This window comes from Geobacillus sp. LEMMY01 (assembly GCF_002042905.1).
Taxonomy (GTDB): domain Bacteria; phylum Bacillota; class Bacilli; order Bacillales; family Anoxybacillaceae; genus Geobacillus; species Geobacillus proteiniphilus.
The window spans coordinates 1-115,343 of record NZ_MVKA01000008.1; the positions used below are offsets into that span (position 1 = coordinate 1).

Genomic DNA, 115,343 nt, shown 5'->3' on the forward strand with positions numbered 1-115,343 from the left:
AATGACGATCGCCACGTCTTTGGCCATTACGTTCATTTCCTCCATTGGTTCTACGTTCGGGAAAATCGCCACCGGCCAAGTCGATTACCTTCCGGCTCTCATCATGGTCGTCGCGAGCTTGCTTGCCTCTCCGCTAGGGGCGAAAGCGGGGCAAAAAATGAACACGAAAGTGCTGCAAGTCATCCTTGCCGTGTTGATTTTGGCGACGGCGGTGAAAATTTGGGTGGATATTTTATGATCGAAGCGCTTGAAAGGCGACGGGTCACGGGAAAAGGCATGTGAATGCTGGAACTGATCATGTTTCGCTGTCCGTTTTCTGCGTGATGGTGCGCGATCCATTTGGGCATGCTAAACAGCGGGAAAACATAACGAAGGGAAGAATGAGCGATGTTCCATTACACGGTTGACGTGTCAACGGGCATGAATGAAACGATCGAGCGTTTGGAAGAAAGCTTGAAACAAGAAGGATTCGGTGTGCTCTGGCGGTTCAGCGTGACCGAAAAGCTGCAAGAGAAAGGGCTCGATTTTTCCACGCCGATGGTCATTTTAGAAGTATGCAACCCGCAAGAAGCGGCGCGGGTGTTAAACGAAAATCTCTTAGTCGGTTATTTTTTGCCGTGTAAAATCGTTGTCTACGAAGAAAACGGGATCACGAAAATCGGCATGCCGAAACCGACGATGCTCGTTGGCATGATAAACGAGCCGGCGTTGAAGGAAATCGCGGCCGACATCGAGAAGCGGCTGGCCGCTTGCCTCGACCGCTGCCGCTGATGGGCAAAGAAAAAAGGTGTCCCAAATGATGGGGCACCTTTTGGTTGTGCGTGCATACACGGAAACGCAGGTTTGCAGAAAGAAAAGCGCTCTTTTCACTTCTCCGCCGCTTCTTGATCGATGATCCAAAAGGAGAACCACATAGGTGGCGGATTGTTGCAAAACCAATCCTTTCTACAAATTCCCTTGCCCCGCCGCTTTTTTTGTTTTTGCCCGTTTTTTGGCTGAGCGCGGCTGTTTCTCTGTTTCCAGCTCGCGATGCACAATCCGGTCGGGATCCAACCCATTGCCAAGCGTGCCGTAAACATGGCCTTGCTTCGGCTCGATGAGCTCATGTTGCTCGTAGTAGACGCGCGGCGTTTTCCAAAGGGCAGCCAACGCTTTTCCCATCGGCATTTCGTGGTAGCGGTCGGGCCACATTCGTTTGATGTATGTTTTCACGAGCGGATAGTACTTCGAACTCATCGCTGGAAAGAGATGATGTTCGGTATGGTACGAAAAGTTGAAGTGAAGGATATCCACCCACTTTGGCACCGTGACGGACAAGCTGTTGGCCAACGGATCGTTGACCGGCACTAACGGATTGAGACGGTGGTTTGTTGAGATATAGCTCATGACGATCGTGTTGGCGACGAGCAGCGGAAGCAAAAAGGCGAAAAACCATTTTTCCCAGCCGACAAGCCATAACAGCCCGAGCCATGTCGCCCAAGGCAAGAAAAATTGAAACAGGACAACCGCGCGGTTCTTCCGGCGAAAGTCTTTGAAAAAGTAAAACAGCATCCGGATCGAGTGAAGGGTAAACATCACGGACAAGGAGCTAAAAGCGAAAGAAGCGCGAATCGGAAACGGGATGCGGTATACCCAAGAGAGCAGGCGGCTTTTCGCTAATTTCTCCATGCTTGGCCACGCGTCCGGGTCTTTTTCTTCATGCTGGGTATGCACATGGTGGCTGGCGTTATGCCATTTTCTCCACAACTTCGGACCGGTGCAAAGCGGCCAAAAGGCGATCGCTCCGAGAAGATCGCGCAGCCATGGCGTTTTGACGACTGTGCCGTGCAAAATTTCATGTCCTAAAAATCCTAACGCGGCAAAACTGAAACCAAGCACAACAGAGATGAGGAGGTTCCATACCGGGTGAAGATGAAAAAGTGATACAGCGAGGATGCCGGTGATGACGAGCCCTACATAAGCCAGACCTCCAAACAAGCGGGACTTCACAGGTTGAAACGCTTTTTTCGGCAAATGCGGGGCAATTTTCGCCGCGTACCAACCGAACGGGTGAAAATCATTCATTAAGTGATCTCCTTTCAAACTACTCTCCGTTTGACAAGCAGCGGCGAAGCCATTCACACACTCTTGGTCGCAACGAAGACCTTATTTCATGAGGTGATCCCAAAAGCTGTTCTCTATGCCTAAATGAGTGAAGGGGCGAGAAAAGCTCTTGGTCATTATAATATATATCATAACATCTTTTGACTCGTCCTGTCTATAGGTTTGATGGAAAACTGCCAAATTTGGGCATGATGGCAGTTTTTCCAGAAGAACAGGCTAGGCGCTTGAGGAGGCGGCCAGCTAAAACATCATGATCAATGTCCCGATGGTAATGAGCAACACCCCGATCACCACTTTCGCGGACAGCGGTTCGCCGAGAAACATGGCGGCAAACAAAATCGTCAGCACCAAGCTTGATTTGTCAATGGCGGTGACGCGCGAGACATCGCCGATTTGGATTGCTTTGTAGAAACAAAGCCATGACAATCCGGTCGCCGCTCCTGAGAGGCAGAGAAACACCCAGCTTTTCGTTGAGATTGCTTTGACGCCTTGATGAGCCCCTGTCATCCAGACGATCATCCATGCGAGCACGAGCACGACGGCGGTGCGAATGGCGGTCGCTAGATTGGAGTTCACGTTCTCAATGCCGATTTTCGCCAGCACCGATGTCAGCGCCGCAAACACCGCCGCCAGCAAAGCATAAACGATCCACATGCACATCCCTTCGCTTTCATTGAGAATTTTTCTCATCTATTATACTACGAGAAGGGAGAACATTTCACCATTTTTCCATTCGTTTGTTATAATGGAGGACAAGCAAACAGGAGAGGAAGTGGAGAATGATCTATCAGTTGAAAGTGCAGTTGAAACATACGAGGCCGCCGGTTTGGCGCCGGTTGCTTGTGCCGGGGGAGATGACGTTCGCCGAGCTGCATCGCGTGTTGCAAGCCGCGTTCGGTTGGATGGACCAACATTTGCATACGTTTTACATGACAAAGGTCGGCGGAACGGCGCGGCTGCGCATTGAAATCGGCAACGAAGCAGCCGGGTGGGACGGCGCCGATTATGATGAGCGGGAGGAAACGATCGGGCAATGGTTTGTCGAAGAAGGTGACCGCGCCCAATACGTGTATGATTTTGGTGATATGTGGGAGCATGACATCGTTTTGGAAAAAATCGTCGATCCGATTCCCGATGCGTTGTATCCATGCTGCATCAAAGCCGTGCGGGCCGGATTGGAAGAGGATAGTTGGGGAGAAGTGCGGGGCGTGGACGAAGAGATCAGCCCCGCAAAGCTGACAGCGAGAGTGAATGCGGCGCTCGCCCCATTTCAACGAAAGGCGGTTGGGGAGAAAGGAGAAGCGAAGGAAACCAAACGAGTCGCAAGCAAAGGCAGAACAGAAGAAGTGGAAAGAGACGTATGGAAAACGCTGTTCGATCGAGCGCTCGCCTACAGGGACTTGGCGCCGTGGACGTGGATGGACGATGATCACATTTTTGCCGTGATGGCTCCTGATGGTGAATCGTTGTATTGTACGGTGATCGGAGCGCTTGGACAGGAGTACGGGCTTGTGATTTACATCGGTGAGGAAGGATACATGTGCTTGCAAGACATTTTATCTGGAACGTTGCATCCAAAAGACGCCGTATTTCAAGAACGCGCATTGCTTGTGTCGTTGGCGCCTCGAAACCACCTAGAAAGAGACGATAAAGCGCTGTTGCGGAAGCATCACATTCCGGTGAGCGGAAAACAGCTGTTGCCGATGTTCCGCAGTTTTGTTCCTGGATATTATCCATGGTTTCTTTCGGAAGAGGAAGCGGCATGGGCGGCCATGGCGCTCGAACAAGCGGTCGTTGTTGCCGAGCGGCTGCGCGGTGGCGAGCTGGCGCTAGCTGCGTTTTCCCGCGGCAATCGGTTGTTTGCCCGGATCGCCGAACGGAGAGAGGATGGGCTTCATTGGCGCGACGGCTGGGTGCCGCGCCCGAAGGCAAAGAAAAAGGAAACATCCGCGCTTGACATCGGCACGGACGAGTTGGCAAAGGCCAAGACGCTCGAGCGAGCCCCACTGTTCGTGGAGTTTTCGGTCGCTTATGTGAACAGGCCGATCCAGGAACGGCGCTCGGAGCGCCCGTATTTTCCGTTGCTGGCGTTGGCCGCCGATGCAGCGAGCGGCGTCATTTTGCATCATCAGGTGTTTCGCGGCCAGACGGATGCGAAGACGCTGCAACAAAGTTTTCTCGCATTTGCCCGCGCGCTCGGGTGTGTGCCGAGCCATGTGCGCGTCACGAAGGAACACGGACCGTTGCTGGCGCCGCTTTTGCGCGAGTTGGGCGTCAATATGAGCACAGGTCCAACCCCTCGTTCTGATGAAGTACGGCAATTGTTCGAACAGTTTGCGATCTAAGAAGCCGACAGCTATTCAGAATAAAAGGAAGAGTTGCAGAACAAGAGCAGATGGAGGCAGGCGCTGGAGTGCGGAGTGAAAAGTGCGGGAATTTCCAGCTTTCCACTAGCCCCCTGCTTCTGTCAGAACGCCGTTTTTCTAGAAGCTCTTTGCATGACGAAGGAAAGAGGGATGAGTTATGTTGATTGCACTCGATATGGATGGCACTCTGTTAAACGGGGAAGGAAAAATCAGCGAGCGCAACAGGGCGGCCATTACGGCTGCAAAAGCGCAAGGCCATATCGTCGCCGTCGTGACAGGGCGGGCGCGCAAAGACGCGCTCGCCCCGCTTCGTGAGGCAGACCTCGTCTGCCCGATCGCCAGCTTAAACGGAGCGATTGTGACGCTTGAGGACGGCACGGTCATCAGCGAGGCGCCGCTCGAGCGGGCGGCGGTCCGCCCGACGCTCGAGTGGGTGCGCGAACAGTCGGATTTGTATTGCGAGACGTACACGGGCGATGCGGTCTATGTCGGCTTGCACAACCGCTCCCAATGGGAAGCGCTCGCTTCCGAGATGGCTGATGTGGCCCCGGATGTGAAATGGCTTGTCAATAAGCAGTTCCAGCAAGCGCGGGTGACGTATGTCGACGACATCCGCACGGTGTGGGACGATTCGCAGCTGACCTTATACAAACTGCTTATTTTTGCGCTTGACCGCGGGCGGCTTCTTGATGCGGCCTCCCGTTTCGCGGCGCTCCCTGGCGTCACGGTCACTTCGTCGCATCCGCACAACATTGAGATGAACAACGAACGGGCGACGAAAGGCGAAGCGCTCAAGCAACTCGCCGCCCATTACGGCATCGACTTGCGCGACACGGTCGCCTTTGGCGACAGCCATAACGATTTGTCGATGTTTGAGGTCGCGGGCTGCCGCGTCGCCATGGCCAACGCCGCGCCGGAGTTGAAAGCAACATGCGACTTTGTCACCTTCTCCCACGAAGAAGACGGCGTGGCGGCGGGGCTTGAGCGGGTGCTTCGGCAACGGTGAGCGGAAGCGCCCTTTTCCCCATTTTGTACACCCCAAAATGGCTGCAAAAACGGGAGAGGTGTGCATGAGGATTTTTTCTTCGATTATCGAAAGAAATAAATAATTGATCTATCAAGCTTTTGGACGATTGATGATTTCAGTCAACTGTACAAGTTGACATAACCACATTTATTTTCGAGGGGTGCAAGGGGGCAAAACAGCCTTTTGTTGCCTTAGAAAATCAATGGTAAAATAAAGGTGCTCTTGATCAAGTTGGGTCTCGTTGAGAGGACGTAAGTGACAATGAATAAGTGAGAAGGGAATCGTTATGTCGAAAACCCAGAGGACTGGTTTTTGCCGTCTTTCCGGGTTTTTTCATGTTTTAAGGGCATTGCGGAATGGCTGCGTCCAAAAGAGGAAAAGTCCGTCTTGAGGGAGAAGCTGGCATATGATTTAGAAAGAAAAAACGTTTGGACATTGGTGGTAGTAATATGTTCGCTCTTTATTATTTTCCGACAGACGACTCCCGCTTCCATTTTGTACGGGGGGTAGCCCAAAATAAGCGAGAGATGAATGTCATTCAGTCTAACCTAAATCGTTGAATATTTCCAACAAATGTACTTTTGTACGTTGTTCTTCGGATCAAGGGTGAAAAAAGGCGTCTGTCGCGTAAAATCTTCAACGTTTGATTTTCCCATGCTCACCGAGGTGCGAAAACCAAGCGAATGCAGAAAATGTGGATGGTTCAGCGTACAAGATTGCTGAACAATGATTTTTTTGCTAATCTTTCTACTAAAGAGCTAGAAGGCCGGTGAAAAACGATTGAAAAACGATGGTCTTGACCAAATCGATGGAGTTCATCAGGAAAGAAGAGATGATTTTACAGAGCTGCTCAACTTGAGAAGAGCTGGTTTTGAGCTGTTTTTTCATTAAGTCACCAGTCTTCTAGGCGTTCAACGTGGCCGGTCGTTTTTTCTTGCGAAGAGCGGAAAAGGAAACGATTGAAGCACGGCGGGAAGAGAGGGGGGCAATCGGATTATAATAAAAAGCAATTTGCTTTCCGTTTGTATAAGCGTAGCAGAGCCATCGCGAGATCCAGATGGGCCATGCTGTTCTGCCCACTTGGTAGGTTTTTTTGCGGCTAGCCGCCGCTTTCTGTTCGACAAACATGATTGGGGGAACCATCGATGAATATTTCACTGAAGGCCATCAAGGTCAGAAATACATGGATCGGCGGCAATGAGCCGTGCATTTGCGCTCCTGTTGTCGGTGCTGACGCCGAGCAAGTGTTGCGCGAGGCGGCGGAAGTGTGCAGGAAGCAGCCGGATTTGCTTGAATGGCGTGCCGATTTTTTCCGAGCGATTGATGACCAGGAGCGCGTATTGGCGACGGCCAACGGGTTGCGGAACATAGCGGGAGAGATTCCAATTTTGTTTACGATCCGTTCCGAGCGAGAAGGGGGGCAGCCGATTCCGCTCAATGAAGCGGAAGTGCGGCGGTTGATCGAAGCAATCTGTCGAAGCGGGGCAATCGATTTAGTAGATTATGAGCTAGCTTATGGGGAACGCATCGCCGACGTGCGCCGCATGACGGAAGAATGCGGCGTCTGGCTCGTCGTGTCGCGCCATTACTTTGACGGCACTCCGCGGAAGGAAACGCTCTTGGCTGACATGCGCCAAGCCGAGCGGTACGGTGCCGACATCGCCAAGGTAGCGGTTATGCCTAAATCGCCGGAAGATGTGCTTGTTTTGTTGCAAGCGACGGAAGAAGCGCGGCGCGAGCTTGCCATTCCGCTCATTACGATGGCGATGGGCGGGTTGGGCGCCATTACTCGGCTGGCTGGATGGCTGTTTGGTTCGGCGGTGACGTTTGCTGTCGGAAACCAAAGCTCCGCTCCGGGGCAAATTCCGATCGATGACGTGCGGACGGTGCTTTCTATTTTGCAAACGTACAGCCGTTGACCGGTTTTTGTTGAAAAGCAACTGCGATTGGAAAACGATTATTTGACCATGACTTTTCCTCCTGCTATACACGGAAATATAGCGGGTTCGGCACGAAAGGGGGATGCATCATGAGCAGGCAAACCGCCATCCCGCTCCGCGAGCGGAACATCATTTTGATCGGCTTTATGGGAGCGGGGAAAACAACGATCGGGCAGCTGGTCGCGAAAAAGCTGTATCGCGACTTTATCGATGTCGACGCGGAAATCGAGCGGCGGCACGGGATGTCGATTCCGGAGATGTTCGCGCAAAAAGGGGAAGCGTACTTTCGACAGGTCGAGCGGGAACTGATCGTCGATTTATGCACAAATACAAGGTTGAAAATCCTTTCGCTTGGCGGCGGCGCCTATTTGCAGGAAGACGTGCGGCGCGTCTGTTTGGCGCACGGCATCGTCTTTTTCCTTGACTTGTCGTGGGATTATTGGAAAGAAGAGCGGCTGCCGCTCATTGTCGACAGCCGCCCGGTGTTGAAAAACAAAACGCTCGAAGAGGTCGAACAGCTCTTTTTCCAACGGCAATCCGCTTACGCTCTCCATCATTCCCGCGTCATCGTCAACGAGCTCGAGGCTGAACAGGCGGCGGACCAAATTGTCGAGTCCATTAAATGGACGTGGGATGTGTACGAGCCGAACCGTTGAGGCGGCTTATTGGCGGGCAAACAAGCTCCCGGGCAAGGGGGCTTTTTCTTTTTATTTCCGCCCCAATGCCCGTCAGCCCATACGGCCGCTGCCACAGGCGAAGCTGTGTTTGACGAAAAGAAAAATTTGACAGATGCCCTTGCCTGTTCTTGCCGGACAATATTTCCGTTTGTTATAAGGAAGATATCGGATGCGAGGGAGAGTGGGAGATGGAAAAGCAAGCGTTTAGTTGGCTTTATGTGTATATGGTGTTGGCCGTAGCTGTGCCTTCCGCACCGTATTAGCTTTGGTGGCTGAAGCTGGTTTGCTTCGTTTTGATCCGGGACCAGGCGCAGCTGCGATCATCAAGGTTGATGGACGCAAAGATGATTGGACGTTCAACGGGATCAACCCCGTATGGACGGACGGGGGGGGGGCGTTATGTCACAAGTGATGAGGGTTGCTTATATGTGCGCCTAGACAGCGGGCATATCAAGGATCAAACAACGACGTACATCGCGTTTGATACGATCCCGAACCAAGGGCAGTCGCGCCTTCCGGAGCTTCCCGGCGTGCGCACGGCGGGAGTCGATTTCGCTTTGGTGATTCGCGGGAAAGAAAGCGCACGGTTGTTGATCGACAGCTACTATGACACGTTTTATTATCATTATGGCCATCAGCTCCAGATGATGCCGGCTACGCCGTACGCCAACCGGAAAGATAACGGCGTCTACCACCCGATTCGTCTGACATTAAATAAAAAATTGGAAGAGACTCGCGGCAAGGCGGTGCCCTTTGATTCGTATGAAACCGGAGTATTGCGGTTTGGCACGGCCAACCCGGCTGATGCGGTGTATGATTCACTTGCCGATATCAGCGTGAGCCGCAGCGGGAACGGGTATGAAATCCGCCTGCCGTGGGCGCTCCTCAATGTCACGGACCCGAGCCGGCGCGAGGTGATGGGCGACATCTGGTCGAAAGACGGCTTGAAGAGTCGGCGGATCGTCTCGGGCATTCGCCTCGGTTTATACATCACGGACGGAGCGGATTCGTTTGCGTTTCCAGCGATGAACAGGAACATGCGCTGCCATCAGGGCGGTTTTACCAGTACACGTGGCCGGCGTGGGAGACGCCGCGCTATCATGAGCGGCTGAAATCGTCTTATGAGGCGATGAAAGAGGCGTTTTCGCGCGCGAACATCGTTCAGCCGTAACGGGCTGGAACAGGCGGGAAGTGCAGGGGACGGGGGCAGATGGATTCTCATATTCTTTGTGGTGAATAGTGCAAAAAGAAAATCGGCCGTCGCAGTCTTGATTGCTCGACGGCCGATTCGTTTTGTTGGGAATTTAGTTTTTATCAGCCCAAATGCGGAGTTTTTGTTCATGCTGGAGCGTTTTGCGGGCGAGGAAGTCCACCGTTTCTTGCGTTTCTGACCATTCGAGGCGCAAATAGCCGATTTTCGTTTCCATGCGTTCAAACTGCTTGTCCGACCGTTCTTCGAGGCCAATACATCTCTTGACGAAGCCGCTTCTCTGATTGTTGAATCTCTTCGCGCAACCGCTCTTCCGTTTCCTTCATTTCGGCGCGCAAACGAGTCTCCATGTCTTGCATTTCTGCGCGCAAGCGGTCTTCCGTCTCTTGTATTTTTGTAGACAGCCGCTCTTCCATTTGTTGCATTTGCCAGCGGATATGGTCGAAATGCAGATCGAGCGCTTTTAAAATCTGCTTCACGATTGTTTCTTCTTCCACGTGATTCACCTCCTTTTGTTCTCATCATAGCACATGCCTAACTGGGTGGAACAGAAAAATTTAGTCAAACGGGTGATGCTTTTTCATTCAACTTTCACCAAATGGATGTATGGTGATGATTCAGAAGGTGAAGTGGAAGGAGAGGAAGCCATTGAAGAAACAAAGGAATGCGTGGGATGGATGGCTTACCGCCATCTTGGCATGGTCGGCTTTTTTGCATCTCTATCAAATTGGAAACAGCGGTTCTAATGTGTATTATACAGCGGCGGCGAAAAGCATGGCGGCGAGTTGGAAGGCGTTTTTCTTTGCCGCGTTAGATCCAGCCGGATTTATTACAGTCGACAAGCCGCCGGTGGCGCTTTGGCTGCAGGCGTTGAGCGGCTGACGGGAGAAGCTGGACCGGGAGGGGGCAAGATGGCGGCAGGTTTCAACCAAAGGGAGCGGCCGCCGGTAAACAGCGGCACGGCCAATGAGGCGCCGTGGTCAAGCGGTGAGCATGCTCGCCCCGGCTATTGCGGTGTTGGTTGGGGCTGGGGGAAAGATGTTGGCATCGTTCGGAACCCATGAACGTCGAACGTCATGGCTGTTTCCTGCCGCTCTCCTTGCCACCTATGCGTTTGAAATATGGATCGCTTGGCAATACAAAGAGTCGCTGCCGCCGATATTTCCCGCAATTTTGGCCATCAAATCGCCATCACCGCCGGGATGGACTATGCCTCCGGCCAAGCGGTCATCGTGATTGACGCTGACTTGCAGGATCCGCCGGAGTTGATTTTGGACATGATCGCGCGTTGGAAAGAAGGGGATGATGTCGTCTATGCCCGAAGAGTGAAACGGAAAGGGGAGACCGCGTTCAAAAAATGGATGGCGTATGTGTTTTACCGCTTGCTGCGGGCGGCGACCGAAATCGACATCCCGGTCGATACGGGCGATTTCCGCCTCATTGACCGGAAGGTGTGCGATCAGTTACGCTATATGAGGGAGCGAAGCCGTTTTGTCCGGGGTCTTGTGAGCTGGGTCGGCTTCCGGCAGACGGCGGTCGAATACGAGCGGGAGCCGCGTTTCGCCGGCAAGACGAAATACTCGCTCAAAAAAATGATTCGGTTTTCGCTCGATGGCATTACATCATTTTCGCATAAGCCGCTCAAACTGGCGAGCTTGCTTGGATTTTTGTTGTCGGCGGCCAGCGTCGTCGGTATGATGGTTGTTTTGCACTTGAAATGGTTCACCCATTCGACGGCTGCCGGACGGGCGTCGCTCTTTATGGTGATGCTTCTTGGCAACGGAGTGATGATGACGATGCTTGGAATCATCGGGGAATACATTGGCTGCATTTACCATGAGGTGAAAGAGCGTCCGCTCTATGTCATCAATGAAACGTGGGGAGTCAGGACGAAACATGAACGAAAGCCTTCATACCTTTCGTAAAGAAAAACAAACGATATGGCGATTTGCCGTCGTCGGGGTGAGCAATACGGCGGTTGACTTTGTTATCTTTTTCTTGCTTGCCGCGATGGGCGTCCCGGCGGCGGCCGCCCAAGTTGTTTCATACGGTGTTGGAATGGCGAACAGCTACATCTGGAATCGGCTATGGACGTTTCAAGTGAAACGAAAAGCGAACATCGGGGAATTTTTGCGTTTTCTTGCCGTCAACGGGTTGTCGCTTGGCGCGTCGCTTGGCGTTTTGCTTGCAGCCGAACGGATCATGCCGCTCTGGCTGGCCAAAAGTGCGGCAACGATAGCCGGTATGGCGGTGAATTTTATCGGCAGCCGGTTTTGGGTGTTTGTGGAAATGGAAGGGGAAAGATAAGAAAACGATCCGAGCCATGCTTGAGCCCGGATCGTTTTGTGTTTTAGGACAACATCAGGCGAATCCGCTCGATGGCGGTTTGCACCGAATCGGCGGTGATTTCCCGGTGGGTGACAAAGCGGATGACGCCGTCATCAAACGGGCTGGCCAAGATTTCGGCTTCTTTTAGACGCCGGCCAACGCGGATGCCGCGCCGGCTTCGTACAAGAAAATGTGAGATTCAGCTTCTACAATCACCTCGTCCCCCGGGCGGCAATGCGTCAAAATGGCGACTTGGTTTCCTTGCGTGCCGCTTGTGACAAATAAGGCGTCTTCCTCTTGCCAAGCAACCGGGCGGCCAACGCTTCTAACCGGTTGACGGTCGGGTCTTCGCCGTACACGTCATCGCCGACTTCAGCCTCAAACATCGCTTGGCGCATCTCGGGCGTTGGTTTGGTCACTGTATCGCTGCGAAAATCCATAAAAGGCATCGTTCGTCTCTCCTTGCGTGCTTTTGTGTTGAAAAAGGCTACTCGCTTTGCTGAACGCGATTGTTTCATTCTCGAATTTGCCCCGTCCCATACACGAGCGATTTTGTCGTCGTGATGGCGACAAGCCCCATCGGACCGCGGGCGTGCAGCTTTTGTGTGCTGATGCCGATTTCCGCCCCGTAGCCGAACTGTTCGCCGTCCGTGAAGCGGGTTGAGGCGTTATGGTACAAGACAGCCGCGTCGACCGCTTGGAAAAAGCGGCGGACGTTCGCCTCGTTTTCCGTGATGATCGCTTCCGAGTGCTTCGTCCCGTAGCGGCGGATGTGGCCAATCGCCTCGTCGACATCGGCGACCAGTTTGACCGCTAAAATCGGCGCTAAATATTCCGTATACCAGTCATCTTCTGTTGCCTCGCTGACAAACGGATAGGCGGAGGCAAGACGTTGGTCGCCGCGCAATTCGACGCTGCGGGCGTGAAGCGTCTCAAGCAAGTCGCCGGCATATGGCCAACGCTCATGGATGAGCACCGTTTCGACGGCATTGCAGACCGACGGGCGCTGCAGTTTGGCGTTGAGGACGATATCGATCGCCATTTGCCGCTGTGCTGATTCGTCGATGAAAATATGACAGTTGCCGACGCCGGTTTCAAGCACCGGCACGGTGGCGTTTTCGACGACCGAGCGGATGAGCCCGGCTCCTCCACGCGGGATGAGAACGTCCAAATACTCGTTCAGGCGAAACATGCGCTGGGCCGTTTCCCGGCTTGTGTCTTCGAGCAGTTCAATCGCCGTTTCCGGAACGGCCGTCGTGCGGAGCGCCTCTTTCATGACGCGAACGAGCGCTTTGTTCGAATGAAGCGCTGATGTGCTGCCGCGAAGCAAAACTGCGTTGCCCGTTTTCAAGCAAAGGCTCGCCGCATCAACCGTCACGTTCGGGCGCGCTTCGTACACCATGCCAATGACCCCAAGCGGCACGCGCACCGTTTGGATGCGAAGCCCGTTCGGCCGCGTCCACTCTTCGATGATTTCTCCGACCGGGTCAGGCAGCGAGGCGACTTGGCGGACGCCGCCGATGATTTGGTCAAGACGTTCATTCGTCAGTTGGAGCCGGTCGAGCAACGCGGGCGACAGCCCTTGTTCGCGGCCTTGGACCATATCTTTCTCGTTTTCTTGCAAAATGAAGGTGCGTTCGCGGTCAAGGGTTTGGGCGATCTGTTCCAACGCCGCGTTTTTTTCCTCCGTTGACAGCATGGCGAGCGTTTGTGAGGCGGTTTTCAATCGTTCGGCTTTTTCGAGCAGTTCGCTCATTTCGATACACTCTCCTTTCGCAACGTGACCCAATTGTCGCGGTGGATGACTTCCGGGCGGTGAAGGTAGGAATATTGCCGGGCCTCTTCGCTCGGAAGTCCTTTCACTTTCTCTAAATCGGCGGCGGCATAATACACCTGGCCGCGGCCAATCGTAATCCCTTTTTCATTGACGACATCAACGACATCCATGGCGTGAAAATCGCCGGAAACAGCCGTTACGCCGGCGGGGAGCAAACTTTTCCCACGCATAAGCAACGCTTCCTCAGCCCCGCTGTCGATCGTGATCGTGCCGGCGACAGGAGCATGATAGGCAATCCATTGTTTGCGCATTTGCATTTGTTTCGGAAACGGAGCGCCGATGTACGTGCCGTCTCCTTTTCCAGCTAAAATATCAGCCAGTTTTTCTTTGCCGCTACCTGTGCCGATGAACACGCTGACGCCAAACGAGAGTGCTTTTCGGGCCGCGAGAAGCTTCGAGCGCATCCCACCGGTGCCGACGGCTGAACCGATGCCGCCGGCGGCTTCGATCATCTCATCGGTGATTTCCAGCAAAAAGGCGTATTTTTTCGCCTGCGGATTCGTTTTCGGATTGGCGTCATACAACCCGTTAATGTCGGTAAGCAAAATGAGCGCATCAGCGTGCAAAAAGCCGGCCACGAGCGCCGAAAGCATGTCATTGTCGCCAAATGTCAATTCCTCGATGGAAACGGAGTCGTTTTCATTAATGATCGGCACGGCGCCGTTCTCAAGCAGTGTGGTGATCGTGGCAAACAAGTTGCGGAACCGCTCGCGGCTGTAAAAGTCGCTGCGCGTCAACAACAGCTGAGCGGCCGTAAAGCCGAATTGGGCGAACGCCGAGCTGTATGCCTGCATGAGTAAGCTTTGCCCGACGGCAGCGGCCGCCTGTTTCCCGGCGATCGTCGTCGGGCGCGCTGGGTAGCCTAAGGGTCCGAACCCAGCGGCGACAGCGCCGGACGTGATGAGAATGACGTCATGGCCGAGCTGTTTGAGATAAGCGATCGCCTCAACGTGATCGAACAGTTTGTCATGGCAAAGGCCGCCTTTCGGATCGGTGAGAGAGCTGCTGCCGATTTTGACCACCACGCGCTGCCGTTTCATCGCGTTCCTCCCTCCTTTGCGTGTTGAATGGCATGAGTTGGATCGCCTAGCCGTCCTGCGAAGCGGCCGGCCAATAAAAAACGCTTTTCCTCCTTTTTTGCAAAAGGACGGAAAAGCGTTCCGCGGTACCACCTTTTTTGGCGCACAAAGCGCCCTCCTCTAGCCTGTAACGCAGGCGTGCGGCTTATGTTTGCATAAGCGGCCGTCTAGGGCAGGTTCAACCGGCTTCCCGCGAGGAACCTTCCAGCCTGTGGGTTCCACTCTCTGGCGCGTTCCCTCGGTTTACTAGTCCCGTGCCGTTATCGTTGTTTCATTGTCAAGGATAGCCTTGTGATTTATAGTTTGTAAGAAATTATGACGCCAAATGCTCCGGTTGTCAAGAGGGCCGGCTGATTTTTCTGACTCGTTTTCGCGGAGTAGATAATGAAAGCGCATTCAGAATAAAGATAATTGTCTTTTTATTAGAAAAAGTGGTACAATACTAGCAACCTAGCAATCTGCACGATGGAGGGACCAGGACATGAAAAAGCGGCGCAGCGACATGATCAAAAAAGGATTCGACCGGGCTCCGCACCGGAGTTTGCTGAGGGCGGCCGGCGTGAAAGAGGAGGATTTTGACAAACCGTTCATCGCGGTTGTCAACTCGTACATCGACATTATTCCAGGGCACGTTCACTTGCAAGAGTTTGGGAGAATCGTGAAAGAAGCGATTCGCGAGGCAGGCGGCGTGCCGTTTGAAATGAACACGATCGGTGTTGATGACGGCATCGCCATGGGGCATATCGGGATGCGCTATTCGCTTCCGAGCCGGGAAATCATCGCTGATTCGATCGAAACGGTCATTTCTGCGCACTGGTTTGACGGCATGGTATGCATTCCGAACTGCGACAAAATTACGCCGGGGATGATGATGGCGGCGATGCGGCTCAACATCCCGACGATTTTCGTCAGCGGCGGGCCGATGAAAGCCGGTGTGACGAAAGACGGGCGGAAAATTTCGCTCTCGTCCGTGTTTGAAGGGGTCGGGGCGTATTTAGGTGGAACGCTCGATGAGAAAGGGCTCGAAGAACTCGAACGCTACGGCTGTCCGACGTGCGGATCGTGTTCGGGCATGTTTACGGCAAACTCCATGAACTGTCTCGCTGAAGCGCTCGGGCTCGCTTTGCCAGGCAACGGCACGATTTTGGCGGTCGACCCGGCGCGCAAAGAGCTTGTCCGCCAATCGGCGAAGCAGCTCATGTATTTGATCGAGCATGACATTAAGCCGCGCGACATCGTAACGGAAAAAGCGATCGACAATGCGTTCGCGCTCGATATGGCGCTCGGCGGCTCAACGAATACCGTGTTGCATACGCTTGCGATCGCGAACGAGGCCGGCATCGACTACTCGCTTGAGCGCATCAACGAAATCGCCGCGCGCGTGCCGCATTTGGCCAAACTCGCGCCGGCGTCGGATGTGCATTACATTGAAGACTTGCACGAAGCCGGCGGCGTCTCGGCGGTGTTGAACGAGCTGGCGAAAAAAGAAGGCACGCTTCATTTAGATACGCTGACCGTCACCGGCAAAACACTCGGTGAAAACATCGCCGGCTGCGAAGTGAAAAACTACGATGTCATCCGCCCGATTGACAACCCGTATTCGGAAACGGGCGGGCTCGCCATTTTGTTCGGCAACTTAGCGCCGGACGGCGCCGTCATCAAAACCGGCGCGGTCCAAGGCGGCATCACGCGCCATGAAGGTCCGGCGATCGTGTTTGATTCGCAGGAAGAGGCGCTTGAAGGCATTGCCAGCGGCAAAATCAAGCCGGGACATGTCGTCGTCATCCGCTACGAAGGACCAAAAGGCGGCCCGGGGATGCCGGAAATGCTTGCGCCAACGTCGCAAATCGTCGGCATGGGGCTCGGTACGAAGGTAGCGCTTGTCACCGACGGCCGCTTCTCCGGCGCCTCGCGCGGCTTGTCCGTCGGCCACGTTTCTCCGGAAGCGGCGGAAGGCGGACCGATCGCTTTCATCCAAGACGGCGATATCATCGAGATCGATACGGTGAAACGGACGATCAACGTCAAGCTGTCCGATGAAGAGCTCGAACGCCGGAAAGCGAACTGGAAAGGCTTTGAACCGAAAGTGAAAACCGGGTATCTCGCCCGCTACTCGAAACACGTCACATCGGCGAGCACGGGGGGGATTATGAAGATTTAGCCGATTTCTGTAAGAACGTTGTCCCCTTCCAAGCGTGCGAGGGACGCCACTAGACGATCAGGATCAAAAGAGGCGGTTTTTCCGCCTCTTTAATTTATTTTGGAAAGGGGCGTCCATCGCCTCTTTTTTTTACAGCTTTGTCCGCCTGAAAATCCGTTGACATTTTCAAATATTTAGCCTATTTTAAAATTAGATATCATGATAAAACTATATAACGTTTGTATAACGTTATATAGTTTTGTATTTTCCATTTTTATGAAAGCGCTTTAAAAGAGGGGGCGGAAACGATGATTTTGCATGACATCGAGACGGCCGCACGCAGCGAACTGGAGGCGCTCCAGCTCAAGCGGCTGCGGGCGACGGCGGAGCGTGTGTATGAGCGGGTGCCGTTTTACCGGCAACGGTTTGATGAAAAGGGAGTGAAGCCGGAGGATATTCGCACGCTTGAGGATGTGCGCAAACTCCCGTTTACGACAAAGCGGGATTTGCGGGACCATTATCCGTTTGGTTTGCTCGCGGTCGATCTTTCCCAATGCGTCCGTGTGCACGCATCAAGCGGCACAAGCGGCAAACCGACGGTGGTCGCTTATACAAAGCAGGACATTGACCATTGGGCCGATATTGTGGCGCGAGCGATTGTCATCGCTGGTGGGAAACCGGGGGATGTGATTCACAATGCCTATGGATACGGGCTGTTTACCGGCGGCCTTGGGCTGCATTATGGCAGCGAGCGGCTTGGGGCGGTGACGGTGCCGGTATCTGGGGGCAACACCGACCGGCAAGTGATGATCATTGAAGATTTTCAGCCGACCGTCATTTGCGCCACGCCGTCCTATGTATTGAACATTGCTGAGCGGATGAAAGAGCTGGGCAAAGATCCGCGGCAAACATCGCTGAAATACGGCATCTTCGGTGCGGAACCGTGGTCCGAGGAAATGCGGCGCACGCTTGAAGAGACGTTTGATATGAAGGCATGTGACATTTACGGACTGAGTGAAGTGATCGGCCCAGGGGTGGCGATGGAGTGCCATGAAGCGCAAAACGGCCTCCATATCGCCGAGGACCATTTCCTTGTTGAAGTGATCGACCCGAAAACGCTCGAGCCGGTGGCGGAAGGGGAAGAAGGAGAGCTTGTTTTTACGAGTTTGAAGAAAGAGGCGTTCCCGGTCATCCGCTACCGGACAGGCGATATCGCTTCCGTGACGAGAGAGCGGTGTGCTTGCGGGCGGACGACGGCGCGTATGTCGCGGGTCAAGGGGCGGGTTGATGATATGATCATCATCCGCGGCGTCAATGTGTTCCCGTCGGAAATTGAACACCATCTGCTTCGCGTCTCGGAACTGGCTCCGCACTATCAGCTGCATCGTCTCCGCCACGGACATTTGGAAGCGCTCGAGCTGCATGCGGAAGTGACCGATCGTTTTTACAGCGAGGTCGGCGGAGATTTGCAAAGCGAGCAGGCCGCTGCCCTTGTCCGGCGCATTCAGTCATTGTTGAAAACGCACTGTCTCATTTCGATTGACGTCCGTCTCCATTCGCCGAAAACGCTCCCGCGCTCGGAAGGAAAAGCGGTTCGCATCGTTGACCGCCGCCATCTTGAAGCACCGCAATCCATCTGATAGAGAAAGAGAAAAAAACGATTGCAAAATATATAACATTAAAATATAATAACGTTAAACAAACGTTATATATTTTAAATGAGAGGTGGATGGGGGATGGCGGCTATGATGACGTTCACCCGCCTGTCAGATGAGGAGAAATACGAACGGTTTATGCAGCGCATCGAGGCGGGGGAAAAGATCGAAGCCGATGACTGGATGCCGGATGAGTATCGGGTGACGCTTATCAAGCTCATTGCGATGCATGCGGTGAGCGAAATTATGGGAGCGCTTCCGGAAAAAGAATGGGTGCCGAAAGCGCCGTCGCTGCGCCGGAAGCTTGGCATCATGGCGAAAGTGCAAGATGAGATGGGGCACGGCCAGCTGCTGCTTCGGGTGGCGGAAGATTTGATGGCCCCGCTCGGCAAAACGCGGGAAGATATTATCGAAGATTTATTGAACGAACGGTTGAAGTTTCATAACGTGTTTCATATGCCAGCGCCGACATGGGCGGACGCCGGGTTGATCGGCTGGCTCGTCGACGGAGCGGCGATTATGACGCAGACGAACATGCTGGATGCCTCATACGGACCGTACGCACGGGCGCTGAAGCGCATTTGCGCCGAGGAAGTGTTTCACGCCCAGCACGGCGAGTCGATCATTTTGGCGCTCGCCGAAGGGACGAAGGAGCAGAAAGAGATGCTGCAAGAGGCGCTCAACCGTTGGTGGGAGGCGTTGCTCATGTTTTTCGGCCCGCCGACGGCCGACACGACGGGAACTTCGAAGCAAGACATCACGATCAAATACCGCATCCGCACGAAAACGAATGAACAGCTGCGCCAAGACTTCTTTACGAAATATGTGCCGCGCATTTGGGCGCTCGGACTGAAGATTCCTGATGAGACAATGCATTTTGACAAAGAGAAGGGCCAATGGATTTACCGGCAGCCGGATTGGGAGCGGTTTAAAGAGATCATCCGCAACAACGGGCCGAAGTCGCAAGAGCGGCTTGAGCTTCGGCGGACGGCGTATAAGCAGAACGCGTGGGTGCGCGAGGCGCTCAGCGCCGTACGGACGGCTGGATGAGAGGGGGATGTCCATGGCGGAGAAAGAACAAGGATTTTATCAAGTGTTTGAAGTGTTCAGCCGCAAAGCGCCGGATGCGCCGATGCAGCATCAATTCAGTCTGCTTGCCCCCAATGAGGAGATCGCGCTCGTGATGGCGCAGGAAAACTTTATGCGCCGCGAGCCGGTCGCTGACCTTTGGGTCGTGAAGCGGGACTATATTCGGCGGATGAGTGAAGAGGAAAAAGCAGCGCTCAAGCGGCTTGATAACAAAGATTACCGGTTGACGCGAGGATATGGAGACTTGAAAAAACGGTGGCGGAAATATGAGCAAGAAGCATTCGATGAGAAGGAAATTTTGTCATGGAAAGGCGAGATTCGGCGATGAGCGAAAAACCGATTCACTTCCATCCAGACGGTCAAGAAGCGCTTGTCGAGCTATTGTTTCAGCTCGCGGATGATGATTTTTTGCTTGCCTACCGCGGCTCGGAATGGCTTGGGTTGGCGCCGCATATCGAGGAGGACATTGCCTTTTCTTCCATCAGCCAAGATACGATGGGGCATGCGACCATGTATTATCAGTTGCTTGAAGACCTTGGCTGTGGATCAGCCGACGAACTGGCGCACGCCCGGCCGGCTTCGGCCCGGCGCAATGCGGTTTTGCTCGAACGGGCGAACGGCCCGGGGCATTATTTGCGTGAGCCTCGCTATGACTGGGCGTTTACCGTTGTTCGCCAATATTTTTATACGCAGGCGAAGCGCGTCCGTCTCGAGTCGCTGACCAAAAGCAGCTATGCCCCGCTCGCGGAAGTGGCGGCGAAAATTCAAGTGGAGCTGCACTACCATTTGCTTCATTGGCATACGTGGTTTGTCCAGCTGACGAATGCCCCTTTGGAAGCGCGGACGCGAATGACAAAAGCCATTCAGGACGTGGCCGCTGATTTTGCCGGCGTGTTGACGCTCGGGGCGAAAGGAACGGAAATGGTGCGGTGGGGGCTGATTGATGAGGAAAAGGTGCTGACGGAAAACACGATTGCCGCGCTGGCGCCGGCGTTTGCCGAAGTGGGGCTTGATTGGCCGATGCCGTTTGGCATGAAACATGGCAACGGCCGCAACGGCGAACATACGCCGGATTTGGACGAAGCGCTGGCGACGTTGTCAGAAGTATACCGCGCCGTCCCGCATGCGATATGGTAATGTCCGCGCCGCTGTTGGCTAAAGTGCGGCGTTGGGCATGACGCCTCTTTGTGACGACGAAGTGTTTGTTGAAGGAGCAAAACGGCGCAGCATTGGCGGCACTACGCAGCCAAAGCGGGAAAACGGCAGCGGGTTGGAAAATGTGAGGGAGAACCATGACAAATGAAGAGGTTTGGAAAGCGTTAGAAACGGTGAAAGACCCAGAAATTCATTCGATTAGCATTGTCGATCTTGGGATGGTGGAACAGGTTGACGTTCGGGATGAAGCGGTCTCGGTCTGTCTGTTGCCGACGTTTCTCGGGTGTCCGGCGCTTGATATCATCCGCACCCGGGTTGAGGAAGCGGTGAAGCAAGCAGGAGCCTCGGCGGTGACGGTTGAGTTTCTCCGCCATCCGCCATGGACGTCCGACCGGATCAGCGAAGCCGGACGGGAGCGGCTGAAGCAGTTTGGCATCGCTCCGCCGCCGCGGCAAATGCCGTCAGGGGCATGGCAAGTGGCGTGTCCATATTGCGGGGCGGAGCGGACCGTCATGGAAAATTTGTTCGGCCCGACCGCCTGCCGCAGCATTTTCTACTGCAAACAATGCAAAAATCCGTTTGAGGCGATGAAGCCCGTATTAATTTCAGGATAAGAAAAGGGAAAGGGGACGTTCGTGATGTTTAAAATGATCGCCTTGTACAAACAGCCGAAAGATAAGGAGCAGTTTGACGCCCATTATTATGGGACGCATGTGCCGTTGACGGAAAAAATTCCTGGCCTCCGAAAAATCAAGGTGACGAAAATTACGGGGACGCCGATGGGGACGGAGAGCGAGTATTATTTGTTGTGTGAAATGTATTACGATAGTCAAGAGGCGTTTCAAGAGGCGATGAAAACGAAAGAAGCGAAGGCATCGGCAAAAGATGTCATGTCATTTGCCGGCGACCTCGTCACCTTTATGGTCGGTGAGGAAGTGGAACATGAGTGAGTTTGTTTCCATTGCGGCGCGTCAAGAGGGAGCGGTCGGCATCATCGAGCTCGCCCGTCCTGATGTATTGAATGCGCTGAGCCGTCAAATGGTGGCGGAAATCGTTGCGGCAGTGGAAGCGTTTGATCGGAATGAGAAGGTGCGTGTCATTGTGTTGACCGGGCGTGGACGGGCGTTTGCGGCTGGGGCGGATATTCAAGAGATGGCAAAAGATGACTCCATTCGTCTTGAGTGGCTGAACCAGTTTGCCGATTGGGATCGCCTGTCCATCGTGAAAACGCCGATGATCGCCGCTGTGAACGGGTTGGCGCTAGGGGGAGGTTTTGAGCTGGCGCTTTCGTGCGACTTGATTGTCGCGTCGTCGGCGGCCGAATTTGGCTTTCCAGAAGTGAACCTTGGCGTCATGCCAGGTGCGGGAGGCACGCAGCGGCTGACAAAGCTCATCGGTCCGAAGCGGGCGCTCGAGTGGCTTTGGACTGGGGCGCGTATGTCGGCGAAAGAAGCCGAGCAGCTGGGGATTGTCAACCGCGTCGTCAGCCCGGAGCTTTTAATGGAAGAAACGATGCGGCTGGCCGGGCGTCTCGTTGAACAGCCGCCTTTGGCTCTCCGGCTGATCAAAGAGGCGGTGCAGAAAGCGGTCGACTATCCGCTGTATGAAGGCATGCAATTTGAGCGGAAAAACTTTTACCTATTGTTCGCCTCGGAAGACCAAAAAGAAGGAATGGCGGCATTCCTCGAAAAACGAAAGCCGCGCTTCCAAGGAAAATAAGGGGGGCGTTCGATGTACGAAACGATCCGTTATGAAGTGAAGGGACAAGTCGCCTGGCTGACGCTCAACCGCCCTGATCAGCTCAATGCGTTTACGGAACAAATGAACGCTGAAGTGACAAAGGCGCTAAAACAAGCAGGGGCGGATCAAAACGTCCGCTGCGTGGTGATCACAGGCGCCGGCCGGGCGTTTTGTGCGGGGGAAGATTTGAGCGGCGTGACGGAAGAAATGGACCATGGCGAAGTGTTGCGCTCCCGATACGCGCCGATGATGAAAGCGCTTCATCATCTTGAAAAACCGGTTGTCGCAGCGGTGAACGGGGCGGCGGCCGGCGCGGGCATGAGCTTGGCGCTGGCGTGTGATTTCCGGCTTCTCTCGGAAAAGGCGAGTTTCGCTCCCGCGTTTATTCACGTCGGTCTTGTGCCGGACGCGGGCCATCTCTACTATTTGCCGCGTCTCATCGGGCGGGCGAAGGCGCTTGAGCTTGCGGTGCTCGGGGAAAAAGTGACCGCCGAGGAAGCAGCCGCGCTCGGACTGGCGACAAAAGTGATTCCTCTATCCGCTTGGGAAGAGGAAGTGAAGCGGTTTGCCGAGCGGCTCTCTGCTATGCCGACGAAAGCGATTGGACTCATCAAACGGCTGCTTCGCGAAAGCGAGGAAACGACGTTTGACCGCTACCTCGAACGGGAAGCGGAATGCCAGCGCATTGCGGGATTGACATCCGACCACCGCGAAGGCGTCAAGGCGTTTTTCGAAAAACGGAAACCGATCTTCCAAGGAAACTAAGCAAGGGGGAAAAACGATGGCGACTGTCAAACAAAAGAAAATGGAACCGATGCCGACGAAACGTGATTTCTATCATTTGATTGTGAACGGGGAGCGGGTCGAAAGCGCCTCGGGCGAAACGTTTGTGGTCACCAATCCGGCCACTGGCGAACCGGTCGCCCGCGTCGCCAAAGGGACGCGCGAGGATGCCGAACGGGCGGTGCAGGCGGCAAGGCAAGCGTTTGACCGTGGGAAATGGCGTCATTTTCCGGTGCAAAAACGGGCGCGCATCTTGTACCAAATTGCGGCCATCATGCGCGAACGTTTTAATGAATTGGTGGAATTGGAAATTTTGAATACCGGCAAAGCGTTGTCGGCTGCTCAAGGGCAAGTGATGCAGGCGATTGAAGACTTTGAATTTTTCGCCGGGGCGATCATTGGGCACCGCGGGGCGGTCAACCCGATGCCGGGGGCGTTTCACAACTATACGGAAAAAGAGCCTGTCGGTGTGTGCGCCCAAATCATTCCTTGGAACTATCCGCTCATGATGGCGGCTTGGAAAATCGCGCCTGCCATTGCCGCTGGATGCTCGGTCGTCGTTAAACCGGCGTCGCTGACGCCGCTCACCTGCCTTGTGCTGGCGGAAATTTGCCATGAGGCCGGCGTGCCGGAAGGGGTCGTCAATGTGGTGACGGGCGCCGGAGCGGAAGTTGGGGACTATTTGGTCGAACATCCGCTCGTCGACAAAGTGGCGTTTACCGGATCGACGCCGGTGGGGAAGGAAATTATGGAGAAGGCGTCGAAAACATTAAAACGGGTGACGCTCGAGCTGGGTGGCAAATCGCCAAGCCTTGTGTTTGCGGACGCTGATTTAGAAGCCGCTGTCTCCGGCTCATTGTTCGGCATTTTCTACAACAGCGGCCAATCGTGCGAGGCGCGCTCCCGCTTGTATGTGCATGAAAGCATCTATGACGCGTTTATGGAAGCGTTCGTGGCCAAAACGAAGCAGCTGAAACTTGGCAATCCGTTTGATGCCGGCACGCATGTCGGGGCGATCATCAGCCGCGGGCAGCTGGAAGTGATTGACGAATACGTGCAATCGGCTGTCGCCGACGGAGCGACGGTCGCCGCCGGGGGAAAAGAGGCGGTTGTCGCTGGGTTTGAAAACGGTTACTGGTATGAGCCGACGATTTTGACGAACGTGAACCATCAAATGAAAGCGGTTCGTGAAGAAATTTTTGGACCGGTTGTCGTCGTGATGAAATTCCGCGATGAAGCCGAAGCCATTGAATTGGCGAACGACAGCGACTATGGACTGGCCGCCGCGATTTGGACGAAAGATCATGGCCGTGCCGTTCGCGTAGCGAAACAGCTGCGTTCCGGCATTGTCATGGTCAACAGCCCATTCTCCGCTTTCCCAGGCACGCCGTTTGGCGGCTACAAACAGTCCGGATTTGGGCGCGAGCTGTCTGTCGAGGCGCTTGATTTGTACACAGAAACGAAAAGCGTGCTGTCGTATTACGGTCCGCGTCCGCTTAATCCGTTTGGCGTCTAAGGCTTTCACCGTTTTGCGTTTGCCAATATACGAGAGCGTGTCGCGTCCTTGGAAGCAAAGTTCAGTTTGTCGCCCTTGAAGGCAAGAGTCGGTTAGGGCGAGCGATTGAGAGACACGCCCGCTCGTTTGCCGAGCACCCCGTCGCTCGTGATGGGGTGCCCATTCATTTGACGGCGTCCGCCGCTTGGCGAAAGGCACCGCCGGCTTGATGCATCAGCCGTCATATGCGAAAGCAGGAGAGGGGGAAGACGATGATCGAACGCCTTGTTGTCGTCGGCAGCGGCGTGATGGGGAGAGGCATTGCTTATGTCGGCGCTGTCGGCGGGTTCCAGACGACCTTAGTGGACATTAAGCAAGAACAATTGGAGAGCGCCCAGAAGGAGATTGCTTCGATTTTTGAACAAGCGGTCGCTCGAGGGAAATTGACCGCTGGCGAGCGGCAAGAAGCCGAGGCGCGCCTGTCGTATTCACTTGATTTGGCGGCCGCTGTGCGCCATGCCGATTTGGTGATCGAGGCGGTGCCGGAAAAGCTTGAATTGAAAAAGCAAGTGTTCGAGACGATTGACGCCCATGCGCCGGCGTCGTGCTATTTTGCGACGAATACGTCCACCATGAGCCCGACCGAAATCGGTTCGTTCACGAAGCGGCCGGAGCGGGTGATCGCCATGCACTTTTTCAATCCGGTTCATAAAATGAAGCTTGTGGAAATCATCCGTGGCCTTGAGACGAGCGACGAAACGGCGCAAGTGGCGAAAGAAGCGGCCGAGCGAATGGGAAAAGAGACAGTGGTTGTCAATGAATTTCCGGGATTTGTCACGAGCCGGATCAGCGCCCTTGTCGGCAATGAAGCGTTTTACATGCTGCAAGAAGGGGTCGGGACGCCCGAAGAGATCGACAAGGCGATCAAGCTCGGCCTCAATTTCCCGATGGGGCCGTTTGAGCTCGCTGATTTAGTTGGGCTTGATACGAGATTGAACAACTTAAAATATTTGCACGAAAAACTCGGAGAAAAATACCGCCCAGCGCCGCTTTTGGAGCAATACGTCAAAGCAGGGCGTCTCGGCCGCAAAACCGGCCGCGGCGTCTATGACTATACGAATCGGGAAAATCGCTGATTCGCTGGAAAAGGAAGGGAGAAAATATGAGCAGAGAAGTTGTGATTGTCGATGCGGTGCGCACGCCGATTGGCCGCTACAAGGGCGCGCTAAAAGAAGTCAGGCCGGATGATTTGGCGGCTGTTGTCATTCGAGCGCTCATCGAGCGAAATCCGAATGTGCCGGTCGAGCAAATTGATGACGTTGTCTTTGGAAACGCCAACCAAGCCGGCGAGGACAACCGAAACGTCGCCCGCATGGCGGCGCTGTTGGCCGGGCTGCCGATTGAGGTCGCAGGGGTGACGGTCAATCGGCTGTGCGGTTCAGGGCTTGATGCGGTCAATTATGCGGCGCGGGCGATTTTGGCCAATGAGGCGGACATCATGATCGCTGGCGGCGTGGAAAGCATGACGCGCGCCCCGTTTGTCATGGCCAAACCGTCAAGCGATTTTCCGCGCGGCAACATCGAGATGTATGACACAACGATCGGCTGGCGCTTTATCAACCCGAAAATGCACGAAATGTATGGCACCGACAGCATGCCGCAAACGGCGGAAAATGTGGCGAAGCGATTCGGCATTACGCGCGAGGCGCAAGATGAGTTTGCTTACGAAAGTCAAATGAAAGCGAAACAAGCGATCGAAACGAATCGGTTTGCGGATGAACTCGTGCCGGTCGTTTATCACGACCGGAAAGGCAACCGCGTCGTCGTCGACAAAGATGAGCATCCGCGTCCGGATACGACGCTTGAGAAGCTGGCGAAGCTGCCGCCGTTGTTTGAAAACGGCACGGTCACGGCGGGTAACTCGTCCGGCATTAACGACGGGGCGGCGGCGCTGCTAGTCATGAGCGCAGAGAAGGCGAAGGAACTCGGCTTAAAACCGCTGGCTGCTTATGTCACCTCGGCGGTCGCCGGCGTTGAACCGGCCGTGATGGGAATCGGTCCGGTTTTTGCGACGCGCAAAGCGTTGCGCCGCGCCGGGTTGTCGCTTGACGACATCGGGCTTGTCGAGCTGAACGAGGCGTTTGCCTCGCAAGCGCTTGAATGCATCCGGCAGCTTGAGCTCGATCGGGCGAAAGTGAACGTCAACGGGGGAGCGATCGCCCTCGGCCATCCGCTTGGCGCGAGCGGCGCCCGCATTTTGACGACATTGATTTACGAAATGCGAAAACGCAGCGTCACCTATGGCTTGGCAACGATGTGCATCGGCGTCGGCCAAGGAATCGCGACGATTGTGAAAAACGCGGACGAACGGTGAGAGCGCTTGCCTTGGTTCGACGGAAAGACTGGTTATGTTCAGACGACGGCCCGTCATACAGCCGGTCTGGTTGAATGACGTCTGCCTAAGTTGATGAAGCTGCCGAAGCTGGGTCGCATGTTTGCATGCCGTCGAGAGCCGCCTGCTTTTTTAGCGGTGCGGCTCTTTTTTATTCCTTTTGTTTTTTCGTCCGTCTTGCCAGCGTGATAAAAGTTTGTTACGATTATATTTCGAAAACAAGATAAAGGGAGACCATTCACAATGAACACACGCTCAATGATCTTTACGATTTACGGTGACTACATCCGCCATTACGGCGGTGAAATTTGGATCGGCAGCTTGATCCGCCTTCTCCGCGAGTTCGGCCATAACGACCAGGCGGTGCGGGCGGCGGTGTCGCGCATGAGCAAACAAGGCTGGATTCGTTCGGAAAAACGCGGCAATAAAAGCTACTATTCGCTCACGGAGCGCGGCGTCAAGCGGATGGAAGAAGCGGCTCGGCGCATTTACAAAACGCGTCCCGAGCATTGGGACGGGAAATGGCGCATTCTCATCTATACGATTCCTGAGGATAAGCGGCATTTGCGCGATGAACTGCGAAAGGAGCTTGTTTGGAGCGGGTTCGGCACGATTTCCAACAGCTGCTGGATTTCACCGAATAATTTGGAGCAACAAGTATACGACTTGATCGACAAGTATGACATCCGCCCGTATGTCGACTTCTTTCTTGCCGAATACGATGGACCGCATACGAATAAGCAGCTTGTGGAAAAGTGCTGGAATTTAGAAGAGATCAACCAAAAATACGAGCAGTTTATTGCGGTCTACAGTCAAAAATATGTGATTGACAAACATAAAATCGAGCGCGGCGAAATGTCGGACGCGGAATGTTTTGTCGAGCGGACGAAGCTCGTCCATGAATACCGAAAGTTTTTGTTCATCGACCCCGGCTTGCCGGAAGAGCTGTTGCCGAATGAGTGGATGGGAAGCCATGCCGCCGCCTTGTTCAACGACTATTACCAACAGCTCGCAGCACCGGCCAGCCGTTTCTTTGAAGCGGTGTTTCAGGAAGGGGCAGAGCTTGACAAAAAAGAAGAGGAAGAGATATCGGTGGAATGAACCGGGATGCACGGCGCAACGACAGCTGTGCATCCCGTTTGACGTTCATAGAACGTTCGGTACGGCACCGTGGAAGAAGCATGTTGCCGTCCAAACGATCATCATTGGTGTGGACGCCCACCAATCGTTGTCGATTTTTTATCGCTGTGGGGCGCGGCGTTGACTTACGGCAGTCTCACTGGTGAAAAATAGGCTTCAAAGGAAATTCATACGGTTTAATTGGTGTTCGTTTTTTCTTCGTTATATAAATCAACCATTCTCATCTTCTAAAAAATATGGTATCGTTTATATATAACGTATTTTTTACGGGGTGTTAACATAATGAATGATGTTTGTCGTTTGCTTGATCTTCGTTATCCAATCATCCAAGGGGGGATGGGCAACATCAGCAACGCCGAGCTGGCGAGCGCCGTATCGGAAGCAGGGGGGCTTGGAACGATCGGAGCCGGAACGATGCCGCCCGATGAGGTGGAGGAGCTGATCGTCGAAACGAAGCGGCGCACCAACCGTCCGTTTGCCGTGAACATCCCGCTGCAGGTGACGCCGTACGCCGCGGAGATCGCCGAACTTGTCATCCGCCATCAAGTGCCGGTTGTTTCGCTTTCCGCCGGTAACCCTGCGCCATGGATTCCACGTTTTGCGGAACATGGCATCAAGGTGATCGTCGTCGTCGCCTCGGTCAGCCAAGCGAAAAAAGCGGAAGCGGCTGGAGCGCATCTCATCGTCGCTGAGGGGTATGAGGCGGCGGGAATCAACTCGCCGCTAGAGTTGACAACGATGACGCTCATTCCGCAAGTCGTCAGCGCCGTCCGCATTCCTGTCATCGCTGCCGGCGGCATCGGCGATGGACGCGGCTTGCTTGCCGCGTTGGCTCTCGGCGCCCAAGGGGTGCAGCTCGGCACAAGGCTTGTGGCAACGAAGGAAGCTCCGTTTCATGAAGCGTATAAACAGCGGCTTGTCGAGGCAAAGGAAAATGAAACGGTCATTGTCGGCCGCTCCGTCGGACGCATCCGCCGCGTCATGCGCACGCCGTATGCCGAGAAGCTGCTGGAGTATGAACAACAAGGCATGCCGCTTGAGCAGTTTCAAGAATATACATCGGAAGATCGTCATCGCCGCGGCGCCCTCCTCGGCGATTTCCTTGAAGGATTTATCAACGCGGGGCAAATCGTTGGCCTCATCGATGACGTGCCAACGGTGGCCGAGCTGTTTGAACAAATGATGACCGAAGCCAAAACGCAGTGGCAATTATTATCCACACTATTTCGCTGATATAACGAAGACGCCTGTCAAACGGCGTCTTTTTTTGGCGATGAAAAATCGTTTGGCAGAGGGTTGACACTTACAACCAACATCGTTACTATAAAAATAGTATGACGTTATTTTAACGTAATAATATTTTTTGTTATATTAACTTGAAAACGCTTTCAAGCGGTAAAGCAAAGGAGAGGGGAAGCGATGAATGTCATGCTATCGCCAAACATGTCACAAGGATTGGATTTGTTTTTCCAAATGCGTGAACATGAACAGGTGGTGTTTTGCCTCGATGAAGCGACCGGCCTAAGGGCGATCATCGCCATTCATAGCACGGCTCTTGGACCAGCGCTCGGCGGCTGCCGGATGCATCCGTATGCCACGACGGAAGAGGCGCTCGCCGATGCGCTTCGGCTGTCGAAAGGGATGACGTATAAATGCTTGGCCGCTGATGTCGATTTTGGCGGCGGCAAAGCGGTGATCATCGGCGACCCGCGCAAAGACAAATCGACGGAATTGTTTCGTGCTTTCGGTCAGTTCGTGGAGTCATTAGGCGGCCGGTTTTACACGGGCACCGATATGGGGACGACGCCGGACGATTTCGTGCACGCGCTGAAAGAGACAAATTGCATCGTCGGCGTTCCGGAAGCGTATGGCGGAAGCGGCGACTCATCCGTGCCGACCGCTGAGGGCGTTGTTTACGGCATTCAGGCGACGAACGATGTTGTGTTCGGCAGCAAGCATTTGCATGGCAAAACGTATGCGGTGCAAGGGCTCGGAAAAGTCGGAAAAAAAGTGGCGCTTCGTTTGCTTGAAGAAGGGGCGGATCTGTATGTGTGCGATTTGAACGAAGCGGCAGTCAAAGAGGTCGTGGCGTACGGCAAGCAAATCGGGGCGTCCGTCAAGCCGGTGAACGGAACGGATATTTATCGCGTCGAAGCCGATGTGTTCGTCCCGTGCGCATTTGGCGGCGTCATCAACGATGAAACGATCGCCGAGCTGCGAGTGAAAGCGGTCGTCGGTTCGGCGAACAATCAGCTGGCTGACAAACGCCACGCCCGTATGTTGAAAGAAAAGGGCATCATGTATGCCCCCGATTATATCGTCAACGCCGGCGGCCTCATTCAAGTGGCCGATGAACTGTACGGAGCGAACAAAGAGCGGGTGTTGGCGAAAACGAAAGCGATTTATGATACGCTGCTCGCCATTTATGCGCGGGCTGAATCGGAAGGAATAACGACGATCGAGGCAGCCGATCAATTTTGCGAAGAGCGGCTCGAGAAACGCAAACGCCGCAATCATTTTTTCACGCACCAAAAGCGGCCGAAGTGGGATATTCGACGTTAATGCCGAGTCTATCCATATGAAAAAATGTCTGAAAATACGTAATATAATACCTTATTTTTTAATTCAGAGAAAAATCCTTTTGGAAAGCAGCGATCAAAGAGGCGAGGAGGAATCATTCATGAAACAAGCGATCAAACGATTCGCGATACCGGTCGTTTTCGGAGTTTTGGCACTCTCAGGCTGTGGGGGAGAAGAGAAGGCCGCGACGAACGGTGCGAAAGAAGATGGAAAGCAGAAAACGTTTACGATTGGCGTCACCCAAATCATTCAACATCCATCGTTAGATGCTGCCTTCAATGGATTTAAAAAGGCGCTCGAAGACGGGGGATTTAAAGAGGGGAAAAATGTTCGGTACAATATCCAAAATGCCCAAGGCGACATGAATAACAGCCAAACGATCGCCAATAACTTTGTATCGGATGGGGTTGACCTTATTTTTGCCAACTCGACTCCGAGCGCGCAAAGTGCGCTCAATGCGACGAAAGACATTCCCATTGTGTTTACATCCGTGACGGATCCGGTCGGCGCCGGTTTAGTTCCATCGATGGACAAGGCAGGGGAAAACATCACGGGAACAACGGACAGCCATCCCGATGCGATTCGCAAAACGATTCAATTCATCGATGAGCAAACGGATGCGAAAACCGTTGGGCTTATTTATAACGCGGGCGAACAAAACTCGTTGGCGCAAATTGAAAAAGTGAAGGAAGCGGCGAAACATACGGATTTGAAGTTGGTGGAAGCCTCCGTTTCGACCACAGCCGAGGTGAAACAGGCGGCAGAGTCGTTAGTTGGCAAGGCAGATGTGTTTTACATCGTGACGGACAACACCGTTGTATCTGCCATTGAATCGGTTGTCAGCGTTGCCAACGAGAAAAAAATCCCTGTTTTTACGGGAGAGCTCGATTCATTAAAACGAGGCTGTTTTGCGGCGTATGGGTTTGATTACTACGATATCGGCTATCAAGCGGGGCAAATGGCAGTCGCCATTTTAAAAGGAGAAGCCAAACCATCAGAGATCAAACCAGAATATCCGAAAAAATTAAAATTGGTGATCAATAAACAAGCAGCGGAAAAACAAGGAATCAAACTGAAGCCTGAATGGGATCAAATGGCGGAATACATCGAATGAAAGGATGAGTGCTGTTGCTGGCGTCCATCACGGGAGCAGTGGAATCGGGACTGATTTACGCCATTATGGCGCTGGGAGTGTATTTGTCGTTTCGTGTGTTGGATTTCCCTGATTTAACCGTGGACGGCAGCTTTGTGACAGGAGCTGCTGTGGCGGCGACGTTGATTGTCAACGGGATCAATCCGTTTGTGGCGACGTGTCTGGCGCTTTTCGTTGGATTCGCTGCCGGGTGTATGACCGGGCTTCTTCATACAGCAGGGAAGGTCAATCCGCTTTTGTCGGGCATTTTAATGATGATTGCGCTTTATTCGATCAATCTTCGCATCATGGGGCGTTCGAACGTGCCGCTTTTGAATGAGAAGACGGTTTTTACAACCATTCAAGAATGGGGGACGAAAATCGGACTTGACTCGGCCGCGGCGAAAACATGGGGAATTCTCCTGTCGATGACGTTGCTTGCTCTTTTGTTTAAATGGTTCACAGACTGGTTTTTACAGACGGAAATTGGGCTTGCGATTCGGGCGACGGGCGATAATCCGCGCATGATTCGCAGCCTGTCGGCGAACACCAATTTGCTCATTGTCTTAGGGTTGGGCCTTTCCAATGCCATGGTCGCGTTCTCGGGGGCGCTTGTTGCCCAGTACGGCGCGTTTGCCGATGTCGGGATGGGAATTGGCATGATCATTATCGGTCTGGCTTCTGTCATTATCGGCGAAGCGGTATTTGGAACGAAAACGATCGCGCGAGCCACGCTTGCCGTGATCGGTGGAGCGATCATTTACCGCATTGTTGTGAGTCTCGCTTTGCGCGTCCAATTTCTCGAAACAGGGGATGTGAAGCTCATTACGGCATGCATTGTCATTTTGGCGCTCGTTGTTCCGCAAATGGTTCGTCAACAAAAAGAGAAAAAACGCAAAGAAGAAAAAAGATGGAATCGAGCGCAGGTGATGGACGTTGCCGCAACGGGAAAGGGTGAGGCGGATGTTGCAGTTAAAAGGGATTTATAAAGTGTTTCATGAGGGAACGCCTGACGAAAAGATCGCGCTCCAAAACATTCATTTAACACTTCGAAAAGGAGATTTTGTCACTGTGATCGGCAGCAACGGAGCAGGAAAATCAACCTTGATGAATTTGATTTCAGGAGTGTTGTTTCCTGATGAAGGGACGATTTGGATTGACGGTCAAGATGTCACCATGATGCCGGAATACGTCCGCTCCCGCTATATCGGAAGGGTGTTTCAAGATCCGATGGCCGGAACGGCGCCAAACATGACGATTGAGGAGAATTTGGCGATGGCGTATACACGCAATCAAAAGCGCACGCTCCGCCGCGGAGTGACGAAAAAACGGCGCGATGATTTTCGCGAGTTGCTCTCCACCCTTCATCTCGGTTTAGAAAACCGTCTTCAGGCGAAAGTCGGCTTGCTCTCGGGCGGAGAGCGGCAGGCGTTGTCTTTGCTTATGGCGACCTTCACCGAACCTGCCATTTTGCTGCTCGATGAACATACAGCGGCTCTCGATCCAGCCAGAGCGGAGTTGATCACCAACTTAACAAAAGAGATTGTGGAGCGATATCGATTGACGACCTTGATGGTCACCCATAATATGCAGCAGGCCATCGATTTAGGAAACCGCCTCATCATGATGGATAAAGGGCAGATCATTTTCGAAGTGGATGAGAATGAAAAGAAAAGCTTAACGGTAGAAAAGTTGCTCGCAGAATTCCAACGCATTCGCGGGGAACAGCTCGCAAGCGATCGTGCGGTATTGAGCTGATCGATCAGCCATTCAAATACCATGGGGAGGAGGAATGGCATGGAACTCGATTTTCCGATTGTGCAAGTATTGAATGAAGAAGGAACGATTGTGCAGCCTGAATATCGTGAACAAATCACGAAAGAATTGACGATGACGATGTACCGCCATCTGATTCGCACGAGAATGGTTGACCGAAAATGTATCAGCCTGCAGCGGCAAGGGCGCATCGGGACGTATGTGCCGTACGAAGGGCAAGAGGCGTGTCAAGTCGGAAGCGCGCTTGCACTCAACGATGGTGATTGGATGTTTCCGACCTATCGCGATCATGGGGCGATGATGACATTCGGCCGTTCCTTAACGCAAACGCTTTTATACTGGAAAGGGCGGACGGAAGGGTGTGTTCCACCTGAGGGAAAAAAAATCGTTCCGCCGAGCGTTCCGATTGCCACGCAACTCCCTCATGCAGCGGGGGCGGCGTGCGCCGAAAAATGGAAGGGGACGAAAAATGCGGTGATTGTGTACTTCGGTGATGGGGCGACATCAGAAGGAGATTTCCATGAGGGATTGAATTTCGCGAGCGTTTTCAACGCGCCTGTCGTCTTTTTCAACCAAAACAACCAATATGCGATTTCTGTTCCGATCACCCGTCAGATGAAGACAAAAACGATCGCGCAAAAAGCGTTGGCGTACGATATTCCCGGCCTTCGCATCGATGGAAATGACGTGTTTGCCGTGTATTTCAAAACAACTGAGGCGCTCGAGCGGGCGAGAAACGGAGGGGGGCCGACGTTAATCGAAGCGGTGACATGGCGTTATGGCGCCCATACGACGTCCGATGACCCGTCCAGATATCGCGACCAGGAGGAAAGCCAAAAACGGCGCGAAACAACCGATCCGATTAAGCGGGTCGAGCGGTTGATGCAGCGGGAAGGCTGGTGGGATGAAAAGTGGGCGAATCAAGTGCAAGAGGAAGTGAACGCCGAAATCGAGCAGGCGGTTGTGGAAATGGAGAGCTATCCAAAAGCGAATGTATCTGACATGTTTGACTTTGTGTTCGCCCAACCGACATGGACGATTGCGGAGCAGAAAGAAGCGTATCTTCAGTGGAAGCGGGGGATGGAAAGATGATCACCAAAGTAGGCGTCAAATCGCTCACCATCGTGCAAGCGGTCAATGATGCGCTTCGTACCATGCTAAAAGAGCGTGAAGATGTCATCCTGCTCGGGGAAGATATTGGAAAAAATGGCGGTGTGTTTCGCGCCACCGAAGGATTGCTGGAGGAATTTGGCGAGGAGAGGGTGATGGACACGCCGTTAAGCGAGGCAGGATTTACTGGTGCAGCGATTGGAATGGCGCTTGGTGGATTTCGTCCTGTCGTAGAAATTCAGTTTTTAGGTTTTATCTATCCAGCCTATGAACAAATCATGACCCATGCGGCACGCATGCGTGCGCGGACGAGAGGGCATTTTACCGTGCCCTTGGTCATTCGCGCCCCGTACGGCGCGGGCGTGCGGGCCCCGGAAATTCATTCGGACAGCACGGAAGCGCTGTTTACCCATATGCCAGGCATCAAAGTCGTCTGTCCCGCGTCGCCGTATGACGCCAAAGGGTTGCTCATCGCCGCGATTGAAGACCCGGACCCTGTTCTCTTCTTAGAACCGATGCGCAGTTATCGTGCGTTTCGCGAAGACGTTCCGGAAGGAAAATATACGATTGAAATTGGCAAAGGGAAAAAACTACGTGAAGGGGACGACGTGACCGTCATTGCATGGGGAGCCATGGTGCCGGTCGCCATAAAGGCGGCGGAAGAAGCGAAGAAAAAAGGGATTGATGCCGATGTCATCGACTTGCGTACGCTTTACCCGCTTGACAAGGACATCATCGCCGAGTCGGTGCAAAAGACAGGGAGAACCGTGATCGTTCAGGAAGCGCATGCGACGGGTGGATTGGCCAATGATATTCTCGCTGTCATCAACGATACTTCGTTTTTCTATCAAAAAGCGCCGGTCGAACGGGTGACGGGATTTGACGTTCCTGTGCCGTTTTTCGCTTATGAAGACGATTATTTGCCAACGCCAGCGCGCGTTTTGCATGCCATCGAAAAAGTGATGAATTTCTAGCGGCGCGAGAGGAAGACATGAAATTCCCTTTTTGTCCGCACCCAAGCAGCAACGAATGTTTGTTAGAAGCGGTAGAAGCATTGAGATCAGGAATCATTCATCTTTTGCCAATGAAACAGAAAGCAAGTTCGGAAAAACACCGCCTCGCCGCATTGAAACGGTTTTTCGAGTGTGGAAGATGATTGTGCAAAACACGGATGAATCATAAACGAAGAGCCATGCCCTCTGGCTGGCTCTTTTTCTTTTAAAAGCTGTACGAACAGATGGCCGCGAATATCGTTTTTTCGTGCAACCATCTGTTCTCTGATGATTTTGTTTTGATCATCTCGCGCCGAGAAGCCCCCCACTTGAAGTGGGCGGGGATGGCTTGGTTAACAGCTTGCTGTGAGGCGGGTGTTCTCAAGAATCTCCCACCTTTAAGCGTTTAGCGTAGGTGGGAGAGCGTTCAAGGCGTTATTACCGATGATTGGCCAGCTGTTCGCGATACTCTTTTCCTTTTTGCACGTATGTATCAATCGACAGCTGGATGAGCTCAAGGTCTTTGTCCGTCAGTTCACGCACCACTTTTCCAGGCGAGCCAATGACGAGTGAGCGGGGCGGAATCTTTTTGCCGGACGGAATCAACGTGTTGGCGCCGATGATGCATTCTTCACCGATTTCGGCCCCATCCAAAATCGTCGACCCCATGCCGATGATCGAGCGCCGGCGGATCGTGCAGCCGTGAAGGATCACATTATGCCCGACCGTCACTTCATCTTCAACAATGAGCGGCGACCCTTCGTACAAATGGCAGGTCGTATTGTCTTGAATGCTCGTTCGAGCGCCGATCGTAATCGGTCCTTCATCGCCGCGCAGCACGGCATTGAACCAAATGGTCGATTCCGGACCGACGGTGACGTCTCCGATCAAATAGGCTCCCGGGGCAATGAATGCGGTTTCATGAACATTCGGACGTTTTCCGTTATACGGGTATAGCATCCCCACATCCCCCTTCATTTTATGTGTCATGATCAGTATAACACATTTTGCACGGGGGAGAAAATGGACGGAATGAACAATGTCTTTTCCCATCATCAATAAGCATAGATTCATGCACAATGCCTCGCGGAGCGAAAGCGGCAATGAGGCGGGCATCAGCCTTTGAGGGCAAGGCGAAGATCTGAAATTGCCGCTTCATGTTCAAGCGACCGGCGGCATAACATATCGATGATCCGCTCTTGGAAAAGGGTTTTTCCTATAACGAAGAAAACGGAAAGGGAGAAATGTTTTTCAGAATTTTTATTTAAATAATATTATTTTTCTTAATATTATTGTTTTATTTACCATGATATAAATCATACAAAATTTTTTTGACAATATAAACATAATGAATTATTATATTAAAAGAATTTAAAGGAGGTAGGTAGTGGTTATGTCATCGATCGACAAGCAACAAATCGCTGCCAGCGTTCCCCAGCGCGGCTTTTTCGGCCATCCGAAAGGGCTGTTTACGCTCTTTTTCACCGAGTTTTGGGAGCGCTTTTCGTACTATGGCATGCGCGCCATTTTAGTGTACTACATGTATTACGAAGTATCGAAAGGCGGGCTCGGGCTTGATGAACATCTGGCGCTCGCGATTATGTCGATTTATGGGGCGCTTGTATACATGTCCGGAATCATTGGCGGCTGGCTTGCCGACCGGGTGTTTGGCACGTCGCGCGCGGTCTTTTACGGCGGCCTTCTCATTATGGCTGGTCATATCGCCCTGGCGATTCCGGGCGGGGTGACGGCGCTGTTTGTGTCGATGGCGCTCATCGTCTTGGGAACCGGGTTGTTGAAACCGAACGTTTCGAGCATTGTCGGCGATATGTACAAGCCTGGCGATGACCGCCGCGACGCCGGATTTAGCATTTTTTACATGGGGATTAACCTTGGCGCCTTTTTGGCTCCGCTTGTTGTTGGGACGGCCGGGATGAAGTACAACTTCCACCTTGGCTTCGGCCTTGCAGCTGTCGGGATGTTTCTCGGGCTTGTCGTATTTGTGGCGACAAGAAAGAAAAACCTCGGGTTGGCGGGGACGTACGTGCCCAACCCGCTGACGCCGGCAGAAAAGAAAAAAGCGGCTTCGATCATGGCCGTGGGGGCGGTCGTGATTGCCGTGCTGCTAGCAATCTTGATTCCGAACGGTTGGTTCACTGTGGAAACGTTTATTTCCCTTGTCGGCATCTTAGGAATCATCATCCCGATCATCTATTTTGTCGTCATGTACCGCAGCCCGAAAACGACGGCGGAGGAGCGGTCGCGCGTGATCGCTTACATTCCGTTGTTCGTCGCTTCAGCGATGTTTTGGGCGATTCAAGAACAAGGATCGACAATTTTGGCGAACTATGCGGACAAGCGGACGCAGTTGGATGTAGCAGGCATCCACTTGTCGCCTGCATGGTTCCAGTCGCTGAACCCGTTATTTATTATCATTTTGGCTCCGGTGTTCGCGTGGATGTGGGTGAAGCTTGGCAAACGGCAGCCGACGATCCCGCAAAAATTCGCGCTCGGCTTGTTGTTCGCCGGCCTGTCGTTCATCGTTATCCTCGTGCCGGGGCATTTGAGCGGCGGAGGGCTTGTCCATCCGATTTGGCTCGTGTTAAGCTACTTCATCGTCGTGCTCGGGGAGCTTTGCCTGTCCCCGGTCGGCCTGTCGGCGACGACGAAACTTGCCCCTGCCGCTTTCTCAGCGCAAACGATGAGCCTTTGGTTTCTATCGAACGCCGCCGCGCAAGCGATCAACGCTCAGCTTGTGCGCTTCTATACGCCCGAAAACGAAACGGCCTATTTCGGCACGATCGGCGGGGCGGCGGTTGTGTTAAGCGTCATCTTGTTTTTGCTCGCCCCGAGCATTCAGCGGCTCATGAAGGGCGTTCGTTAATATCACGCTGATGTTTGTATCAACAGGGAAAACAGATGATCCAAAAGATTACAAATCTGTGACAGGATGCTCTGCGTTGGCAGAGCTTCTTTTTTTATTCAAAAAATATTTACATAAATCAAAAAATAAGTTCAGATGGTGTTTACAAAAATGGATTACGATGGAATAGAAAAAGAGGAAAGGGGAGAAAAGCGGATGGCGTTTCTTGAGCTGGTTGAGGTGACGAAATCGTATGGAGGCAAAAAGAGCGCGGTCGAGAATGTGAATGTCGCGATTGAATCAGGGGAGTTTTTTGTTCTTGTCGGCCCATCGGGATGCGGCAAAAGCACGATTTTGCGGCTGATCGCTGGCCTTGAGCCGCTGACATCAGGATATGTATTGATCGATGGACAAGTGGCGAATGATTGGCCCCCTCACGCCCGCCGGTTATCGATGGTCTTTCAAAATTATGCGCTATATCCCCATTTGACGGTGGAGCAAAATATGCGGATTGTCTTGCAGGCGCAAAAGGTGCCGAAAGAAGAACAAGTGAAACGTTGCATGGAAGCGGCGGAATTGCTTGGATTGACCGATGTGCTGCATAGGAAGCCGCGGGAATTGTCAGGGGGGCAGCGTCAACGCGTTGCCTTAGGGCGAGCGATTGTCGCGCAGACTCCGCTTTGTTTGATGGATGAACCGCTCTCCAATTTAGATGCCAAGCTGCGTGCGAAAATGAGGAGCGAGCTTCGACGTTTGCAACGTCAGCTCGGCATGACTGTGATTTATGTCACGCACGATCAGACGGAAGCGATGACCATGGCTGACCGGATGATGATTTTGCATGATGGCCGTCCGCAACAAATCGGCAGTCCGCTTGATGTATACAATAGCCCAGATAACACGTTTGTCGCTTCATTTATCGGAACACCGCCGATGAATTTGGCGGAAGCGCATGTGCTGAACCATTCCCTCTTATTGCAAAACGAGCGGCCCATCCGTCTTCGGCGTCGTTCTTTGCCGAAGGCTGAACGGGTGATCGTCGGACTGCGGCCGGAACATATTGAGCCGGCGGAATCAGGAGAAGAATCTATGGCCGTCAAAGTCAGCCATGTCGAGTGGCTCGGCAATGAAACGTTAGTGACGTTTGAGTTGGCAAAAAATCTTTATTGGACAGCACGATGGAATGGACAATGGCGCATCCGTTTGGGAGAAGTGGTGCCATTGACGTTTGATGAGCAGGATTTCCTGTTTTTCGATGCGTCTGGAAAGCGAATTGGAGCCCCGTCCATCAAGCGGGAGGAGGTGTGGGTTCACCAATGAATGAGCGTGTTTCAACGGTTCCCTCCCCAGCGCCATGGTCGGTCCGGACGAAGCGGGAGGCGCGGCAGGCCGCAATAAAATCGTGGTTGGAAGGGATGGTGTATCTTTGTCCTTCGCTCCTACTGTTTGGCGTGTTTCTCTTTTACCCGTTGGGGAGAACGATGTATTTAAGCGTGTTTCACACCGATTATCAAGGGCACCCGACGGAATTTGTCGGTTTGGCGCATTTTGTTGCTCTTCTTCAAGATGCATCGTTTTGGCATAGTTTGAAGGCGACGGTTCTATTTGCGGCGCTCACTGTCCCGACGACGGTCGCCGTTTCGTTCGGTTTAGCGTTGCTCGCTCATGAAACACGGAAAGGAATCGGGATCTTTCGGACGATTTTTGCCTCTACGATGGGGATGAGCGTGGGAGTCGCTTCGGTGATTTGGATGTTTATGTACAATCCGGCGATCGGGATCATCAATCGTTTGGTGTCCGCGATCGGCGGGACTCCTGTTTCATGGCTTCTTGACCAGGACACGGCATTGTATGCGGTGGCGGCGGCGACGATCTGGATGAATATCGGACTGACCTTTTTATTGTTGCTGGCCGGTCTGCAAAACATCGATCCATCCTTGTACGAAAGCGCCCGCATCGCTGGAATGAGCTATTGGCGGCAGCTGTGGACAGTGACTGTGCCGCTGTTGTCGCCAACGTTGTTTTTTGTCACGACGGTCTCGCTTATTCAAGCGCTGCAAACGTTTGGACAAATTGACTTTTTAACGAAAGGCGGGCCGGTGGAGGCTACGAATGTGTTCGTTTACGCGATTTACCGGGAAGCGTTCGTCAACTATCAGTTTGGTTCCGCGAGCGCGCAAGCCCTTGTCCTTTTTCTCATCATCGCCATCGTCACGTTTTTGCAGTTTCGGTTTGCTGAGAGGAAGGTGCACTACCAATGAAAATAGCGCGGGCAACGGCTCACTATGTGTTGTTATGCCTATGCTCGGTTGTAATCTTGTTTCCAGTGGCTTATGCTCTTCTGATGAGTTTGATGGATGGAGCCGCTATTTTGTCAGGACGCCTATGGCCTGAGAAGGGGACATTGGTCAATTATGAGGCCGCGTTTCAACAGGCTCCGCTTGGGAGATATTTATGGAACAGCTTTTTTGTGGCTTTCATGATTACAGTGGGGCGCCTCATCGTGTCAAGTCTCGCCGCTTTCGCTTTTGTGTTTCTCCGCTTTCCCGGTCGGGATCGGTGGTTTTACGTGTGCATTGCCACGATGCTCGTTCCGTGGGAAGCGACTGTGATCCCAAATTTTTTGACCATCCAAGCGCTTGGCTGGACAAACCATTACGCAGGACTCATCGTGCCGTTTTGGGCGATGGCGTTTGGCATCTTTTTATTGCGGCAACAGTTTAAGCAAATTCCGCACGAGCTGTATGAGGCGGCGCAGTTATCTGGGATGGGGAATTTCCGCTTTTTTTGCCGCGTCGTGCTGCCGCTTTCAAAAACGAGTTTGGTGACGCTGGCTGTTTATAGTTTTTTGGACGCTTGGAATATGTATTTATGGCCGCTGCTCGTTACAAACGATGACCGTGTCCGCACCGTGCAGATCGGGCTCAAGCAGCTGCAGACGCAAGAGATCGCCAGCAGCTGGGGCGTCGTTATGGCAGCGGCGGTTATCGCGATGCTTCCAACTTTGTTGCTGTTGTTTGCTGGACAGAAGCAATTGCGAAAAGGGCTTATGCAAGGAGCGATTCAATAGCGAGGAGGAGAAACAAGATGAGAAAGGTTTTAGCCAGTTTCTTAGCTTTAATGTTTATTGGATTTGCCGCGGGATGCTCAAGCGAAGATGCGGGCGAAGCGGCGGGAGGCAAAACAGAAGTGGTGTTTTGGCATTCGATGAGCGGGGATTTGGAGCCGGTCTTAAATGACATTGTCGCTGATTTTAACCAAACCCATCCAGAGATTGAGGTGAAGCCAGTATTTCAAGGCACCTATGAGGAGGCGCTGACGAAATGGAATGCGGCAGCAGGGACAAAAGACGCCCCGACGATCATGCAGACGTTTGAAGTCGGAACAAAGCATATGATCGACAGTGGAAAGATTGTTCCAGTGCAAACGTGGATCGATAAAGACAAGTATGATGTCTCACAATGGGAGAAAAACATTGTCAATTATTATACCGTGAACGGGCGGATTTACTCGATGCCATTTAACTCATCCACCCCTGTACTCATTTATAACAAAGATGCGTTCCGCGAAGCCGGGCTTGATCCGGAAAAACCGCCTCTCACCTATAGCGAGTTGAAGGAAGCGGCGAAAAAGCTGACAAAGAAAAAAGGAAAAGAAACCGAACGGTACGGATTCTCGATTTTGAACTACGGCTGGTTTTTTGAAGAAATGGTGGCCGTACAAGGCGGACTGTATGTGAACAACAACAATGGACGGAGCAGTGATGCGACAAAAGCGGTATTCAATGGAGATGAGGGGAAGCGCGTATTTGAGCTGATCAGCGACATGTACCGAGACGGCACGTTTTACAACGCCGGTCAAAACTGGGACGACATGCGCGCCGCCTTCCAAGCAGGAAAAATCGCCATGTATTTGGATTCGTCCGCTGGTGTAAAAACGTTGATCGATAACTCGCCATTTGACGTTGGCGTTTCGTATTTGCCTGTCCCGGATGGCGTGGAACGTCAAGGCGTCGTAATTGGCGGCGCTTCGCTCTGGATGATGAAAGGAAGCAGCGAAAAGGAGCAAAAAGCGGCGTGGGAGTTCATGAAATACTTGACAACCGCTCCTGTCCAAGCTGAGTGGCATGTGCGCACAGGGTATTTTGCCATTAACCCGGCTGCGTACGATGAGCCGCTCGTCAAAGAGGAGTGGGCGAAATACCCACAATTAAAAGTGACGGTGGATCAGCTGCATGAAACAAAATCAACCCCTGCTACCCAAGGGGCGCTCATCACCGTCTTCCCTGAATCTCGGCAACATGTCGTGAAAGCGATGGAACGGTTGTACGAAGGAATCGATCCGCAAAACGCGCTCGATCAGGCGGCGGAAGAGACAAATCGGGTGTTGCAGGAGGCCGGAAACTGACCTGACCAACCGGACAAGCGTCCAGGTGGAGCTGCCGGATAGGCAAATCCAATGCTCGTTCGGGAAACCGATCTCCTTAATCAGTGAAGGGTTCTGCAAGGACCAGGCATAGACAAGGGCATTTAGGTGTAATGTCATACGGAACGATTAGCGATGGCAAAAAAGATTGCCATCGCTAATCGTGTTGATCGGAAAGTTATTCTAAAAAATCAAATAAATAATTTTTCCAAACTGTAGGGTGCGAAATGTAAGTTGTATCGATTTTATTTTCTTAAATATTGCTTTTTTATTGAGTATGTTATAATCCAAAAAACACAAGGGGTATACACAAATAAAAATACATTATAGGCTATTTCAGGCTCCCCTATATATATTATTTTATCTACTCCAAAATTGATCACCCAATATATTATTACGATAATAAAATAGGCTATAGCATGCATGAGAAATGATATAGGAGGATTCATTTGATTTATTCTTTGTAATACGTAGTCTATCAATAAGGAGATTGGTATACCGAACAAAATAACTAGCGGAAGTACACATATTATAGAGTAGAGTAAGGACTTGACAAGAACTTCTAATAGTCCCTCTAAAATATTTAATTCCTTTGATACAGTGACACCTTTGGATTCAATTAGATAATATAAAAAACCTGAATTAATTGAAGTTAGTATCCCTGATATCAATTTTATCTTTATATCCCTAAACAATGAAATCCTCCCTCTAGAAATGTTTCCTTGATGAAAAGTCGTTAACGTCGTCTTCTTTTATCGTATCAACAGTTTGCGACTATTGTAAAGATGTTTTGTCACGGATTTAGGGAAGATATTGAAGATATTAAAGCGCCAAAATCATAGAGTTTTCTTCGTGATACACCGGTGGCTATGTCGTTGACAATGGTGCTGTTATTTTTTGTCGTTGCTCCGTTTGCCGGAAAATCGTTTATCGAGAAGGAGTTAAGCGGCGGTGTCAATTTTCTTGTCTTCTCTCTTATGCAAGGAATCACGTTTGCTGCAGGAGTCTATGTCGTACTAGCAGGCGCACTGGTCACAGGTGCGCCGCTCATGGGGGTACATCCTAACCCGATGGGACGGGGTGATGACACACCCCTGAACTTGGGCGTGGTCCGAACCAGAAATGGATGAGGACGTGAGCGACCCAAGAATCCCACGCCTTTAAGCGTGTGGAGTGTCAATCCGCTTTCTTCAGCAAATGCATCTCCTCCTCCACTCTCGCGATGCGGCCAAGTTGATAATCAAGCCGCTGATGAATGAGGGAGATGTCTTCTTTTGTCGCCATTTGCTCGCGAATGCCGGCCATTTCTCCGCGGAGGCTGGCGATTTCATGGCGCATGCCGTCTTGAATGCTGCGCTGTTCGAGTTGATTGTCGCGGATCGCTTTGATCATTTCCGTGTTTTCTTTCATCTGCTCCTTCAGCCAGCGCAGCTCTTCTTCCTGTTTGTCCATCCGTTGCTCAAGTTTGTCCACCCGTTGTTCAAGTTGACCCAATTTTTGCTTCACCGTTTGCATGTCTTGCTTCAGGACGGACATGTCATCGACAAGTCCTTGAACAAGTGTGGTTAACTGCCGCAACAGCTCTTCCATGAAGAAACCTCCTTATCGAGATGGGATTCACTCGGGGCGTTTCAACCATGAAACGTGAGGAGTCCAAGATGTGGAAATAGGAGAGGAAACGCCTACAAGCTCATTATATCATGGCTTGGCTAGGTCATCACTCCTAAATTGAGGGAAAGAAAAGGGATAAATAGGGGGTGTGTTGAATACGTCATTAGCAGAAGTTGTGGTAGTTTGAAGAAAATAGATTGATAGGAGAGGGAATATGAACGCATGGATCAAGGGAAGAAATGCGGCGCTTATGTGTATGGCGTCCGTCTTTTTATTTTCCTGCAGCAATGCGGCTGATCGCGGCGTCGAGGAAGTGCTGGCAGCGCCAAACGAACTGGCGGGGCAAACAATCGAGCATCCACCGTTGCCGAGTCCGATCGATAAGATGGTGATAGCGTCAGCCTCTGCCAAACAAGCGGCGCCGAACCCGAACGAAGTGCGCATCACCATCAGCGCGGCGGGCGATGTGACGCTTGGGCGTGATGAAAACTACGGTTATGCGTATTCGTTTGATGAAGAAGCGAAGAAGCACGGCTTGCGCTATTTTACGAAACACATTGAGCCGATCTTCAAAAAGGACGATTTTACGACCGTCAATTTGGAAACGACGCTGACGACCTCAACGCGGAAGGCAAGCAAGAAATTTCGTTTTCGCGGCCACCCGAGTTATGCGAAAATCTTAACCTATGGCGGCATTGATGCTGTGAATCTGGCCAATAATCATACATACGATTACTTGCAACGAGGATACAATGACACGATTGCCTGTTTAAAAAAGGAAAACATCGGTTATTTCGGCCGCACGCTCCGGCTGTTGAAAACGGTCAAAGGCATTCAAGTTGGAGCGCTTGGCTATGAAGGCTGGAGCAACACCAGCACGTTGCGCAAGCAAATCGCCAACGATATTCGCACGCTTCGGAAACAAGGAGCCGACATCGTTTTCGTCCATTTCCATTGGGGAGTGGAACGAAGCTATGTGCCAAACAGCACGCAAAAGGCGCTCGGCCGCTTTGCGATTGACAGCGGCGCCGATTTGGTCGTCGGCCATCATCCGCATGTCATTCAAGGGATTGAGGAGTATAAAGGGAAGTTCATCGTCTACAGCCTTGGCAATTTTATGTTCGGCGGAAACAAAAATCCGAGCGACAAAGATACGTTTGTCTTCCAGCAAGTGTTCTCTTTTCAAAACGGCAAGCGGACGGCCAAAAAAGAAATCCGCGTCATCCCATTTCGCATTTCATCGGTGACGACAAGAAACAATTATCAGCCGATGCCGTTAGCGGGAGGGGAAGCAGCCCGAGTGAAACGGAAAATTGTCTCGCTGTCGACGAAAATCAAAAAGCCGACTTGGACCGCGTACGAAGTGAAGTAAAAAAGGATGGCCCTTGTTTCGGCCATCCTTTCGCTTTTTGCAAGGTTAAGAGCGATCATTGATTAAGTTGGCGACGAGCACGTACCGCTGCGGAGCAGGGCCGACGTAGCGGAACGGATAGCACGTGGAAACGGTGAGTGTCGCTTTCGGCTTTGGAACGATGACCGTCCGGTCGTCGGCGTCGACGATGCGCACTTTGCGCACTTTATAGGTGAATGTGCCGGCGGACGTACGGACGATCAAGATATCGCCTTGGCCGACTTCGCCAAGACGGCGGAAGACCGTGTCACGATGGCCAGAAAGCACGCAGTTGTCCGCCTCTCCTGGCAGGACACTGCCGGCGTAATGGCCGACCCCTTTTTCCAACTCGTTTTCATCTGTACCGTGGTAAATCGCTAGGCTCATGTTGAGCTTCGGGATGATAAGCTCGCCGATTTGTTCACCGATTTTTGGCAGCTTTGGGTAGAGTGGATCCTGGATTTGAATCGGTGCGGCGTCCACTGATCGCTTTGTTTCAGCGGCCAGCGGCTTGACCGCTTCCAGGCCGCTTTTCCATTTCAGAGCACTAATGCCGACTGCGGCGATTCCTGCTGCGATCAAGCTTGCTCCAAAAAAGCGCACGAGCCGTTTCCGGTTCATTTATTTCGCCTCGGCTCCTTGGCGGAAGCGGACAAGGAATGCGCCGACACCGATTAAGGTCAAACCAAAAAGCATATAAGCGGCATACGGGGATGCCGTCTTCGGCAGTTTCGCTCCGGCTTCGGTCCGCTTCAGCGGTTTCGGCGGCGCCGGTTTCACCACTTTTTCGATTTTCGCTGCCTGGCCGCTCTGTTGCAAGTCTTTGCCGATTTCATCGAATATGTCGGAGGCAAACATCTCTTCGGTCACGACAAAATCAGCCAGTAGCTCGCCTTCGGTGCTGTAAATTTCAACAAGCAAATCGTAGCCGTTCGCTGATTCCATTGTCAGCAGCGTCGACAGGCTGAGCGGCTTTTTCTCGCCACCTTTTGTCAAATAAAACTTCGCTTCCAGCTGAAATGTGGAAAGCAGGTCGGTCCATACATTGGCGATCTCAGCGATTTGCGTTGGCGATAGCTCCGTCACGCTCGTAAAATCGTACGCACCGATCGCCTCAAGCCGTTGGCCGATTTCTTCCATTTTCTCGGCGAATTGCGGATCTTCCATATTCAGCGATTCAAAATGGTTATAGAGCTTTTCCAACTCTGCGTCCGTCAAACCAAGCTCGTCTAAATCCGGAAGCAAGTAGTCGATGACTGACTCCGACAGTTCCTCGACCGTCGCATAATTGTCAAGCGAATCGTCGTTTTTAGACAGCAGTTTTTCCAATTGCGTTTTCGTCATGCCAATTTCTTGTAAAAATTTGTTTAATGTTTCTTCGGTCAACGGCGTCAAATTTCGATAATAATCGACGATATCTTTCAGCTCGCCGATCGAGTGGTAATCGGCCAACGATTCGCCGTGCCGATCAAGAAGGGCGATGAGCTCTTCCTTTGTCATTCCGCGTTCGTTTAGAAAGGCGGCCAGCGTTTCATCAGTGATCGGAACGGAGTAATCTTTAAACAGTTCGATATATTCTTCCAGATCATTGTAAAATAAAAACACATCAGTAATGGCCTGTGACTCTTCCATTTCTCCATTGTCGATGAGCATTTGTCGAAGCTGTTGTTCGGTCAATCCGTGTTTGGCGAGCAACTGAGCTAAATTTTCTTCCGTGAGCGGCTCGCCGAACTCACGGCGCATTTCGTCCACGCTGTCAAACTCATCGAGCGAATAGCCTTCATAGTCCAAATAATTTTCCAGCTCTTCGACTGTGATCCCTGCTTCATTTAAATACTGCTCTAAAGCTGGATCGTTGCGTTCAATGGCGAACGCTGAAGCTGGCCATACAGTGGCTATGGATGCGGCCAAGGCAAAAGGAACGATGTTTTTCATGTCGTGACCTCCGTTTGTTTGTATATACGAATTCAGTATATAGGGACATGAAAGGGACGAAAATAGTGAAATATATGGAAATTTTTATATAGAACACCCTCCCTGTTTACATCTAATGTTTTCCACGTATGACTTTTTAGAGGCAACGTATGCTAACCGTTGAACGGGAGCTGTCGAGCAAAAGGAGGTGGAGGTACAATGGATCGCTTATTCCGTCTGTTCCGCGTTCAGCGCGGCCGCGGGTTGTGGAATCCATGGTTGGGGGTTGTTAGACGGCGAAGAAACAATAACGCCATCTGGACGCTCGTCAGCGTAAGCTTAGGAGCGGTGGCAGCCGCGATGTTGGGGACGAGACAAGGGGGACGCATGGCGCCGATGACGCAAGGCCCGATGCGAAACGTGATTCGCGGCCTCAACCGCTGGATGAGCCGGCGGATGGGAACGACGCGGCCTGCTGCGGTGGAGTTTGCCGAAGGAATGACTCCAGAGCGTCCGGGCAATCAGCAGGACAAATAACGTTTTTTGCGTGTCCCACAAGCCGGCGGTATTGCGCTCGCCGGCTTTTTCTATGTCGCCTGGTTTGATGGTTCGTGCATATGGGCGACACGAACGCTGCAGTGAATGGACAAAATCATAGTGAAAAGGGGATTCAATAGTGCCAGCAGATGACGGAAAGAAACGGGTTGTGATGTTGGTGAACCGATTCATTGATGTATCCTGCTTCGGAGATCAATATAAAAGAATGGGTGTTATCACTTCTTGAAAGTGGAAACGACGGAATGAAACGTGGCGAGTTGGCGTAAGGGAGTGTACGGCAAAAACAGATGTGGGGAAACGAGTCAGGCAGTGGAGCAACGTTGCTCTACTGTTTCAAGGCTTTTGAGGAAACCCGATGGGATGTAACGCGTCCCGTCGTTTTTTCTTGATCAAGACGACCGTTTCTGTTCCATATAATTCAAAAGCCATGAGCCACCTCGGGTCGAATGAAAGGGTACAATAAAGATTATAAATTTTCATTTTTTTCAGTCTAATGATTGACAACACGTTTGAATTTCCGTATTATTATGTTAAACTGACGATATTAAATAAAACATAATAATAAGAGGTGTCTAGCCGATGCCGGTACGCGGGGAGGTGCGCTGCGCGTTTTGCGGCTCAACGAACGTAGCGCCGCTATCGATGTTTGGGACCGCTCAGCTCGTTTCGCAATACTATTGTCATCAATGCAAAAGCGTGTTTGAGCGGGTGAGATGGAGAGACGATGCCAAGGAGGAAGGGGAAGCCACTGATGAGGATCAAGCAACATTATCCACTGTTTATTAACGGCCAGTATGTCGAGAGCAGCAACGGAGAAGTGTTTGAAACGGTCAATCCGGCGACAGAAGAAGTGATTGCGACCGTCGCCAAAGCGACGAAAGAAGATGTAGACCATGCCGTCGAGGCGGCGCGCACGGCGTTTGAATCGGGGAAATGGCCAAAAATGACGGGGGCGAAGCGAGCTCGCCTGTTGAATCAAATTGCCAACTTGATGAGAGAGCGATTCGATGACTTGGTGTATGCGGAAGTGCTAAACAGCGGTAAAACGGTTGATGCGGCCAAAGGACAAATTATGCAAGCGATTGAGGATTTTGAATTTTATGCGGCCGCGGCAATTACGTTACAAGGCGATGTCAACCAAGTGCCAAATGGCTTTTTCAACTACACGGTCAAAGAGCCAGTCGGTGTATGCGGTCAAATCATCCCGTGGAACTATCCGTTGATGATGGCGGCTTGGAAGCTCGCCCCGGCATTGGCGGCCGGATGCACAGTCGTGTTAAAGCCGGCAAGCTATACACCGATCACCGCTTATATGTTGGCGGAAATTTGCCAAGAGGCCGGGGTTCCGGACGGCGTCGTCAATGTTATTGCTGGAAGCGGTTCCGAAATCGGCCCGTATATGACCGAACATCCTGGAATTGACAAAGTCGCCTTCACCGGGGAGACGGAAACGGGCAAGGATATTATGCGGCGCGCTTCGGAGACGTTGAAGCGGGTGACGCTGGAGCTTGGCGGGAAATCACCGAACATCGTGTTTGATGATTGTGATATCGAAGCGGCGGTCAACGGTTCGCTTTATGGCATTTTTTACAACACGGGCCAGTCGTGCGAAGCGCGTTCGCGGCTGTTTGTGCATGAAAACATTTATGATGAGTTTATGGAAAAGTTGATCGAAAAAGCTTCCCGCATCCGCGTCGGCAACCCATTTGAAAAAGGGGTGCATATGGGCGCGGTCATTTCGCGAAGCCATCAGCAAGTGATCGACAGCTATGTCAAGCTGGCGGTTGAGGAAGGAGGCGAAATTTTATACGGTGGGAAAATTCCGGAAGGTGAGGAATTCGCGAAAGGCTACTGGTACATGCCGACTATTATTGGCAATGTAAGAAACGACATGCGGGTGGCGCAGGAAGAAATTTTCGGTCCGGTTGTCGTCGTCATGAAGTTTCACGATGAAGAAGAGGTCATCGAGCTGGCGAACGACACGATTTTTGGATTAGGATCAGCCGTTTGGACGAAAGACCACGGAAAAGCCCATCGCGTTGCCGCGCGCATCCGCGCTGGAATTGTCATGATCAACTCGCCGATTTCCGCTTTCCCAGGCACGCCGTTTGGTGGATACAAGCAGTCGGGATTTGGCCGCGAGCTGGCTCTTGAGACGTTGAACTTGTATACCGAGACCAAAAGCGTTGTTTCTTATATCGGCGCTAAACCGTTGAACCTATTTGGCATTTGATCACGCCGCCAGAGGCGTTGGACATTGGGCTGGTGAACCGGTTGTTTCTGCAGGCGGGAACGAGAGAGCGGACGCGGGAGTATGCACGCAAGCTCGCGAGTAAGCACGACGTATGCGGTCTCCAAACATCAACCTGGCGATCATGAACAGGAAAGAAATGCCGCTGAATGTGGCGATTCGCTACGAACAGGAGGCGCGAAACTTGCTGTTCCGCTCCGAAGACGCCAAAGAAGGGTTGAGTGTCTTTTTTGGAAAAACGGCAACTGAATTGGAAAGGCATTGAGAACGCATATCGGCCGAAACGGCCGATATGTTTTTATGGCACAATATGCATTTCAACGCTTGAAAGGGAAGGTGATTTGTACCATAATATAAAGAAAAGTTCAAAAAAAGACAAGGTGTGAACAGCGGTGAAGCCGAGATCGCTCATGTTTACGTTATTTGGAGAATATATTCAACATTATGGGAACGAAGTATGGATCGGAAGCTTAATCCAAATGATGTCCCACTTCGGCATTTCCGAGTCGTCCATCCGCGGAGCGGCGTTGCGCATGGTGCAGCAAGGGTTTTTTGAGGTGCGGAAAATCGGCAACAACAGCTATTACTCGCTGACGCCGAAAGGGAAACGGACGATGATGGACGGGTTCAACCGCGTCTATTCGCAACGGAACTACAAATGGGACGGTCAATGGCGCGTGTTGACGTACTCCGTTCCCGAGCAAAAACGGGAGCTGCGCAACCAAATTCGCAAAGAATTGAGCTTGATGGGGTTTGGTCTCATTTCCCACGGGACGTGGGCGAGCCCGAATCCGATCGAGCCGCAAGTGATGGAATGGGTTAAAGACTATCATTTGGAGCCGTACGTCATTTTGTTTACGGCGAGCTCCATCGTGTCGCACAGCAATGAGCAAATCATCGAGCGCGGCTGGGATTTCCCGTACATCGCCAAGGAGTATGACCGGTTTATTGAAACGTACGAACGAAAGTACGAAGAGTTCCAACATCGGGCTTGGAACAATGAACTGACCGACCGCGAATGCTTCATTGAACGGACGAAGCTCGTGCATGAGTATCGGAGCTTTTTCTTTATCGATCCAGGATTCCCGAACGACTTGTTGCCTGATGATTGGAGCGGAACGAGAGCGCGGGAGCTGTTTTTCAATGTCCACCAGTTGCTCGCCATTCCGGCCATCCGTTATTTTGAAACATTGTTTGAGGCCGCACCGGATCGTGAGGTGACATTTAACCGCGATAAGGCGATTAATCCATTTATGGAAATGATTTAGGCGTCCAAAAAATAGGTTTTCGGATGTCGGCGCTTAGCATGTCCACTTAAGGGAGCGCGTGAACGGGGAAGAAAAAGATCAGGGGGAGGGGAAAAGGATGGCGCAGATTGAAATAGAAATGGTGGGAGATGGAATTTACCGTGTTCCGATCCCGGTTCCGTTTCCGATGAAGTATGTCTATTGTTACGTAGGTCGGGAAACGGATGGATGGAGCATCGTCGACGTCGGCTTTCGCTATCCTGAGGCGATTCGCGCCTGGGAAGCAGTGTTTCGGCAACTTGGAATCAAACCGCGGCACGTTCGCGCCATTTACATCACTCACTTTCATCCGGACCATTTTGGCTTGGCCGGGTGGATGCAACAGCAGACGGAGGCGCCTGTCTGGATCAGCGAGCCGGATTATGCGATGGCGGAACGAGTGTGGGGGGAAGAGAGCGTCCAGGCGTGCGAAGTGGGTGCCATGTTTCGCCGTCATGGCGTGCCGGATGAGTTGGTAACGGACATTGAGGAGAGCATGTGGAAGCTGTCGTTGCGCGTCAGCCCGTTTCCGGTGCTAACCGTTTTGGATCGTTCGGAAATTGTGCTGGGGCAGCGGCGATGGGCGGTCATCCCGGTCCCGGGGCACAGCGATGGATTGATCAGCTTTTATCAGCCGGAATCGCGCCAGTTGCTTGCATCGGACCATGTGCTTGACCGCATCACTCCGAACATTAGTGTATGGCCGGGCGCCCATCCGAACCCGCTCGAGCAATATTTTGCCTCGCTTCGCAAAGTGGAGGAACTGGAGGTGGATGTGGCTCTGCCTGCCCATGGCGCGGTCATTCGCCAATTTCGCGAGCGGATCGGTGATCTTTTCCGCCACCACGAACAACGGTTGCAAAAAATGAAAGCGCTAGCAGGAACGGGGCGCACCGCCTATGAAGTCGCCCATTGTGTGTTCGGCCATAAGCCATTGACGGCGCACCAATGGCGGTTTGCGGTGGCCGAGACGCTGGCGCATTTGGAATATTTGGTGTCTGTCGGCGAATTGCAAAAAGAGGAGCATCGACATGCAATCATTTATCGACAATGACCGATGTCCAGCTGTTAGACAGCTGGCTTTTTTGTGCCTTGTTGTGCGATTGGTGATTCTATGAAAAATGCACGGACGGAAAACAAATGTTTCATACTATGAAAAATGATCGACTGGAACAAACCAACAGAACGGACAGGCGATCAACGAAAATAAAAGGGGCTTCCGACTGAAAATAATTTTCGGATTTTTCTTATTTTTATGTTGACAATAATCTTTACGTTGTATTAACATTATGTATAGAATACGATAGTTTAAAAAACGTAATAAGGAAGGTGGGAATATGGACCAAGCGACGCTGCTAAAGGAGAAAGTCCAAAATGGATTTATCGTCGAAGGCATTGACGATATGAACGAAGAGTATTTAAACGCGTTGAAACAGACGCTGACGATCGTCGGCGACACCGAGTTGCTGAGCGTCCCGCCGCTGCTTACGGTGTACGATCAAGCGCCGACGTTAAACAGCAAAATCACAGCGCTGGCCATTATGCAGGATGAAATCGGCCATGCCCACATCGCCTATCGGCTGTTGAAAGATTTGGGCGAAGACGTCGATCAATTGCTCTATGAACGAGAGCCGCACTGCTGGAAAAATCCGTATGCTTTCGACTTCGAACTCTCAAACTGGATTGAACTTGGCGTCTTTAACGCCTTTTTCGATCGTGCGGGCTACACCCTTCTTGGCGATGCGTTCGAGCATACATCGTACGGACCATGGAAGCGGGCGCTCGTCAAAGTGGACAAAGAGGAGCTGTTTCATCTTCGCAACGGCGAGATCATTATGAGAACAGCGATGCAGGATCCGAATTTGCGCGAAGAAGTGCAAAAAGCGGTTGACTGGATGTTTTTAATGGCGCTCGAGTTTTTCGGGGTCGAGGATCGGTTGAAAAGCCGCTCAGCGCAGCTGGAGTACCGCTTAAAAGGGCGGACGAATGACGAACTGCGGCAAAAATGGCTGTCAACGGCCGTTCCGTTCTGCGAATCGATCGGCGTCAAAGTCCCAGCCCATTACGATGAGGAGCAACAAAAATACGTGCTTGATGTGCCGTTCCCGTGCAAATTTGATCCGGTGAACAAAAAATGGCTGTTCGATCAGCCGGATACGTGGGACAACGTCATCAAACGGTTTAAACAGCGGGGCCCGAAAAATAAGGAATTCGTGGAACGAATTCAACGTGGGGCCAAAGAGCTCGAACAACTGCGAAAGGAAGCGGTGTGATGGACAAACGGAACGTCGAAACGGGAAAGTATTGGCAGGCGCTGAAAGAAGTGATGGATCCGGAATTTCCAATCAGCGTCGTCGATATGGGGCTCATTTACCGCATTGAAAAAGTGGACGACGAGCTTCATGTGACCATGACGTATACAGCGGTATCATGCGCTTGCATGGAGTGGATCGAGCAAGACATTCGCAACCGTCTGCTCAAGGAAGAAGAGATTCGCGACGTGCATATTCACGTCGTTTGGGATCCACCGTGGACGGTCGATCGGATCAGTCCAGAAGGGCGCGAGAAATTGAAATATTGGGGGGTGAGCTCTACATGACAGCGGTCCAACAACGAAAAACGTTTGATATTTTCGCACGGATGAAACGGGGCGACCAACTGTCCCACATCGGCACGGTGGAGGCGGAAAACGAGGAGTTGGCGAAAGTGTATGCTTCTTATACGTACGATGAGGAAGATTGGGCGGAAATGGTCGTTGTCGACCGCAGCGAGCTCATTTGGGTGAGAAAACCGAAGTGGCTATTCGCCTAAAAGAGGGGAGAGGGCTTAAAATGGAACAAATGCAGCCGGCTGTGCATTCGCTGATTGAGTTGCTCGAAACGATCGCTGACAATAAATACGTCCTTGGCGACCGCCTCGTTGAGGTTGGGGTCAGCGGTCCCAATTTGGAAGCCACGCTGGCATCGATCGCGATGGCGCAAGGAGAGCTGGGACATGCGCGTTTGTTATACAACTGGTGTTTTGATTTGCGCGGTTTGAAAGGAAGAAAGCCGGAAATATACAGACAAACCGGAAAAGCGCTGGCCAGCGCCATCAACGTTCATAACTGGATCACCCTCATTGCCGCACTATATGCAACAAACACCGCCATTGACGTTGTTTTGCAATCCGCACTTGATGCCAACCATCCTGCCATTGTATCGCGAATCCAGAAGTTGATCCGAGAACAACAAGATCATCTTGTATACGCCAAACATTGGGCTCAACAGCTCGTTCATGACCGCGGCGCTGTTCCGCATCGTTTCCGCGAAGCGTTGAACGCTGCAGCGAACGAGACGGCGGCTTGGTTAAAAAAGGTTGAAAGCAAGGAAGAGCTGCAACAGGAAGGGTACTTGCCGAACGGAGTCAAGCTCGTTGAACGGTTGCAGCAGGAATTGAAAACGGTTGCGGCTGAACCTTTCGTTCAGTTGAAATAACAACGGCACACAAGGAGGTGAGGAACAGACGGTATTCTTTCTCTCTCTTGAAGCGCAAGGGAAATGAACTTTTCAAAGCAATGTCTATCCGTCGTTGTCTGCGTGAAACAATCAAATCATTTTTGAAGGAAGGGGAATGAACAATGACAGCTGTAGAAACGAAAAAACAATATTTAACCGTTTTTAAGCAAGATGGAATTGCCGAGATTCATCTGCACATTAACAAATCGAACTCGTATGATCTCGAATTTTACAAAGAATTCAACGCAGCGATCGATGACATCCGCTTTGACCCAGACATCAAAGTCGTCATCGTCATGAGTGATGTGCCGAAGTTTTTCTCGGCCGGAGCGGATATCAACTTTTTGCGGTCGGCTGACCCGCGCTTTAAAACGCAATTTTGCCTGTTCTGCAATGAGACGCTCGACAAAATCGCGCGTTCGCCGCAAGTGTACATCGCCTGCTTAGAAGGGCATACGGTTGGCGGCGGGTTGGAGATGGCGTTGGCGTGCGACTTGCGGTTTATGGGTGATGAAGCCGGAAAAATCGGGCTGCCGGAAGTATCGCTTGGCGTATTGGCCGGAACGGGCGGGACGCAGCGGCTGGCACGGCTCATCGGTTATTCGCGGGCGCTCGATATGAACATTACGGGCGAAACGATCACGCCGCAGGAGGCATTGGAGATTGGGCTGGTCAACCGGGTGTTCCCGCAGGCGGAAACGAGAGAGCGGACGCGGGAGTATGCACGCAAGCTCGCGAATAGCGCGACGTACGCGGTCTCGAACATCAAGCTGGCGATCATGAATGGGAAAGAAATGCCGCTCAATGTGGCGATCCGCTATGAAGGGGAGCTGCAAAACTTGCTGTTCCGCTCCGAAGACGCGAAAGAAGGGCTGAGCGCCTTTTTGGAAAAACGCCAACCGAATTGGAAAGGCATTTAATGTGTGGTTAGCGGAGCCCTTATGAAGGGGCAGGTTCATCCTTTCGAGGGCTTCGCTGCCCAGTTGTTTGGCACGCCGATTTACCGGGCAGTTCAATTTCATGAGGAATGGGATGGTGAACGATGGAATTGCGCGGGTTCGGAAGGCTGTACAATGCGGCAGGGGTGTTTATTGACCATAACGTTCAGGGCGGATTGGGCAAGAAGACAGCCATTTATTATCGCGATGAGCAAATTTCTTACCGAGAATTGCAGGAAAAGGTGAACCAAACCGGCAATATGCTGAGGAGGCTTGGCTATCGGATAGAGGATCGGCTGGTGATGATCTGCCACGATACTCCCGAGTTTATCTATACGTTTTTTGGCGCCATCAAAATTGGAGCAGTGCCGATTCCAGTCAATACGATGATGCAGCCGTCAGATTACGAATATTTTTTAAACAACAGCCGTGCAAAAGGGTTAGTCATTCATGAAGACTTATGGGAGCGCCTTCAGTTGATTCGCGAGCGGTTTGCCTTTTTGCAAGATGTCATCGTTATTCATGAAAGCGATAACAATTCCGTCGAGGGCACACTTTCCTTTCATCGGTTGCTCGCCTGCGCGGATCGGGAGCTGGCAGCGGCGCCGACGAACAAGGATGATGCAGCGTTTTGGCTGTTCAGTTCAGGAAGCACTGGGGATCCGAAAGGAATCATCCATTTGCAGCACGATATGGAATATGCGTTAAACACATACGCCAGACAAGTGCTGGAAATCAACGAAAATGACCGCTGTCTGTCGGCGTCGAAACTGTATTTCGCGTATGGCCTTGGCGGCGGAATGTATTTTCCGTTAGGCGTCGGCGCTTCGACCGTGCTTGTAAAAGAGAGGCCTGCGCCGGAGGTGATGTTTCAGGCGATTGAAACGTACAAGCCGACGATTTTTTTCGGCGTGCCGACGTTGTACGGCGCCATGATTGATTATGTCGAAAAAACGGGCCGGCGCTTTGATGTTAGCTCATTGCGTGTTTGCGTATCTGCTGGCGAAGCGTTGCCGCCATCGTTTTATTATAAATGGAAACAGCTGTTTGGGGTCGACATTTTAGACGGCATCGGTTCGACGGAAGCGTTGCACATTTTCATTTCCAACCGCATTGGCGACGTCAAACCGGGCAGCTCCGGAAAAGAAGTCCCGGGCTACGAAGTAAAAATCATTGATGGACAAGGGAATGAACTGCCGTCAAATGAAGTAGGCGACTTGATCATTCGCGGCGACTCGATCGCCCATGGATATTGGAACCTTCACGAGCAAAACAAGCAAAAATTCGTTGGGGAATGGCTGTATATCGGCGATAAATATTACCGCGACGAAGAAGGGTATTACTGGTATTGCGGACGCTCCGATGACATGTTGAAGGTCGGCGGCATTTGGGTTTCCCCGATCGAGGTGGAAAACTGTCTGCTGCGGCATGACGACGTGTTGGAAGCGGCCGTGGTAGGCGTGGAAAATGAAAACGGGTTGGTGGTTCCGAAAGCGTTCGTCGTGTTGAAAGACGGCGTTCCTCGTTCAGCCGAGAAGGAAGAAGAGCTCAAGCAATTTGCAAAGCAACATCTGGCCCACTATAAATACCCGCGCATCATCGAATTGATCGACGAACTCCCGAAAACAGCCACTGGAAAAATTCAGCGATTTAAACTGCGGCAACTATTGAAACAACGATGAACGAGGCGAAAGGAACGATCGGCTATGAAGCAAAACGAGTTTCAGCTGCGCGTCAACTTTGGCGATACCGATGCAGCCGGCATCGTCTATTACCCCAACTACTTTAAATGGTTTGATATTGCCGGCCATCAGTTTTTCCGCAGCATAGGATTGTCACCAGCAAAACTGATGAAAGAACAAAATATCATTCTTCCGTTGCTTGATGTCGGCTGTACGTTTGAGCGCCCGTTATATTACGATGACATTATTACGATTAAAACAACGGCGGAAGAAGTCAACAGGAAAACGATCAAGCTGCGCCATGAAGTGTTCCGCCAAGATGTGCGAACCGGCCACGGTTTTGAGTTAAGAGGATGGGTGAAAGAGGAGAACGGGCGCATGTTTGCCGTGCCGATTCCCGACGATGTCCGGCAGTTGTTGGAGGAAGACGGAGTAGGGGCATGTGTCCATATGAATCCGTTGCTGAATGCCTAATGAATGGGAAAGGAATGGGAAAGCCAAGTTCGCCTTGCTGCGTCTTGGCTTGCTTTTTCTCTAAGCTGAGGAAGGGGGAAAGGGCTTATGATTCGAACAGCGAAGCGGACGGAGTTGATTGAAGTAGCGCAAGGGCGCCGTCCGGCCGATATCGTCATTCAGGGTGGAACGGTAGCCAACGTCTATTCGGGCGAATTTTTGCGTCAAAACGTCGCCATTTATCAAGATGCAATTGCCTATGTCGGGGAAAACGAAGTTGCGATCGATGAACATACGATCGTCATCGACGCAGAGGGGATGTATGTTTCACCCGGATTCATCGAGCCTCACGCTCACCCATGGGTGATTTACAATCCCGTCAGCATGACGGCCAAAGTGTTGCCGCTCGGCACGACGACGACGGTGAACGACGACTTGTTTTTTTATTTGCATTTTGGCGTCGATGGCTTTCGGCAGATGATCGAAGATTTGCGGGCGCTGCCGGGCAATTTCTTTTGGCTCGTCCGTTTGGTGTCGCAAGCTGATTTTTCAGGGGAGCGTGATTGGTTCGACCCGCAGGAAATTCGAAAGCTGCTCGAGATGGATGAAGTCGTCGGGACGGCGGAAGTGACAAGATGGCCGCTGTTGTATCAAGGTGATCCTTTTTTAATCGATACGATTGAAGCAGCGAAACGTGCGAGAAAAGTCGTTGATGGCCACACGGCCGGCTGTTCGTATGAGAAACTCAACAGCATTGCCGCAAGCGGCGTCAGCGCCTGCCATGAAGCTATCACGGCTGAAGAGGCGCTCCATCGGCTGCGGCTCGGCCTATGGACGACGCTTCGTCATAGCTCGCTCCGCCCGGATTTCCCGGAAATCATCCGCTTGATCACAGAGAAAAAGGTCAGCACGCAACGAATCACGATGACAACAGACGGTCCGCATCCGGGTTTTATTGAGCGAGAAGGGTTTGTGGACGGGTTGGTTCGGAAGGCCGTGGAGCTCGGTGTGCCGCCGATGACCGCCCTACAAATGGCGACCATCAACGCAGCGACATATTTGCGGCTTGATGATGACATCGGCGGCATTGCCCCCGGCAAACTCGCCGATATCATTTTGCTCCCTGATTTGGTCACTTTCAAGCCGTCGCTTGTCATTTCCAAAGGAAGCATCGTTGCCCGCGACGGCAAGCTGCTCGCGTCGCTGCCAGCCATCGACTGGAATCGGTATGTGTCGAAAAAGCCGTTTTTGTTTGCGAAAGAGCGGCTTGAGGACGAGCATCTATACCACTATCCGCATCCAGGGCCAAACAAGCCGGTGCCGGTCGCGTATTTTAAAAGCAATGTCATTACTGAACGGAAAGAGGTGGCTCTTCCATCTGTTGACGGCTATGCGGATCTTTCCCAGCATCCAGGGCTGTTGTATGCCGCGCTCATCGCCCGCAACGGGCAATGGGTAGCCAAAGCCATTTTGGAGCGGTTTGCCGTCGATATTGATGGCATGGCGTCCACGTACAACACAACGACCGAACTGCTTGTCATCGGCCGGAATCCGAAAGCGATGGCTGCAGCGGCGAAAAAAGTGTATGAGATGGGTGGCGGGATTGTCGTCGTGGATGACGGCAAGACAGTGGTGGAAATTCCGCTGCCGTTTACCGGCATGATGACAACCGACCATTCGTTTGACACGGCTGTCCGTTTCCATGACGAACTGCTTGCAGTCCTCCAGAAACGTGGATTTCCTTTTCACGATATTTTGTACACGCTGTTGTTTTTAACATGCGACTTTTTGCCAGGCCTTCGCCTCATCCCGTACGGTTTGTATGATGTGAAGCGAGGAGAGGTCGTCTTGCCGGCTGAACGGTTAGAGGAAAAAGTGGCGAAATAGCTAAGGAGCTGGCTGGCCGATCGTTGTCCATCGGTTTTGGCGAAAATTTGTCGCTCCAATGGGGCGATCACGGTGTATAATGGGGAGGTGTAGGCATAGCAAAGGCGAGCACACCCCTTCATGACCAGATTGGGAGATGAAACCGATGTGGCAAACGATCAATCGCCGGCTTGAGAAGACGCTCCCGTTTCTCACGCCGGCGAGTGTGGCGGCAGGCTTATGGCTGTCTGAGGAGTTGCGCGGCTATGCGGCGCTTGTGCCATGGCTGTTTGCGTTTATGACGTTTAGTGGAAGTTTGCGGCTGCGTTTGGCTGATTTGAAAGAGGCGCTCATCCATCCTCGTCCGATCGCTGCGGCGCTATGTCTGCTTCACCTTGTCGTCCCGCTTTGGGCGTTTGGGCTTGGGCATCTGTTTTTTGGCAGCGATCGGTTGACGGTGATCGGATTTGTGTTGGCAACGGCCATTCCGACCGGGGTGACGAGCTTCATCTGGGTGTCGATCGGACGGGGAAACTTGGCGTTGGCGCTGTCCGTCATTTTGATTGATACGTTTTTGTCGCCGGTCGTTGTGCCGCTGACGTTGCTTGTATTGGCCGGAAGCGTGGTCGAGCTCGACGTGGGCCAGATGATGCTCGGCTTGTTTTTTATGATTATTTTGCCGTCACTAGCCGGCATGTTCGTGGGCGAACGGCTGTCTGCTCAAGCGAACGAGCAGCTGGCGGTGGTGCTGTCCCCGTTTTCCAAGCTGGCGCTGGCGCTTGTCGTCATGATCAACAGCGCAGTCGTCGCCCCGTATTTTGGCCGTGTTGACGCCCGGCTGTTTTTCATGGCGCTGCTTGTCTTGGCGATCGCGAGCTCCGGCTATTTTCTTTCTTGGATGGCCGCCCGTTGGCTCAGATTTGCCCCGGCGGACATCATCGCGTTAACGTTTACCGGCGGGATGCGCAACATCAGCGCCGGCGCGGTGCTTGCCATGACCTATTTTCCGCCGCCAGTGAGCGTGCCGGTCGTGCTCGGCATGCTGTTTCAGCAAGTGCTCGCGTCCCTATACCACCGCTTGTTGAACAAAACGTACCATTCACCAACGAGCGGCAGAGCGCCATACGCCGGAAGCGCCCGGTAGGGATGGAAAGGGCAGGCGGTATGCAGCGCCTGGCGGGAGCAAAAAGCGAAAAAACGCCCGTCCTAGGCGGGCGGGCAGGTGCGGGGAAAGCAAGCGGGGTGCTCGACGTCACGGCGTTTCGCCGCTGAGGCGGTCTCGTATAGGTTCTCGTTTCGGTGAACGGATGAGGTGGCGGCGGAGGGGGAGGTTGAGCTCCATAATCCCCTCGACGACTAGCCGGGCGATTTCTTTCGCTCCTCGTTTGTGAAAATGCGTGTTGTCTTCGATTCCGTGCGGATAATTTGCATGCTCGCCGGGCGCAAGCCATAGAAACAGCTGTTTCGTCTGTTCCGGGCCGAGCTGTTCAAACCGTTGTCTGCTTTTTGCCGTCAAATCGATGACGGGAACGTGCTCTCTCTCCCCAAGCGCCTTCATGGCCGCAGGATAAAGTCCATGCGAGTTGAGCGCTCGTCCGTCGGCAGAAAAGCGCCGCCGCTCGACCGGAGTGATGAGGACAGGGGTTGCTCCTTTCGTGCGGGCGCCGTCAATATACCGTTTCAAGTATGATTGGTAGGAGGTGAATGGTTCGGTGTAGCGTGCCGGATCGTTCACCTTTTCATCGTTGTGGCCAAACTGAATGAACAAATAATCGCCTTTTTTGAGCTCCCGCAAAATGCGCTCGAGCCGCCCTTCCTCAATAAAACTTTTCGCGCTTCGGCCAGAAGCGGCCATATTTTTGACCACTACGTGATCGTCAAACCAGCCGTCAAGCATTTCCCCCCATCCGGCTCGCGGTGCGCGGGAGCGGGGAGCGGCGGCGACCGTCGAGTCGCCGGCCAAATAGATGACAATGGTCGTCCCCCGTCTTGCTTTGGCTGCATCTCCGTTCGTCGCTGTCCTAGCCATTAGAACGGCGCCGATGGCAATGATGACGGAGCACAAGAAAGCGGCTTGTTTTCTTTTCAAACAGGTTCCTCCTACTCAACAACAGTTCGTCCTATTTTCGCCAACAGTTCGTTTCGTTGTTATCGTGGCTTGTCAGCCGCTTGTTTATGCGCATCGATGCTAGTCAATCCGTTGAAACCGGCGATAAAAGCTCCAGATGACGGCGAGAAATACGCCATACCCAGCAAAAGAATACGAATGCCTCCACAGAGCGGCGTGAACGAACAAGCCGTACGCTTCTGCTTTCGTTTCGAATGTTGCCATCAATGCGGCCGATGCGATGATCAAGCCAATGCGTCCGAGGCGGCCAAGCCGCTCCATCAGGCAAAGAAACAAGACGGTGCATAGCGGAAGAACCACCATCGTAAAGAAAATATCGATCGAAAAGAGGGATGGAAACGGGCGCTTCGGAAAGACGTACACCCCTTTTCCGGTGAAATACAAATCCAAATACGTCCCGGCCCAAGAGGAAAGCAGCGCCGAGGCAAGATAGGCGCGGCGCCTAGCGCGCGTGGAAGAAGGCGTTTTTGGCGATGATCGCCAGTTCGATTTTTTCAAGTGTTTCACAATACGCATGAACGATCTCCCCATTGATCCGTTGTTCCGGTTTAACAAGATAGCGGACGACGTGCGGATCTGTAAACCAATCGCCAGGTTCGGCCGCCTCATGGACGACGTTTTTCCACGCGTGACGAAGCTGTGGGCTGTACAGGCGCGGGGCGCCGGGAACGATTTGGCAGTCGCGGACGCGGCGGCGGTACGGTTCCCTTGGAAACGATTCGCACACATCGTTAAACAAGTGCGGCCAATAATCTTTGCGCGAACCGGTATGCGGATGGCTGACAGCCCAGCGCACCGCATTTTCCAGCGTTTCTTCATTGTCAAACAAAATCGAGTACAGCCGTTTGCCAAACAAAATGCGTTCATGGAGCGACTCAAACTGATGAAGCGTTTGACCGATCAAAGCGGTGCCGCCTTGGCCGTCGTCATGCGGGAACAAGATGTGATTGAAATGGAGCAGCTCTTGTAGTTGAAATTTGAGCGTCTGAAAAACGGTTTGCTGAAATACGGGATGTTGAATGACTCGTCGTTCCAAATAGCTTTGTTCGTTAATCACGAGGGCGATGGCCAACGTGTACAGATCGCCGCGGTGCCAAAAATGATTCCATATCGTTTCCATAAACGTCGAAACGCCAACATACGGCAATAAATAAAAGAGCGGTCGGCCGTACTTTTGGCTTTCTTCATACAGCAAAAACTGCGGATAAATATCTTGGAAAATCAGCCAGTTGCCGCGCTCCAAAAAGGTGAAAAACGACTGCCGCTCGTCTTCCGAGAGCAGCCGCATGAGCAGCTCCCCTTTTAAGTCGGTCATGTTCCAGCCGCCGTTGCGCGACACCATATGTCCTAAAAACGCCCAATGAATTTCGCGATGGCGCAAGTAAAAATCGAGATACGCCGCCGTTCGGGTCACATTGTTTTCGTTGTGTTCCGCGGTCACCGCCCGGATGCGGCGGATGAGCTGCCGCTCTTTGGCGGTTAAGTCACGTTCAGATACGATCGTGTACCCTTTCTTTTGCTTTTTCTTTAATTCCCGATAGACGTCAATAAGGGAAAGGGGAAGGGATGACGCTTTCGGCCTCAGGCAACGCATAGTGACCCCCCTTTGGTGCATCGACCGCCCATCAGACGAATAAATATGGAAGGAAACGGAATTTTGTGGAAAAGGAAGGCGATGCATGGTGGCCGACGAACGAAGCACGTTGATTGCCGTGCTCAAACGGTCGCAAGCGGCCGACGGATCGTGGCGGTTTCCGTTTGAAACAGGCATTTCGACAGACGCCTATATGATCATTTTATTACGGACGCTTGAAATAAATGATGAACCGTTGATTCAAGCGCTCGTCAAGCGAATCGAGAGCCGGCAAGGGGCAAACGGGGCGTGGAAGCTGTTTGCGGATGAAGGTGACGGCAATGTGACAGCGACAACCGAGGCGTATTATGCCTTGCTTTACTCCGGCTACCGAAAAAAAACCGATCCGCACATGCAAAAGGCAAAAATGCGCATTTTGGAAATGGGCGGTTTAGAGAACGTCCATCTATTTACAAAAGTGATGCTGGCTTTGACTGGACAGTACCCATGGCCTAGGCGGTTTCCGCTGCCGCTTGCCTTTTTCCTTCTCCCCCCGTCGTTTCCGCTTAATATGTATGACCTTTCCGTGTATGGAAGGGCGAACATGATTCCGCTTCTCGTCGCCGCGGAGCGCCGGTACAGTAGGAAAACGGCGAAAAGCCCAGACTTGTGTGATTTGGCCGCTTCCCGTGGAGGTTGGCGGCTGCCGGAAAACCGGGCGCTATGGTCATACATCAAGCGAGCGTTGATCGGTTTTCCGGCTGAACTGCACGATGCCGCCAAACGACGCGCCGTCCGTTATATGTTTGATCATATTGAGCCGGACGGAACGTTGTACAGCTACTTCAGTTCGACGTTTTTGTTCATTTTTGCGCTGCTCGCGCTTGGTTATCCAAAAGACGACCCGCATATTGTCCGAGCTGTTCGCGGTTTGCGCTCACTGCGAACCGAAATCGATGGGCATACGCATATGCAATATACAACCGCTTCCGTCTGGAATACGGCGTTGGCGAGCTATGCGCTGCAGGAAGCGGGCGTGCCGCCGACCGACCGGACGATTGAGAAAGCGAACCGCTATTTGTTGTCGCGCCAGCACATTCGCTACGGCGACTGGGCGGTGCACAACCCGTACGGCGTACCGGGCGGCTGGGGATTTTCCGATGTGAATACGATGAACCCGGATGTCGACGATACGACCGCCGCGCTGCGCGCCATCCGTCGGGCGGCGGACAAAGAGACGGCGTTTCGCCATGCGTGGGACCGGGCGAATCGATGGCTGTTTTCGATGCAAAACAATGACGGCGGGTTTGCGGCGTTTGAAAAGAACGTAGGCAAACGGTTTTGGCGGTATTTGCCGATCGAAGGGGCGGAGTTTTTATTGATGGATCCGTCAACAGCCGATTTGACCGGACGGACGCTCGAATATTTCGGAACGTTCGCTGGATTAACGAAAGACCACTCCGCCATCGCCCGCGCCGTCGACTGGCTGCTTGACCATCAGAAAGCCGACGGTTCGTGGTATGGGCGCTGGGGGATTTGCTATGTGTACGGCACATGGGCGGCGGTGACGGGACTTTCGGCTGTCGGCATCCCAGCCGATCACCCGGCGATGCAAAAAGCTGTTCATTGGCTTTTAAGCATCCAAAATGCTGATGGCGGCTGGGGTGAATCGTGCAAAAGTGACGGAGCCAAGACGTATGTGCCGCTTGGCGCCAGCACGCCGGTCCATACCGCCTGGGCGCTTGATGCGCTAGTCGCCGCTGCCGATCGTCCGACCGCGGAAATAAAAGCCGGCGTTCGCGCCCTAGTCCGTATGCTTCATCACCCGGATTGGACCGCCTCGTACCCGGTCGGACAAGGGATGGCCGGCGCCTTTTACATCCATTACCATGGCTACCGCTACATTTTTCCGCTGTTGGCGCTCGCCCATTACGAGCAAAAGTTCGGACCGTTTGTGGATTAGCCAACCGTCCGTACGAGGCGGTGATGGAACGCTGCCATGACATAGTGCATCACCCTCTCGCTGTCGGCGAGAAACGAAATATGACGGCACAAAAGTGCATTTTTCTCTTTCCCTCATCAGAAAACCCGACAATTGCCGGGATTGAATAGCCTGGTTATTTAGTATAGAATATTCAGGTAATTCGGAATAAAGGGGTTCAGTCGATTCGAGGGGAGGAGAAGGAGAGCGTGATGAAATGCTGTCGGGTTATGTTTGTGTTGCTCGGATTATGGCTTGTGTTCGGCCTATCGGTCTCGGGAGGACGGGCTGAAGCGGCAGCTTCACGCGCCAACGATGCGCCGATTGTACTTCTCCATGGCTTTACTGGCTGGGGAAGAGAAGAAATGTTTGGGTTCAAGTACTGGGGCGGCGTGCGCGGCGATATCGAACAATGGCTGAACGACAACGGTTATCGAACTTATACGCTGGCGGTCGGACCGCTCTCGAGCAACTGGGACCGGGCGTGTGAAGCGTATGCTCAGCTTGTCGGCGGGACGGTCGATTATGGGGCAGCCCATGCGGCAAAGCACGGCCATGCGCGGTTTGGCCGCACTTATCCCGGCCTGTTGCCGGAATTGAAAAGGGGTGGCCGCATCCATATCATCGCCCACAGCCAAGGGGGGCAGACGGCCCGCATGCTTGTCTCGCTCCTAGAGAACGGAAGCCAAGAAGAGCGGGAGTACGCCAAGGCGCACAACGTGTCGTTGTCACCGTTGTTTGAAGGTGGACATCATTTTGTGTTGAGTGTGACGACCATCGCCACTCCTCATGACGGGACGACGCTTGTCAACATGGTTGATTTCACCGATCGCTTTTTTGACTTGCAAAAAGCGGTGTTGGAAGCGGCGGCTGTCGCCAGCAACGTGCCGTACACGAGTCAAGTATACGATTTTAAGCTCGACCAATGGGGACTGCGCCGCCAGCCGGGTGAATCGTTCGACCATTATTTTGAACGGCTCAAGCGCTCCCCTGTTTGGACGTCGACAGATACCGCCCGCTACGATTTATCCGTTTCCGGAGCTGAGAAGTTGAATCAATGGGTGCAAGCAAGCCCGAATACGTATTATTTGAGCTTTGCCACAGAACGGACGTATCGCGGAGCGCTCACAGGCAACTATTATCCCGAACTCGGAATGAATGCATTCAGCGCGGTCGTATGCGCTCCGTTTCTCGGTTCGTACCGCAATCCGACGCTCGGCATTGACGACCGCTGGCTTGAAAACGATGGTATTGTCAATACGGTTTCCATGAACGGTCCAAAGCGTGGATCAAGCGATCGGATCGTACCGTATGACGGGGCGTTGAAAAAAGGGGTTTGGAATGACATGGGAACGTACAATGTCGACCATTTGGAAATCATCGGCGTTGACCCGAATCCGTCATTTGATATTCGCGCCTTTTATTTGCGACTTGCCGAGCAGTTGGCGAGCTTGCGGCCTTAAAACGAGTATTTTGCGAAAAAGCCATCTCGATCGGATGGCTCTTTTTTGAGGAGCAAGCTCTTGAGTTGTATGACGGCCGCGGATGTCCGATGGTATAATAGGGGCAAAGCAAGCGGGTGGGGGAATGGACGTGAAGCCGACCGAGCGGCAAAAGGAACGGTATACGTATCAAGATTATGTCAAGTGGGACGGACGGTGGGAGCTGATCAACGGCGTGCCCTACAACATGGCACCGGCCCCTTCATTTGTCCGCCAGTCTATCGTCGGTGAATTGTATGTCGCTTTGCGGGCATTTTTTCGTGAAAAAGGATGTGCGGTTGTCATGGCGCCATTTGATGTACGCCTTGATGAGCAGGCGGACTATGAACAGGCGAAGCATGTCGTGCAACCAGATATCTCCGTCATTTGCGATCAAAGCCAAATTGGCAGCCGAGGCTGCGATGGTCCGCCTGACTTGGTAGTGGAAGTGCTTTCGCCAAGTACAGCGTTGAAAGATCGAAACGAAAAGTATATGTTGTACGAACAGTTTGGCGTCAAGGAATATTGGATCGTGGATCCGCTGCATCGAACGGTGGAAGTGTACGGCCGCGGCGAAAAAGGGTATGAGAAGCGGAGCGTCTTTGGCGAAGGCGATGTGCTCGTCTCGTTTTTGTTCGCTGATTTGACGGTTTCGCTGGCTGGCATATTTCAAAATATAGAGGGTGAGGGATAACGGTGCGGTTAACGGAAGAGGAAGTGCAAGCACTGCTTGAAAAAGCGGACGGCTGGAAGCTGGTCGATGAGCGGTGGATTGTGAAAAAATACCGTTTTCAAGACTACTTGCAAGGAATCGAGTTCGTTCGGCGAATCGCCGCGATTTCGGAAAACACAAACCACCACCCGTTCATTTCGATCGACTACAAGCTCATTACAGTGAAACTGTCCTCATGGCGGGCGAAAGGGCTGACGAAGCTCGATTTTGACTTGGCGAAGCAGTATGATGAGGTGTACGAACAGATGAGGTAGCACCAACCAAAAGGTTTGATTTTTCAATTGTCAAAAATAAAAGAAAAACTGTGAGTGTAGATGATAAACTTTTGACAATACCAGTATACGAATGGGAGGGAGATGATGGAGAACAAATCTATAGCCTTTCAGAACGAAATGCTGAAAACCATTATTGACAGTGCCCATGAGGGAATTGTCATTGTGGATGAAAAAGCAAAAATCATTTATATGAATAAAAGTTATTGCGAGTTTTTGGAAAAAGAGCAGGAAGAAGTCATCGGCAAGCACGTAACAGAGGTGATTGAAAACACGAGAATGCATATTGTTGTCCAAACAGGAAAAGAAGAGAGAGCCGATTTGCAATATATAAAAGGAAACTATATGATTGCCAACCGTATTCCCATTGTGGTCAATGGGAAAATCATCGGGGCGGTCGGAACGGTGATTTTTCGCGATATTCAAGAATGGAAACGGATGAATAGCCATATTAAAAGTTTGTTGTTGCAATTACAAACGTATTTAGAGGAATGGAAGGAAGACAATGGAGCGAAATATACATTAAGAGATATTGTTTCCCAGTCAAAACAAATGGAAATGTTAAAGGAGCGAGTAAAGCGTATTGCTGATAGTGACGTTTCGGTATTGATTCGCGGGGAAAGCGGTACGGGTAAAGAGTTGTTCGCCCATAGCATTCATCAGTTAAGCAGCCGAAGTCATAAGCCGTTTATCAAGGTCAACTGCGGCGCTATTCCCGAGCACTTACTCGAATCAGAATTGTTTGGATACGAAGAAGGAGCTTTTACTGGAGCAAGAAAAGGTGGAAAAAAAGGAAAGTTTCAGTTAGCGGATGGTGGGACGGTTTTTCTTGATGAAATTGGCGATATGCCATTGCATATGCAAGTGAAATTGTTGCGCGTTTTGCAGGAGAAGGAGATTGAACCGGTGGGGTCAACGAAAACAGTTCCAGTCGATGTACGAATTATCGCTGCTACCAACCGGCCATTAGAAAGGATGATCGAAGAAAAGCGGTTCCGTGAAGATTTATACTACCGTATTAATGTTGTGTCGATTTCCATTCCCCCGTTGCGTGAGAGGCCAGAGGATATCAGCGCATTGGTGCATCATTTCGTGAATAAGATCAGCAAACGCGCAGGAAAACGAGTGACAGCCATCGATGAGAACGTATGGCATGTTTTTTCTCAACATTCATGGCCAGGGAACATCCGTGAACTTGAAAATGTCATGGAAGTGGCTGTTCACTTTGCTGATGGAGAAACGATTACGGTTGAAGCATTGCCGGAGTATTTACGAGCCAATTCTATATATCAATTGGGGGGAAAAACGCTAAAGCAGCTGCTTGAGGAAACGGAGAAGGCAATTATCAAAAAAAGTTTGTCGCTTCATCAAAATGATAAATTAAAGACAGCTGAGGCTCTAGGGATTAGCAAGTCAACGATGTATGAGAAGTTAAAAAAATACGGTCTGGATGGTTAGTTTTCCGGAATCTTGGAATATGTTCCGAGATTCCGGATTTTTTGTGAAAATAACACACAGATGAAGTGGTGTTTGTGGTTGAGTAAGGAGTAAAGTTTTTTATTGAACGAATGTCCGAGTTTTCGGAATAAGGAAAGGATGTTTAGCTCGTTATTCTGTCTTCTCTTAATATATTTTGTTGGCATCATTCTTGCTTATATAGAGATGGATGAAGGAAGCAATAACATAGGTGGGGAGGTAAAACGTCCATGAAGCAGATACATTCTTCTTTTATTGAGGCGGTGAAAGACATTCCGGACGGGGCAACGATTATGGTTGGCGGCTTCGGGCTTGTCGGCATTCCAGAAAACTTAATTCTCGCGCTAGTGGAAACCGGGGTCAAGGAATTAACAGTCATCTCTAATAATTGTGGCGTAGATGACTGGGGGCTCGGATTGCTCCTGAAAAATAAACAAATTAAGAAAATGATTGCTTCTTATGTTGGAGAAAATAAGGAGTTTGAACGCCAAGTTCTCAATCAGGAAATAGAAGTTGAATTAATTCCCCAAGGAACGTTGGCAGAACGCATTCGCGCCGGCGGGGCCGGAATTCCAGCCTTTTATACTCCTGCTGGAGTTGGCACCCCGATTGCGGAAGGGAAAGAAGTACGAGTATTTAACGGCAAAGAGTATATTCTTGAAACAGCGTTAGTTGCTGACTTTAGTTTAGTGCGCGCGTGGAAAGGAGATAAAATGGGGAATTTGATTTACAACAAAACAGCGCGTAACTTTAACCCGATGATGGCGGCAGCAGGGAAAGTTACGATTGCAGAAGTGGAGGAACTTGTGGAAATTGGAGAATTGGATCCGGATCACATTCATACGCCGAGCATTTATGTACAACGATTAGTAGTTGGAAAACAAGAAAAACGGATTGAACGTCTAGTTGTTCGCTAGTATGTCAAAGAAGGGAGCAAGTGAAAACAATGAATAAACAATCCATTCGTGAAAGAATTGCCAAGCGTGCTGAACAGGAGATTGAAAACGGTTTCTACGTCAATTTAGGGATTGGAATACCAACTCTTGTCGCCAATTTTATTCAATCGCATAAAAAGGTGGTGCTGCAATCTGAAAACGGATTGTTAGGGATTGGACCTTACCCTCTCAAGGATGAGGTAGACCCCGATTTAATCAATGCCGGGAAAGAAACGATAACGGCTATTCCCGGAGCTTGCTATTTTAGCAGTGCCGAATCATTTGCCATGATCCGTGGCGGTCATATCGATGTAGCTATTTTAGGAGGAATGGAAGTTTCGGAAGAGGGTGATCTTGCTAATTGGATGATCCCTGGAAAAATGATTAAAGGCATGGGAGGAGCGATGGATCTAGTGCATGGAGCGAAAAAGATTATTGTTGTTATGGAGCATGTTAGCAAGGATGGAAAACCGAAGATTGTGAAAAAGTGTAGTCTTCCGTTGACAGGAAGGAAAGTGGTCAACCGCATTATTACCGAAAAAGCGGTTATAGACGTGACCGAGAATGGCTTGAAGTTAGTAGAAATTTTGGATGGAAGTAGCGTCGAAGAGATTCAATCTCTGACAGAACCAACATTGATTATCGATGAAACGCTTTTTATTCAGGCATAATTTTGTCTAGGGGTGATCGGGGATGTGGAGCATGATCGGTCTAATTGGGGGATTGGCATTACTCATTTATTTAACCATGAGAGGAATGAATTTATTTATTGCTGCGCCACTATGCGCATTCGTAGTGGCTGTTTTCAGCGGATTGCCGCTATTTCCGCAGTTGGTTGGCGAAGGAGAAGCAAATTTAGTCGGAAATTATATGACGGGATTCTCAAGCTTTATTCAATCTTGGTATCTAATGTTTTTATTAGGCGCCATTTTTGGGAAGTTAATGGAAGACAGTGGGGCCGCTCATAGTGTTTCCAAGTGGATTGTGAATAAGTTGGGAATGAAGCATGCAGCATTAGCCATTGTGATTGCTTGTGCCGTTTTAACATATGGAGGAGTCAGCTTATTCGTCGTGGCATTTTCTGTTTATCCGATGGCTGTGAGCTTGTTTAAGCAAGCCAATTTGCCGCGCCGCTTTATTCCGGCAGCCCTTGCGTTTGGCTCTGTAACATTTACAATGACGTCAGCAGGATCTCCGGAAATTCAAAACTGGATTCCGATTGAATATTTAAAGACATCTCCATACGCTGGCTGGGAAGTTAGTCTTATTGTTGCCATTTTTATGGCCTTGTTCGGTTACTGGTGGTTAAAGAAAATGATCGATAAAGCAGTGGCAAGAGGGGAGAGATTTGTTTCTAGACCAGGTGATCCGGTTGAAGAAGGCCAAGAACTGCCTCACCCCGTTCTCGGTCTCATCCCGCTTTTGGTTGTATTAGTGATTTCGTTTGTATTTCATGATTCCTTAAAACAGTCGGCGCTCATTGTGGCTTTACTTGGCGGTGTCATCGCCACGTACGTATGCAATTATAAGTATTTCAAAAATTTCGGGAATGCTGTCTCCGAAGGAACGATCGGAGCATTAATCGCTTTAGGGAATACAGCAGCGGTGGTCGGTTTTGGCGGTGTTGCTAAAGCGGTTCCTGCCTTTCAGACAGCGGTGGAAACAATTACGAGCATTCCGGGTAACCCTTTAATTGGAGGAGCTATTGCGGTTAGTGTTATTGCAGGAATGACGGGGTCGGCTTCTGGGGGGCAGGCCATTGCGTTGCCGCTCATCGCGCCGCACTATTTGGATATGGGAGTCAATCCGGAAGCATTGCATCGTGTGGTTGCCATTTCTTCTGGAGCGCTTGATTCGTTGCCGCATAACGGATATGTAGTTACAACGATTCGAGCGATTTGTGGGGAAACCCATCAGGATGCCTATAATGCGGTAGGGGCTTTAACCGTGATTGTTCCTGCGCTAGGGACGGTGTTGGCAATCATTTTATTTTCGCTTGGTTTAGGAATCTGAAGAAGTATGCAAAAAGGGAAATTTCGTTTTATTGAGGCATTGAGGGCATCACGTTTTGATGAAACATCGGTGGGAATAGGGGGATCAGATGGTGGTAAAAGGCAAAGTAATGTTGATTACCGGAGCAGCGAGCGGAATTGGGTATGAAATGGCGAAAACCTTTGCTGAAAACGGCAGTAAAGTCGTGCTGACAGACATCAATAAAACAGCCGTGGAGAAAGCGGCTGAATCGCTGCAAAATAGTGGGTATGAGGCGATTGGCTTAAAGTGCGATGTCACATCTGAAGAAGAGGTTAAAATGGCCTTGGATGAAACGTTGAATCGATTCGGGCGGATTGACATTCTGATTAACAATGCGGGATTGCAGTATGTAGCCAATATTGAAGATTTTCCGACGCAGAAATTTAAACAGCTTATTGATGTTATGCTCGTAGCCCCATTCATTGCTATTAAACATGTTTTTCCGACGATGAAGCAACAAAACTATGGCCGTATTATTAACATCGCATCCATTAACGGCTTGGTTGGGTTTGCCGGGAAAGCGGCGTACAATAGCGCGAAGCATGGGGTCATTGGTTTAACAAAGGTGGCGGCCCTTGAAGGAGCACCGTATGGAATTACTGTCAATGCCCTATGCCCAGGATACGTTGATACACCGCTTGTCCGCAACCAATTGAGTGATTTAGCTGCTACAAGAAATGTTCCGTTAGAAAAAGTATTGGAGGAGGTCATTTATCCGCTTGTGCCGCAGCGGCGTCTGTTGTCGGTTGAGGAAATTGCAAACTATGCGATGTTTTTAGCGAGCGAACAAGCAAGAGGTGTCACCGGGCAGGCGGTCGTAATCGATGGAGGATATACGGCGCAGTGAAGATTGTATGTGATGAAGAAGGGAGCGACAGAGAATGAGAGAAGTGGTCATTACAGCGGCCGTGCGTACGCCGATTGGAACATTTGGCGGCGTCTTTAAAGACCTGTTGCCGACGGATTTAATTGTTCCTGTTTTAGAGGAAGCAGTAAAACGCAGCCAAATTGAGAAAGACGAAGTAAACGAAGTGATTTTAGGTCATTGCATTCAGAGAACGGATATACCCAATACAGCAAGAACGGCTGCCTTGCTAGCAGGATTCCCTCATACAACAACCGGTTTTACGATTCAGCGCCAGTGCGCTTCTGGAATGCAAGCAGTTATTTCGGCGGCTATGCAAATTCAAGTCGGGCTGAGCGATGTGGTCATTGCCGGCGGTGTTGAATCCATGAGTTCTAGTCCGTATATATTAAAGCAGTATCGTTGGGGAGCGCGTTTACAGCACCAGCAAGTCCGTGATAGCGTTTGGGAAGTTCTTGAGGATCCGATTCACCATGTGATGATGGGAGAAACAGCCGAGAATCTTGCCGAACGGTATGGGATCACAAGGGAGGAGCAGGATGAACTGGCGTTGTTAAGCCATCGGCGAGCTATTTTGGCGATGGAATCGGGATACTTTGATTCTCAAATTGTTCCGATCACGGTAAAAACACGAAAGGAGGAGATAGTCGTAACAAAAGATGAGCATCCACGAGCCGATGTGACGAAAGAAAAATTGGCTTCCTTAAGACCTGTATTCCGAAAAAATGGGACGGTAACAGCAGGGAATGCATCGGGAATTAATGACGGTGCTGCTGCGCTTGTGCTCATGTCTGCCGAGTATGCACAGCAACGAGGGATCCAGCCGCTTGCAAAAGTAGTTGGTTATTCTGTTGCCGGAGTGGATCCTCTAGTGATGGGACGCGGCCCGGTTCCAGCGGTACAAAAAGGATTAGAAAGGGTAAATTGGACGTTAGCGGAAGCCGATTTAATTGAAATCAATGAAGCATTTGCTGCTCAGTATTTAGCTGTAGAAAGGGAACTGCGTTTAGATAGAGATAAAGTGAACGTAAACGGAAGCGGCATCAGCTTGGGACATCCGATTGGATGCACAGGAGCGCGTATTGTCGTCAGTCTTATTCATGAGTTGCAGCGCCGTCAGCTTGAAAAAGGAATTGCCTCTTTATGCGTGGGCGGTGGAATGGGAACGGCGGTGTTTATTGAGGCTTTGTAAAGACTGGGCATAATATTTGTAAGGTGTTCCTAGAGTCAAAAATCGAACAACGAAGGGAGTCCAAAAGCGTCTGCTTTTAGGCTCCCTTGATCTATTTTTTGTTTCTTTCTCCTTTGTGGAGCAATTCACAACAATGGCATGAAAATCGAGTAGGATTTTTTCGGGCAACTGTCGAATAATCCACTATTGAGAATCTAGAGATGTGCTCAGTTCAACAGGAATTGTTCATCAGAGGGGGGATTGAATGAACTATCTATCTTCAGTTATAGAGACAAAGTTTATTCCGCCTTATCTCAAGGAAACGGTGATTGTACGCCCATCCTTGATGAAAAAATTAATTCGTATGAAAAACTATCCCCTCACCATTATTCACTCGGGACCGGGTTATGGCAAAAGTACATCGTTGGCTTTGTTGCTTAGCAATTCATATACACCGTTTTGCTGGTATACGGTTTCAGAACAGGACGATAACTTTTTTCCTTTTCTTATCCATATGGTCTATTGTGTTCGTACGCTATTTCCTGATTTTGGGATGGAACTGCTGACGGTCCTTGAACAAGAGGCTTCTTCTAACTATGATCAAGAAAAAGTTGAATTTATTTGTTCAAAGTTTATTAATGAGATGAAAGCCCTTCGCGAGGAATTTATCCTTGTACTCGATGATTTTCACTTGCTTGACCGTTCGGAATGGATCAGTCGATGGATGAAACTGTTTATCGTGCACAAGCCAGCGAATGTTCATCTTGTGATCTCAAGCAGAGGCCGCCCTCCTTGGGATATTTTAGAGACGATGAAAGTCAAAGGGGAAATGTTAGAGATCACGGAGAAGGACTTAGTATTTTCGAGAGAGGAAATAGATGTCTTGTTTTCTGATTCCTACGGAATTCCTTTGGACTGGGAGACTGTCGAACAAATCTATACTATGACAGAGGGATGGATCATCGCTATCCAGATGATTTGGCACCAAATGAAAATGAAGCCGGATTATTCATTTTCTAACACTCAATCGGCCTCTATGGATGATTTATTTCGTTTTCTGGCTTTAGAAGTGTTTTTTAAGCAGCCAGACGTGGTGCGTGATTTTTTAGAGCGGACCAGTGTGTTTGAAGAATTCTCGGAATCGGTTTGTCATCTATGGTTTTCAGAGGAAGATACACGTTATATTTTAGACTACTTAATGAGGCAAAATTTATTTATCAATCCGATTAGTGAGGGACGATACCGTTATCACGCATTGTTCCGGGAATTTCTGCAATCACAAATCAGTAAAAAGGCAGACGTTTTTTATCATACTCATCAACAAGCTGCTGATTATTATATTCGTTCGCAAAACTACGAAAAAGCGATCCTTCATTTGTTAGAGATCAAGGAGTACGAGCGGATAGCTGTCATCCTTCAGCCCAACGGCAGATCGATGTTGGAAGAAGGGAAAATCGAGACACTTCTCAAAGTTCTTCTTCAAATTCCCGAACATGTAAAAAATCAGTACTATATGCTTTGGTTTTATCAAGGGGAAATTTATCGATATCGATCACAATACGAAGAGGCCCTCGATTGCTATCGACGGATGGAAAGCCATGCGGAGACAGCAAATGATGAAATAGGTATGGGTTTAGGGGTCGAAGGACAGGCACGGGTATATCTTGATACGGTGCAACCGAGCAAAGCAGATCCATTGTTAAGAAAAGCGGTTTTATTACTAGATCATCCACCCTTGGATTGGCTTGACGGGAATGAGAGAAAACGATCGCTTTACGTTCTCATGGCCGAAAATTTGCTGAATATGGGGAATACTGCGGATGCGGAAAAGTGGTATTTACAAACCAAATCGTTTGAATATGGCACAAAACATCTAAAAATGATTGAATTAGAAGCGCGGCTCTATTTAAGAACAGGGCGGCTTAAACAAGCGAAAGAAATCTTGAAAAACTATAGGGAAAAACAAAACCAGCAGTTATATTTATCGAGAGCTCATCGGACCAGTGAAATTTTACTGGCGCTCATTTGTGTGTATATGGGAGAGATCAAAGAAGCCAAAAAACTAGCTGAGTCAGGAATCCTCCAAGGGATCAAATGGAAAGCTCCTTTTGTTGAAGCTTGCGGATGGATGAGAAAAGGACACGCTCTGCAGTTGAATGATGTATATGAACAAAAAATGGCTATTCAGTGTTATGAAACAGCGATCTGTATGATGGATGACATGAACATTTCACGCGGAAAAGCAGAGCCTTGGATGGGATTATGTTTGCTGTATGGAAGAAGCGGATGCTATGATCTAGCGTTGGAATGTGGGATGAGAGCGCTTTCGGAAACGGAAAAGGTCAAGGATATTTGGCTGTCATCATTTATTCTCCTTGCCCTAGGAATCGCATCATATTATGGCGGTGATATTCAAAAAGCGCGACAAATGTTCCACCAGTGTTTATCGATGTTTCGTCAATGCGGTTGCCAATACGGTTTAATGGTTTCATATTTTTGGATCTCGTTGCTTGAATTTGAGCAAAAAAACGAACAGGCATTTCATGCATCCTTTGGACAATGTTTGCATCTTATCGATGAGCAGGACTATTCATTTTTTGTTGAGAAAAAAACATTGTTTGGTCCGAATGACTTGCAAAGCATCGTACCGGTGTTAATGAAAGCGAAAAAACAAGGAATTGAAACACACACCGCCAGTCGATTGCTTGAACGCATGGGGATGAAAGATGTTTCTTTTCATCCTGGCTACACCTTGAAAGTTCGCACTTTGGGAGAGTTTAAACTGTTTTTGGGACAGAAAGAAGTGAGTGAACGGGAATGGAAGCGGGAAAAGGCGAAAGAACTGTTTCAATTGTTCATTACCTGGCGTGGCCAGCTGTTGTCGCGAAGCAAAATATTATCTTTGCTTTGGAAGGATAGTCATGAAGCGGCAGCGGAACGGGATTTTAAAGTGGCATTAAATGCGCTAAACAAAGTCATCGAACCCCATCGTAAAGCGCGTTCGGAATCATTTTTTATCGAAAGACGGGGATTGTTATACGGATTAAACAGCAGGGCGGTCATTGAAATTGATGCTGTCCGGTTTCAAACGCTTATCGAAAAAGGTTTGGAAGAGAGGGATCGAGATGCGGCTGCCGAAATGTTAAAGCAAGGGCTCAGTCTATACCAAGGCGATTATTTACCAGACCGTCTTTATGCGGACTGGTGTGCCGAAGAGAGAGAAAGACTGCTCCTTTTATTTTTGAAGGGAGCAGAGCGGTTGGCGCAAATTAACGTATCCAAGGAGAATTTTGATGAAGCGATTTACTGGTGTAATCAAATACTCGCTAGAGATCGTTGTTGGGAAGAAGCCTATCGGCTGCTGATGTACTGCTATTATCGGAAAAACAACCGCGCTTATGCGGTCAAGCTATATAAAAAATGTTGCGAGCAATTGAAAAACGAGCTTGGCGTCGAACCGTTGGAAACGACAAAGCAAATGTTTGAAATGATTACAATGAATTGACGGCTCGCTTGTCTGCGATAATATCGATTTTCATGATCTCACGTTATGGTATATCTCCCCATCTAGTCCTATCTATCATTCATCAAGATCGCAAGCAACGTAACGCGAATTTTTGCTGTTGTAGGGGGAGTCTCCTTCAAGGGGCACAGAGTTGTTTTCCTTATCCATGTGGTTGACGTACGTTCAGTCGCTTCCTGGCTCTAAGTATATTAAGTGCTTAAGGGCTGGAAGCAATTTGTTTTGTTAGTAAGTGTCACACTCGTGAATCATATTTGCCCATGTGTTCCGCCGCTTAGCAGGCGGTTTTTTTATGCAGAGGAGCTTGTAACTGAATTGTAACTGTTTTATTCCATAATACATTCAAACGATGTTGAAACCAAAGGGGGAAGGCGAGTTGAAAAGAAAGAAAAAGTTGTTCAACTGGATGGGGTTGCTGGCTGTTGCTGCACTTCTGTTCGTATCGGCGTGCAGTGCCAGAACAACCGGAGGCGATCAGGACGATGGAGAAAAAGGAGGTTCTGTGGGCAAAGGAACGATCAAAATCGGTGTGCTTGCGTCCTTAACAGGCGCGTTGGAGGCGTATGGAAAGCAGACGGTTAACGGGTTCGAGCTGGGACTCGATTATGCGACAAATGGCACTCGGGAAGTGGCGGGTAAAAAAATCAAAGTCATTTACGAAGATACGGAAACGAAGCCGGATACGGCCGTACAAAAGGCGACGAAACTGCTCGAAGACGACGGCGTGGATATCCTTGTCGGTTCCAGCTCGTCAGGGGATACGCTCGCTGTTCTGCCGCTTGCTGAAGAGTACAAAAAGGTGATGATCGTTGAGCCAGCTGTAGCCGACAGCATTACCGGCGCAAACTGGAACAAGTATATTTTCCGCACCGCTAGAAATTCCTCGCAGGATGCGATTGCTGGAGCGCAGGCGATTGCCAAAGAAGGAGTCAAAATTGCTACACTTGCCCAGGATAGTGCGTTTGGACGCGATGGAGTCGCTGCATTTAAAAGAGCCGCTGAAAAATTAGGCGCTCATATTATCTTGGAGGAGTATGCCGATCCGCAAGGAGTGGACTTTACATCGAATATTCAGCGGATCATCGAAAAGAAACCGGATTATTTGTTTGTTATTTGGGCCGGCGCGAATTCTCCGTGGAAACAGCTGTCCGACATGAAGGTGCAAGAAAAAGGCATTAAAATTTCGACTGGCGCTCCGGATATTGCTGCGTTGAAGACGATGGACGGCATTGTTGGTATGGAAGGATTTACAGTGTACCATTACACTCTTCCGAAAAATAAAATTAATGATTGGCTTGTCGAAGAGCACAAAAAACGGTTTAATGGTCAAGTTCCGGATTTATTCACTCCGGGAGGAATGTCTGCGGCGATCGCGATTGTCGAAGCGCTGAAAAAAACAAATGGAGATGCCAGCGGGGATGCGCTCGTGAAGGTGATGGAAGGCATGTCGTTTGACACCCCGAAAGGCAAGATGACATTCCGAAAAGAAGACCATCAAGCGTTGCAGACGCTATATGCCGTTAAACTGGAACGAAGGGAAGGATTTGATTATCCGGTTCCTGTATTGATCAGAGAGCTGACTCCTGAAGAAACGGAGCCGCCGATCATGAATAACCGGTAGTCATCCAGGGGCGGAGAAGAGGTTGATTCACATGCATCGACTGATCAGCCAACCTCCGCCTCCCTGAAATGAGAGGGGAGCTGGGAAAGTGGGAACGATTTTGGAAACGAAACAATTGACGGTTTGTTTCGGAGATCATGTGGCTGTGGACGATGTTAGCATCCAAGTCGAACAGCACCAGTTAAAGTCGATTATCGGTCCGAACGGGGCGGGAAAAACAACGTTTTTTCATTTGTTAAGCGGACAGTTAAAACCAACATACGGACGTGTTTTCTTCAAAGGAGAAGATATCACGAACTTGTCTCCTGCATTAAGGACAAGAAAAGGCATTGGACGATCATTTCAAATTACAAACATTTTTCCCCATCTAACTTGTTTTGAAAATGTCCGCCTTGCTGTTCAATCGAAGGAGAAAGTTTATTTTAACTGGTTTTCGCATGTGAAGCGTTTCAAAGAAATAGAAAGAAAGACATATGAATGGCTGGAGCTCGTTCTTTTGAACCATAAAGCGGGTGAATTGGCCGCTCACCTTGCACATGGAGAAAAGCGGAAGCTAGAAATCGCCATGCTGCTTGCACTAGAGACAGAGCTGCTTCTTTTAGATGAGCCGACGGCGGGCATGTCTCTTGAGGAAGTTCCGAAAATTCTGGAGGTTATTAAAAGAATTAAAGAACAAGGAAATCGAACGGTTTTATTAATCGAACATAAAATCGACATGGTTCTCGATTTATCGGATACGATTATGGTGCTTTTTAACGGGCGGCTGCTTGCTGATGGAAAGCCTGAGGAAATTATCGAAAATGAGCAAGTTCAGTCCGCGTACTTAGGGGGAATGTAAATGGCGCTTCTGAAAGTGGAAGGCGTTCATACGTTTATTCAGCAATATCACATTTTGCAAGGTGTATCATTTGAAGCGCAAGAAGGAAGGGTAACGGTTCTGCTCGGGAGAAATGGGGCAGGCAAAACGACGACATTGCGTTCCATTATGGGATTCTATAAAATCAACCAAGGCACGATCTGTTTTGATGGTGAACCGATTCATACGCTGCCCACTCACGAAATCGCCCGTAGAGGAATTAGCTATGTTCCCGAGGATCAAGGAATTTTTAGCGGATTAACGGTAGGAGAAAACTTAAACATTGCCATGCGGAAAAATGATGAAAACGATATGGAAAGGCTCGATTATGTGTTGAAACTTTTCCCGGATTTAAAAACATTTTGGCATAAAAAAGGCGGCCATTTAAGTGGTGGACAAAAACAAATGCTTGCCTTAGCGAGGGCGTATATTCATGACAGTCGGTTAATGCTCATTGATGAACCAAGCAAAGGGCTTGCCCCGATCATGGTTGAGAAAGTCATGGAATCCATTATACAACTGAAAGAAAAAAGAACAATCGTTCTCGTCGAACAAAATTTTATGATGGCAAGCGCGATTGGCGATGACTTTTACATTATTGACAACGGACGGACGGTGCATAGCGGGCGGATGGAACAATTGAAAGAAGACAAAGAAATGCGCCAACAGTATTTAGGGATTACGTAACAAGGAGGGTGAGATCATATGGACATTATATTCAGTTTAATCATCAACGGCTTGGCGACAGGCATGTTGCTTTTCTTGCTTGCGGCCGGCCTCAGCCTTATTTTCGGCTTGATGGATGTACTAAACTTTGCTCATGGGGCGCTGTTTCTTTGGGGGGCTTACGCCGGGATTTGGATCTATACATTAACCGATAGCTTTTTGCTCGGGATGGTGGCTGCGGTCGCCGCAGGGATTGTTCTTGGATATTTGTTGGAACGGTTCATTATTCTCCCTGTTTATGGAAATCATATTCAACAAATTTTAATCACTTTAGGCGCTATGCTTGTGTTAAGTGAATTGGTGAAAGTATTTTGGGGGCCGAATCAAATCGTGGCACAGCCACCGGAATATTTAGCGGGGAGTTGGGGGATTGGCGATTTCGTATTGATTAAATACAGGCTGTTTGTTATTTTGGTCGGGTTCATCGTATGGATTGCCTTGTTGCTTCTCCTAAACAAAACTAAGATCGGTTTAATTGTCCGTGCTGGTGTGATGAATAAAGAGATGGTACAGGCGTTAGGAATCGATATTCGAAAAGTATTTTTGTTTGTGTTTATTCTCGGGGCATCGATGGCCGGGCTTTCCGGCATCCTCCTTGGGCCGTATTCGGGGGTCATTCATTCGGGGATTGGTTTGGAATACGGAATTTTGGCGTTCATTGTGGTCATCATCGGAGGAATGGGAAGTATGCTTGGTTCGGTATTGGCCTCGGTGCTTGTTGGACTTGCCGGTTCATTTGCAGCTTATTATGTACCAGAGATTTCTGTCGGTGTCAATATGTTGATTATGCTGTTGATTTTGCTGTTTAAGCCGTCAGGATTAGCCGGGGATCAGGGGGCGGTGTAAGAGTGAGTCTGTCAAGGCGTTCTGTCTCGTTGATGTTCGTGTTGCTTGTTCTAATCGCGTTGCCTTTTCTTTATGATTCTCGAACATTGCTTATATTGTTTAGCCAAGTTTTTATCTTTGCCGTATTTGCGATGAGTTATGATTTGCTGCTCGGGTATACGGGAGTGGTGTCATTCGGTCATGCCATGTTTTTCGGGATTGGTGCATATACGTTAGCTATTTTCATGAGAAGAATGGACGAATCGACTATGGCTGGCGTGTTTTTGGCCGCTCTCGTGACGCTCATGCTGTCGATGATTCTCAGCTTTACTATTGGTATGCTGACATTAAGGTTAAAAAGCCATTACTTTGCAATGTTGACTTTGGCTGTCGCCGGCTTGCTGATGGTAGTAGCGGAAAAATGGCGGTCCTTGACGATGGGAAATGACGGATTCACTTTTATGGTGCCAGATCCGTTTCGTGATCGACTGTCCTTTTATTTCATTTCCCTCTTGTTTATGGTGATCACTTATTTCTGTTTACAACGGTTTACAGAATCGCCCCTTGGAAGAGTACTAGTGGCGATCCGGGAAAATGAGGCACGCGCGGAATCTCTCGGTTACCGTGTGCTCTATTATAAGGTGATTGTCAATGTGGTGGCCGGCATTTTTGCCGGATTCAGCGGCATTTTATATGCAGTGAGTTTGCGTTTTGTCAATACATCGGTTTTCTCGACTGAGATCACGCTCGATGCGCTGTTAATGACAATCATCGGCGGTGTCGGCACTTTAATCGGGGCCATCATCGGCTCAGGGCTCATCGAATTGGCGAAACATGGTTTGATGGGTCTAGCAAAGGTGCATTGGATTTTTGAACGATGGATGATCTTTTTTGGAATTGTGTATATTCTCGCTGTCATGTTTTTTCCAAAAGGCATTGTCGGGGCATTAGGACAATGGAGAGATCGAAGAAAAAGAAAACAAACGGTTGTACATTCGGTTGCAAAAACGCAGTATGAAAAAACATTTTAGTCCACGGATGGAAAAAGTGAAGGAGATGGAATCTAATGAAAGACAAAAAAATAAAAATCAACGGTATTGATCTTCACCTCGTTGATTTTGGCGGTACAGGCGAAACAATTATTTGTGTCCATGGGTTAACGGCCAACAGCCGTTATTGGGATTCAGTGGCGGAACGTCTGGTGGACAGTTATCGTGTATTGGCCATCGATTTGAGAGGGCGTGGCGACAGCGAGAAGCCGAAATCCGGCTATAATATCCGCCAGCATACTGAAGATATTTTACAAGTTGTTAACCACCTTGGATTAGAGAAAATCATTTATATGGGACATTCCCTTGGCGCATTAATTGGCGCCAGTTTTGCTGCCACCTATCCACAGCGTTTATCTCGCTTGATTCTTGTTGATGGTGGGGTAAATATTGATGAACGAGTATTCGTGAAAATTCGCCCAGCCATTGACCGACTGGATACGGTGTTCCCCGATTTTGACACATATTTGAACGAAATGAAGAAAAATCCTTTTTTTGATGAATGGAACGAATATGTGGAGCAATATTTTTATGCAGATGTCGAGCATCGGTTTGACGGTTCTGTCTGTTCAAAGGTATGTAAGCAAGCGATCATGGAGGAATTGAATATGTTGAAAGAGACATCCATTGATGGATTTTACCAGCACATCAATATTCCAACTCTATTGTTATGGGCTCCCGACTCTTTTAAAGATGGGGAGACGTTTATGGTGACGAAGGAAAAATGGGAACGATTAACATCCTCTTTGCCACATAGTTATTTTGTGGAAATTCACGACGCCAATCATTACTCGATCATTTTATCAAAATATGAGCAACTGGTGGATGAGGTCAAGAGATTTTTGCATGACACTGAAAAGATTTGTTTCCAAAATCAACTCTAAGGGAAGGAAGCAACATGAAACGGATAGAGCTAAAATCAGTTGTATTGCCCAATGGGGAAACGATCGGTTATCGTGAGAGGGAAGGCGGAGAAAAACACGTCCTCCTTGTTCACGGCAACATGGTCTCATCCAAGCATTGGGATTTGATGTTTGAACAGATGGATGAAACGTATAAGCTGTACGCTATCGATTTGCGCGGCCAAGGAATTTCATCGTACACCCGTCCGATCCACTCACTAAAGGATTTCTCTGAAGACGTCAAGCAATTTGTCGATATGCTTGGCCTTAAAACGTTTTCCCTTGTCGGCTGGTCAATGGGCGGCGGTGTGTGCATGCAATTTGCTGCTGATTACCCGGATCAAGTAGAAAAACTGGTTTTATTGGCTTCCGTTTCTACAAGAGGATATCCATTTTACAAAGTGGATGAGCGCGGGCAACCGATTTTGACGGAACGCTTGAGAACAAAAGAAGAGATCGCCCGTGATCCTTTGCGCAGTGTTCCGATCACTGATGCATACCGAAGAAAGGATAAACATTTTTTAAGGCAATTGTTTAATGCAACGATGTATGTGCATAACCAGCCTTCGCCAGAGAGGTATGAGGTTTACTTAGACGAGGTGTTGATGCAAAGAAATTTGCTTGACGTATACCATGCACTGAATCATTTTAATATCAGTCATTTTGATAATGGCCTAACCAAGGGAACAGGTGAGGTGGATCGTATTGTGGCTCCCACGCTTGTTGTTTGGGGAGAGCATGATCAGGTCGTCACGAAGAGTATGCAGGAAGAGATTGTTCATGATTTTGGCGGGAGAGCCAAGTTTACCATATTATCTAATGCGGGCCACTCACCGTTTACTGATAATCTTGAAGAGTTGTTGCAAGAACTTCAAAGTTTTCTTAGTTAGCGGGATCTATATAGGGCAGAAAGGTGAAAGGGGGAACAAGCTAAAGGCGTCACCGGCCAGGCGGTCGTGATCGATGGCGGGTATACGGCGCAATGAAGCGCAATAAGCCCTTAGCCTCGCAAATGGCTAAGGGCTTGTTGCTTGGTCGTTCAGCTGAGAGCGAATTCAAAGCTCGCGAGGATTTTGACTTCTTTCCCGACGAGGAATCCGCCGGTTTCGAGCGCGACGTTCCATACCAACCCGTAGTCTTCGCGGTTGATCGTTCCTTCGACATCAAAACCGACCGAGATGCCGCCGGTGAGCGGGTTTTTCACTTGGCCGTTGTATTCGACTTTGAACGTTTCCGTTCTCGTCACGCCGCGGATCGTCAGCTTCCCGGTCACTTCATATTCCGTGTCGGAAAGCTTGCGCACGGACTCACTGACAAACGTAATGGTTGGATAGTTCTCGACATCGAAAAAGTCGGCCGAGCGGAGATGATTGTCGCGGTCGGCGTTTTTCGTATCGATCGAGGCGGCGTCGATCGTCGCTTTCACGTTCAGCGACTCGAGTTCGTTGATGTCGCCTTGCACCTCAACGTCAAAGTTGGTGAATTCCCCTTTCGCTTTGGAGATCATCATATGTCTCACTTGGAAGGCGACAGAGCTGTGCGCTTTGTCGAGTTGAAATGTTGTCATCGTTTTTCCTCCTCTTGTCATACGATTCATATTCACATCATTATCATAGCAAACATATATCTCGAATTCAAATATTTTTTATTAAAGTTTTTATTGGCGTGAAGAACAGACGCCCATCCATGATAAGATGAATATGAAACGGTGGACGGAAAGGGAGAAAAAAGATGAATGAACTTGGCATTTTAACGAAAATTGAACAGCAAATGGAACGGTTTTCACCGGCGGAAAAAAAGGTAGCCGCCTACATTCTCGATCATGCTGAGCTCGTGCCGAATATGACGACGAAAGAACTGGCTCAGGCGGCTGACACAAGCGAAGCGAGTGTCGTTCGTTTTGTCTCATTCGTTGCTAGCGAAGAGCGGCGCAGTTGGCATAAGGAATGAAAAAGGTTGACCTGTCCTAAAGGCAGCCCCATCATCATGTAGAAGACTGGCCATTTAACAGGAAACGCAACTTCATCATCCCGAGTTCCAAGTTTTTCGCATTTGCGGGTCGTGAAGTGAAGGGGATGGTGGATTCCCCACCCCTAGAAGCCTAGTGAAAAACGGGGCGTCGCGCGCAAATCAACGGCGTTGGATCAGAATCGCAAGTCCGTCCGGCAAGGTTTCTCTAATTGAAAAATAGGCGGGGCCATCAGCCTTCTTCACTAAATCACCAGCTTTCTAGACGCGCTTCAGCTCGAGAAAAAAAGCCGTTAAAAACTTCCGCACATTCATCCGGCATTCCGTCTCAGCTTGGCCGCGTTCGAGCTCTTTCATCCGTCGACGGATGTCACCGAAATCAAACAGCCTAGGTGCGAAATGCTCAAACGTCGGGTTCGTGTAGTCAGTCAGGCCGAGGGAAGCGAGATGGGTGAACGCCTGCAAGACGAGCCGACGGATGCGCTGTTCCATCGCCCGCGCTTCCTTGGCCGTTTCAGTCGGGGACAGGCCGTATTCCCGCTGGACGAGTCCTGCATACAGTTCTTTCAGCGGCGGCAGTTCGCGGACGGGAAGGCCTTTTGCTTCTTGCTCGGCCAACCAGCGCACCACGAGAAGCACATCCGCGCTGCCCGCCTCGCCGGCGACGCCAAGAAGAAGCAGAAGCTGTTGCGCCTGTTGCTCAATGGCGGACGGTTTGGAGACGGCGGCATCGGCCGTTTGCGTCTCAAACCCTTTGAGCACCTGGCGGATCGACTCGAGCGAGCGGACGGCGGACATGTGATCGGCGACGCGTTTCAGCACGGACAGCACTTCATAGCGGTTGATCGGTTTTTGAATGTACGTGTCAATGCCATGCAAATAGGCTTGGCCGATCATTTCTTTGTTTTCAACTTGAGAAATCATGATAAAGGTTCCGGCAAATCCTTCTTCCCGCAACGCCTTGATCGTCTGAATGCCATCACGCCCCGGCATTAACAAGTCAATGAGCACCACATCCACGTGAAGCAAGTCGGCCGCGCGAACGTGCAGTCCCTCTTCGGCACAGCCGACCACCTCGCCAAGTTCGGATTCATCAATTAACTTTTCCAACATCTTCCTTACGACAGGATCGTCTTCGATGAGAAAAAAGCGAAGCCCCATGTCCTTTGTTCTCTCCTTTCTTTGGAAGTTCCAGAATGGGTGCCATTGCCTACATCACGGCATTTTCTTGCTGGTCAGCCTCGTGATCGGACATTTTGGCTGTGATCGACGTGCTTTGCAGGAGGTGGGCTGTCGGCACGGCAAGGCGAAACACCGTCTGCCCCGGCTCGCTTTTGACGAGCTGTAGATGCCCCCCAAGTGTTTGGGCGATATCCCGTGCATGGGTAAGACCGATGCCTGTTGACGGATTGCCTTGGCGGTCGTATTTTGTTGTGAATCCGGGCTGAAAAATCCAGGCGATGTCATCAGCCGCAATGCCGGGGCCGCTATCTTCCACTTCGATGATCAATTCGGTTCCTTCAAGGCGTGTGCGCAGACAGATGGCCCCACTTTCGCCAATCGCCTCGACGGCATTGGATACTAAGTTATTGAGTACGGAAAGAAGTGGATACAGTTGGTCGGTCATGAGATCGATATGGCCGTTGTACGAAAATGTGATCGTTTTTCCGGATAAGTTGGCGTATTTTTCATTGGCGCGAATGACCATGGCGCACAGTTCGGCAATCGAAATGCGCCCGCGCACCGATTGGCGGCCGATAAGCTTAGAAAGGCCGGCGAAAATGCGCTGCATATCTTTTTTCGTCTCGTGAATATGTTCGGCAAGCTCCAGGGCGACGCGCGGTTCAACGTGTTTTCTTTCGATCAGCCGCGAGTAAAGGTCATAGCTTTGGCGCGTCATGTCTTCCATGAGAGCCATTGATTTTTGCAAGTAAAACATTTCTTCGTATAATCCGCTGCTCACCATAATGAGCCGCTCGAGTTCTTGCTTTCTCGCTTCAGCGAGCGAGCGGACATGCTTCGTCACCCACATATTGTAAACGCCAATAACGCAGAAACTGCGCAAAATGGCGAATAACCATAAGACGATGACTGTTTGGCCGCTGAAGGCAAACGGCTCGCCCATCCAATACCGGATCCCTAGTTCACAGGCGTTAGCAAAAAAGTCGAGCGCCGCTCCAACCGCTCCAGCCCGAATCGGTGCGGCCATTCGATGGCGAAAACGAACGGCAGCCGCCATCGCTGAAAAGCTGATATAATACCCGGCTGCCGGAATGTGGGTCAGCACACTTTCTGAAGCGGACATTTCGCCCGTCAATGAGTCAAGAAAGACGCGAAACCCGACGACCACCGCGCCAGTGCTTGCGCCGATGACGAGCGGGGGAAGAGAAGTAAAGGCGACAAGCCCGAGAAAAAAGACGGCGCTGCCGAGTGAGACGCGAAAAGGGCTGTCAAACGGATTCATTTTCATTTCGCCCAGAAACGCGGTAGCAGAAAGCAAAAGCAAAAGAAGCCAAAGCGGTTCTTTTTTCGCTGGTGTCAGTGGACGTCACCGCCTTTGCGAAGGTCATGGCCTAATCTATAATTCTATTATATAACAGGAAAGCGAAAACAACGGATCTTTTTTAACGAAAAGAGATGGCAAGAAAAAACCGTATGCCCCGGCTGAAGAAGGGGATACGGTTCCATCACCGCTGACGGTATTCCAACCGGCGAGATAATAACGACAGCGAATAGTTGACGATAAAGTACATGAACGCCACAAGAATGAAGATCGGGATGACAAAATTGACGTTGCGGCCGTTAATGATTTGCGCATGGTTCATCAATTCCGGCAAGGAAATGACAATGGCGAGCGATGTATCTTTCAATAAGGAAATAAACTGGCTGACGATCGGCGGCACCATGCGCCGCAATGCTTGCGGCAAAATGATGTACCATAGCGTCTGCATATACGTGAGCCCCGATGAGCGAGCCGCTTCGATTTGCCCTTTATCGATCGACTGCAGGCCGCTGCGGACAATTTCCGATAACATGGCCGATTCAAAAATCACCAAGGCCGAAATGGCGGCGTACATTTTATCAAGCTTTAATCCGACTTCCGGAAGGGCGAAATACGTAAAGAAAATGATTAATAACAGCGGCAAATTCCGGATCGTTTCGACCAGCACGGCCAGCAATTGGGAAAGCACCGGGATTTTCGTATAGCGAATGACCCCGATGATAATGCCAAAGACAAAACTCAAGACAATCGAAATGAACGCCACTTCCAATGTGACGAGAAACCCTTGAAGCAAAAACTTCAAATGGGCGGGCGCGTAAGCACCGGCAAAATCCATCATTTGGCCTCCTTTCCTACCGCGCCTTGAGCAACCGGCGCTCTAAGTAGCCGACGCCAAGGCTGAGCGGGATCGTTAAGACGAGGTAAAACAAGGCGACGAAAATATAAACGTCAAAGGTGACGAACGTTTTCGAGGAAATCAAGTCGCCGTAATACATTAAATCCAATCCGGCGATGACGCCAAGCACCGAAGAGTTTTTCACCAAGTTGATGAACTGGTTGCCAAGCGGCGGAATGACGATTTTCACCGCCTGCGGCAAGATGACGTAACGCATCGCCTGTAAGTAGGTCAACCCGGAGGAACGGGCCGCTTCCATTTGTCCTTTCGGAACGGCTTGAATGCCCGAGCGGATCGCTTCGGCGATAAAAGCAGCGGTATACACCATCAGTCCGAGCGTTCCGGCGGTAAACGAGTCAAACCGGATGCCGACGGCGGGCAAGCCCATAAAAAAAACGAAAACGATCAACACAAGCGGGATGTTGCGGATAAATTCCACGTACGCCGTTCCGACCCAATTGAGCGGGCGAATCGGCGCGATGCGGAAAATGGCGATGATGGTCCCCAGGGCCAAGCTGCCGATCAGCGCCAGCACGCTGGCCTTGATCGTATGGCCAAACCCTTGCATATACAAATCCCAATGTTCAACTAAAATAGAATAGCGCAACAAGGCTAAACGCCTCCTTTCCTCGCTGACTCATGGCCTGTCCTTTGGGCAAACAGGTGGGCGGATATGTTCCGCCCACCGTTTCGCCTGTTATTGTTGCGGCTTTTTGCCGATCCATTTTTCGTAGATCTTATCGTATTCGCCGTTTTCTTTAATTTCTTTCAAGTATTCGTTGATGACTTGCAACAGTTCTTTGTCTCCTTTGCGGACGGCGATGCCGTACGGTTCTTCGGTGAACGTTTCATCAAGGACGCGATAGTTCGGATCTTGTTTCGCCATGCCCCAAAGCAGCGCGTTGTCGGTGGTCAGCGCATCGCCTTGGCCGGCTTTCAACGCTGTAAACGCTTCCGCGTAGTTTTCAAATTCAAGCACGTTGACCTGCGGCGCGACTTTGCGGATGTTTTCCGCCGATGTCGAACCTTTCGCTGTCAGAACGGTCATTCCTTTTTTCAAGTCTTTCACGCTGTTGATCGGGCTGTCTTTTTTGACGAGCAGCGATTGCCCGGCCATAAAGTACACATCCGAGAAATCCACTTCTTTTTTCCGTTCCTCGGTGATCGTCATTGTCGCGATAATGGCATCAATTTCCCCGTTGTTCAGCATCGGGATGCGCGTTTTTGACGTCACTTCTTTCAATTCAATTTTGTTTTCATCGCCGAGAATTTTTTTCGCCAATCCTTTGGCAATATCGATGTCAAATCCTTCGACTTTTCCGGTTTCCGGGTTTTTCAACCCGAATAAGTTCAAATCATATTTGACGCCAACGATGAGTTTGCCGCGTTGTTTAATTTTTTCAAGCGTATTGGTCGCTTTGGCGGTTTCTGACGATGTTCCGCCTTCTCCTTTGTCCGTTGTGCTGCAGCCCGTTAAAGCAACAGCGCTCAATAAGGCAGTCAAGGCGACGGCTATCCACCATTTCCATGCTTTCTTTCTCATGAGAAAAAACCCCCTTTGATTGACCGGAATTAATGGTTTAAAATGCGGCTTAAAAAGACGCGAGCCCGTTCTTCTTTTGGCGCCGCGAAAAACTCCTCAGGCGGCGCTTCTTCTAAAATGCGGCCTTGATCCATAAAGACGATGCGGTCGGCCACTTCGCGGGCGAATCCCATTTCGTGGGTGACAACGACCATCGTCATCCCTTCTTTCGCCAGCTGCTTCATGACATCCAACACTTCGCCGATCGTTTCCGGGTCGAGTGCTGATGTCGGCTCGTCAAACAGCATGATTTTTGGTTTCATCGCCAATCCGCGGGCGATGGCGACGCGTTGCTGCTGGCCGCCGGACAGCGCGGACGGATAGGCGTTCGCTTTGTCCGGAATGCCGACTTTCTCCAAGTAATACATGGCGATCTCGTTCGCTTCTTTTTCGGACATGCCGAGCACTTTGCGCGGCGCCAACGTGATGTTTTGCAAGACGGTCATGTGCGGGTATAAGTTGAAATGTTGAAACACCATGCCGATATTGCGCCGCAGTTCGTTAATGTTGATGTGTTTGTCGTTCACTTTGACGCCGTCGACGATCAGTTCGCCGCTTGAGATCGTCTCGAGCCGGTTGATGCAGCGCACAAGCGTGCTTTTGCCCGAACCGGATGGCCCGATAATGACGACGACTTCCCCTTGGTTGATCGTCAAGTTAATGTCTTTCAACACATGAAAATCGCCGTAGTATTTGTTGACTTGGTGGAAATAAATCAATAGCCCCCCTCCTTTGTGACAAATTTGTGAATGTTTTTCGAATTGATTGTAAATGCGCATCTACGAAAATCTACGGAAATCTACAAAAATTTTGTGAATCGATTGAAAAAGACGATGATGGACGCAAAGAAGGGGAAGTCATTTTTTGAATAGTAAGGCAAATCTCTTTGCAAATCAGCGATCGAGGATTATAATGAGGACATGAAGAATTTGGCATTGATTGCCGTCAAAAGGAGAGGGGAGCGAAGGTGAAGTATCGAAAACTCGGCCGCACGGGGCTGAAAGTCAGTGAGATTAGTTTAGGCAGCTGGCTTACATATGGAAATTCGGTGGAAAAAGAAACCGCGATCCGCGTCATTGACAAGGCGTACGAACTTGGCATCAACTCGTTTGACACAGCGAACGTCTACGCGCGCGGGGAAGCGGAAAAAATCGTCGGCGAGGCGCTGCGCAAATATCCGCGCGAATCGTATGTCATCGCGACGAAAGTGTTTTGGCCGATGGGCGACGGCCCGAACGACCGCGGCCTGTCGCGCAAGCATGTGTTTGAGCAGCTCCATGCGAGCTTAAAGCGGCTGCAACTGGATTATGTCGATATCTACTACTGCCACCGCTATGACAAAGAAACGCCGGTCGATGAGACGTTGCGTACGATCGATGATCTCGTCCGCCAAGGAAAAGTGCTGTATGTCGGCGTGAGCGAATGGACGGCCCAGCAAATTCAAGAGGCGCTCGGCGTGGCCGACCGCTACTTGCTCGACCGGATCGTCGTCAATCAGCCGCAATACAACATGTTTCACCGTTATATTGAAAAGGAAGTCATCCCGGTGTGCGAACAAAACGGCATCAGTCAAATCGTCTTTTCGCCGCTCGCCCAAGGGGTGCTGACCGGCAAATACAAACGAGGTCAAGCGTTGCCGGCTGACAGCCGCGCCGCTGATCCAAGAGCGAATACGTTTATCCAAGGATTGCTCAATGACGAAGTGTTAACGAAAGTGGAACAACTCGAAAAAATCGCGGCTGAGCTTGGCATTACGTTGTCCCAGCTTGCCCTCGCTTGGGTGCTGCGCCAGCCGAACGTCGCTAGCGCCTTAATCGGCGCCAGCCGCCCGGAACAAGTCGAAGAGAACGTCAAAGCGGTCGATGTCGTGCTCAGCGAAGATGTGCTCGAGAAAATTGAGGGGATTTTGGCGTAAAAGAGGTGAGGGTGTCCCAAAAGGATCGGGACACCCTTTCTTATTTACTTTTACCGCATATAAGGTATAAAACAAATCATTAAGAAACAATATGTTGTGTTTTGTTTAAGGAAAATTACCCTTTTGGGTCAGCCCCATTTTTTGTCATTGGTACGTGTTTCCCTAGAAGGCTGGTGAAAATCAGCCATTTTTCCTAAATCAACGGTTCTCGAGTGAAGAGAAAGATAGCCTTTTATGGAGCTTTCTAATTTGAGAAATCCCATTGTTGAGCCGTATTTCCTGTTCAATCACCATCCTTCTACAGCATTTCCAAGGAAGGAACAGAAGGATTTTTTCACGCCAACGGCGAACGGTACGGAAAGAGGGAAGAACGAAAGGGGAATGGGGAATGGCGAGTGATTGCAGTGCTTTGCCAACCGTCGTTTGTCGCCAAACGTTGCAAGAAGTCATGCAACGGATGGCGGCTCGTGGGCTTGAGTCGGTGAACGTGATCGATGAGCATGGCCGGACGGTGGGGCGGTGCACGTGGCGGATGATGCTGCGGGCGGCGGCGGATGGGCTCGATCGTTCCATGCCGATAGGGGAAGTATTGATGGCATTTTCCGACAAGTGGGAAACGAAACAGGAAGGCGTCTGCGCTGCAATGCCAATGTCCGAAAGCGATTCCAAAGCAACGAATGAGCTCGAGCGACTGCGGCGTGAGTTGGAGGAAACGCACCGTCTGGCTGAGACGATGAAAACGGTGTTGGATGCGGCGTACGAAGGGGTGGTTGTCGTCGATGAGGACGGCGTGGTTCGTGAAATCAACCGGGCGTATTGCCAGTTTCTCGGCATTCGCCGGGAAGAAGCGATCGGAAAACATGTGACGGAAGTGATCGAAAACACCCGTCTGCACATTTGTGTTCAATCGGGCATTCCAGAAAGAGGATATATTCAAAAAATTTACGGCCAGCCGATGGTTGTGCACTCTATTCCGATTTGGCGGGACGGCAAGGTGATCGGGGCGATCGGGATGCTTATTTTCCAAGGGGTATCGGAAGTATATGAAATTTTCCGGCGCCTGCAGGAGCTGTCGCGTGAGGCAAGCCGGAAGGAGAAGCAAGAGACGGAAGCGAAACCACAGGAGACGGCCGCCTCCGCCCCGAAAGGAATCGAGCGGATCATTGGCCGCCACCCGTCGATCGCCGCTGTGAAGCAGATGATTCGTCGGGCGGCGCGCGTGCCGTCGACGGTGCTCATTACCGGTGAAAGCGGAACGGGGAAAGAGGTGGTGGCGCGGGCGATCCATGAAGCGGGGCCGCATGCGGACGGACCGTTTGTCAGCGTGAATTGCGCCGCCATCCCTGAGTCGTTGTTGGAAGCGGAACTGTTCGGCTATGAAGATGGGGCGTTCACCGGTGCGAAAAAAGGGGGCAAGCCCGGCAAGTTTCAACTCGCCCATGGAGGGACGCTGTTTTTGGATGAAATCGGCGATATGCCGCTTGCCATGCAGGCGAAAATTTTGCGCGTCTTGGAAGAAAAGAAAGTGGAAAAAGTCGGCGGATTGTCGGGGACAGAGGTGGACGTGCGCATTATTGCCGCGACGAACAAGCCGCTCGAGGAGATGGTGCGGAATGGAACCTTTCGCGAAGATTTGTTTTATCGGTTGAATATCATTCGCATTCATCTTCCGCCGTTGCGCGAGCGGAAAACGGATATTCCCGCGCTGTTGGCTTACCATATGGAGCGGATGTGCCGGCAGTTTGGCGTCGCGTTGAAGTCGTTTACCAAAGAGGCCATGGAAGTGCTTGTCCACTATTCATGGCCGGGGAACGTCCGCGAGCTGGTCAACGTCGTCGAATGGCTGATCAGTATGGTCGAAGGGGAAAAAGTGGAACGCGAACACTTGCCGTCTTACTTGTCGACCGTTCAACCGGCAGCCTCGTCTTTGCCAAACGGTGGTGTGAAGATGGCTGATCGGTGGAAAGAAATGGTCTATCAATCGGAACGTGAGCGCATCGCTGCGGCGCTGGTGGCGGCGGGCGGCAACAAGGCGGAAGCGGCAAGGAGGCTCGGCATTCACCGCTCGACGTTATATGAGAAGCTGAAAAAATACGGATTGTAGGCAACGGCGGCAAAGCCGTTGTTTTTTGTTGCTCTGTTGGATAAGTGTCTGGTATTGTAGGGAAAATGTCTGCTTACTGTCGGTGAACGCGTTTTCGTTTCGAAACAGCCCCCTTATCATGGTGCCTTTTGTATGTTGGCACGGAATTTGCTTTATAAGGAAATGAAACCGTTGTCAAAAAAGGAGGGGAAACGATGTACGAATTGTTGGTGCCCAGCCGGGTTGTGTATGGGCGCGATACGTTCGCCGAAGTCGGCCCACAAGCAAAAGCGCTCGGGACGAAAGCGCTGATCGTCAGCGACCCGGTGATGGAGAAAATCGGCCTTGTCGCCCGTTGCGAGCAATACTTGCAACAGGTGGGGATGACGTTTGCCAAGTACACAGGGGTTGACACGGAGCCGACGGATGTCCATGTGAAGGAAGCGCTTGACGTCTGCCGGAGCGAGCAGTGCGATGTCATTATCGCTCTTGGCGGCGGCAGCAGCATCGACGCCGCCAAAGCGGTGTCCGTGATGATGACGAATGAAGGAACGATCAGCGACTATGTCGGCAATCAAAAAAGGTTTACCGAAAAACCGCTGCCGCTCATCGCTATTCCGACAACGGCCGGCACCGGTTCCGAAGTGACGAAAGTGACGGTCATTATTGATACGAAGACAGACGTCAAAATGATGATTTCCCAACCGGCGCTGCTTCCAGCCGTGGCGATTGTCGACCCGTTGCTCACGGTTTCATGCCCGCCGTCCGTTACAGCGGCGACCGGGGTTGATGCGCTGTGCCATGCGATCGAGGCGTATATTTCCCGACGCGCCCACCCGGTGACCGATGTGTTAGCTCTATCCGCCATTGAGGCGATCATCGGCCATTTGCGCCGGGCGTATGAAAACGGCCAAGACATCGAAGCGCGGGAGAAAATGGCGATCGCGGCCATGAAGGCCGGCATGGCCTTTTCCAACGCCTCGGTGACGCTCGTGCACGGCATGTCGCGGCCGATCGGAGCGCTTTTCCACGTGCCGCACGGCGTATCGAACGCGATGTTGCTGCCGGGGGTGCTTGAGTTTACAAAAGACAGCGCCATCGAACGATTGGCGGTGATCGCCCGAATCATCAAGCCGCCGCTCAAAGACGTTTCCGATACGGAAGCGGCTGAGGCGCTCGTTGAGGAAGTGAAACAGCTTTGCCGCGATTTGCACATCCCGAATATGAAAACGTGGGGCATTGACAAAACAGCGTTTGACAAGGTGGTGGACAAAATGGCGGCTGACGCGCTTGCGAGCGGCAGCCCCGCCAACAACCCGAAAGTGCCGACGCATGAGGAAATTGTGGCATTGTACCATTATTGTTACGACTATCAGTACGACACCAAAACCGTAAGTTCGTAAATGAGTCCGGCGGCTGGGATGGCGATTGCAGGACGCATGACAGCGACCAGCAGCAAACAGACAGCAAAGAACGCCGCTTTTTGGAAGCGTTCAGCCCGCCGGCCGTTTCCGCGAAAGGAAGCGCTCGCCGATCATCCATAGCTCTTGTGTACGTTCATGAACCAATCTTTTGAAAGATCGACTAGAAAGGTGGTTTCATTCATGAGCTCTGTAACCGAAACAAAAACATTGAAAAACTTTATTGGCGGCCAATGGGTCGCTTCGACATCCGGAAAAGAAGAAATCGTGCCGAACCCGGCAACGGGGGAAGTATTGGCGAAAGTGCCGCTCTCCTCGCGCGAGGAGCTGGATGCGGCGGTGGCGGCCGCGAAAGAAGCGTTCCGCGAATGGCGCAAAGTCCCGGTTCCGCGTCGCGCCCGCATTTTGTTTCGCTATCAGCAGCTGTTGGTCGAACATTGGGACGAACTCGCTAGACTTGTGACGCTAGAAAATGGCAAAGTCTATGAGGACGCCTACGGTGAAGTGCAGCGCGGCATTGAATGCGTGGAGTTTGCGGCCGGGATTCCGACGCTCATGATGGGCCAACAGCTGCCGGATATCGCGACCGATATCGAATCGGGGATGTACCGCTACCCGCTCGGTGTCGTCGCCGGGATTACGCCGTTTAACTTCCCGATGATGGTGCCGTGCTGGATGTTCCCGCTCGCGATCGCCTGCGGCAACACGTTTGTGTTGAAGCCGTCTGAGCGGACGCCCATGCTGGCCAACCGCTTGGCTGAACTGTTCACCGAAGCCGGACTGCCGCCGGGGGTGCTCAATATCGTTCATGGGGCGCACGAGGTCGTGAACGGCATTTTAGAACATAAAGATATTAAAGCCGTTTCGTTCGTCGGCTCGCAGCCGGTCGCCGAGTATGTATACAAAACAGCCGCCGCCCACGGCAAGCGGGTGCAGGCGCTCGCCGGTGCGAAAAACCATTCGATTGTCATGCCGGACGCCGACCTCGATATGGCGGTGACGAACATCATCAACGCCGCGTTCGGTTCGGCGGGCGAGCGGTGCATGGCGTGCTCGGTCGTCGTTGCAGTCGGCGATATCGCCGATGAGTTGGTCGAACGGCTCAAAGAAGCCGCCGACCGCATCCAAATTGGCAATGGGCTCGACAAAGGCGTCTTTTTAGGCCCGGTCATCCGCGAGTCGCATAAAGAGCGGACGATCAAATACATCGAAATCGGCGAAAAAGAGGGGGCGCTCCTTGTCCGCGACGGACGCCGCGACTCGGCGACAAGCGGAAAAGGGTATTTTATCGGTCCAACGATTTTTGACCATGTCAAACCAGGCATGGCGATTTGGACGGATGAAATTTTCGCCCCGGTCTTGTCGGTCGTCCGCGCCCGCGATCTGGACGAAGCGATTGAGATCGCCAACCGATCGGAATTTGCCAACGGCGCCTGCATCTACACCGATAGCGCCAAAGCGATCCGCCAGTTCCGCGAAGAAATCGACGCCGGCATGCTTGGCGTCAACGTCGCCGTCCCGGCGCCCATGGCGTTTTTCCCGTTCTCGGGCTACAAAAACTCGTTTTACGGCGACCTTCATGCCAACGGCCGCGACGGCGTCGAATTTTACACGAGAAAGAAAATGGTGACGGCGAGATATTAGTAAAATAGGCTGTAAGAGGGTGTCCCAAAAGGATCGGGACACCCTTTCTTATTACCGTATATAGACAATATGTTGTGTTTTGTTAAGGAAAATTACCCTTTTGGGTCAGTCCCCTTTTTATCACCTCGAACCGAGAAGGCCTCAACTTCCAAGCATGAGCGTAAGTGGGGGATGAACCGGCGTCTTCCACCAACGATCTTCCCCTTGCACCAAAAGAACAAAGGAAGGGCTTCGATTGCGATCTTTTTGAGGAAGCTCAACGGTGGGATGCACAGGGATGGCTTAGCTGACAGCTTACCGTATGTTAGGGTGTTCCCGAGAATCCCCTACTTCTCTACGTGAGCGCGGGTGGGGAGTGTTCAATTGAGTCGGTTTCATTTCTATCGTGTTGAGCGTGTAGTAAAAAATTTGGAAATGCTATTCGTTCCGTGACAGCATCCAAAAGGCGCGAAGTGTGATAGAATAAAATAAAAAAGGGTGTGAGTTCAATGGCCATGGACTACTTTCAGGTGAACTTGCCGAAAGAGTTTTTGCCCGCCATTAATGAATTGGAAGGCAACACAGTTGAGGCAAAAATAAAGCTTTCATTGGCGATTGGTTTGTTTGTTGGAAAACAGGTGACGCTGGCGAAAGCGGCTGAATTGGCAGGAAAATCCTTAGGGGAATTTATCGATGTATTGCGTTCGAAGGCGATTCCTTGGATGGAATATACGGAGGAACACATCAAAGATGATTGGGACACGGTGCAAAAATTGAGCAAAGAAAATAGGGATCACAATGAGTAGGGTTACGGTTAATTCTACACCGATTATAGGTCTGTCGATCGTTGGTCAATTGACTCTTTTGTCTGAACTATTTGATGAAGTATATGTTCCGGAAGCTGTCTATCAAGAAATTGTTCATAACCATGCCCCACGCCATTATGGAAAAGAGGAGCTCAAACGATTGGTCAGCGAGGGGGTGTTTAGGCTATACCATGTAAAAAATCGCAGCCTTGTTGAAAGTTTATATGGAAAATTCCATGCCGGGGAGTTAGAAGTTATTATTGGAGCGAAAGAACTTGGTGCTCAAGTCGTTGTGATTGATGAGCATGCTGCCAGATCATTGTCGAAACAATTCCTTTTACGGCCTATCGGTACAATCGGAGTTTTGATTCTGGGAAAGAAAAACAGGAAAATAGCGGAAGTCAAGCCGCTGTTAGACACTTTGCTTGAAAATGGATTTTATCTCTCCCAACGTCTCTATCGAGAGGCGTTGTCGTTGGCAGAAGAAACGCCGTAACCCCGCCCACCGCGCTGGGCTTTTTCTTTTTAAAACCTGTCAACAACCCCCTTGACAAAATCGCGTTTACTTATCATTGAAGGCCGGTTGTAAGCGTTTTAAGATAAAGGTACAGTCAAGCAGAAAAGGAGGAACAGCTTTATGACGCATACAACCGGAAACGAAACAGGCTTCCGTGTGAAGGTTCAACGGTTTGGCGGTTATTTGAGCGGCATGATTATGCCGAATATCGGGGCGTTTATCGCCTGGGGGCTGATTACCGCCCTGTTTATCCCGACCGGCTGGCTGCCGAACGAGACGTTTGCGAAGCTCGTCGGTCCGATGATTACGTATTTGCTGCCGCTGTTGATTGGCTATACGGGCGGCAAAATGGTGTACGACGTCCGCGGAGGAGTCGTGGGGGCGACGGCGACGATGGGGGTCATCGTTGGTTCGGAAATCCCGATGTTTTTAGGCGCGATGATCATGGGGCCGCTTGGCGGTTATGTGATCAAAAAGGTAGACGGGCTCTTCCAAGGAAAAGTGAAACAAGGGTTTGAGATGCTCGTCAACAACTTTTCGGCCGGGATTGTCGGCGGCGTGTTGACGCTGCTCGCCTTTAAAGGGGTTGGCCCGGTCATTTCTGTGATCAGTAAAACGTTAGCGGCAGGAGTGGAAAAAATCATTGATTGGCACTTATTGCCGCTGGCGAACTTGTTCATCGAGCCGGGGAAAGTGCTGTTCTTGAACAATGCGATCAACCATGGAATTTTAAGCCCGCTTGGCGTGGAACAAGCGGCGAAAACCGGGAAATCGATTTTGTTCTTGCTGGAAACGAACCCTGGTCCGGGGTTGGGGATTTTGCTGGCGTATTGGCTGTTTGGCAAGGGGATGGCGAAACAATCGGCGCCGGGGGCAGTCATTATCCACTTCCTTGGCGGGATTCATGAAATTTACTTCCCGTACATTCTCATGCGACCGATTTTGATTTTGGCAGCCATGGCGGGCGGCGTGAGCGGCGTGTTCACGTTTACGGTGCTCCATGCCGGGCTGGTGGCGGTGCCGTCGCCGGGAAGCATTTTCGCCTTGCTGGCGATGACGCCGAAAGGGAATTATTTCGGCGTGCTAGCCGGCGTGTTCGTCGCTGCAGCGGTGTCGTTCCTCGTCGCTTCGATTTTCTTAAAAGCGGCGAAACAATCCGAAGAGGAAGAAGAGTTGACGAAAGCAACGGAAAAAATGGAACAGCTGAAAGGAAAAAAGAGCCAAGTGGCTGCCGCGTTGCAACAGAAAGAAGCCGCTTCGGCAGCTGTGGCCCAAGCGGTTCCTGGCCGCGTGAAGAAAATTGTGTTCGCGTGTGATGCGGGAATGGGCTCGAGCGCGATGGGAGCATCGATTTTGCGCAACAAAGTACAAAAGGCCGGGCTCGATATCGAAGTGACGAATACAGCGATCAACCAGCTTCCGGCCGACGCCGACATCGTCGTCACCCATCAAAACTTGACCGACCGGGCGAAGGCGAAGTTGCCAAATGCGTACCATGTATCGGTCGAAAACTTCTTAAACAGCCCGAAATACGATGAATTGATCGAGCAATTGAAAAAGAACGCGTAAATCGGCATGAGACGCAGGGGAAATGGCGTTCCCCCTGCGTTTTGCTTTGTGATTTCGCGTTTACCTCGACGGCTAGGGGCACTTTTCTCCGCTCCCATCCGCATGGATGTGCCCGACCGCGGTGAACTTCGTTAAACGACGAAAGAGAAAAATACATGCAAAATTAAAATCTGTCAACAATAACAATGACGAAAACGAAACATCTATTCATTGTCAAATCAAGAAAAAAGCCCTTACAATAAGGATGGAAGAGGCAAAGATTTATTTCAAAAATGTCAACAATGCTGTTCCGTGATGGGAGGTGAACGGCGATGTACGTATCGGCACGGGAGCGGAAGTTGCTTGAACGGTTGTTGGCGGACGATAGGGACATAACGGTCGGCGAATTGGCGGAGGAACTGAATGTCAGCGCCCGCACGGTTCATCGTGATTTGCAAGGTTTGGAATCGGTCTTCCGCCGCTATGGGCTTAAGCTCGCGAAAAGAGCAGGAGTCGGCATCCGCCTCGTCGGGGAAGAGGAAAACAAGCAGGCGCTGGCCGCAGAGCTGTTTCGCCTTTCTCATCATGAATACACCCCCGAAGAGCGGCAGCTCATGATTTTAATTGCGCTGTTGGAAGCCAACGAGCCAGTGAAACTCGTCACATTGGCCCATGACTTGAACGTCACGGTCGCCACTGTCAGCTTGGATTTGGACAAATTGGAACAAACGGTAGAAGCGTACGGGCTTTCGCTCATCCGCAAGCGTGGATACGGGGTGGAGCTTGCCGGTTCGGAATCAGCGAAACGGAGCTTGATGAGCGACTTGTTGTTCCGCCATGTTGATGAACACGAATTTTTGGCATTGATGAAAGAGACGATCCAAAAACGGGCGGACGCTCCGCTTGACACCGTGGCGGAGAAGCTGCTCGGGCTTGTGGACAGAAAAAAGCTCGCCATCATTGAGCAGCAAATCGAGCAAGTGAAAGAAAAGCTTCCGTTTACGATGGCCGACAGCTCGTACATCGCCTTCGTCGTCCATTTGGCGCTCGCCATGGAGCGCATCAAGCGGGGAGAAGCGATCCACTTCGATCCGCGGGATTTGCAGGCGTTGCAAGCGACGAAAGAATATGAGATCGCGCATGAGCTCGCTGAATCGTTAGAAAAAGTCTTTGACGTTGACATCCCTAACGAAGAAGTCGGCTATATGACGATGCACTTGATGGGAGCGAAATGGCGCAACCGTCAAGGAACGATGATGGAAGAACCGAGCTTAACCGTTGGCATGAAAGCGCAGCAACTCATCCGCTCTGTCAGTGATAAGCTCGGCGTTGATTTATCCACCGACCGTACGTTATACGAAGACCTTGTCGTCCATTTAAAGCCGGCTCTGTATCGCCTCGAACACGGAATGGGGGTCGCCAATCCGCTGCTTGATCAAATCAAACAAGACTATGCGGAGCTGTTCGCCATTGTCGCAGATGGGGCGCGGCAGCTGTTTGGCGACATTCCGATCCCGGATGAGGAGATTGGCTATTTGGTGCTCCATTTTGCGGCCGCGCTCATGCGGGAGAAAAAAGGCTGGCGGGTGTTAGTCATTTGTTCGAGCGGGCTTGGGACGGCGAAAATTTTAGCGATGAGGCTGAAAAAAGAGATTCCGGACATTGTTTCGCTGGAACAAGCTTCCGCGTTTGAATGGAAAGGAAAAGATGTCAGCGCGTACGATCTCGTCATCTCGACCGTGCCGCTTCCCGAGGAGTATGGGCCGCATATCGTCGTCAGCCCGATGCTGACCGAGGAGGAAGCGCGGAAGATTCGCGAGCATTTAGAGAGGAAAACATCCGCTGCCAAACGGATGGAGAAAGAGCCGACCGCACGGCGAAACAAGCCAATCATTGACACGATGAAGGCGGTTCGCCGCATCAGCGAGACGATCGTCCACATTTTGGACGGTTTTTCCCTTGAAGTGGTCAAGAGGCGCTCTGTTCATGAAATATTGACGGACGCGTGCCGCCGCCTCGAACGAAGCGGCGTCATTGTCGATGCCGATGTCGTCGTCGAGGAGCTGCGGCGCCGCGAGTCGCTTGGCGGGCTTGGCGTCCCTGGCACGACGCTGGCGCTTTACCACGCTCGAAGCTTCGCTGTCCTTCGTCCGTCGCTGACGATGTACCGACTTGATTCGCCGCAAACGGTGGCGGGGATGGACGGGGAGCCGATGGAGATCAACACGGTCGTGTTGCTTCTCGGTCCTGCTGATGCGGATGAAGAGGTGCTTTCAGTATTAAGCCATGTGAGCACGTTGCTCGTAAAGGACGAGCAAAGCGCGGCCACGTTGGCTTATGGCGGCGAAGACGAAGTGTATTCGCTTATTAGCGGTCATTTGGAACAATTTTTCGATGATTATTGGATATCGATGAAGGAGTGAAACGGATGTTGACCCATTCGATTTTAAACAAAGAAAACATTGTGCTCAATGCGCAACCAAAAACGAAAGAAGAGGCGATCCGCCTCGCCGGCGAGGTGCTGGTCAAGCAAGGATATGTCGCCCCAGCATATGTTGATGCGATGCTTGAACGGGAAGAACTGACATCAACGTATATCGGCAACAACGTCGCCATTCCGCACGGAACGGAAGCGGCAAAAGCGCTCGTGAAACAGTCCGGCATTTCGATCGTGCAAGTTCCAGACGGCGTCGATTTTGGCGGCGGCAACATGGCCACGATCGTGATCGGCATTGCCGGCAAAGATGGGGAACATTTAGACATTCTTTCGAAACTCGCACTCGTCTGTGCCGAAGCAGCCAATGTCGAAGCAATGGCGAACGCCAAAACGGAAGAAGAAATTCTTGCGCTGCTCAATGAGGTGAACGGCTGATGCGGGCCGTCCACTTTGGCGCCGGCAACATCGGCCGCGGCTTTATCGGCAGTCTGCTGGCGGCGTCGGGATATGACGTCGTGTTCGTTGATGTCAATGAACAAATCGTCCGTTTGCTGAAAGAGCGGGGGGAGTATCGCGTCATTGTCGCCGGCGAGCAGCGAGAAGAACAATGGGTGCGCGGCGTTTCGGCCCTGAACAGCCAAACGGAGCGGGAGAAGGTCATCGAGGTGATTGCAGACGCTGATTTGGTGACAACCGCCGTCGGCCCACCTATTTTGCCAGCGATCGCTCCCGTTGTTGCTGCAGGGCTCCAGCGGCGGTTCGCCATCCAACAAAAGCCGCTTCACGTCATCGCGTGTGAAAACATGATCGCCGGCACAGAGGCGTTGAAACAGCACGTCCTTGCCCACCTTTCCGAAGCCGAACAACAGTTGGCGAGCGAACATGTCGGCTTTCTCAACTGTGCGGTCGACCGCATCGTGCCGAATCAGACGAATGACGATCCACTCGCCGTCACGGTGGAACCGTTTTTCGAATGGGCGATTGAGGCGCGAAACGTCATCGGCACTGTTCCGCCGATTCAAGGAGCGCATTTTGTCGCTGACTTAGGGCCGTATATTGAACGAAAGTTATTTACCGTCAACACCGGCCATGCGTTGGCCGCTTACTTAGGGTATCTGCGAAACTACAAAACCGTCCAGGAAGCGATGAACGATGAAGGTATTCGATTGAATGTCGAGCAAGCGCTCAGCGAGTCGGGAGCGGTCTTAGTGAAAAAGCACGGTTGGAGCGAAAAAGAGCACCACGCGTATATCGACACGACGATCGGCCGCTTCATGAATCCGTCGCTGTCCGACGACATCCTCCGCGTCGCCCGCTCGCCGATCCGCAAGCTCGGGCCGAACGACCGTCTCGTCGCTCCAGCAGTGCAATATTGCGCCTTATTCGGCAAAGTCCCGCATGGTTTGGCCAAAGGAATCGCCGCCCTGCTGCGGTTCGATGACAGCCGCGATGCGGAAGCCGCCGCCCTCCAGCAAACGATCGCCCAGCACGGAATCGAAGGCGCGCTTCGGCAATACGCGGGGCTTGAGAGTGCGCACCCGCTTGTGGCGGCGGTGAGGGAAGAGTACGATCAAATGGACGAAAACAAAAGACTATAGCGATTATTAATGATTTTTTCATTGTCGTCGACCCCCAATCGTGCAAAAACCCCGGGGGATCGACGACAATCTTTTTTTACGCCGAAATCCTACCGCCATCAAGGATGAACAATATTGACAGAATTTTTGAAACGTGATATTCTGAAAATGGCGTTAGAGGGAAAAGCTTGTTGTTATGCGTATTGTTTGGGAGTTTTTATCGTACCTATGAGGGATTGAAACTAGCTAGCGCAACATCATTAGTAGTTTCTGTTACGGGTTTTTATCGTACCTATGAGGGATTGAAACTCTGCGACATTATATCGGAGAAGCCCGAAAGCGCCTCGTTTTTATCGTACCTATGAGGGATTGAAACTTGGATAACGCCATGGAAGCGGACCTCCACAACGGAGTTTTTATCGTACCTACGAGGGATCTCACTATCTCCCCTTTCGTTAGCTTTGGAAGCCAGCACTACTAAGACTTTTCCATCAATGGGGTTGGGACGACCCGAGGCGGCGCTCAGGGAGACGAAAGACTGGTTTCGTCGTGGAACTGAGGAGTTCCCGTTTTAAGCAAAGGGAAGCGCGAGTAGTTCGCCGCCTATTTCCTCATTAAGCATTCGCACTTCATCCCATCTTTGTTTCTCCTAATGTTGATGAAAAAATATTGTGAACCGCTTTCACTTGTTTTATAATAAAGCTAAACCGGTTTATGAAAACGCTTTTGAACTAAATCGATTTAGTCTGAAAGAGGGATCCCAGTTGAAAAAAGTAACGATGGCCGATGTCGCGAAATTGGCCAACGTTTCGAAAAGCACGGTCTCGCAATACTTGAACAAACGCTATGAATATATGAGCGAGGAAACAAGAAAGCGCATCGCTCAAGCGATTGAGGAACTTGGCTATCAGCCGAACGTCATCGCTCGCAGCTTAAAGCAAAAGACGACAGCGACCATTGGCGTGATTGTGTTCAACATGCTTCATATGTTGACGACGCAAGTGCTGCACGCCATTGAAGAGGAATGCCAAAAGCGCGGGTTTCAAGTCATTGTCTGCAACTCCGGCGATGATCCGGAAAAGGAGAAAAAATATGTTGACATGTTGCTGGCGAAACAAGTGGACGGGCTGATCGTGTTTCCGACAGGGAAAAATGAAGAGGTCTACCGCCGCCTTGTGGAGGAGCGCTTTCCGCTTGTGTTTGTCGACCGGATGGTGCCGGGGGTGGAGGCGGACAGCGTGCTGCTTGATAATGCAGGTGCAGCGGAAATGGCGGTTCAGTATTTCGCTTCCTATGGCTACGAGCGGATTGCCATTGTCACCCCGCCGCTTGTCCCTTACAACGTGCCGCGGATGGAGCGATTTGAAGGGTTTCGGGCGGCCATGGAGAAAAGGGGATTTGAAGTCGGCGATCAAAACGTCATCGCCGCTGAACCTGCCGCGCTGCCTGGGGAGCTGAAGAAGCGGTTCATGGAATCGGAGCGGCCGAACGCCTTGTTTGCGATTAACGACTTGACGTTAATGGGCGTTTTGCGGTTTGTGAAGGAGACGGGCATCCGCATGCCGGCCGAACTGGCGATCATCAATATTGATGATGTGCCGTTTGCCGATATTTATACACCGGCGTTGACGACGATCGCCCAGCCAACGTTTGCGATGGGAAAAAAAGCGGCGGAGCGCGTGTTTGAACAAATGGATTCGAATCATGCCGACAGCCCGCGCGTGTTTCGTTTCTCCCCGGCATTGATGGAGCGGACATGGATCAAACGGGGAAATGGCAAAGAAGGGAGGAGAAACGATGAAGATTCATGAACGTGTCGTCATCGGTGTGGACATCGGGACGACGAGCACGAAAGCCGTTGTGTTTGGCGAACAGGGACGAGTGCTGGCCTCTCATGCGATCGACTATCCGATCATCCAGCCGCATCCGGGGTTTGCGGAGCAGGATCCGGATGAGCTGTTTGCGGCGGTCATTCAAGCGGTCGGAGCGGTGACAGTCCGCTATGGCATTCGCCCTAAGCAAGTGAAAGCTATGGGCTTAAGCGCGGCGATGCATTCGATCATGGTGCTTGATGAATCCGGGCGGCCGCTTACCCGCCTCATGATCTGGGCGGACAACCGGAGCGTCGCCCAAGCGGAGCGGCTGTTGAAAGAACAGAACGGGCGTGATATTTATCGGCGGACGGGGACACCGATCCACCCGATGTCGCCGCTCGTAAAGCTGCTTTGGCTCAGAGAAGAACGACGGGATGTGTTTCACCAAGCGCACCGGTTTGTGTCGGTGAAAGACTATGTGCTATATCGTCTGTACGGTGATTACGTCGCTGACCATTCGATGGCATCGGCGACTGGTTTATTCCGGTTGGACACGCTCGATTGGGATGAGGAGGCGCTCGCCCTTGTCGGCATTCGCCGCGACCAGCTTCCGCGGCTCGTTCCAGCCACTCATGTCATGACCGGCATGAAAAGAGAATGGGCGGAAAAAATGGGGGTGCCCCCTGACGTGCCCGTCGTCATCGGCGCGAGCGACGGCGTGCTCGCCAATGTCGGTGTCGGGGCGGTGCTTCCGGGCGAAGCAGCGATTACAATCGGGACGAGCGGGGCGGTGCGGACGATCGCGGCAAAACCGACAACCGATGAAAAAGGGCGGACGTTTTGTTATGCGTTGACGCCCGGCTATTGGGTCGTCGGCGGTCCGACGAACAACGGGGGCATTTTGCTTCGCTGGCTGCGCGATGAGTTCGGCGCCCAGGAGCGGGAAGTGGCGAAAAAGCTCGGAATGGATCCATACGATTTGTTGACGAAATACGCCGAACGTGTCCCGCCTGGATCTGAGGGGCTGGTGTTTTTGCCGTTTTTATCGGGCGAGCGGGCGCCGTATTGGAATGCCAATGCGCGCGGAACGTTTTTCGGCCTCGGCCTGCACCATAAGCGCGAGCATTTCATCCGCGCCGTGATGGAAGGCGTCTGCTTCAGCATCCTATCCGTCGCCTTGGCCATTCGCGACGCAACCGGGCCGATGTCAGAAATCCGCGTCTCGGGCGGATTTGCCAAATCGCCGTTTTGGCGGCAAATGCTTGCCGATGTGCTCGGCAAACCGCTGATTGTGCCGCAGACGCACGAGGCTTCAGCGTTAGGAGCGGCCGCGGTGGCGCTTCATGCATTAGGCGAATTGCCGTCGCTTGAGATGGCGAAAACATGGATCAGCACGATCGCTCGCCATGAGCCGAACGAAGCCCATACGCTCATTTACGCCGAGCTGTTTGATTTGTATGCTCGTTTGTATGAGCGATTGAAGGAAGAATTTGATGTGATCGCTGCGTTTCAGCGACGCAATGGGTAAAAGGGGCAAATCCTAAATCGGTTTAGGGCTCCGACCTGACGGTTACTAAATCGATTTAGCCCCTCTCTCTTAAACAAAACTGAAAACGTTTGCTTTAGTAAGGGCTAAATCGATTTATCTATAAAGCAATAAGAAAAACGCAAGGAGGAGACGCAGATGGGAATTGCCATTGTTATTGCCGCTATTATCGTTTTGTTATTGCTCATTACGGCGGTGAAAATGCATCCGTTTGTCGCATTAATTTTAGTGTCCGTTGGCGTCGGACTGGCGATGGGGATGCCGCTTGTCGCTCCGTCGCCAGAAACGCCGGGGATTATCGACTCCATTAAAGCGGGGCTTGGCAATACGCTTGGCTTTTTAGCTATCGTCTTGGCGCTCGGGACGATGCTCGGCAAAATGATGGCCGAATCGGGCGGCGCTGAGCGCATTGCGAAAACGTTGATCGACCGCTTTGGCCAAAAACGCGTCCACTGGGCGATGATGGTCGTCGCTTTTTTAGTCGGGATTCCAGTCTTTTTCTAAGTAGGGTTTGTATTGCTCATTCCGCTCGTCTTTACGATTGCGATGGAAACCGGCATTTCACTTGTGACGATTGGCATTCCGCTTGTCGCCGGTTTGTCCGTCATGCACGGCCTTGTCCCGCCGCATCCGGCGGCGATGGCGGCTGTCGGCATCTTTAAAGCAGATGTCGGAAAGACGATTCTTTATTCGATCATCGTCGGAAGTGCTTCTTGATTCCGGCATCGGCGAACAAATCGCTGAAGTGGCGAAACACTCGCACTTATCCCCGTTCCTGTTAGGCTGGGGCATCGCCGCTCTCATCCGCGTGGCGACCGGGTCAGCGACTGTGTCGATGATGACTGCTGCGGGCATTGTTGCGCCGATTGCGGCCACCATGCCGGGTACGAACGTGGAACTGCTCGTCTTGGCAACCGGAGCCGGATCCTTGATCTTGTCGCACGTCAACGACTCCGGCTTCTGGATGATCAAAGAATATTTCGGCATGACCGTCAAAGAAACGCTCATGACATGGACGGCGATGGAGACGATTATTTCGGTGGTGGCGTTTATTTTCGTCTTGCTGTTGAATGTGGTTCTCTGACGGCAGAACGGAAGGTGTCCTAAAAGGCGGGACACCTTTTCGTATTATCGGATATACGCATAAACCCATTGATGGAAAACGAGATATGGTCGCTTTGTGGCAAGCCTCTTTTTTAAGACAGCCTCTTTTCTTCAGAACCGTATCTATAGAAGGTAGGTGAAAAATAGCTGTCACGTGCAAATCAGCGGCATTTCGCCAAAAAAGAAAGATTGTCTCGCAAGGTTTATCTAATTGAAAAACGTCTGGGATCAGCAACCTTTTGTACTAAATCACCAGCCCTCTAGACTCTGTGATGAAATGGAAAAAACATTCTAGAAAAGAGCTTTATCAAATTGAAAAACTGCATGACGACAATCTTTCTTTCCATCCGCAAACAGGCGATGTTGAGGAAATAGCCGTTTTTCCCCAGTCTTCTACCTAGTTCTACCTTATGTTAAGACAGCCTTATTTTTTTGATGGGCTTCGTTTGTTTCACATGTTCCTTTCATTCATTTTATGTTATAATCATGTAATAAAATATTACATAAGGAGTGACGCCCATTGATTTTTGCGAGACGCGCGGAGAGAAAAACAAGGCGTGAATCCGATTGGCCTCGGCAGGAGGAAAAGCGGGAAGAACGAAAACAAATCGCTAGGCAAATTGTCGTGGCCGTCGATCAGCTCAAGGCGGCGATGGAACAGATGAAGCTGGCAGCGCTTTTGCTCAATGACATTTCCGATTCAAGCCGGAACAGTGCAGCAGAGCTGATGGATCACAGCGAAAAAACGGTGGAGTATACAGAAAAAGTGGCGAAAAAAATGCGGGCAATCGAGGAAGCGGCTAAGGAAATTGCCGCATCTTCGAACGACATTCATGCAAGCAGCCGGCAGTTTTCTGAACAATGGCTGCATTCATGGAATTCATTAGAAACGTTGCAAAAGGAAATTCGAACATTGCGCTCCCACCATGAAACGTTGTTGAAACAAATGAACCACCTCGTTCATCATTCTCAACGCATCAACCAAATTATATCGGCGATCGGCGAGATTTCACAGAAAACGAAAATTTTGTCGCTAAACGCCAATATTGAAGCAGCCCGTGCTGGAGAACACGGGCGCGGGTTTGCGGTCGTTGCGCGCGAAATCGGCATGCTGGCGAGCCAAACGTCCGAAGCCGTCCAGCAAACGCAAGACATTTTGTCGCTCATTCAACGCGAAATCGCAGCGACGACCGATATCGTTCGCGAAGAAACAAAGCAAATCGATGTCGAAGAAAAAGAGATGGAAGCGATTATGGCGTTCCTTCATTCGTTGCAGCGGCAGCTGAATGATATGACGGATCTCGTCTCCTCTTCTGTCCAGTCGGCGTCTGGACAGTCGGACAGCGTGAAAGAAATCGCCGGCCTGCTTGAAGAAATCGTGCAATTGAGCCGGGAAAATCAACGGTTTGTCGAGCGAGTGACTGCGGATATGAACGAACAGCACGAGAGCGTCGGACAGATTTTACGCATTAACGAAGCGTTGCAAAAGACAGCGGAGGAGCTGCAACAAACGATCGGGCGTGATTGGATGAGGGAAACGATTTCTGTAGATGATGCGGTGGTGAAAAACACGATTCATAAATTATCGGCTTTGCTTCAGTCAGCTCCGTTGGAACAAATGGATGAGGCCATGCACCGACGAGTGCTGGACCAATTTTTATCCCAGAACGGAGAAATTGAGGCCGTCTGGTCGAATCGTCTTGATGGCACGTTTGTGTATTCGAACCCGCCGGCCGGATTGGTCAACGCCAAAGTCCGGTCGTGGTTTCAGGAAGCCAGCGGAGGAACAGTGTACGTTTCCGATCCGTATGTATCGGCATTGACGAAACATCTTTGCGTCACGGTGTCCGCTCCCATTACGGATTATAACGGTCAAATTGTCGGAGTCATCGGAGCGGATTTGGCGCTTTCGAAATGAAAGACGCCCTGAAAAGGCGCATGTGTGCCTTTTTGGGGTGTTTTTTGTTTTTAGGCGCGATCAATTGGTTTAGAAATAATGGTGTATACTCTTTTGTGATAATAAATATAACAAAAATATGTAATAAAATGTGACAATATTGTTGAATCAATTATATCTAGGCCTTACACTTCTAATCAAGAACACATCCTCAAGATGGTTTACACAAAATGGATATCACTCATCACCTTTGAGGAACAAGGGAGGGAGGCCGCTTTGCTAGATGAACGAGGTATAGGGACTCATTGATTTTAGAAATGAATAGGGGGAAGGGTGTCCGAATGAAACCAAAATTCATGCGGAAATTATGGTTGCTTTTATGCATCAGCGTTTTTGCCCTTGGGGGATGTGCGGCGTCATCAGCTGTTGATCAAGCAAAAAACGAAAACAAAAAGGATTCGTCTTCAGCTAGTAAAGAAGGCGATACGGTCAAAGTAGGGATTCTCCACTCACTGAGCGGAACGATGGCCATCAGTGAAGTGTCGCTGCGCGATGCCGAGTTAATGGCGATCGAGGAAATCAATGCATCCGGGGGGCTGCTCGGCAAGAAAATTGAACCGGTTGTGGAAGATGGGGCGTCGGACTGGCCGACGTTTGCCGAAAAGGCGAAAAAACTGCTGCAAAAAGATCAAGTGGCCGCCATTTTTGGCGGTTGGACATCGGCGAGCCGCAAAGCGATGCTTCCGGTTGTGGAGCAAAACAATGGGCTGCTTTGGTATCCGGTGCAATATGAAGGGATGGAGTCATCACCGAACATCTTTTACACCGGGGCGACGACGAATCAACAAATCGTTCCGGCGGTCAGCTGGCTCTTGAAAAACCGCGGCAAAACGTTTTTCTTGCTCGGGTCGGATTACGTCTTTCCGCGGACAGCGAACAAAATCATCAAGGCTCAGCTGAAGGCCGAAGGAGGGCAAGTGGTCGGGGAAGAATATACGCCGCTCGGCCATACCGATTATAGCACCATTATCAGCAAAATCAAACAAGTGAAACCGGCTGTCGTCTTCAATACGCTCAACGGCGATAGCAATGTCGCCTTTTTCAAACAGTTGAAAGACGCTGGCATCACACCGAAAGACGTGACGGTGATGTCCGTCAGCATCGCAGAAGAAGAAATCCGCGGGATCGGGCCGGATGTGTTGGCCGGTCATTTGGCTGTGTGGAACTATTTCCAGACGACCGATACACCGGAGAATAAGGCATTTGTACAAAAGTATAAAGAAAAGTACGGACAAGACCGCGTGACTGATGACCCGATTGAAGCGGCGTATACTGCGGTTCATTTATGGGCCGAAGCGGTGAAAAAAGCCGGTTCCTTTGATGTTGATCAAGTGAAAAAAGCGGCGGCCGGCCTTGAATACAAGGCGCCGGAAGGAACGGTGAAAATTGACGGGGAAACGCAGCATCTATGGAAAACGGTGCGCATTGGCGAAATCCAAGCGGACGGACAATTCAAAGAGTTATGGAATTCCGGCCAGCCGGTGAAGCCAGATCCGTATTTAAAGAGCTATCCATGGGCGAAAGGATTAAGTGAATAGTTCACTTGGAAGGAAGGGATTTCCTTCCTTCTCGCCCAGCGGACATGAGAGGGGGGATGGCGATGTTCATTGACCAATTATTCAACGGGCTGAGCGTCGGTTCGATTTTGCTTTTGATTGCCATTGGGTTGGCGATCACGTTCGGGCTGATGGGCGTCATCAATATGGCGCACGGTGAACTGATGATGGTCGGAGCGTATACGACCTATGTCATCCAGCAATGGTTCACTAGCCATATGCCGCACTCGGCAGGGCTGTATTTTGTCGCCGCCATTCCATTGTCATTTTTGGCCGCCGCTCTGCTTGGATGGGGGCTGGAAAAAAGTTTGATCCGCCATTTGTATCGCCGTCCGTTGGACAGTTTGTTGGCTACATGGGGGATCAGTTTGATTTTGCAACAGACCGCCCGACTTATCTTTGGGGCGCCCAACGTGGCGGTTGTGCCGCCAAGCTGGCTGGATGGCGGAATCCGCTTGTTTGGGGCAGTGTTTCCGTATAAACGGTTGTTTATTCTTTGCCTTGTGTTGGCGATCGTTTTCTTTCTCTATATGTATTTAATGAAAACACGAGCTGGCCGACGCATTCAAGCCGTCACCATGAACCGGTCGATGGCGGCCTGCCTCGGCATTGCCACGCAAAAGGTCGATGCTTACTCGTTTGCCATCGGTTCAGGGTTGGCGGGGGTGGCGGGATGCGCGTTGACCTTGCTTGGGCCGATCGGGCCGACGATCGGCACATACTATATTGTCGATGCGTTTATGGTCGTCATTTTAGGGGGAGTGGGAAAACTGGCCGGGACGCTGCTGGGGGCATTTGGCATTGGTTTGATTTCGACGTTCGTCGAATATTCCACAAGCGCCACCATTGCCAAAGTCATTGTGTTCGTTTTGATTATTGCTTTCTTGCAATGGAAACCATCCGGTCTTCTTAGCGTGAGAACGCGGTCGCTCGATTGAGGGGGGAGCATGGTGAACAAACGTTGGGGATACTGGCTGTTTTTTGCCGCCTTGTTTCTTGCGCCGTTTTATTTGACCGAGTTCCGCTTGTCCCTGCTCGGCAAATTTCTTTGCTTTGCCATCGTGGCGGTCGGCATCTCCCTCATTTGGGGCTATACCGGCATTTTGAGCCTCGGCCATGGGGTGTACTTCGGGTTAGGCGCTTATTGCATGGCGATGTATTTGAAGCTCGAAGCTTCGCGAGGGCATTTGCCTGATTTTATGGAATGGAGCGGCGTGCGCGAACTGCCGTGGTTTTGGAAGCCGTTTGCGCATCCTATGGTGGCCATCGCCGCCGCGATCGCTCTTCCTACGTTGCTCGCTGCGCTATTAAGCTATTTAACGTTTAAAAATCGGATTAAAGGTGTCTATTTTTCTCTCCTTTCCCAGGCGGTTGTTGTCGTGTTTGTTACGTTGTTTATCGGCAAGCAAGAATGGACAGGCGGAACGAACGGCTTGACCAATTTTTCGACCGTGTTTGGTTTTTCGCTGTCATCGCCGCTCACCCAAATCGTTTTGTATTGGCTGACAACGGCCTGTCTCGCTCTCATTTTCGTCGCGGCGCGCCGCTTGACGTCCGGACGGTTGGGGAAGGTGCTCATCGCGATTCGCGACGCGGAAAACCGGGTTCGTTTTTTAGGATTCAATCCGACCGTCTATAAAGTGTTTGTGTATAGTTTGTCAGCAGCCTTTGCCGGGGTGGCTGGGGCGTTGTTTGTCCTGCAAGTCGGGCTCATTTCCCCGGAGATGATGGGGATTATTCCTTCGATCGAAATGGTGTTATGGGCCGCTGTCGGCGGACGCCAATCGCTCATGGGCGCGATCATTGGCGCGATTGTCATGAACACGGCGAAAAGCTTTTTAAGCGAAAATTATCCGGATC

104 protein-coding genes and 6 pseudogenes (1 of these 110 running past the window's edge) are annotated in these 115,343 nt (G+C 51.1%); 89 read left to right on the forward strand and 21 right to left on the reverse strand.

The window, feature by feature from the left end; all coding sequences use genetic code 11:
• The coding region (locus B1A75_RS05325; RefSeq protein ID WP_139761710.1) for a sulfite exporter TauE/SafE family protein at window positions 1–238 on the forward strand (238 nt) is incomplete at its 5' end.
• Between the two features lie 149 nt (window positions 239–387).
• Window positions 388–771 carry a DUF302 domain-containing protein gene (locus B1A75_RS05330; RefSeq protein ID WP_074043206.1) on the forward strand — a complete coding sequence of 128 codons (384 nt, stop codon included), beginning with the start codon at window positions 388–390 and terminating at the stop codon, window positions 769–771.
• A 174-nt stretch (window positions 772–945) separates the two neighbouring features.
• Here B1A75_RS05330 and desB read toward each other — a convergent pair whose 3' ends face one another.
• Together desB and B1A75_RS05340 are read right to left on the reverse strand one after the other, a co-directional pair.
• Window positions 946–2,064, reverse strand: coding sequence for a Delta(10) desaturase DesB (desB, locus tag B1A75_RS05335; protein WP_079935866.1), 1,119 nt, complete (start codon window positions 2,062–2,064; stop codon window positions 946–948).
• Window positions 2,065–2,343: 279 nt separating this feature from the next.
• Window positions 2,344–2,757 carry an EamA family transporter gene (locus tag B1A75_RS05340; RefSeq protein ID WP_074043217.1) on the reverse strand — a complete coding sequence of 138 codons (414 nt, stop codon included), beginning with the start codon at window positions 2,755–2,757 and terminating at the stop codon, window positions 2,344–2,346.
• Between the two features lie 125 nt (window positions 2,758–2,882).
• Between B1A75_RS05340 and B1A75_RS05345 the strand changes: the two genes are divergently transcribed.
• From B1A75_RS05345 to B1A75_RS05370, 5 genes are all read left to right on the forward strand, one after another.
• Entirely contained in the window at window positions 2,883–4,448 is a 1,566-nt protein-coding gene (locus B1A75_RS05345; protein WP_074043204.1) for a plasmid pRiA4b ORF-3 family protein, read from the forward strand.
• Window positions 4,449–4,626: 178 nt separating this feature from the next.
• On the forward strand, window positions 4,627–5,475 hold the full coding sequence (locus tag B1A75_RS05350) for a Cof-type HAD-IIB family hydrolase (protein WP_074043203.1): 849 nt from the start codon (window positions 4,627–4,629) through the stop codon (window positions 5,473–5,475).
• Between the two features lie 1,166 nt (window positions 5,476–6,641).
• Window positions 6,642–7,415 carry a type I 3-dehydroquinate dehydratase gene (aroD, locus tag B1A75_RS05360; protein WP_074043202.1) on the forward strand — a complete coding sequence of 258 codons (774 nt, stop codon included), beginning with the start codon at window positions 6,642–6,644 and terminating at the stop codon, window positions 7,413–7,415.
• Between the two features lie 110 nt (window positions 7,416–7,525).
• Window positions 7,526–8,092: a shikimate kinase gene (locus B1A75_RS05365; RefSeq protein ID WP_074043201.1), complete on the forward strand. Its 567-nt coding sequence runs from the start codon at window positions 7,526–7,528 to the stop codon at window positions 8,090–8,092.
• A 449-nt stretch (window positions 8,093–8,541) separates the two neighbouring features.
• Window positions 8,542–9,225 carry a hypothetical protein gene (locus B1A75_RS05370; protein ID WP_239691198.1) on the forward strand — a complete coding sequence of 228 codons (684 nt, stop codon included), beginning with the start codon at window positions 8,542–8,544 and terminating at the stop codon, window positions 9,223–9,225.
• Window positions 9,226–9,417: 192 nt separating this feature from the next.
• Here the strand turns inward: B1A75_RS05370 and B1A75_RS20520 are convergent, their stop codons facing one another.
• Window positions 9,418–9,540: a hypothetical protein gene (locus B1A75_RS20520; RefSeq protein ID WP_275651039.1), complete on the reverse strand. Its 123-nt coding sequence runs from the start codon at window positions 9,538–9,540 to the stop codon at window positions 9,418–9,420.
• A 4-nt stretch (window positions 9,541–9,544) separates the two neighbouring features.
• Window positions 9,545–9,820 (reverse strand): hypothetical protein, encoded by a 276-nt coding sequence (locus B1A75_RS05375; protein ID WP_239691197.1) that lies wholly within the window; start codon window positions 9,818–9,820, stop codon window positions 9,545–9,547.
• Between the two features lie 115 nt (window positions 9,821–9,935).
• Here B1A75_RS05375 and B1A75_RS05380 point away from each other — a divergent pair.
• From B1A75_RS05380 to B1A75_RS05395, 4 genes and pseudogenes are all read left to right on the forward strand, one after another.
• A pseudogene (locus tag B1A75_RS05380) lies at window positions 9,936–10,199 on the forward strand (hypothetical protein); the annotation flags it as partial.
• Between the two features lie 35 nt (window positions 10,200–10,234).
• Entirely contained in the window at window positions 10,235–10,387 is a 153-nt protein-coding gene (locus tag B1A75_RS19805; RefSeq protein ID WP_161496641.1) for a hypothetical protein, read from the forward strand.
• Between the two features lie 57 nt (window positions 10,388–10,444).
• Complete coding sequence (locus B1A75_RS05390; protein ID WP_074043200.1) at window positions 10,445–11,248, forward strand: glycosyltransferase; 804 nt, start codon at window positions 10,445–10,447, stop codon at window positions 11,246–11,248.
• Window positions 11,220–11,630, forward strand: coding sequence for a GtrA family protein (locus tag B1A75_RS05395; protein WP_074043199.1), 411 nt, complete (start codon window positions 11,220–11,222; stop codon window positions 11,628–11,630). The genes B1A75_RS05390 and B1A75_RS05395 overlap by 29 nt, the downstream gene beginning before the upstream one ends.
• Window positions 11,631–11,798: 168 nt before the next feature.
• On the opposite strand, the pseudogene B1A75_RS05400 reads toward B1A75_RS05395, so the two are convergent.
• The 3 genes and pseudogenes from B1A75_RS05400 to proB form a co-directional block, all read right to left on the reverse strand.
• Window positions 11,799–12,100, reverse strand: a pseudogene (locus tag B1A75_RS05400) (threonine aldolase family protein); the annotation flags it as partial.
• Between the two features lie 65 nt (window positions 12,101–12,165).
• A complete protein-coding gene (locus tag B1A75_RS05405) occupies window positions 12,166–13,407 on the reverse strand; it encodes a glutamate-5-semialdehyde dehydrogenase (RefSeq protein WP_074043198.1) in 1,242 nt (413 codons plus the stop codon).
• Window positions 13,404–14,528 carry a glutamate 5-kinase gene (proB, locus tag B1A75_RS05410; protein ID WP_074043197.1) on the reverse strand — a complete coding sequence of 375 codons (1,125 nt, stop codon included), beginning with the start codon at window positions 14,526–14,528 and terminating at the stop codon, window positions 13,404–13,406. Before proB ends, B1A75_RS05405 begins: the two co-directional genes overlap by 4 nt.
• Before the next feature lie 520 nt (window positions 14,529–15,048).
• On the opposite strand from proB, the gene ilvD reads away from it, so the two are divergent.
• The 20 genes from ilvD to B1A75_RS05515 all read left to right on the forward strand — a co-directional run bounded on the left by ilvD (window position 15,049) and on the right by B1A75_RS05515 (window position 35,728).
• Window positions 15,049–16,728 (forward strand): dihydroxy-acid dehydratase, encoded by a 1,680-nt coding sequence (gene ilvD / locus B1A75_RS05415; protein WP_013145048.1) that lies wholly within the window; start codon window positions 15,049–15,051, stop codon window positions 16,726–16,728.
• Window positions 16,729–17,015: 287 nt separating this feature from the next.
• Window positions 17,016–18,347 (forward strand): phenylacetate--CoA ligase PaaK, encoded by a 1,332-nt coding sequence (gene paaK / locus B1A75_RS05420; protein WP_079935867.1) that lies wholly within the window; start codon window positions 17,016–17,018, stop codon window positions 18,345–18,347.
• Window positions 18,348–18,443: 96 nt separating this feature from the next.
• A complete protein-coding gene (gene paaA, locus B1A75_RS05425) occupies window positions 18,444–19,412 on the forward strand; it encodes a 1,2-phenylacetyl-CoA epoxidase subunit PaaA (RefSeq protein WP_011231530.1) in 969 nt (322 codons plus the stop codon).
• 13 nt (window positions 19,413–19,425) lie between these two features.
• Window positions 19,426–19,779 (forward strand): 1,2-phenylacetyl-CoA epoxidase subunit PaaB, encoded by a 354-nt coding sequence (gene paaB / locus B1A75_RS05430; protein ID WP_074043195.1) that lies wholly within the window; start codon window positions 19,426–19,428, stop codon window positions 19,777–19,779.
• Window positions 19,755–20,588, forward strand: coding sequence for a 1,2-phenylacetyl-CoA epoxidase subunit PaaC (gene paaC / locus B1A75_RS05435; RefSeq protein ID WP_074043194.1), 834 nt, complete (start codon window positions 19,755–19,757; stop codon window positions 20,586–20,588). The genes paaB and paaC overlap by 25 nt, the downstream gene beginning before the upstream one ends.
• Before the next feature lie 155 nt (window positions 20,589–20,743).
• Window positions 20,744–21,220: a 1,2-phenylacetyl-CoA epoxidase subunit PaaD gene (gene paaD, locus B1A75_RS05440; protein ID WP_074043193.1), complete on the forward strand. Its 477-nt coding sequence runs from the start codon at window positions 20,744–20,746 to the stop codon at window positions 21,218–21,220.
• A 24-nt stretch (window positions 21,221–21,244) separates the two neighbouring features.
• Window positions 21,245–21,556 carry an EthD family reductase gene (locus tag B1A75_RS05445; protein ID WP_011231526.1) on the forward strand — a complete coding sequence of 104 codons (312 nt, stop codon included), beginning with the start codon at window positions 21,245–21,247 and terminating at the stop codon, window positions 21,554–21,556.
• On the forward strand, window positions 21,549–22,325 hold the full coding sequence (locus tag B1A75_RS05450; RefSeq protein ID WP_079935868.1) for an enoyl-CoA hydratase/isomerase family protein: 777 nt from the start codon (window positions 21,549–21,551) through the stop codon (window positions 22,323–22,325). The genes B1A75_RS05445 and B1A75_RS05450 overlap by 8 nt, the downstream gene beginning before the upstream one ends.
• Before the next feature lie 12 nt (window positions 22,326–22,337).
• Window positions 22,338–23,111 carry an enoyl-CoA hydratase-related protein gene (locus tag B1A75_RS05455; RefSeq protein WP_079935869.1) on the forward strand — a complete coding sequence of 258 codons (774 nt, stop codon included), beginning with the start codon at window positions 22,338–22,340 and terminating at the stop codon, window positions 23,109–23,111.
• 16 nt (window positions 23,112–23,127) lie between these two features.
• A complete protein-coding gene (locus B1A75_RS05460) occupies window positions 23,128–24,645 on the forward strand; it encodes an aldehyde dehydrogenase family protein (protein WP_079935870.1) in 1,518 nt (505 codons plus the stop codon).
• Window positions 24,646–24,896: 251 nt separating this feature from the next.
• Window positions 24,897–25,760 (forward strand): 3-hydroxyacyl-CoA dehydrogenase, encoded by an 864-nt coding sequence (locus tag B1A75_RS05465; protein ID WP_074043190.1) that lies wholly within the window; start codon window positions 24,897–24,899, stop codon window positions 25,758–25,760.
• 26 nt (window positions 25,761–25,786) lie between these two features.
• Window positions 25,787–26,998, forward strand: a complete 1,212-nt coding sequence (locus tag B1A75_RS05470) for a thiolase family protein (RefSeq protein ID WP_079935871.1) — start codon at window positions 25,787–25,789, stop codon at window positions 26,996–26,998.
• Window positions 26,999–27,259: 261 nt separating this feature from the next.
• The gene (paaX, locus tag B1A75_RS05475) at window positions 27,260–28,117 is read left to right on the forward strand and encodes a phenylacetic acid degradation operon negative regulatory protein PaaX (protein WP_074043188.1); all 858 of its coding nucleotides are present in this window, start codon (window positions 27,260–27,262) and stop codon (window positions 28,115–28,117) included.
• 321 nt (window positions 28,118–28,438) lie between these two features.
• Complete coding sequence (locus tag B1A75_RS05485) at window positions 28,439–29,389, forward strand: NAD(P)H-dependent flavin oxidoreductase (protein ID WP_079935873.1); 951 nt, start codon at window positions 28,439–28,441, stop codon at window positions 29,387–29,389.
• Between the two features lie 186 nt (window positions 29,390–29,575).
• Window positions 29,576–30,718 carry a Leu/Phe/Val dehydrogenase gene (locus tag B1A75_RS05490; protein ID WP_079935874.1) on the forward strand — a complete coding sequence of 381 codons (1,143 nt, stop codon included), beginning with the start codon at window positions 29,576–29,578 and terminating at the stop codon, window positions 30,716–30,718.
• Between the two features lie 118 nt (window positions 30,719–30,836).
• The gene (locus B1A75_RS05495) at window positions 30,837–31,850 is read left to right on the forward strand and encodes an ABC transporter substrate-binding protein (protein ID WP_014196076.1); all 1,014 of its coding nucleotides are present in this window, start codon (window positions 30,837–30,839) and stop codon (window positions 31,848–31,850) included.
• 14 nt (window positions 31,851–31,864) lie between these two features.
• Window positions 31,865–32,857, forward strand: a complete 993-nt coding sequence (locus B1A75_RS05500; protein ID WP_023633546.1) for an ABC transporter permease — start codon at window positions 31,865–31,867, stop codon at window positions 32,855–32,857.
• A complete protein-coding gene (locus tag B1A75_RS05505) occupies window positions 32,832–33,626 on the forward strand; it encodes an ABC transporter ATP-binding protein (protein ID WP_020278618.1) in 795 nt (264 codons plus the stop codon). Before B1A75_RS05500 ends, B1A75_RS05505 begins: the two co-directional genes overlap by 26 nt.
• Window positions 33,627–33,665: 39 nt before the next feature.
• Window positions 33,666–34,736 carry a pyruvate dehydrogenase (acetyl-transferring) E1 component subunit alpha gene (pdhA, locus tag B1A75_RS05510; RefSeq protein ID WP_011231513.1) on the forward strand — a complete coding sequence of 357 codons (1,071 nt, stop codon included), beginning with the start codon at window positions 33,666–33,668 and terminating at the stop codon, window positions 34,734–34,736.
• Complete coding sequence (locus tag B1A75_RS05515) at window positions 34,733–35,728, forward strand: alpha-ketoacid dehydrogenase subunit beta (RefSeq protein ID WP_020278619.1); 996 nt, start codon at window positions 34,733–34,735, stop codon at window positions 35,726–35,728. Before pdhA ends, B1A75_RS05515 begins: the two co-directional genes overlap by 4 nt.
• A gap of 456 nt (window positions 35,729–36,184) precedes the next feature.
• Here the strand turns inward: B1A75_RS05515 and B1A75_RS05525 are convergent, their stop codons facing one another.
• Window positions 36,185–36,706, reverse strand: a complete 522-nt coding sequence (locus tag B1A75_RS05525; RefSeq protein WP_013523996.1) for a gamma carbonic anhydrase family protein — start codon at window positions 36,704–36,706, stop codon at window positions 36,185–36,187.
• 433 nt (window positions 36,707–37,139) lie between these two features.
• Here B1A75_RS05525 and B1A75_RS05530 point away from each other — a divergent pair, with 433 nt between their 5' ends.
• The 6 genes and pseudogenes from B1A75_RS05530 to B1A75_RS05560 form a co-directional block, all read left to right on the forward strand.
• Window positions 37,140–38,630 carry a peptide MFS transporter gene (locus tag B1A75_RS05530; protein ID WP_020278624.1) on the forward strand — a complete coding sequence of 497 codons (1,491 nt, stop codon included), beginning with the start codon at window positions 37,140–37,142 and terminating at the stop codon, window positions 38,628–38,630.
• Window positions 38,631–38,825: 195 nt separating this feature from the next.
• Window positions 38,826–39,929: an ABC transporter ATP-binding protein gene (locus B1A75_RS05535; RefSeq protein WP_033012400.1), complete on the forward strand. Its 1,104-nt coding sequence runs from the start codon at window positions 38,826–38,828 to the stop codon at window positions 39,927–39,929.
• Window positions 39,926–40,870, forward strand: a complete 945-nt coding sequence (locus B1A75_RS05540) for a carbohydrate ABC transporter permease (protein ID WP_021322413.1) — start codon at window positions 39,926–39,928, stop codon at window positions 40,868–40,870. The genes B1A75_RS05535 and B1A75_RS05540 overlap by 4 nt, the downstream gene beginning before the upstream one ends.
• Window positions 40,867–41,679, forward strand: coding sequence for a carbohydrate ABC transporter permease (locus tag B1A75_RS05545; protein ID WP_025039051.1), 813 nt, complete (start codon window positions 40,867–40,869; stop codon window positions 41,677–41,679). Before B1A75_RS05540 ends, B1A75_RS05545 begins: the two co-directional genes overlap by 4 nt.
• A gap of 17 nt (window positions 41,680–41,696) precedes the next feature.
• On the forward strand, window positions 41,697–43,016 hold the full coding sequence (locus tag B1A75_RS05550) for an ABC transporter substrate-binding protein (RefSeq protein WP_014196063.1): 1,320 nt from the start codon (window positions 41,697–41,699) through the stop codon (window positions 43,014–43,016).
• An 833-nt stretch (window positions 43,017–43,849) separates the two neighbouring features.
• Window positions 43,850–44,059, forward strand: a pseudogene (locus tag B1A75_RS05560) (PTS transporter subunit IIC); the annotation flags it as partial.
• Between the two features lie 151 nt (window positions 44,060–44,210).
• On the opposite strand, the gene B1A75_RS05565 reads toward B1A75_RS05560, so the two are convergent.
• Complete coding sequence (locus B1A75_RS05565) at window positions 44,211–44,624, reverse strand: hypothetical protein (RefSeq protein ID WP_047757971.1); 414 nt, start codon at window positions 44,622–44,624, stop codon at window positions 44,211–44,213.
• 235 nt (window positions 44,625–44,859) lie between these two features.
• On the opposite strand from B1A75_RS05565, the gene B1A75_RS05570 reads away from it, so the two are divergent.
• Window positions 44,860–46,017, forward strand: coding sequence for a CapA family protein (locus B1A75_RS05570; RefSeq protein WP_079935876.1), 1,158 nt, complete (start codon window positions 44,860–44,862; stop codon window positions 46,015–46,017).
• A gap of 45 nt (window positions 46,018–46,062) precedes the next feature.
• Here B1A75_RS05570 and B1A75_RS05575 read toward each other — a convergent pair whose 3' ends face one another.
• Both B1A75_RS05575 and B1A75_RS05580 read right to left on the reverse strand, forming a co-directional pair.
• On the reverse strand, window positions 46,063–46,656 hold the full coding sequence (locus B1A75_RS05575) for a class D sortase (RefSeq protein ID WP_079935877.1): 594 nt from the start codon (window positions 46,654–46,656) through the stop codon (window positions 46,063–46,065).
• On the reverse strand, window positions 46,657–47,970 hold the full coding sequence (locus B1A75_RS05580; protein WP_079935878.1) for a processed acidic surface protein: 1,314 nt from the start codon (window positions 47,968–47,970) through the stop codon (window positions 46,657–46,659). It abuts the gene before it with no gap.
• A gap of 198 nt (window positions 47,971–48,168) precedes the next feature.
• On the opposite strand from B1A75_RS05580, the gene B1A75_RS05585 reads away from it, so the two are divergent.
• From B1A75_RS05585 to B1A75_RS05655, 15 genes and pseudogenes are all read left to right on the forward strand, one after another.
• Window positions 48,169–48,486, forward strand: coding sequence for a hypothetical protein (locus tag B1A75_RS05585; protein WP_033012771.1), 318 nt, complete (start codon window positions 48,169–48,171; stop codon window positions 48,484–48,486).
• A 600-nt stretch (window positions 48,487–49,086) separates the two neighbouring features.
• Window positions 49,087–49,293: a PaaD-like zinc ribbon domain-containing protein gene (locus tag B1A75_RS05590; RefSeq protein WP_013145068.1), complete on the forward strand. Its 207-nt coding sequence runs from the start codon at window positions 49,087–49,089 to the stop codon at window positions 49,291–49,293.
• Window positions 49,259–50,740: an aldehyde dehydrogenase family protein gene (locus B1A75_RS05595; protein ID WP_407066664.1), complete on the forward strand. Its 1,482-nt coding sequence runs from the start codon at window positions 49,259–49,261 to the stop codon at window positions 50,738–50,740. Before B1A75_RS05590 ends, B1A75_RS05595 begins: the two co-directional genes overlap by 35 nt.
• A pseudogene (locus B1A75_RS20740) lies at window positions 50,740–51,021 on the forward strand (enoyl-CoA hydratase/isomerase family protein); the annotation flags it as partial. The gene B1A75_RS05595 and the pseudogene B1A75_RS20740, both read left to right, overlap by 1 nt.
• A gap of 129 nt (window positions 51,022–51,150) precedes the next feature.
• A complete protein-coding gene (locus B1A75_RS05605) occupies window positions 51,151–52,026 on the forward strand; it encodes a PaaX family transcriptional regulator (RefSeq protein WP_013523988.1) in 876 nt (291 codons plus the stop codon).
• Window positions 52,027–52,123: 97 nt separating this feature from the next.
• On the forward strand, window positions 52,124–53,098 hold the full coding sequence (locus B1A75_RS05610; protein ID WP_023633574.1) for an MBL fold metallo-hydrolase: 975 nt from the start codon (window positions 52,124–52,126) through the stop codon (window positions 53,096–53,098).
• 283 nt (window positions 53,099–53,381) lie between these two features.
• Window positions 53,382–54,317, forward strand: coding sequence for a Phenylacetic acid catabolic protein (locus B1A75_RS05615; RefSeq protein ID WP_011231481.1), 936 nt, complete (start codon window positions 53,382–53,384; stop codon window positions 54,315–54,317).
• Window positions 54,317–54,643 (forward strand): metal-sulfur cluster assembly factor, encoded by a 327-nt coding sequence (locus B1A75_RS05620; protein WP_020279574.1) that lies wholly within the window; start codon window positions 54,317–54,319, stop codon window positions 54,641–54,643. Before B1A75_RS05615 ends, B1A75_RS05620 begins: the two co-directional genes overlap by 1 nt.
• Window positions 54,640–54,855, forward strand: coding sequence for a hypothetical protein (locus B1A75_RS05625; protein ID WP_023633576.1), 216 nt, complete (start codon window positions 54,640–54,642; stop codon window positions 54,853–54,855). The genes B1A75_RS05620 and B1A75_RS05625 overlap by 4 nt, the downstream gene beginning before the upstream one ends.
• A 20-nt stretch (window positions 54,856–54,875) precedes the next feature.
• Window positions 54,876–55,520: a Phenylacetic acid catabolic protein gene (locus tag B1A75_RS05630; RefSeq protein ID WP_013145072.1), complete on the forward strand. Its 645-nt coding sequence runs from the start codon at window positions 54,876–54,878 to the stop codon at window positions 55,518–55,520.
• 143 nt (window positions 55,521–55,663) lie between these two features.
• The gene (locus B1A75_RS05635; RefSeq protein ID WP_013145073.1) at window positions 55,664–56,461 is read left to right on the forward strand and encodes an enoyl-CoA hydratase/isomerase family protein; all 798 of its coding nucleotides are present in this window, start codon (window positions 55,664–55,666) and stop codon (window positions 56,459–56,461) included.
• A gap of 122 nt (window positions 56,462–56,583) precedes the next feature.
• Window positions 56,584–58,161, forward strand: a complete 1,578-nt coding sequence (locus B1A75_RS05640; RefSeq protein ID WP_079935879.1) for a benzoate-CoA ligase family protein — start codon at window positions 56,584–56,586, stop codon at window positions 58,159–58,161.
• A 24-nt stretch (window positions 58,162–58,185) separates the two neighbouring features.
• The gene (locus B1A75_RS05645; protein WP_011231476.1) at window positions 58,186–58,635 is read left to right on the forward strand and encodes an acyl-CoA thioesterase; all 450 of its coding nucleotides are present in this window, start codon (window positions 58,186–58,188) and stop codon (window positions 58,633–58,635) included.
• A gap of 87 nt (window positions 58,636–58,722) precedes the next feature.
• A complete protein-coding gene (locus B1A75_RS05650) occupies window positions 58,723–60,501 on the forward strand; it encodes an adenine deaminase C-terminal domain-containing protein (RefSeq protein ID WP_020279578.1) in 1,779 nt (592 codons plus the stop codon).
• 145 nt (window positions 60,502–60,646) lie between these two features.
• Window positions 60,647–61,624 carry a bile acid:sodium symporter family protein gene (locus B1A75_RS05655; protein WP_079935913.1) on the forward strand — a complete coding sequence of 326 codons (978 nt, stop codon included), beginning with the start codon at window positions 60,647–60,649 and terminating at the stop codon, window positions 61,622–61,624.
• A gap of 108 nt (window positions 61,625–61,732) precedes the next feature.
• On the opposite strand, the gene B1A75_RS05660 is transcribed toward B1A75_RS05655, so the two are convergent.
• From B1A75_RS05660 to B1A75_RS05670, 3 genes are all read right to left on the reverse strand, one after another.
• The gene (locus B1A75_RS05660; RefSeq protein ID WP_020279581.1) at window positions 61,733–62,569 is read right to left on the reverse strand and encodes a rhamnogalacturonan acetylesterase; all 837 of its coding nucleotides are present in this window, start codon (window positions 62,567–62,569) and stop codon (window positions 61,733–61,735) included.
• Window positions 62,570–62,668: 99 nt separating this feature from the next.
• Window positions 62,669–63,124 carry a CBO0543 family protein gene (locus tag B1A75_RS05665; protein ID WP_033012777.1) on the reverse strand — a complete coding sequence of 152 codons (456 nt, stop codon included), beginning with the start codon at window positions 63,122–63,124 and terminating at the stop codon, window positions 62,669–62,671.
• Window positions 63,051–64,202: a DUF2515 domain-containing protein gene (locus B1A75_RS05670; RefSeq protein ID WP_079935880.1), complete on the reverse strand. Its 1,152-nt coding sequence runs from the start codon at window positions 64,200–64,202 to the stop codon at window positions 63,051–63,053. The genes B1A75_RS05665 and B1A75_RS05670 overlap by 74 nt, the downstream gene beginning before the upstream one ends.
• An 85-nt stretch (window positions 64,203–64,287) precedes the next feature.
• Here B1A75_RS05670 and shc point away from each other — a divergent pair, with 85 nt between their 5' ends.
• The 18 genes from shc (at window position 64,288) to phaZ (ending at window position 85,521) form a co-directional block, all read left to right on the forward strand.
• A complete protein-coding gene (gene shc / locus B1A75_RS05675) occupies window positions 64,288–66,144 on the forward strand; it encodes a squalene--hopene cyclase (RefSeq protein ID WP_020279584.1) in 1,857 nt (618 codons plus the stop codon).
• 230 nt (window positions 66,145–66,374) lie between these two features.
• Window positions 66,375–67,625, forward strand: coding sequence for an esterase/lipase family protein (locus B1A75_RS05680; protein ID WP_079935881.1), 1,251 nt, complete (start codon window positions 66,375–66,377; stop codon window positions 67,623–67,625).
• A 124-nt stretch (window positions 67,626–67,749) separates the two neighbouring features.
• On the forward strand, window positions 67,750–68,337 hold the full coding sequence (locus B1A75_RS05685) for a Uma2 family endonuclease (protein WP_079935882.1): 588 nt from the start codon (window positions 67,750–67,752) through the stop codon (window positions 68,335–68,337).
• A 2-nt stretch (window positions 68,338–68,339) separates the two neighbouring features.
• Window positions 68,340–68,630 carry a 4a-hydroxytetrahydrobiopterin dehydratase gene (locus B1A75_RS05690; RefSeq protein ID WP_079935883.1) on the forward strand — a complete coding sequence of 97 codons (291 nt, stop codon included), beginning with the start codon at window positions 68,340–68,342 and terminating at the stop codon, window positions 68,628–68,630.
• A gap of 105 nt (window positions 68,631–68,735) precedes the next feature.
• Complete coding sequence (locus B1A75_RS05695) at window positions 68,736–70,106, forward strand: sigma-54 interaction domain-containing protein (RefSeq protein ID WP_079935884.1); 1,371 nt, start codon at window positions 68,736–68,738, stop codon at window positions 70,104–70,106.
• Between the two features lie 248 nt (window positions 70,107–70,354).
• The gene (locus B1A75_RS05700; RefSeq protein ID WP_015375068.1) at window positions 70,355–71,041 is read left to right on the forward strand and encodes a CoA transferase subunit A; all 687 of its coding nucleotides are present in this window, start codon (window positions 70,355–70,357) and stop codon (window positions 71,039–71,041) included.
• Window positions 71,042–71,070: 29 nt separating this feature from the next.
• The gene (locus tag B1A75_RS05705) at window positions 71,071–71,730 is read left to right on the forward strand and encodes a CoA transferase subunit B (RefSeq protein WP_023633765.1); all 660 of its coding nucleotides are present in this window, start codon (window positions 71,071–71,073) and stop codon (window positions 71,728–71,730) included.
• A 22-nt stretch (window positions 71,731–71,752) separates the two neighbouring features.
• Window positions 71,753–73,072, forward strand: a complete 1,320-nt coding sequence (locus tag B1A75_RS05710) for a GntP family permease (protein WP_020279038.1) — start codon at window positions 71,753–71,755, stop codon at window positions 73,070–73,072.
• 88 nt (window positions 73,073–73,160) lie between these two features.
• A complete protein-coding gene (locus B1A75_RS05715; protein ID WP_023633763.1) occupies window positions 73,161–73,940 on the forward strand; it encodes a 3-hydroxybutyrate dehydrogenase in 780 nt (259 codons plus the stop codon).
• Window positions 73,941–73,974: 34 nt separating this feature from the next.
• Window positions 73,975–75,150 (forward strand): thiolase family protein, encoded by a 1,176-nt coding sequence (locus tag B1A75_RS05720; protein WP_020279040.1) that lies wholly within the window; start codon window positions 73,975–73,977, stop codon window positions 75,148–75,150.
• 244 nt (window positions 75,151–75,394) lie between these two features.
• On the forward strand, window positions 75,395–78,634 hold the full coding sequence (locus tag B1A75_RS05725) for a BTAD domain-containing putative transcriptional regulator (protein ID WP_020279041.1): 3,240 nt from the start codon (window positions 75,395–75,397) through the stop codon (window positions 78,632–78,634).
• A 394-nt stretch (window positions 78,635–79,028) separates the two neighbouring features.
• Window positions 79,029–80,273: a substrate-binding domain-containing protein gene (locus B1A75_RS05730; RefSeq protein ID WP_023633762.1), complete on the forward strand. Its 1,245-nt coding sequence runs from the start codon at window positions 79,029–79,031 to the stop codon at window positions 80,271–80,273.
• Between the two features lie 88 nt (window positions 80,274–80,361).
• Window positions 80,362–81,111 (forward strand): ABC transporter ATP-binding protein, encoded by a 750-nt coding sequence (locus B1A75_RS05735; protein WP_015375061.1) that lies wholly within the window; start codon window positions 80,362–80,364, stop codon window positions 81,109–81,111.
• A complete protein-coding gene (locus tag B1A75_RS05740; RefSeq protein WP_015375060.1) occupies window positions 81,112–81,816 on the forward strand; it encodes an ABC transporter ATP-binding protein in 705 nt (234 codons plus the stop codon). It begins immediately after the preceding gene.
• A gap of 18 nt (window positions 81,817–81,834) precedes the next feature.
• Window positions 81,835–82,701 carry a branched-chain amino acid ABC transporter permease gene (locus tag B1A75_RS05745; protein ID WP_020279043.1) on the forward strand — a complete coding sequence of 289 codons (867 nt, stop codon included), beginning with the start codon at window positions 81,835–81,837 and terminating at the stop codon, window positions 82,699–82,701.
• A 32-nt stretch (window positions 82,702–82,733) separates the two neighbouring features.
• Complete coding sequence (locus B1A75_RS05750; RefSeq protein WP_050582821.1) at window positions 82,734–83,711, forward strand: branched-chain amino acid ABC transporter permease; 978 nt, start codon at window positions 82,734–82,736, stop codon at window positions 83,709–83,711.
• A gap of 35 nt (window positions 83,712–83,746) precedes the next feature.
• Window positions 83,747–84,613 carry an alpha/beta fold hydrolase gene (locus B1A75_RS05755; RefSeq protein ID WP_020279045.1) on the forward strand — a complete coding sequence of 289 codons (867 nt, stop codon included), beginning with the start codon at window positions 83,747–83,749 and terminating at the stop codon, window positions 84,611–84,613.
• A gap of 14 nt (window positions 84,614–84,627) precedes the next feature.
• Window positions 84,628–85,521 carry an intracellular short-chain-length polyhydroxyalkanoate depolymerase gene (gene phaZ, locus B1A75_RS05760; protein WP_023633761.1) on the forward strand — a complete coding sequence of 298 codons (894 nt, stop codon included), beginning with the start codon at window positions 84,628–84,630 and terminating at the stop codon, window positions 85,519–85,521.
• Between the two features lie 149 nt (window positions 85,522–85,670).
• On the opposite strand, the gene B1A75_RS05765 is transcribed toward phaZ, so the two are convergent.
• Complete coding sequence (locus B1A75_RS05765; RefSeq protein ID WP_014196045.1) at window positions 85,671–86,198, reverse strand: YceI family protein; 528 nt, start codon at window positions 86,196–86,198, stop codon at window positions 85,671–85,673.
• A 164-nt stretch (window positions 86,199–86,362) separates the two neighbouring features.
• On the opposite strand from B1A75_RS05765, the pseudogene B1A75_RS05770 reads away from it, so the two are divergent.
• Window positions 86,363–86,533: pseudogene (locus tag B1A75_RS05770) on the forward strand (MurR/RpiR family transcriptional regulator); the annotation flags it as partial.
• Between the two features lie 327 nt (window positions 86,534–86,860).
• Here the strand turns inward: B1A75_RS05770 and B1A75_RS05775 are convergent.
• The 6 genes from B1A75_RS05775 to B1A75_RS05800 all read right to left on the reverse strand — a co-directional run bounded on the left by B1A75_RS05775 (window position 86,861) and on the right by B1A75_RS05800 (window position 92,298).
• Window positions 86,861–87,760 (reverse strand): response regulator, encoded by a 900-nt coding sequence (locus B1A75_RS05775; RefSeq protein WP_079935885.1) that lies wholly within the window; start codon window positions 87,758–87,760, stop codon window positions 86,861–86,863.
• A gap of 49 nt (window positions 87,761–87,809) precedes the next feature.
• Window positions 87,810–89,063 carry a sensor histidine kinase gene (locus B1A75_RS05780; RefSeq protein WP_254866605.1) on the reverse strand — a complete coding sequence of 418 codons (1,254 nt, stop codon included), beginning with the start codon at window positions 89,061–89,063 and terminating at the stop codon, window positions 87,810–87,812.
• Window positions 89,064–89,286: 223 nt separating this feature from the next.
• Window positions 89,287–89,937 carry an amino acid ABC transporter permease gene (locus tag B1A75_RS05785; protein ID WP_074043572.1) on the reverse strand — a complete coding sequence of 217 codons (651 nt, stop codon included), beginning with the start codon at window positions 89,935–89,937 and terminating at the stop codon, window positions 89,287–89,289.
• A 16-nt stretch (window positions 89,938–89,953) separates the two neighbouring features.
• Window positions 89,954–90,607: an amino acid ABC transporter permease gene (locus B1A75_RS05790; RefSeq protein WP_011231464.1), complete on the reverse strand. Its 654-nt coding sequence runs from the start codon at window positions 90,605–90,607 to the stop codon at window positions 89,954–89,956.
• An 87-nt stretch (window positions 90,608–90,694) separates the two neighbouring features.
• Window positions 90,695–91,540 (reverse strand): glutamate ABC transporter substrate-binding protein, encoded by an 846-nt coding sequence (locus tag B1A75_RS05795; protein WP_011231463.1) that lies wholly within the window; start codon window positions 91,538–91,540, stop codon window positions 90,695–90,697.
• Window positions 91,541–91,569: 29 nt separating this feature from the next.
• Window positions 91,570–92,298: an amino acid ABC transporter ATP-binding protein gene (locus B1A75_RS05800; protein WP_011231462.1), complete on the reverse strand. Its 729-nt coding sequence runs from the start codon at window positions 92,296–92,298 to the stop codon at window positions 91,570–91,572.
• A gap of 248 nt (window positions 92,299–92,546) precedes the next feature.
• Here B1A75_RS05800 and B1A75_RS05805 point away from each other — a divergent pair, with 248 nt between their 5' ends.
• From B1A75_RS05805 to urtC, 17 genes and pseudogenes are all read left to right on the forward strand, one after another.
• A complete protein-coding gene (locus B1A75_RS05805) occupies window positions 92,547–93,494 on the forward strand; it encodes an aldo/keto reductase family protein (RefSeq protein WP_013523972.1) in 948 nt (315 codons plus the stop codon).
• 388 nt (window positions 93,495–93,882) lie between these two features.
• Window positions 93,883–95,598 (forward strand): sigma 54-interacting transcriptional regulator, encoded by a 1,716-nt coding sequence (locus B1A75_RS05810; RefSeq protein WP_079935886.1) that lies wholly within the window; start codon window positions 93,883–93,885, stop codon window positions 95,596–95,598.
• A 194-nt stretch (window positions 95,599–95,792) separates the two neighbouring features.
• Window positions 95,793–96,980, forward strand: coding sequence for an iron-containing alcohol dehydrogenase (locus tag B1A75_RS05815; RefSeq protein WP_079935887.1), 1,188 nt, complete (start codon window positions 95,793–95,795; stop codon window positions 96,978–96,980).
• 201 nt (window positions 96,981–97,181) lie between these two features.
• Entirely contained in the window at window positions 97,182–98,642 is a 1,461-nt protein-coding gene (locus B1A75_RS05820; protein WP_062898676.1) for a CoA-acylating methylmalonate-semialdehyde dehydrogenase, read from the forward strand.
• A gap of 509 nt (window positions 98,643–99,151) precedes the next feature.
• The gene (locus B1A75_RS05825; protein ID WP_223813678.1) at window positions 99,152–99,427 is read left to right on the forward strand and encodes a UPF0175 family protein; all 276 of its coding nucleotides are present in this window, start codon (window positions 99,152–99,154) and stop codon (window positions 99,425–99,427) included.
• On the forward strand, window positions 99,420–99,923 hold the full coding sequence (locus tag B1A75_RS05830; RefSeq protein WP_021322439.1) for a PIN domain-containing protein: 504 nt from the start codon (window positions 99,420–99,422) through the stop codon (window positions 99,921–99,923). The genes B1A75_RS05825 and B1A75_RS05830 overlap by 8 nt, the downstream gene beginning before the upstream one ends.
• 141 nt (window positions 99,924–100,064) lie before the next feature.
• A complete protein-coding gene (locus tag B1A75_RS05835; RefSeq protein WP_079935888.1) occupies window positions 100,065–101,513 on the forward strand; it encodes a PTS mannitol transporter subunit IIBC in 1,449 nt (482 codons plus the stop codon).
• A gap of 311 nt (window positions 101,514–101,824) precedes the next feature.
• Window positions 101,825–103,915 carry a BglG family transcription antiterminator gene (locus tag B1A75_RS05845; protein WP_079935889.1) on the forward strand — a complete coding sequence of 697 codons (2,091 nt, stop codon included), beginning with the start codon at window positions 101,825–101,827 and terminating at the stop codon, window positions 103,913–103,915.
• A gap of 5 nt (window positions 103,916–103,920) precedes the next feature.
• A complete protein-coding gene (locus tag B1A75_RS05850; protein ID WP_041467875.1) occupies window positions 103,921–104,364 on the forward strand; it encodes a PTS mannitol transporter subunit IIA in 444 nt (147 codons plus the stop codon).
• A complete protein-coding gene (locus B1A75_RS05855; protein WP_011231431.1) occupies window positions 104,364–105,527 on the forward strand; it encodes a mannitol-1-phosphate 5-dehydrogenase in 1,164 nt (387 codons plus the stop codon). Before B1A75_RS05850 ends, B1A75_RS05855 begins: the two co-directional genes overlap by 1 nt.
• Window positions 105,528–106,270: 743 nt before the next feature.
• On the forward strand, window positions 106,271–107,317 hold the full coding sequence (locus tag B1A75_RS05860) for a LacI family DNA-binding transcriptional regulator (RefSeq protein ID WP_079935890.1): 1,047 nt from the start codon (window positions 106,271–106,273) through the stop codon (window positions 107,315–107,317).
• Window positions 107,304–108,848, forward strand: a complete 1,545-nt coding sequence (locus B1A75_RS05865) for a gluconokinase (RefSeq protein ID WP_079935891.1) — start codon at window positions 107,304–107,306, stop codon at window positions 108,846–108,848. The genes B1A75_RS05860 and B1A75_RS05865 overlap by 14 nt, the downstream gene beginning before the upstream one ends.
• 156 nt (window positions 108,849–109,004) lie before the next feature.
• Window positions 109,005–109,950: pseudogene (locus tag B1A75_RS05870) on the forward strand (GntT/GntP/DsdX family permease).
• Between the two features lie 540 nt (window positions 109,951–110,490).
• Window positions 110,491–111,888, forward strand: coding sequence for a methyl-accepting chemotaxis protein (locus tag B1A75_RS05875; protein WP_079935892.1), 1,398 nt, complete (start codon window positions 110,491–110,493; stop codon window positions 111,886–111,888).
• A gap of 320 nt (window positions 111,889–112,208) precedes the next feature.
• Complete coding sequence (urtA, locus tag B1A75_RS05880; RefSeq protein ID WP_011231423.1) at window positions 112,209–113,465, forward strand: urea ABC transporter substrate-binding protein; 1,257 nt, start codon at window positions 112,209–112,211, stop codon at window positions 113,463–113,465.
• A gap of 56 nt (window positions 113,466–113,521) precedes the next feature.
• Window positions 113,522–114,421, forward strand: a complete 900-nt coding sequence (urtB, locus tag B1A75_RS05885) for an urea ABC transporter permease subunit UrtB (RefSeq protein ID WP_031205812.1) — start codon at window positions 113,522–113,524, stop codon at window positions 114,419–114,421.
• 9 nt (window positions 114,422–114,430) lie between these two features.
• Window positions 114,431–115,343, forward strand: the 5' portion of a protein-coding gene (urtC, locus tag B1A75_RS05890; protein WP_021321539.1) for an urea ABC transporter permease subunit UrtC. The gene runs 146 nt beyond the window's last position; only the first 913 of its 1,059 coding nucleotides appear in the window; the start codon lies at window positions 114,431–114,433; its stop codon lies off the right edge, out of view.

Excerpts from the sequence above, each read along its gene's own strand:
- B1A75_RS05330 (WP_074043206.1), top strand. The coding sequence starts at position 388 with ATGTTCCATTACACGGTTGACGTGTCAACGGGCATGAATGAAACGATC.
- desB (WP_079935866.1), bottom strand. The coding sequence starts at position 2,064 with ATGAATGATTTTCACCCGTTCGGTTGGTACGCGGCGAAAATTGCCCCG.
- B1A75_RS05340 (WP_074043217.1), bottom strand. The coding sequence starts at position 2,757 with ATGTGGATCGTTTATGCTTTGCTGGCGGCGGTGTTTGCGGCGCTGACA.
- B1A75_RS05345 (WP_074043204.1), top strand. The coding sequence starts at position 2,883 with ATGATCTATCAGTTGAAAGTGCAGTTGAAACATACGAGGCCGCCGGTT.
- B1A75_RS05350 (WP_074043203.1), top strand. The coding sequence starts at position 4,627 with ATGTTGATTGCACTCGATATGGATGGCACTCTGTTAAACGGGGAAGGA.
- aroD (WP_074043202.1), top strand. The coding sequence starts at position 6,642 with ATGAATATTTCACTGAAGGCCATCAAGGTCAGAAATACATGGATCGGC.
- B1A75_RS05365 (WP_074043201.1), top strand. The coding sequence starts at position 7,526 with ATGAGCAGGCAAACCGCCATCCCGCTCCGCGAGCGGAACATCATTTTG.
- B1A75_RS20520 (WP_275651039.1), bottom strand. The coding sequence starts at position 9,540 with ATGGAAACGAAAATCGGCTATTTGCGCCTCGAATGGTCAGAAACGCAA.
- B1A75_RS19805 (WP_161496641.1), top strand. The coding sequence starts at position 10,235 with ATGGCGGCAGGTTTCAACCAAAGGGAGCGGCCGCCGGTAAACAGCGGC.
- B1A75_RS05390 (WP_074043200.1), top strand. The coding sequence starts at position 10,445 with ATGGATCGCTTGGCAATACAAAGAGTCGCTGCCGCCGATATTTCCCGC.
- B1A75_RS05395 (WP_074043199.1), top strand. The coding sequence starts at position 11,220 with ATGAACGAAAGCCTTCATACCTTTCGTAAAGAAAAACAAACGATATGG.
- B1A75_RS05405 (WP_074043198.1), bottom strand. The coding sequence starts at position 13,407 with ATGAGCGAACTGCTCGAAAAAGCCGAACGATTGAAAACCGCCTCACAA.
- proB (WP_074043197.1), bottom strand. The coding sequence starts at position 14,528 with ATGAAACGGCAGCGCGTGGTGGTCAAAATCGGCAGCAGCTCTCTCACC.
- ilvD (WP_013145048.1), top strand. The coding sequence starts at position 15,049 with ATGAAAAAGCGGCGCAGCGACATGATCAAAAAAGGATTCGACCGGGCT.
- paaK (WP_079935867.1), top strand. The coding sequence starts at position 17,016 with ATGATTTTGCATGACATCGAGACGGCCGCACGCAGCGAACTGGAGGCG.
- paaA (WP_011231530.1), top strand. The coding sequence starts at position 18,444 with ATGGCGGCTATGATGACGTTCACCCGCCTGTCAGATGAGGAGAAATAC.
- paaB (WP_074043195.1), top strand. The coding sequence starts at position 19,426 with ATGGCGGAGAAAGAACAAGGATTTTATCAAGTGTTTGAAGTGTTCAGC.
- paaC (WP_074043194.1), top strand. The coding sequence starts at position 19,755 with ATGGAAAGGCGAGATTCGGCGATGAGCGAAAAACCGATTCACTTCCAT.
- paaD (WP_074043193.1), top strand. The coding sequence starts at position 20,744 with ATGACAAATGAAGAGGTTTGGAAAGCGTTAGAAACGGTGAAAGACCCA.
- B1A75_RS05445 (WP_011231526.1), top strand. The coding sequence starts at position 21,245 with ATGTTTAAAATGATCGCCTTGTACAAACAGCCGAAAGATAAGGAGCAG.
- B1A75_RS05450 (WP_079935868.1), top strand. The coding sequence starts at position 21,549 with ATGAGTGAGTTTGTTTCCATTGCGGCGCGTCAAGAGGGAGCGGTCGGC.
- B1A75_RS05455 (WP_079935869.1), top strand. The coding sequence starts at position 22,338 with ATGTACGAAACGATCCGTTATGAAGTGAAGGGACAAGTCGCCTGGCTG.
- B1A75_RS05460 (WP_079935870.1), top strand. The coding sequence starts at position 23,128 with ATGGCGACTGTCAAACAAAAGAAAATGGAACCGATGCCGACGAAACGT.
- B1A75_RS05465 (WP_074043190.1), top strand. The coding sequence starts at position 24,897 with ATGATCGAACGCCTTGTTGTCGTCGGCAGCGGCGTGATGGGGAGAGGC.
- B1A75_RS05470 (WP_079935871.1), top strand. The coding sequence starts at position 25,787 with ATGAGCAGAGAAGTTGTGATTGTCGATGCGGTGCGCACGCCGATTGGC.
- paaX (WP_074043188.1), top strand. The coding sequence starts at position 27,260 with ATGAACACACGCTCAATGATCTTTACGATTTACGGTGACTACATCCGC.
- B1A75_RS05485 (WP_079935873.1), top strand. The coding sequence starts at position 28,439 with ATGAATGATGTTTGTCGTTTGCTTGATCTTCGTTATCCAATCATCCAA.
- B1A75_RS05490 (WP_079935874.1), top strand. The coding sequence starts at position 29,576 with ATGAATGTCATGCTATCGCCAAACATGTCACAAGGATTGGATTTGTTT.
- B1A75_RS05495 (WP_014196076.1), top strand. The coding sequence starts at position 30,837 with ATGAAACAAGCGATCAAACGATTCGCGATACCGGTCGTTTTCGGAGTT.
- B1A75_RS05505 (WP_020278618.1), top strand. The coding sequence starts at position 32,832 with ATGTTGCAGTTAAAAGGGATTTATAAAGTGTTTCATGAGGGAACGCCT.
- pdhA (WP_011231513.1), top strand. The coding sequence starts at position 33,666 with ATGGAACTCGATTTTCCGATTGTGCAAGTATTGAATGAAGAAGGAACG.
- B1A75_RS05515 (WP_020278619.1), top strand. The coding sequence starts at position 34,733 with ATGATCACCAAAGTAGGCGTCAAATCGCTCACCATCGTGCAAGCGGTC.
- B1A75_RS05525 (WP_013523996.1), bottom strand. The coding sequence starts at position 36,706 with ATGCTATACCCGTATAACGGAAAACGTCCGAATGTTCATGAAACCGCA.
- B1A75_RS05530 (WP_020278624.1), top strand. The coding sequence starts at position 37,140 with ATGTCATCGATCGACAAGCAACAAATCGCTGCCAGCGTTCCCCAGCGC.
- B1A75_RS05535 (WP_033012400.1), top strand. The coding sequence starts at position 38,826 with ATGGCGTTTCTTGAGCTGGTTGAGGTGACGAAATCGTATGGAGGCAAA.
- B1A75_RS05540 (WP_021322413.1), top strand. The coding sequence starts at position 39,926 with ATGAATGAGCGTGTTTCAACGGTTCCCTCCCCAGCGCCATGGTCGGTC.
- B1A75_RS05545 (WP_025039051.1), top strand. The coding sequence starts at position 40,867 with ATGAAAATAGCGCGGGCAACGGCTCACTATGTGTTGTTATGCCTATGC.
- B1A75_RS05550 (WP_014196063.1), top strand. The coding sequence starts at position 41,697 with ATGAGAAAGGTTTTAGCCAGTTTCTTAGCTTTAATGTTTATTGGATTT.
- B1A75_RS05565 (WP_047757971.1), bottom strand. The coding sequence starts at position 44,624 with ATGGAAGAGCTGTTGCGGCAGTTAACCACACTTGTTCAAGGACTTGTC.
- B1A75_RS05570 (WP_079935876.1), top strand. The coding sequence starts at position 44,860 with ATGAACGCATGGATCAAGGGAAGAAATGCGGCGCTTATGTGTATGGCG.
- B1A75_RS05575 (WP_079935877.1), bottom strand. The coding sequence starts at position 46,656 with ATGAACCGGAAACGGCTCGTGCGCTTTTTTGGAGCAAGCTTGATCGCA.
- B1A75_RS05580 (WP_079935878.1), bottom strand. The coding sequence starts at position 47,970 with ATGAAAAACATCGTTCCTTTTGCCTTGGCCGCATCCATAGCCACTGTA.
- B1A75_RS05585 (WP_033012771.1), top strand. The coding sequence starts at position 48,169 with ATGGATCGCTTATTCCGTCTGTTCCGCGTTCAGCGCGGCCGCGGGTTG.
- B1A75_RS05590 (WP_013145068.1), top strand. The coding sequence starts at position 49,087 with ATGCCGGTACGCGGGGAGGTGCGCTGCGCGTTTTGCGGCTCAACGAAC.
- B1A75_RS05595 (WP_407066664.1), top strand. The coding sequence starts at position 49,259 with ATGAGGATCAAGCAACATTATCCACTGTTTATTAACGGCCAGTATGTC.
- B1A75_RS05610 (WP_023633574.1), top strand. The coding sequence starts at position 52,124 with ATGGCGCAGATTGAAATAGAAATGGTGGGAGATGGAATTTACCGTGTT.
- B1A75_RS05615 (WP_011231481.1), top strand. The coding sequence starts at position 53,382 with ATGGACCAAGCGACGCTGCTAAAGGAGAAAGTCCAAAATGGATTTATC.
- B1A75_RS05620 (WP_020279574.1), top strand. The coding sequence starts at position 54,317 with ATGGACAAACGGAACGTCGAAACGGGAAAGTATTGGCAGGCGCTGAAA.
- B1A75_RS05625 (WP_023633576.1), top strand. The coding sequence starts at position 54,640 with ATGACAGCGGTCCAACAACGAAAAACGTTTGATATTTTCGCACGGATG.
- B1A75_RS05630 (WP_013145072.1), top strand. The coding sequence starts at position 54,876 with ATGGAACAAATGCAGCCGGCTGTGCATTCGCTGATTGAGTTGCTCGAA.
- B1A75_RS05635 (WP_013145073.1), top strand. The coding sequence starts at position 55,664 with ATGACAGCTGTAGAAACGAAAAAACAATATTTAACCGTTTTTAAGCAA.
- B1A75_RS05640 (WP_079935879.1), top strand. The coding sequence starts at position 56,584 with ATGGAATTGCGCGGGTTCGGAAGGCTGTACAATGCGGCAGGGGTGTTT.
- B1A75_RS05645 (WP_011231476.1), top strand. The coding sequence starts at position 58,186 with ATGAAGCAAAACGAGTTTCAGCTGCGCGTCAACTTTGGCGATACCGAT.
- B1A75_RS05650 (WP_020279578.1), top strand. The coding sequence starts at position 58,723 with ATGATTCGAACAGCGAAGCGGACGGAGTTGATTGAAGTAGCGCAAGGG.
- B1A75_RS05655 (WP_079935913.1), top strand. The coding sequence starts at position 60,647 with ATGTGGCAAACGATCAATCGCCGGCTTGAGAAGACGCTCCCGTTTCTC.
- B1A75_RS05665 (WP_033012777.1), bottom strand. The coding sequence starts at position 63,124 with ATGCGTATTGTGAAACACTTGAAAAAATCGAACTGGCGATCATCGCCA.
- B1A75_RS05670 (WP_079935880.1), bottom strand. The coding sequence starts at position 64,202 with ATGCGTTGCCTGAGGCCGAAAGCGTCATCCCTTCCCCTTTCCCTTATT.
- shc (WP_020279584.1), top strand. The coding sequence starts at position 64,288 with ATGGTGGCCGACGAACGAAGCACGTTGATTGCCGTGCTCAAACGGTCG.
- B1A75_RS05680 (WP_079935881.1), top strand. The coding sequence starts at position 66,375 with ATGAAATGCTGTCGGGTTATGTTTGTGTTGCTCGGATTATGGCTTGTG.
- B1A75_RS05685 (WP_079935882.1), top strand. The coding sequence starts at position 67,750 with ATGGACGTGAAGCCGACCGAGCGGCAAAAGGAACGGTATACGTATCAA.
- B1A75_RS05695 (WP_079935884.1), top strand. The coding sequence starts at position 68,736 with ATGGAGAACAAATCTATAGCCTTTCAGAACGAAATGCTGAAAACCATT.
- B1A75_RS05700 (WP_015375068.1), top strand. The coding sequence starts at position 70,355 with ATGAAGCAGATACATTCTTCTTTTATTGAGGCGGTGAAAGACATTCCG.
- B1A75_RS05705 (WP_023633765.1), top strand. The coding sequence starts at position 71,071 with ATGAATAAACAATCCATTCGTGAAAGAATTGCCAAGCGTGCTGAACAG.
- B1A75_RS05710 (WP_020279038.1), top strand. The coding sequence starts at position 71,753 with ATGTGGAGCATGATCGGTCTAATTGGGGGATTGGCATTACTCATTTAT.
- B1A75_RS05715 (WP_023633763.1), top strand. The coding sequence starts at position 73,161 with ATGGTGGTAAAAGGCAAAGTAATGTTGATTACCGGAGCAGCGAGCGGA.
- B1A75_RS05720 (WP_020279040.1), top strand. The coding sequence starts at position 73,975 with ATGAGAGAAGTGGTCATTACAGCGGCCGTGCGTACGCCGATTGGAACA.
- B1A75_RS05725 (WP_020279041.1), top strand. The coding sequence starts at position 75,395 with ATGAACTATCTATCTTCAGTTATAGAGACAAAGTTTATTCCGCCTTAT.
- B1A75_RS05740 (WP_015375060.1), top strand. The coding sequence starts at position 81,112 with ATGGCGCTTCTGAAAGTGGAAGGCGTTCATACGTTTATTCAGCAATAT.
- B1A75_RS05745 (WP_020279043.1), top strand. The coding sequence starts at position 81,835 with ATGGACATTATATTCAGTTTAATCATCAACGGCTTGGCGACAGGCATG.
- B1A75_RS05750 (WP_050582821.1), top strand. The coding sequence starts at position 82,734 with ATGTTCGTGTTGCTTGTTCTAATCGCGTTGCCTTTTCTTTATGATTCT.
- B1A75_RS05755 (WP_020279045.1), top strand. The coding sequence starts at position 83,747 with ATGAAAGACAAAAAAATAAAAATCAACGGTATTGATCTTCACCTCGTT.
- phaZ (WP_023633761.1), top strand. The coding sequence starts at position 84,628 with ATGAAACGGATAGAGCTAAAATCAGTTGTATTGCCCAATGGGGAAACG.
- B1A75_RS05765 (WP_014196045.1), bottom strand. The coding sequence starts at position 86,198 with ATGACAACATTTCAACTCGACAAAGCGCACAGCTCTGTCGCCTTCCAA.
- B1A75_RS05775 (WP_079935885.1), bottom strand. The coding sequence starts at position 87,760 with ATGGGGCTTCGCTTTTTTCTCATCGAAGACGATCCTGTCGTAAGGAAG.
- B1A75_RS05780 (WP_254866605.1), bottom strand. The coding sequence starts at position 89,063 with ATGAATCCGTTTGACAGCCCTTTTCGCGTCTCACTCGGCAGCGCCGTC.
- B1A75_RS05785 (WP_074043572.1), bottom strand. The coding sequence starts at position 89,937 with ATGGATTTTGCCGGTGCTTACGCGCCCGCCCATTTGAAGTTTTTGCTT.
- B1A75_RS05795 (WP_011231463.1), bottom strand. The coding sequence starts at position 91,540 with ATGAGAAAGAAAGCATGGAAATGGTGGATAGCCGTCGCCTTGACTGCC.
- B1A75_RS05810 (WP_079935886.1), top strand. The coding sequence starts at position 93,883 with ATGGCGAGTGATTGCAGTGCTTTGCCAACCGTCGTTTGTCGCCAAACG.
- B1A75_RS05815 (WP_079935887.1), top strand. The coding sequence starts at position 95,793 with ATGTACGAATTGTTGGTGCCCAGCCGGGTTGTGTATGGGCGCGATACG.
- B1A75_RS05820 (WP_062898676.1), top strand. The coding sequence starts at position 97,182 with ATGAGCTCTGTAACCGAAACAAAAACATTGAAAAACTTTATTGGCGGC.
- B1A75_RS05830 (WP_021322439.1), top strand. The coding sequence starts at position 99,420 with ATGAGTAGGGTTACGGTTAATTCTACACCGATTATAGGTCTGTCGATC.
- B1A75_RS05835 (WP_079935888.1), top strand. The coding sequence starts at position 100,065 with ATGACGCATACAACCGGAAACGAAACAGGCTTCCGTGTGAAGGTTCAA.
- B1A75_RS05845 (WP_079935889.1), top strand. The coding sequence starts at position 101,825 with ATGTACGTATCGGCACGGGAGCGGAAGTTGCTTGAACGGTTGTTGGCG.
- B1A75_RS05850 (WP_041467875.1), top strand. The coding sequence starts at position 103,921 with ATGTTGACCCATTCGATTTTAAACAAAGAAAACATTGTGCTCAATGCG.
- B1A75_RS05855 (WP_011231431.1), top strand. The coding sequence starts at position 104,364 with ATGCGGGCCGTCCACTTTGGCGCCGGCAACATCGGCCGCGGCTTTATC.
- B1A75_RS05865 (WP_079935891.1), top strand. The coding sequence starts at position 107,304 with ATGAAGATTCATGAACGTGTCGTCATCGGTGTGGACATCGGGACGACG.
- urtA (WP_011231423.1), top strand. The coding sequence starts at position 112,209 with ATGAAACCAAAATTCATGCGGAAATTATGGTTGCTTTTATGCATCAGC.
- urtB (WP_031205812.1), top strand. The coding sequence starts at position 113,522 with ATGGCGATGTTCATTGACCAATTATTCAACGGGCTGAGCGTCGGTTCG.